Consider the following 115,343-nt stretch of genomic DNA (forward strand, 5'->3'; position numbering starts at 1 on the left):
GCCCCTCCATGCCCCCCAAGGCACCGCGCGGGTCACGCCGGCTGCCCGTCTGGACACTATGATCGACAAGAATGGACGATCAAGAACTTGCCGTAAGCAATTTGTCACTAGCCGTTGGCCGGCGAATGGGGAGCCTGCCAATGATTGTCATGGTCCTGACGAAGATGGGCAGAGGCTGTCCATAGTTTCCGGGTGGGTGCTGTGGGGGCACGCGACGAAAGCACTGCGTCGGGCGGACCAGATCCGGCCGACGAACCATTTCCGCTGGTGATCGCGGTGACGCCGTCGGCGGCCGAGCGGATACGACTCGCGGAACGGCTGGACGGGGTCGCGCCGCTGCTGCTGGTCGCCGACCTCGACGAGCTGCGCCGGCTGATCGCGGTCCCGTCGGGGCCCGCCCCGACACCGTCCGCGCGTCCGCCGAGCGCCGACGACGACGCGCTGCTGATCGACTCGGCCCGGTCGACGGCCCGCAGCCGGGGCCGCGAGATCGGTCTGACGCGCCTCGAGCACGACCTGCTGGCCTGCCTGACCACCGAGCCGATCCGGGTGTGGAGCTACGCCGAGCTGCACCGCTCGGTCTGGCGTGACGAGGGACGGGAACGCAGGGCGGACGTGCAGTCCCTGGTCAAGCGGCTGCGTCGCAAGCTCCACGAACTCGGCACCGGGGTGGCCATCGACGCGGTGCGCGGCGTCGGGTTCCGGCTGACCGACCATCAGCAGCCGAAGGTCAGCGGTTCAGGATGACTGCCTGACTTGGGCAGCGCGGGTCCGGCCCCGCGCGACCGGCGGGCCGAACCGGACCGGGACGCCGGGGGAATACAGCACGCTCACCGGCGCCCCGGCGGGCGGCGGCAGCCCGGCGGCGGCGACCAGTTCGTCGTCCAGGTGCAACAGCTCCGCCCGGTGCAGCGGCCAGCGGGGATGCCAGTTCGGCAGGTGCAACGTCCGCCCGTACGCCCGGGTGTGCAGCCCCCAGCGGGCGGTGACGAAGTGCTCCAGCGGGGTCGGCTCGGCGACCGGCTCCCCCACCCGCACCACCATGCGGCTCGCCGCGCCCACCGGGCCGGGCCAGCGGCGCCGGCACCGGTAGGTGTAGCGGTCGCCGTCCCGGTCCAGCCGCATCGCCGACCACATGTACGGCAGCCCCAGGGTCACCCGGGCGACCAGCACCGGGACCAGCCGCGACGCGTCGAGCGAACGGAACACCACGGCCCGCCGGCCGGTGTCGTCCACCGAGTAGAGCCGGACGTTGGTCTCCCAGAAGCTGCCGAAGTACGGGATCCCCGGCCCCCGGCCGAAGCCCAGCCCCACCATGCGGAAGCCGATCAGCCCGACGTAGCTGACCCCGTCGAGCGTGTCGGGACGCGTCCCGGCGGGCAGCAGCGGCGCGACGCGCTCCGGCGCCACCGCCCAGTGCAGGAACGTGAGATCGTCCCAGCGTTGCCGCAGGATCGCCCGCGGGAACGCCTGTCCGGGGGCGGCGTCGATCGGCTCGGTGTCCACCTGCCCATCCTGCCCGCAGCCGACAGGCGACGCCGAGCGGGCAGCCCTCGCCCTGATCGCTGCCCTGCCACTTTCGTCCGGCAAACCGGCGGACGGCCGGTTGATCGGTGGCTGTCCCACACCGGTCGCCGTGGGACGGGATTGCTTCCCGACCTGCCGTGGCCGGAAATCGTGTTTGCACGCTTCCGGGGTCCGGCGCGTGATGTTCGTGTCCGGAGCTGAAGCAGAAGGCGGGAGGCGACATGGCTGTCGAGGAGGCGCCGCGGTCGCGGCGGTCCGATGTGGTCGGGGCGGTCGGGATCTTCAACGTGGCTCTGGTCGGGCTCGCCGGGTTGTACGCGGCCACCAGCTCACTGTGGCTGACCGGAGCCGGCGGGGCGGTGGCCGCCGGTTTGGCCGGGGCGTACCTGCTCTCCGGCAGGCACGACCCGGCGGCCGCGGTGCTGGCGGAGGCGGGCTTCGCGGAGCTCGCTCCCGCCGCTCCGGACACCACGCCCGACGACGGAGAGGGCAGTGCGCAGCTGATGGAGGAAAGAGACGATGAGCGTACGGACTTCGCGGAGTTCTTCCGCGCCGAATACCCGAGGCTGGTCTACACGGTCATGCGGCTCGGTGCCACCGAAGCCGAGGCCGAGGACGTCGTCGGCGATGTGCTGACGCGGCTCTACGCGCGATGGGGAAGCATCGAGGACCCGGCGCCCTACGCGTACCGCTCGGTGGTGAACGGCTACCGCAGCAGCCTGCGCTCGGCGGGCCGCACCGTGTCGCTCGACGCGGTCGGGGCCAGGCTGCCCGGGGTGGACGGTTCGGACATCGGCCAGCGGGAGCGCCGGATCCTGGAGGCCGTCGACCGTCTGCCCGCCGCCCAACGGGTCGTCGTCGCCCTGCACTACGCGGGTCTGTCGAACGCGGAGATCGCCGAGGCGACCGGTTCCGTGGCGGAGACGGTGCGCTCCAACCTCCGTCACGCCCGCAAGCGGCTCAAAGCGCTGCTCATCGCGGACGACCTGCTCTGATCCTGCTCTCGTAAGGAGACAACCGTGTTCGACCACCACAACGACGAATGGAACGACGAAGCGGAGGCGGCGGTGCGGGCCGCCGACGACGCGGCGATCGAGGCGTTGCGCGCCCGGCTCGACGTGGAGGGCCGGCTCACCGAGGTGCTGGCCCGGGCCGAGGCCGAGCGCGCGTTCGCCGCCGGCACCCGGGAGGTGCTGGCGTCGTGGACGCTGGCGCTGAGCCCCGCGACCGTCCGCTCGGCCGGCACCCGACGGCGGATCGTCCGCAACGTGGAGAACGCCGAGTTCTTCACCGCCGCGGTGGGCAGGCGACGAGCCGGACTGGATCCGTGGCCGGATGTCGCGCTCGTGATCGACCAGGACCGCGCCGAACTGCGGGTCGTGCTCTCCCTGCCCGACCGGCCACCGGCGGGCACCGGCCTGGTCGTGGTCGCCCACCACGGCTCGTGGAGGGCCGAGGGCGCCCTCGCCCCGGCCGGCGAACCGCCCGCGGACGGCTTCTGGCCGGTCGATCTCACCTGCCGCATCGCCCTTCCCGCCGACGAGCCGGACGTGGTCGCCGGGCTGGCCGTCGACCTGTTGGTGGTGCGGGCAGGTGACTAGCGCCTCGACGCCTGACTGGGCCGCGTTCGTCGTGGACGTGCTGGCCCTCCCCGGGGGACCGACCAGATCGTCCACGCTCGCCCAGGTCTGCCTGGCCGCCGATCCGACGATGGCCGAGTCGGGCGGCCCGGGCCGTCCACCGGGTCGTCCGCCGGTGTCGGAGGTCCGTACCGCGGCGGCCGCCCTCGCCGGCTCGGTGGCGGCCCCCACCGACCGGACACAACGCAGCCAACGGATCGTCGCCCTGGTCTTCCGCACGTGGCAGCCGCAGATCCGGCTCGACTCCGCCGTTGCGAACGCCGACATCGACCACCGGGCCGACGAGTGCGCCGAGGCGGTCGCCCTGGCCCGGGAGGAGGGCGACCCGCTGCTGCTCGCGTGGTCGCTCGGCCACCTCAGCCGGGCCCTGCGACAGGCACACCGCTGGTCGGAGTCGCTGGCCGCGACGACCGAGGCCGCGTCCCTGACGGAGGGACCGGCCGACCCGACCCCGGGCCCGTGGGCGGCGGCGCCGGACGCCGTCGCGGAGTCACCCATGGTGGTCCGCGCGGTGCTCGCCTGCCGGGCCTTCAAGGACATGGGCATGGTCGCGGCGTCGCTCGGCGACATCGAGCTGTGGCGCGACGCCATCGACCGGATGACACCGCTGGCCGAGAGCCTGGTTCCCGTCCGGCCGTCGCTGCTCGCCGAGGCGTTGTCGCATCGCGGGGGGCTCGCCAGGCACATCGGGGACCGGGACGGCTTCCGGGCGGTCGAGGCCAGGCTGCGGTCCTGGGCGGAACAGAGCGGCCTCAACCGGGCCCATCGGGCGTGGCTCGCCCAGGCGGCCTACAACGCCGCGCACCTGCACGACCACTCTCGCGCGTACGAGCTGCTGCGGGCGCGGCTCGTCGTCAGCCTGCAGGGCGTCGGGCTCGAGGGCGAGCCGACGCCGGCCTCCGTCGGCGCCCTGGTGCCCGAGTTGCGCCGCCGTGGCCTGCGGTCACGCCGGATAGCGGTGGGCAACTCCGCCTACGACTGCGCGGTCCAGCTCTGGAAGACGCGGTCACAGCTGAGCGTCGAGCGGTGGGAGCTGGCCTCGGCGTGGCTGGACGTGGCCGAATCGGCGTACTCCGGAGACGGCCGCAACGGACTGGCGGCGGTGCGGTTCACACGGGCGCGGCTGTTGGCCTGCCACCCCACCGCGGGCGACCCACTGCGCGCCGCCGACCTCGCCCTGGCCGCGGGGGCGACCGGGGTGCGGGCGGGCCTCATGGTCAACGCGGCGGTCGCCGCTGCCGAGTGGTGCGCTCCGGGCGACACCCGGGTGTTCGACCGGCTCACCGAGCTGTCCGAGCGGGCGACGCCCCGGCACCGGGGCGTGCTCAACTACGCCCTAACGTGCTGGCACCGGCGGGTCGCCGAGGACGCCGACACCGCGGAGGGCACGGCGCGGGCCTACGCCGACGCGGAGACGGCTGCCTTGGCGTCATGCGCCGACCTGGAGTTCGACGGCGTGGTCGTGGACATGGAGAAGGCCGCCAGGAGCTGGTGGACCGCGGCGCTGGCGTGCAGCCTCAGCGGCCGGACGGAACCCGACGAGGTGCCCGCCACGACGCTGCGGCGCCTCCTGGCGGCCGTACGGTGTGTCGCCGAACTGTTCATCGGGGTGTCCGACCTCGCCGAGCGGGCCGCGCTAGGCCAGCAGTTCGGCGGGCTGTTCCGGGAGGCCGCCGACCTGGCCGTGCGCCTGGGTGACGCGACGGCGATGGACAGGATCATGGAGGCGGTACGCCGCGACCGCGTCGGCGCCCTGATCAGCGACCTGGCCCGCAGCCCGGCCGTCACCGACGCGGTACGCCGTGCCGCCGAGTCGGTCATCGCCGCCAACGCGGCCCGGCCCGCGCTGCCCGAGACCGAGATCCCGCCCGCGTCCGAGTCGCGGGTGCTCAGCCGCACCGCAGACGCCATCGCGGAGACGAGACGCCGCTCGGTCAGCCAGGCCGACCGCATCCTCGGGGTGCTGAGCGCCCTGGCCGACGGACGGGGTCTGCCCGACATCGACGCCCGGAGCGTCCTGGAACTCTGCCCACAGCACGACGTGAGCGCGGTGCTGCAACTGCTGGCGTCGGAGGTGTCCGCGCTGGGCGGCGGGACTTCGCCGCGCGTGCTCTACCGGAGACTCACCTGGCGCGACGGCGACGGAATTGTCCACGAGCACACCGACGCGGTGCCGCTGCCGTTCTCGCCGGCGCGGATGACCCCCGACCAGCCGGGCTACTGGTTGGTCCTGGCACGGTTGACCCGGATCCTGCTGCCGGAGCCGCTGCTGGGGCTGACCGCCGGCAGTGCCCCCGTACGCCTCATGATCGTGCCGACCGGGCTGTTCGACATCGCCTTCGACGTCTTGCCGCTCGACGGTTCCCGCCAGCTCGTCGACGCCGCGGTCGTCAGCGTGCACGCCTCGCTCACCACCATGACGCACCTGCTGAGGCGGGCCGTGGTGCCTGCGGTGCAGCCGTCCATCGCCGTCTACGACCTGGACAGACTGACCCACACCGAGCCGGAGTTCCGCTCGCTGGAGAGCTACCTGCCGCCGCTGTTCGAAGTGACCTCCCGTGCGGTGCTGGTGAGCACGCTGGGCTCGGGCGAGACCACCGGGTACCGCATGCTCGCGCTGGCCGTGCACGGTACGGACGACGTGACCGACGGGTGGGGGCAGAGCAAGATCCTGCCCGACGGGACCGAGCTCACCGCCGCCGAGGCCATGGCACTGTCCTTTCCCCAGTTGTGTGTGCTCGCCTCCTGCCACTCCAGCGTCCGGCTGCGCGGTGGCGTCGAGCTGGCGGGTTTCCCGCTCGCCCTGTTCGCCCGCGGCGCCACCACGGTCGTCGGCAGCCTCCACGAGATCGACGACGAGAGCACGTCGCAGGTCATGCAGCGGTTCTGGAAGCACATGGGCGACGGCACCGACCCGGTGCGGGCGCTGCGCGACGCCAAACTCGGCTGGCTCGCCGAGAAACCCGACCGACGGCTGACCCCCCGGCTGTGGGGTGGCCTCGTCGCGCTCGGCGGCGCCCACTTCTGAGAGGAGACCCATGCCCGACAAGTCCGCGTACGAGGCCAGCACCCTCGACTGGGCCCGCATCCGCGCCTACGCCAGGCGCGTCGCCAGGGAGACCCGCAAGCCGACGGAGAGCGGCATCTCCTACACCAGGACCGAGTACCAGACCGTGACGAAGCGGGTGGAGGTCAGACACGGCTTGTTCAACATGTTCACGAAGGTCCAGCACAGGCCCGAAAGGGTCGCGGTCATCCAACGGGTCGACGTCGTCGGCCCCCACTGGGTGCTCGACAGGCGCAACCAGCACATCGAGCGCAACACGAGGCACCGGAACACCACGCATCAGGAGACCACCCACGAGCAGAGCTGGGTGGTCTTGCTGCCCGACGGGAGCCTGAAGAAGGTCGTGCTGTGGGAGGAGGAGAACCTGCGCACCGAGAACAACCGTTCGACCTACTTCGGCACCCACAGCCACTCCATCGCCGACCTCGGTGACGGCGACGTACGGGCGATGGACTTCGAGAAGCGGCACTCCGAGTACGGCACCCATGGCAAGGGCGTCAAGACATGGGGGGACCGGGAACCCGGCAGGCGGCTGCTCACCCACGCCAAGGGAGTCGGACTGACCCAGGCCCTGAAACGGCTGCTCTGACGGGACGTTCACGCGCCGTGACGGTTCCCGGGTGGCAGCGGTCTGCGGCGTCGGCTGCGGCGGCGCGGGGCCTGGTGCGGGCCCGGCCGGCGCGGCAGTCGGCGTGACGGCGCGTCGTGCCCTAACCCGGCGACACGCCCGACGGTCGAGGATGCGCGGCGGCGAACTCGTCGCTCCCGCGCTCCTTCGGGACCACGACGTCGGGCGTGCTCCAGGAACGCCACAGCCGGGCGTAGCCGCCCCCGGCCGCCAGCAACTGCTCGTGCGTACCGTGCTCGACGACGCGCCCGTGCTCCATGACGACGACACGGTCGGCGGTGGCCGCCTGGCTGAGGCGGTGGGCGACGATCAGCGTCGTACGGCCCTCGGTGGCCGCCGTGGCGGCGCGGTCGAGGTCACGCGCGCCCGCGCTGCCGGCCTCCGCGGTGGCCTCGTCGAGGATCGCGACGGCGGGGTCGGCGAGGACGAGGCGGGCCAGGGCGAGCTGCTGGGCCTGGGCGGCGGTGAGCTGCCGCCCGCCCTCCCCCACGCACGTGTCGAGCCCGTCCGGCAGCGTGCGCAACCAGTCGGTGACGCCGACGAGGTCGAGGGCGGCGGCCACCTCGGCGTCGGTCGCGTCGGGGTCGGCGAGGCGCAGGTCCTCGCCGAGCGTCCCGGCGAAGACGTGGACCTCCTGGCTGATCAGCGCGATCTCGCGCCGGATGCGGTGCTCGTCCAGGTCGGTCAGCGGCACGCCGCGCAGGCGGACCGCGCCGCTGGTGGGCGCGATGATTCCGGCGGCGATGCCGGCGAGTGTGCTCTTGCCCGCGCCGCTCGCGCCGACGAGGGCGACGCGTTCCCCGGGTGCGAGACGGAGGGCGACGTCCCGCAGCACGACGGGTCCGTCGTCGTAGCAGTGCCGGTCGACGAGCACCTCCAGCGCCGCGGGTCCGAGCGCGCCCGTCCCGGGCCGTTCCGCACGGGCGGGCGCGGAGCCGTCGGGCGCAGCGGTGTCGGGCAGGGTGGTGACGCCGACGAGCCGGGCGAGGCTCGCCCCGGCCTGGAGCACGGAGTCCGACTGGAACAGCAGCAGGCCGATCGGGTTGAACAGGCGGTGGAAGTAGAGGGCCGCGGTCGTCGCCGCCCCCACGGTGGCCAGGTCGTCGCGGACCAGCAGGAAGCCGGCGAGCAGTACGGCGGCGAGCCCCACGAACTCGGACCGGTTGATCCGCAGCCCGAACCGGGTGTGCAGGCTGAAGATCTCCAGCGACAGGTCGCGGGCCGTGGCGGAGCGATCGGCGATCCGACCGACGTGCGCGTCCTCCATCCGGTACGCGCGCACGGTCGCCGCGCCGCGCAGCGCCCCCGCCATGGCCTGTGCCCGCTCGCCGGTCGCCACCCGCTCGCGCGCGTAGTACGGGACGGAGCGCTTCAGGTACCAGTACAGCGCCAACGCGTAGGCGGGGGCGGCGGCCAGCCCGGCGAGGCCGAGCCGCCAGTCGAGGGCGAAGAGCCCCGCCGCGGTCAGCACGATGGACAGCAGCGCGCCGAGGAAGGCGGGTCCGCTGGTGGCGATCACGTTCGTCACCACGGCCACGTCGTCGCCGGCGCGGGCCACCAGGTCCCCGGTGCCGGCGCGCTCCAGCGTGGCCGACGGCAGGTGCAGGGCGCGGTCGAGGACCCGCTCCCGCAGCCGCGCCAGCACGGTCTCGCCGAGGCGGGCCGTGAGCGCGGCGCCGACCGCGGTGAGGACGCCGGCGAGCACCGCGGCGCCCGCGATCACCCCCGCCCAGGCCACGACGCGGGGCGTGTCGGACCCGGCGATGACGTCGTCGACGAGGCGGCCGAGCACCCAGGGGGCGACCAGCCCGGTCGCCGCCGCGGCGACCAGCAACGTGCCGGCGGCGGCGCTGAGCCCGGGCAGCCGGGCGAACTCGACCCGGAGGGCGGCCCAGGTCTGCCGCGCGGTGGCCGTGGGCAGCAGCCGCCTGGTCCGCACGTCGGGCGTGCTCGGCTCGTCGGTCATCGCAGGACCTCCTCCCGGTAGCGGGCGTCGCTGGCAAGCAGGTGCTCGTGCGGTCCCTCGGCGGCGACCCGCCCGCGGTCGATCACGACCACCCGGTGCGTGCTGCGCAGCAGGACCGGGCTGTTGGTGATCAGCACCGTGCCGCGGGCCGCCGCCGCGCGGGCCGAGGTCAGCCCCTCGGCGAGCAGCGCCTCGGTCACCGCGTCGACCGCCGTGGTGGGGTTGTGCAGCACCAGCACCGGCGGGTCGGCGACGAGCGCCCTGGCCAGCCCGATCCGCTGCCGCTGCCCGCCGGAGAGGTTGGCGCCCCGCTCGGTGAGCAGCCGGTCGAGGCCGTGCGGGTGCGCGGCGAGCACGTCCTCGGCCGCCGCGGCGCGTACGGCGGCGCGCAGGACCGCCTCGTCGGCGTCGGCGCCGGCGGCGAGGTTGGCGCGCAGCGTCCCCTCGAACAACGCCACGTCGTGCTGCTCGACCAGGAGGATGCCGCGCACGGCGTCGACGTGCAGGTCCTCGGCGGGCACGCCGTCGACGTACAGCGTGCCCCGGTAGTCCTCCCGGAGCACGCGGCCGGACAGCAGCGTCACCAGCGCCTCGGCCTCGCTCGGGTCGTGGGCGAGCACACCCAGGACCTCACCGGCGCCGACCCGCAGGCACAGCCCGTCGAGTCCGGCGTACCCGACCGCGTCGAGGGTGAGCCGCGCCGCGGCCGGGGCGGGTGGTCCGGCGGTACCCGGCCAGGTGAGCGGCTCGGCGCCGAGGACCCGGGCGACCCGCCCGGCGCTGGCGCGGGCCATGGCGAACAGTTGCACGGACCAGCCCAGCGTCTGCACGGGCTCGGCGACGAACTGGGCCAGCCCGACGACGGCGACGAGTTCACCGACGGTGAGCCGGCCCTGGATCGCGAGCCAGCCGGCGACCCCGGCGACCGCCGCGAGGAAGAGGCCGTTGACTGTGGTGGTGAGCCCGAGGTGCAGACCCTTGGTGGTGGCGGCCCGCAGGGTGACGTCGAGGGCGTGGCGGCTGGCGGCCGCGTACCGGCGGGCGGCGTGGTCCTGCGCGCCGATGCCGCGCAGCACGCGCAGGCCGGTGACGAGGTCGACGGCGAGCGAGGTCGTGGCGGCGAGGGCCTCCTGCTGTGCGGCGCTGCGCCGGCTGAGCAGCGGCGCCATCCGTTGCAGGGCGACGACCACAAGCGGCACGCCGACGAGCACGCCCAGCCCGAGCGGGACGTCGACGACGAGCAGCGCGACGGCCGCGACCACGATGGCGGTGAGCGCGGCGGCGCAGAGCCCCGCGACCCGTACGACGAGCGCGGTCAACTCGGCGTCGGAGGCGGTGACGGACAGCAGCTCGCCGTCGCGCATGCCGGAGCGGTTGCCGCGCGGGTCGAGGGCGCTGCGGGCGATCTCGACGCGCAGGAGGTGGGCTTCCTGCTCCAGGGCGGCGTACCCCAGGCGGGCGCCGGTGCGGTAGGCGAAGGCGAGGACGGTGAAGAGCGCGGCGAGACCGGCGAGGGAGAGCAGCAGCGCCCGTACGTCCCCGGTGGCGACCGCGCGGTCGATGATCACGCCGATCGCGACCGGGACGAGGGCCTCGGTGGCCTGGTGGGTGCAGAGCAGTGCGGTGCCGGCCACCACGCGGCCGCGCTGGCGGCGCAGGGCGCGGCGCAGCACCGTCGTACCGCTGAGCTCGTCGACTGCCATGAGCGTCAGGCCCCGGCGTGCTGGTCGGGGGCGTCGGCCCAGGTGGGTGTCAGGGCCCGCCTGGTGTCGGCGACGACCTGGACGAACGTGGATGTGTGCACGAGCTGCGCCCTCCCAGCGATCAACGGCCAGGTTAGCCTCGCCTAATACACGCGACGAACGGGGGCCCGGCGGGTGGGTCGTCACGTGATGGCGACCGAGCGGCAGCATCAGCGGCTTCGCCGACCTCGGGGTCGATGATGCCCGGCCACCCCGTCCGGCGCGCCCGCGCCGAGACCGGACCCGTCCGGGCGTTCGCTCGCGCCGCGCAGGGGCGGTCGGCCCGCCCCCGCGACCCGTGGGGACGGCTGACCAACCGGTGAGCTAGGCGTTGGCCGGGTCCTCCCCGGCTGCGGGCCGGTAGCAGCCACTGGCCAGGATCAGGGCGACGCGGTCCCGGCTCGCGGTGGTCGTGAGGCTGATCGTGATCCCGGTGCCGGGGTCACGCATCGACACGGCACCCCGGGTACCGTCGGCGAAGGTGCGGTCCTCGGTGATCTCGTAGCCCTGCTGCCGCCACATGTCCCGGATGCGCCGCAGCGTGGCGATCTGGTCGGCGGGCGGGACCGCAAGTCCGGCGAAGCCGCTCAACGTCCACCGTCCGTCGTCGGCGATCTCGCCCCGCTGGCCCTGGCAGGGCGAGGTGTTGGTCCGCCAGGCGTCGAGCGTGACGCCGGCGGTGGTGGCGACGGCCCGGGCGCGAGCCTCGGCCAGGGTGCTCACCTCGGCGGCTGCCTTGGTCTGCAACGGTTCGTTCCTTCCTGAGGAGGAGCCGGAGTCACCGCCGGCGCAGGCGGTGGACGGCACCAGCACGGCCGCCAGCGCCACCGCCCGCCACCAGGGCGTGCGGTGCGGCGGGGTCATGGCGCTCTTCCGTGGTCGAGTGCGGCGGCCTCGTAGTCGCCGACGATGACGGCCGCCTGGGAGCGCAGCATCTGACTGTTCTGCGCCCAGTATCCGCTGTGGCCGGACGTGTCGACGTGCAGGACGTTGCCGCCGAACTCCGGGTCGTGCGGGGCGGGGCCGTGGATGCCGACGAGGCCGTCGACCGCCCACTCCCCGACGACGGGCACGTTGTCGAGCCAGCCGATCGTCTCCTCCGGTCGCGCGACGACGGTGTCGTCGGCCGCGGCGCCCGCCCACACGTGTCTCGGGTCGATGTTGAACTCGCTGGCGGTCTCGACGCGCATGCCGGGACTGCCGACGGCGATCATGTCGTCGACGGCGAGGCCGTCGCCGTTGCTGGCGGCCTCGCCGAGGACGGTCGAGCCGTAGCTGTGGCCGATGGCGGTGAGGTGGGAGGGACCGTCGTCGTGGGAGGCGCGGAGCCCGTCGACGAAGCCGTCGAGCGCGCGGGCGCCGGCCTCGGACTTGGCGCCGAACACGGCGCTGACGATGTCGAGGTCGAGCGACGGGGTGTCGTAGCCGAGCCAGGCCACGACGGATACGTCGCTGCCGGCGGGAGCAAGCTCGACCGAGGCCTCCCGCAGGTCGTCGGCCCGACCGATCAGGCCACGGATGTCGTCGAGTTCGGTGCCGACCCCGGGCACGAGGACCGCGGTGTGGGCGGCGGTGTCCGGGTTGCCGATCGCGACCGCCGCCTTCCCGTCACCCGCCGGATCGAACGACAGCAGGTAGAGCCGTTCGTGCGGCGCCGCGTTCTCCGCGCCTTCCAGCTTGTCCAGCAGCATGAGCGCGGCGGCGTGCCGCGGGTCGTCCCGGTCGCGGTGCCGGCCCGCGTCGTCACCGACGAACGTACGCAGCGCCAGTTGGTTCGCCGCGTCGCGGTCCGTGGCGGGCAGCCCGTCGAGTGCGCCTATCCGCTCCGGGTAGGCGGTGAGGTAGACCTGCCGCTCGTCGTCGGACAGGCCGCTCCACCAGGCGTGCACGTCGGCGGGGCTGCTGCCCGGCGCGGGGATGCTCTCCTCGCTCAGCTCGAGCGCCGCGGCGGCGGCCAGTGCGCCGTCGTTGGCCCTGTCGTACTCCCAGGCGAACTGCCCCGGAGCGCCGGCCTTCAACTGGGTCAGGGCGCGGGCGATCCGGCTGTCGGCCTCGGTGGCCTCGGCGACGATCCGCGTGATCAGGTCGGTGTGGATCGCGGCGTTCCGGACATGTCGACGGTGGAGCGTCTCCGCGTCCGGGTCGTGCCTGTCCCCTGCCGCCATCGCCGGCGCGGACACCCGCCCGGCCTCGTCCACGCTCAGTCCGAGGGATCGGGCGGCGCCGACGGCCGACTCCAACCGCCGCTGCAGGTCGCCGAACTCCTCCGCCGCTTCCCGCAACACGCTCGCGGCGGTCCGGGTCTGCAGGCTCGCCACCTCGAACTCGTCATCGAGCTCGTCCATCCGGGCCAACGCCGCGCTGGCCGCCGAGCCCTGCCAGCCCGAGCCGCGCAGCGGCCGGGTCAGCTCGGCGCCGCACCGCGCCTCCAGCTCCGCGCAGGCCCGCGACAGGTCCGTCCAGGCCTGCGCGGCGTCCCGCAGCGGGGCGACGCGCGCCTCGCGCAGGTCCGCGTACGTCACCACCGCGCGGTCACCGCTCGGGGATGTCGAAGCGGGCGGCGCTGGCCTCGTCGCTGTAGCGGTAGTCCATCGCGCAGCCCTGCAGAGCGTCGCCGACCTGGGACAGATGGCGGTCCAACCCGGCCAGGTCGTCCGACCACGACCAGCGCAGCTGCTCCAGCGCCGCCCGGGTCTGCCAGCCGGGCAGACCGGCAACCGCGGCCCGCGTCTCGTCTCCGACGTCGGACACACCGCGCCGCAGGTCGTCCCGCAGGTCGTCGCACACCCGCGACGCCTTCTCCAGCAACTCCGGCTCGACGTGAAGTTCGATCACTGACTGGCCTCCCGCGAAGATCGAAGCGAGCCTACATACCCGCCCCACGCACCGCACGGATCGGTCGCCTCAGCCGGTGCCCAGCCCGGCCAGCACGTCGCCGGCGCGCAGCACCGTCCACGGGTGACCGGGCGTGCCGGTCACCGTCACCACCGTCGAGCCCGGCGCGACCGGGGCGGGCGCGGGGGCCAGGCGGTCGAGGGCGTCGGGGTCGGCGACGCCGGCCAGGACCGTGCGGCCGGCCAGGTCGGGCGGTACGCGGATCCCGCCGGTGTCCATCGACGCGGCCACGCGGACGGCGGCCACGTCGGCCGGCACCTCGGTGTAGGTGCGGTCCGCGTGGCCGACCAGGATCCGGTCGGCGCGCCCGACCGCGTGCCACGCCAGCAGGTCGAGGACCGTGGCGTGGTGGCCGCCCAGGAAGTGCTCCCACTGGTCGGCGGCCGCCCGGGCCAGCTGGTCACCGTGGCGGTCGACGCTGTGGCCGTAGCCACGGCCGGTCAGGGTCAGGTCGGTCCAGAGCAACCGCCGGGAACGCAGGTCCACGACCATCGGCAGCAGCATCCGGGCGTTGCCGCGCAGGTCGAACCGCTGCGCGACCCGGGCCCCGTCGAACTGCTCACCCCTGGGGAGGGGCAGCATGACGCCGGCGAGCGCCTCCGTGAGGGCCTCGAACGGCACGGCGTTGTAGCTGAGGACGGTCGGCACCGCGTAGTGCACGCCGCGCTCGGCGAGACGGGCCAGGTGGAGGTCGAGGAACTCGGTGGCTCCGAGCGGAGCCGGGGCGGAGGTGAGGTCGCCGGAGTGGATCGCGCCGTCGCCGGCGAAACGCAACCGGGTGAAGTCGCAGTGGCCCACCCGCTGCCAGTCCCGGTCGAAGAACACGCAGGACAGGTCGAGGTCGACCCGCGTGGCGCCCGGGTCCTCCCAGTGCAGGAAGAACCGCAACACCTGCGCGCCGGGCAGCGCCCGCACACTGCCCCGGGGCCACCCCGCCAGCTGCGCCGAGGCGGCCCGCTCCCGCGTCGGCGCGGGCACCTCGGCCAGGGCGGCGTCGAGGACGGCCACGTCGAACCGGCCGAGCCGGGCGGCGCGGGCGGTCAACTCGGCGTCGACCAGTCCGCGTACCGCGGTGATCGCCGGCGCGGGCACCGGCGGGCGACGCTCAGGCTCGGTCCAGGTGGTCACGACGCTGCCGCGGGGATGGAACACCCGCCGGGGCATACCGGGACCGGGACGGCCACCGACGATCCCGGACTCCTCCACTGTGCCGGACTCCTCCACGGTGCCGCCTGCGGGCGGCGCCTCAGCGGGAGGGGCCGCCCCGCCGGCCGGCCGGAGCGCCCCCCGCAGGAAGGCGGGGCCGGCGCCGCGCACGCCCCGCGCGACGGCGCGCAGAACGTCGCCCAGGCCGACGGTGAGCGCCGGGGCGGCACCGGCCTGCTCGGAGCGGCGGGCCCGCGCCGCCGCCCGCGCCCGCGCGGTCGCCGCCAGTTCGGCGGCCGTCGCCCGTACCGTCCGGTCGCGGCCGGTCAGTTGAGCCGCCGCCGCGGCGAGCACGCCGGGTGCCACCCGGGCCACGGTCCGGCGCATGGCTGCCTCGACGGCCGCGTGCGCCGCCGGATCGTCGCCGGCGACCCGCAGCAGGTGGTCGAGCCGGCGCCACAGCTCGCCCGGACGTTCGGTGAGCAGGCGGGCGGCCTCCGCCGCGTCGTCGCCGGTCAGGGCCTCCTCCACCAGGGACGCGTGGGTCCGCACGCGGACCGTGACCGTGCCGTCGGGGTGCCCGGTCGGCACGAGCCGCCGGGGCTCGCGGGCGCAGGCCGCCACGATGGCCGCGCCGAGGACACCGGCGCGGGCCGCGCGGGTGCCGCGCAGCGCGGCGAAGGCGACGGCCGCCGCCGGGTGCGCGGCCACGTTCTCGTACGGGTGCAGCCGCTCGCCGAGGCGCTTCCAGACGGTCGGGTGCCGCCGCAGATCCTCGGCCGCGCCCGCGGCGCCGCAGGCGTCGAGGTGCGCGAGAGCCGCGCGCCGCAGCGGCCGGGGCAGGGCCCGCACCCGAGTGACCGGCACGACGACGGCGGGCTCGTGGACCGGACGCCAGGCCACGCCCGGAGCCGCGGACTCGTCGTCGCGCCGCGGCAGGACCAGCCCCGGGTCCCCACCGGAGTACGCCCACAGGGTCCGCGCCACGTCCGTCGCGGTCGACCACCGCCGCCGGGCAGCGGCGACCACGTCGCGGTGGCCGGGGGTGCCCGTCGCGGCGTGCAGCGCCCGGGCGACGACCAGCGCGAGGGTCTCCCGCGCGGGCACCACCTCGGGCAACCAGTCGAGGCGGCCCGGCGCGGTGGCGTCCACGAGCACCCCGAGGTCGGCCCGGTCGGACTCGCTCAGCGCGGCGGGCCGGGCGACCAGCTCGTCCCGGAGCCGGACCGCGGCGCCGACCGGGTCGGCCTCGAGCCCGGCGAGGCGCATCGGCAGCGGCGGCGCGGCCGGGACGGGGTGCTCGCCGGCGTCCCCGGCCGACGCACCGGCTCGCCGCGGCGGGCGGCGCACCGGGGGCGCGGGCGCGACGACGGGAAGGTAGGTGTCGCCCGCCGCCAGCCGGCGGCCGCAGATCGGGCAGGCGGTGACCTGCTCCGGCGGGAAGCACGCCGGGCAGACGGGATGGCCGCACGGGTCCAGCGGCGCGCCACCCTCCTCGCGGCCGCACAGCACGCAGGGCGCGCCGGGCACGCCGAACAGGTGGGTCAGCAGCCGCCGTACGTAGACCGCCTCGACGTCGCGCGGGGTGTCGGGGAACGAACGGTAGAACGGCAGCATCGGGCGGTCCGCGCCGGCCAGCTCGTCGATGGTCGCCAGCAGCCAGTCGGCCCACCGGACCCGCACCGCCGCCGGCAGCCGGGCCGCCGCCGTGCGCAGGTCCGCCCGGAGCAGCCAGCCACGACCGGCCAGGTCGGCCTCGAGCGCGGCCACCCAGGCGACACCGTCCGCAGGGGCGGCGCCCGTGCCCACCACCGCGACCCGGCCGGCGCGTCGCAGCAGCACCACCGCCAGCGGATCCATGCTCGCGCCCTCCCCGTGCGGAGCGGTGGGCGGAGAGTCGCGACGCTAGTTGCCAGGACAGGGTGAGAAGGAAGCACCGCGGGGAGCCGCCCACCGCGGGAAGGATCATACGGCGCGGCCACGGCCGGCCTCACCCTGATTCCCGGCCGACGCCCGTCTGGCTCGCCAGGGACAACGCCCGCAGGATGGATCGGATTACCCTCGCCGGTATGAACCGACGCACCGATCCGGTTCGGCGTCCCCTGTGGCGCGATCGCAACTTCGGCGCCTACTGGGCTGCGCAGTCGCTCTCCGCCGCCGGCGACTCGTTCGCCTACATCGCGGTGCCGCTGCTCGTGCTCCACGCGACCGGGTCGGTCGCCCAGATGGGCCTGCTCACGGCCGCGGCCGGCGCCGCGTCCGTCGGCGCGGGGATCTTCGGCGGCGTCCTGGTCGACCGGTACGACAGACGCAAACTGATGATCACCGCCGACCTGGCCCGGCTGGTGCTCTACGGCCTCATCCCCCTGGCCTGGCTCGGTGGTCCGCAGGTCTGGCTGCTCTTCGTCGTGCTGCCGATCTGCGAGGCCGCGGGCATGGTGTTCCAGGTCGCCGCGGTGACGGCGGTGCGCAACCTCGTCGACCGACCCAGGATCACCGAGGCCAACGGTCGCCTACAGGCGACGTTCGCGGCAGCGGCCGTGCTCGGGCCGCTGCTCGCCGGCGTGGTGTCGGCCCGCTTCGGTCCCACGGCGGCCATCGCCATCAACGCGGCCAGCTTCGCCCTGTCTGCCTTCGGCCTCTGGCTGGTGCGGCTGCGGCGGTCCGACGAGGGTGCGACGGCCGGCGGCACGGCGGCGCGCGAGGGCCGGCTGGCCGAGTTCCTCGCCGGTGCGCGGTTCCTCTGGCGGCAGCCCGTGCTCCGCTCGCTGACCGTCCTGCTGTCGGTCTTCATCTTCCTGACGTACGGCTTCACCGACGTCCTCGTCTACCACGTCAAGCACGACCTCGGCGGCTCCGACGGCACGGTCGGCACGGTGCTGGGGTTGGCGGCCCTTGGCACGGTCGTCGGGGCGCTGCTGGTGGCGCCGCTGCGCCGCAGGCGTGGCTTCGGCATCACCTGGATCGGCGCGCACGCGATGTGCGGTCTCGCCATCGTGGGCATCGGCGTCGTCGGGAGCGTACGGGGCGTCACCGTGCTGACCGCGGTGTACCTGTGCGGCGTCAGCGTGGGCGGGATCTGCTCGATGTCGCTGCGCCAGGAGATCACGCCGGACCACCTGCTCGGGCGGGTCACCTCGGCGTTCTGGAGCACGCACTACGCGCTCGGGCCGGCCGGCGCCGCCGTGCTGACCTGGGCGGCGGGCCGTTACGGCGTCACCGCGGTCACTGTCGTCGCCGGAGCGGGGTGTCTCCTGGTCGCGGTCGGCGGGCTGTTCACCCCGATCCGCCGCGCCGGCTCGGAGCCGGTGGCCCGCCCGCCGGCGCTCCAGCGGCCCGCGACCAGCCAGGCGTCGTGACCCTGGCACGTGCCACCCGCACGCCGGGGGCCCCGCTCCGCACGTGCCGCCACCATCGCCGGGGGTCAACGGAAGCCCTGCCCGGAGCCGCCGAGCCGGCGCGCCGAGGGTGCCGCCGGGCCCACCGGCCGGCCGACCCGGGCCACGTGCAGCAGGCGCTCCGGCGCCACGCCCAGCAGCGAGCCGAGGGCGTCTCGGGTCGCGGCCGTGTCGATCAGCTGGCTCAGCGGGTGCGCCGCCAGCCCGGCCGCGTGCAGGGTCAGCCACACGCGCGCGAGCACCCGACCGAATTCGACATGTGTCGCGTCGTCCGTCCCGGGCGGTCCGATCAGGACGATCACAGCGCCACCGCGTGCGAGCGGGTTGCCGGACGCCGCCGCGAGGAGCCGGGGCAGGCCCAGCGGGCGCAGGACCGGGTACGCCGCCAGCGCCGCCCGCAACGCGGTCGCCTCGCGCCCGGACAGACCCAGGCACCGGTCGGTGAGCCCGTCGGCGTGGTAGTCCGGGTGCGCCGGCGTGAGCCGCAGCCACGACCGCAGCTCGGCGACCACGGCGGGATCCGCGTACGTCTGCCGGTCGGCGACCCTCAGCAGGCGGGCCAGCCGGCCGGCGTCCGGTACGGCCCGGACCGTCCCGCCCGACGCCCGCGCGACGGCGTCGGCGGCGGCCAGCACCTCGGCGTCCGGGCCGGCTGAGAACCGGCCCCGGTGGGTGCGGCGGGTGAGCACCTGCGCCGCGTCGAACGGGGTGTCGTAGCGGTGCGGGGACGCCCGCAGCCAGCCCGCCCGGCGGTCGGCGGCACAGTGGTCGGCGACGAAGCGCAGCCGGAGCCCGGCGTCGGCGGCGACGACCAGGCAGGTCTCGACGAAGGCGCCCAGGGACAGCCGCAGGTCCCGGCCGGACGGATCGGCCGCCGGCAGGGTGTGCGCCGGCTCCCAGCCCACCCGGACCGCATCGGGCTGGTGGTCGAGGCGCCACGGCTGGGTGTTGTGCGCGCTCGGCGCCCGCCAGCAGAGCGGCGCCAGGGCGCGGAACGCCGCGAGGTCCATGTCTACAGCGCCCTCTCGTAGAAGGTGTACCCGTGCAGCGGCCGGCCGCCCGACGCCCGGTACTGCGCGGCCGAGGCCGGGTTGTCCCGGCCGACGTAGGTGCTGCGCAGCGTGGTGTACCCGCCGGCGTGCAGGTTGCGGCGCAGCGCGCCGGAGAGCAGCCGCTGGTATCCGCGCCCCTGGTACTCGGGCAGCACGCCCTTGACGATCAGCACCGCCTCCCGCCGGTACCGGCGGCGGACCGCCAGCAGCCGGAGCTGGTGGAACAGGTTGAGGTCGCCCCTGACGCGGACGACGAACTCGCTGATGTCCGGCACGCAGAGCACGAACGCCACCGGTTGCCCGGCCCTGGTCAGGTAGAGCAGCAGCGACTCGTCCAGCAGGTACGCGAGCCCGTCGGTCTGCCGGCGCAGTTGCGCGGCGGAGATCTCGGTGTAGTAGCCGAGCTGGGCGAAGGACGCGTTGAGCATCCCGCGCAGCAGTTCGAGCTGCTCGGCGAGCCGCCGGACGTCGCCCCGGTGCACCCGCAGCTCCGCGCCGTCGGCGTCGGTGCCGGGCTGGTCGGTGCCGGGCTGGTCGGCACCGCACGGGGCGTCGGCGGCGCCGGAGACCGGGCAGATCCAGGTGTCCGACTCGAACCGCCGGCGGAACCCGTACGACTCGTAGGCGGTCACGTACCGGGGCGGGTTCCAGGCGCTGTCGATGAAGCCCCGGTCGGCGTACCCGGAGGTGATGACGCCGCCCGCCTGGTTGGGCAGCAACGCCACCGGCCCGAAGAGCGCGTCCCGGTCGCCTGCGGCGCGGGCGGCGGCGACGATCGCCTCGAACAGCGGTCGCGCCGCCGCCTCGGTGAACTCGGTGAGCCCGAAGAGCTGACACCGGCGGCCGAGCTTGGCGTCGAGGGCGGCGTCGGTGTGCAGCGTGGTGCGCCCGACGACCGCACCGGTTCCGCCGTCGCGCAGCACGTACATCGGCACGCCGTCGCGCCACCACCGCCGCACCTGCTGGCGCGACGGCGGCACGAAGCGCGGCTCGCCGGCGTACACCCGGTCGGTGAGCGCCAGGAACTCGCGCAGGCCGCGCCTGTCGACGACCCGCTCCAGGCCGCCCGGGGCGGTCATCGCCGCACCGCCGGTCCCACCGTCTCCGAGCCCAGCGGGCTGAACGTCTCGATGTGCCCCAACTCGGTGGACTCGGCCCGCCACAGGCCGTTGGAGTAGCCGTCGGGTTCGGCGGTGAAGAGCCGGATGAAGCCCGCGGTGGCGTTGCGGTCGCCGTCGGTGAGCCAGACCATCAGCTTGCGGTGGTGGCGGGAGCGGGCGAAGCGCATCAGTGCCTCGCGGTCGGTGAAGAACGCGACGGTGCCGAGGGTGAACGGGAACTCCCAGTACACCCGGTGCCAGCGGTATCCGGACATGCGACGCATGTCGCGGACCATCCGGCGCCAGGCCGGGAAGAGCCGCAGGATCGCCAGCGGGCCGCGGTAACGCGTGGCGCCGAAGAACATGGCGCCGGCCTGGGCCCGCGCGGGGGCGCGGGAGAAGTCACGGGTACGCATCGCTCAGCCCTTCAGGTAGACGTTCTTGAGCTTCTGCTGTCCGGCGAACGGGCCGGCGCCCGGTTCGTGCAGTTCGATGCGGAGGTCACCGGCGGTCGGGTCCTCGGTCAGCGACTGCGCGAAGTCGCGGGAGACGGCCGCCAGGTGCCGGCGTACCCCGCTGCGGCAGGCGGCGGCGAGAGCCTCGCGGTCCGACCCGGACAGCGGGCGGCGCAGTTCCAGGTGGACCACGGGCCGGGTCTCCAGCGCGGCGTCCTCGGCCAGCGACAGGCAGAACCGGCTGATCTCGGCCGCGTACGGGTTGTCGGCGTAGAGGCCGTACTCCACGTCCTGCGGATAGAGGTTGGCGCCCAGGTACGACACCGTCGAGTCGCGCCGGCCGAACAGCAGCAGCACCGGCAGGGTCATCCGCTCGCTGGCCAGCGCCGCGCGGCAGTCGGCCCAGCGCCGCGGGTCGCCGCGGACCAGGTCGAGGATCCGTCGATACCCGACGAGCAGCGCCTCGTCGCCGACGTTGTACCGCAGCCGTGGCTGCAGGACGTCGGGACCGGTGATCGTGCAGAGCAGTTCCCGGCGCTCGTTGGTCTCCAGGTAGGTGGCCAGCGGGTTGTACTGGAACGCCATCGGCAACCGCTGCTCGTCGGCGCCGAGCAGCGCCGCCCGCAGCTCGGGGTCGTCACGCAGGCGTCGCCGCAGCCACACGGTGAACCGGGTCTCCGCGCCGATGCCGATGGTCAGGTCCGAGGCGCCGTACGCGGACCGGACCCGCAGGAACCGCTCCTCCAGATAGGCGCGCAGCGCCTCCGTCATCGCCTCTCCCCCGCAGCTGGCGAAGATGCGGTGGCGCGACCAGTCGAAGCCCTCGGCGTCGAGCCGGTCGCGCAGGTGCTTGAGGAACGGCGGGTACGCGGTCACCAGGTAGTCGAAGTCCGGGCCGAACTCGCGAAGGGTGTCGACGATCTTGCCGAGGTCCGGGCCGGTGTTCTTGACCACCGCGATCCGGGCCATCGCGGCGCCGGTCGTCGTCCCGGTCGCCCACGCGCCCATCGAGTAGGCGTTGATGACGAAGGGGCGACGCATGGGGAAGACCAGGCTGGTGTAGCCGACGATGTCGCGGTGCACCGCGCGCAGCTCGCGCTCGCCCCGGGGCCAGTTGAAGGGCCGGCCCGACGAGCCGGCCGACTCGTCGACCACCACGCCCCGCTCCGGCAGTCGTCCGCCCCGGCAGCGCCGGGCGGCGTCGAAGGGGACGACGTAGCTCACCTTGTCGGTCTCCGGGAAGTCCCGCAGCCGGCGGCGGGCCCCGGCCGGCCGGGCGCGCAGGAAGGCGCGGTACGCCGGGACGTCCAGCGCGGCGAGCGCGCAACCGGCGCGCGCGTTCGCCGCCGCGAGCACGTCCAGTGCCCGGTGGTGCCGCCGGGCCGACCACCGCCACGAGGCGGGATGGCTGCCGGCGAGCCGCACCGCCGCCCCGATCAACCGACCGGAGATCGTCAGACGTACCCGTCGCCAGCGCTCGCCGGCCGTCAGACGTGGTGCCGTGAGAAAGGACGGATCAGCGTATCGATGCAGCGTCTCGGCCATGTCAGAATCCTCGGCGCCGCCGACCGAGGACGCCTGAGCTGTCGCACCGGTCGACGCTGAGTACCCGGACCCAGCTCGATCCGGGCGCCGGCCCCTACCCCGTCACGGGGCCAGTCGCTGCGAGATCCAGTCGGCCGCCTGCTCGACCGCCCGCCGGGACTCGTCGGTGTGGTCCAGCATGTCGAACCCGTGCTGCCCGCCCGGTACGTCGATCACCTCCACCCGTACGCCGGCGTCGCCCGCCGCGTCGAGGAACGCCGCGACCGTCTCGGCCATCTCCTCCCCCTCCCGGCCGACCCGGGTGATCAGCAGCGGCGGTACGGGCCCACCCGGCTCGCCGATCGCCGCGCCCGGCGCGAAGCGCGGGTCGACGCCCCAACCCGGCAGCGGCGCGAGGACGGGGTACGTCAGTGCCACCGCCCGCAGCCAGGAAGGCCGGTCCCGCAGCCAGTCCGTGCTCAGCAGTCCCCCGCCGGAGAAGAACCACAGGGCGATCCGGCCGCCGTCGACGCGCGGGTCGGCGCGGAGCCGCTCCACGGCCGAGGCGACGTCGAGGGCGGCGGTCGGGCAGTCGGTGACGGGGCCCTGCGGACCGACGACGACGCGCATCCGGTGCTCGACGGTGACGGTCAGGAGACCGAGGTCGGCGAGAAGGCAGCCGTAGCCGCGGAAGACCGGCCAGTCGCGGGGACCCGGGTGCGGGCCGGGTGGCAGCGGTCCACCGTGGACGACGAGCACGGCGGGGTGCGGACCGCCGCCCTCCGGCACGTACCAGTCGAGATTCGCCTCCCGCTCGGGCTGACGTGCCGTCGGCGTCAGCACGAAGGGGCGGAGGAAGCTCGGCGTCTCGTCCATGATCGCAGTCTGGCACGGCTCGGCCACGCTGTGGTGCCCCTGCCGGGCGTCCCACCGCCGACCGCCCGCCGGCACCCACGCGCCGGGGCGGTCCCTTGCGAGGCGTGCGGCGGCCGTTGCCGTGCGGCTCAGGCCCCGGTGCCGGGCGACCCGGGCGGCGGCAGCGGCAACTCGACGGCGTCCACCGTCGCCACCCGCACGGCCGAATGCGCCGGCGGCAGCTTGTCGGCTCGCGGCGAACGACTGTGCACCCGGCCCCGGCCGGTCGGATCCGGCCGCCCGCTCACCTCGCAGGTCACCATCAGGATCGGCGCAGGCGGCGCGGTGAACCGGCCGGCACCCCAGCGCACCCAGAGCGGGATCCGCCCCGCGTCGGCCTCGGCGAGCAGCTTCTCCCAGGTGCGGCGGCGCGTACCGTGATCGACCTCGACGACGACCGGCGGTCCGTGCGGGCGGGCACAGGCCACGTCGAGCACCGACTGCTGCGCGGACATCGGCGGCGGCAGCGGCAACACGCTGGACGCCCGCCGGTAGACCCGCCAGCCCTGCTCCCCCGCCCAGCCGACCACCGCGTCGATAAGCCGGGCGGTGACCTGGTCCGTGGTCAGGTCGGTGAAGGCGACCGCGTCGAGCTGCTCCGCCAGCGACGCCGCCAGCCGCTCCCCGTCCTCGCCGACCACCACCGCCGCAGGGTAACCGGCGCCACCGCGCGTTCCCGCAACCCCCCTCCTACGGCGCCGCGACGGCCACCGGCGCGCTCAGGCGGCCCTCGTTGCCGCTGCGGTCCAGGCCAGAGACGCAGTAGGACAGCGGACGGTCGGCCGGGGCGGTGCGGTCGACCCAGCCGGTGCCCCGGGCGGTGCCCACGAGCCGCGCCGTGTCGCCGTCGACGCGGTAGACGGCGAAGCTCGCGGCGCCGTCCCCGCGCCAGGTCAGCGTCACCCCGCCAACGCCCGCACGCCGCGCGTCGGTGACCGTGGGGGCGGCCGGCGGCGTCGCCGGTAGCTGCGCCATCGCGGGCGCCAGCGCCGGCCCGGCATAGTGGGCCGCGCGGTACCGGCTGACCGCGCCGAGCTTGTCGGCGCGTACCTGCCTGGCGCTGAAGTGCACGCTTCCGCTCGCGCCGTGCCGGCGGTTGAGGGTGAGCTGACGGTCCAGTTCGGCCGGGTCGCGCCAGGCACCGCGCTCGCCCACCCGGTAGTCGGCCTGGCCGATGTAGAGCTGCACCCGGGTGCCCCGCACCGTGGCCGCCCACCACGGCAGCAGCTTGGCGTAGTCGGCCTTGCCGAACCCGATGTGCCAGTAGAGCTGCGGCACGACGTAGTCCAGCCACTGCCGCCGTACCCAGAGTCGGGTGTCGGCGTAGATGTCGTCGTAGCTCTGCAATCCCGCGGTCGCCGAGCCGGCCGGGTCGGTGCGCTCGTTGCGCCAGATGCCGAACGGGCTGATCCCGAACTTGACCCAGGGCTTGATCGCCTTGATCCGTTCGCTCATCTCGCGGACCAGCGTGTTCACGTTGTCCCGGCGCCAGGCGTGCTTGTCGGCGGACCCCTGGCCGTACCGGGCGAACGTCGCGTCGTCCGGGAAGTCCTGCCCGGCCTCCGGGTACGGGTAGAAGAAGTCGTCGAAGTGCACCCCGTCGACGTCGTACCGCTGGACCGCCTCCAGCATCGAGTCCTCGACGAACGTGCGCGCCTCGGGGATGCCGGGGTTGAAGTAGAGGCGGCTGCCGGGCCGGTCGGCGCTGGGATAGGTCACCACCCAGTCGCGGTGCCGCCGCAGCGGGTGCGTCGGCGCGAGCCGGTCCAGCCTCGGGCCGGGCCCGCCCACCGTGGCCGGCTGCCCGCCCCGGTACGGGTTGAACCAGGCGTGGAACTCCAGGTTGCGGGCGTGCGCCTCGGCGACCATGAACTCCATCGGGTCCCAGCCCGGGTCGCGGCCGTCGCGGCGCCCGGTCAGCCACTCCGACCACGGCGCGTACGCCGACGGCCAGAGCGCGTCCCCGCTCGGGCGCACGTGCACGAAGACCGCGTTGTGGTGGTGCCGCACCGCCAGGTCCAGCCAGCCCCGGAACTCCGCCCGCGCCGCCTCGGCCGACAACCCCCGCCGGCTCGGCCAGTCGATGTTGTTGACCGTCGTGATCCACATGCCCCGCAACTCGCGGGGCGCCTCGGCCGGTCGACCGGCGCAGGCGGGGGTGCGATCCGCCGGGGCGGCCCCGAAGGGGGTCACGGCGCCCTGCTCCGACACCTCGCGTCCACCGGCGACCCGGTCCCGCAACGACCAGGCGCCGAGCGCGACCGCCACGGCGAGCGCGGCGACCACCGCGACCAATGCCTGGGTACGACGGCGGTGGGCGGGCGACTCAGCGGCGGGCATCGCCCCAGTCTGCCCAGTCCGGCCCCACCTCGCGAGCCGGTTGGACCGTCGGTGGACGGTCGGCCGGGGGCCGGACGCCGACGCCGTGGCGGATCAGGCCGGGTCGTCGCCCTCGGCGGCTCAGGCGTGGCGCGTCAGGAACGCGACGCCCGCCTCTCGTCTGCGGTGCCGCGGTCACCGTCTGTCGAGACGAACGGGGTGCGCATACGGGTCATCGCGTCCGCGCTCACGTCCACCGCTCGCCCGCGTTCGCGGTCGGTGTCCCTGTCTCCCTCTGACTCGAAGGGATTCAGGGCGGGCGGCGTCAGGTCTGCCAAGACGTACTCCAAGATTCACAGGGCGGCGCGCAACGTGTTCACTGGCGGCTGCGAGCCGGGAGGGAACGCGGGTGGTCGGGGCGCGTCATCGGCCGTCGTATGCCCGCTTCGGACAGCCTACCGCTCCCCCGCACCACCGCCGAGGCGAGGCTGCGGCGGCCCACGTACGGGCGACGCGACGGCGCCGTCACCGGCCCCGCGCGGTCACGGGATCGGCACCGGTGTCGCGGCGGTCAGCACGGCCGCCGCAGCGGCGAGCCCGAGCAGGCAGGTGAGCCCCGCGACGCCGGCCATCCAGCCGGCCCGCGGCACGACGGTCGCCGGCACCGGGGTCGACGTCGTGCGGCGCGGCGGGACGCACCTGGCGAGGGCGAGCGCGCCCACGCACAGCGCCGGTGCCGCCACGGCCGGATAGGCCCAGCCGCCGAGCAGCGGGGTGAGCAGTCGCGCGCCGACGGCACCCGCCACAAGGAACGCCGCCGCCGTGCGCCGCCAGGCCAGCATGGTCCGCTCCAGTTGCAGGCCGGGGTCGCCGTCCAGGCGAGGAGGTGTCCCGGGTGGACCCGCCGCCGCCGGGCGGTGCCCGTCGCGGGGTGCGGCGGCACGGCTCACCGGACGAGGCCGACCAGGATCAGTCCGGCCGCCAGGACCAGGCCCAGGCCGAGCGGCAACGCCAGCGCGGGTGGCGGCAGGCTCCGACCGAGGCGCAGCGCCGCCTCCGTACGCAGCCAGCCGATCCACGCCTGCACCGGGGCCACGGCGCCGAGCAGGATCAGCACGACGGCCGCGGCGCGGCGCAGCCCGGGCGCGATGGGCAGGGCCAGCGCCTCCAGGGCGATCCCGGCCGCGAAGAGCGCCAGCGACGTACGGATCCAGGCCAGGAAGGTGCGCTCGTTGGCGAGACTGAACCGGGGGTCGGGATCGACGCCCCGGTCGAAGACCCGGCCGGGCCACCGGCGTCGCCCGGGCGTCCGCGAGGAGGTCTCGTCGTCCGTGTCGACTACCACAGGGCGGTCACTCCCTTTCCGACGGCGATGACGCTGCCAATCAAGGCCAGCCCGATGACCGATCCTCGGGCCCGCTCCTCCGGCAGCCAGCGGGACAGGACCTGACCTCCGGCGATGCCGACGGTCATCGCCACGGCGCAGGCCAGCAGCAGGGGCCAGGACAGCGCCGGCGTGCCCTTGGCGGCCAGCGACAGCACGTTGGTGACCAGGCCGACGACCTGCACGGTCGGCACGAAGCTGCGCTGGCCCCAGTCGGTGCTCACCGCGTAGACGGCCAGGGGCGGCCCGCCGGTGCCCGCGGTGGTGTTGAAGAACCCCGAGGTGAAGCCCGACAGCACCGGCCCGGCCCGGCCGCGCAGGAAGCGCAGCGGGTTGCCCCGGGCGACCCAGGTGACGGAGATCGCCGTGATCGAGCCGACGCCGATGAGCAGCAACGGACCGGGCAGGGACGCCACCACCCAGGCGCCGAGGGGGACGGCGACCACGACGCCGACGATCATCTCCACGGCCAACCTGCGGTGCAGGGCCCGGAAGGTCGAGGCCAGCACGACGAGGTTGATCGCGGCGGAGAGCAGGTTCGCCAGCACGACGCCGGTGAACGGGCCGAGGATGATGACCAGGAACGGCGCCGCGACCAGCGCGAAGCCGAGCCCGGTGACCCGCTGCATGGCCGCCCCGAGGGCGACCGCCACCACCGCGAGGGCGGCGCCGAGGAGGGCCACCGTCAGCGGGACACGGCGTCGTCAACCACGTCGCAGAGGCGGCGCAGCCGATCCACGGAGATGGTCCGCAGGTCGTCGGCCATCGTCGGGCTGCCGACGACCGACGCCCAGATCGCCCGGCCCGCCAGGAAGCCCGACGCCCCGGCCTGGCAGGCGAGGCGGACGGCGTCGGGGAAGAGTTCGGCGGGTACGCCCGACGACAGCACCACCCAGGGCCCGGCGATGGACTCGCTCAGCCGGGAGCAGCCGGCGACGATCTCCGCCGGGGTGCCCTGCCCGGCGGTGGGGACCTCGGCCTTGTAGAGGTCGGCGCCGAGCGAGCCGAGTTCGCTGGCGGCGGCGAGGATGCCGGCGTCGTGGTCGAAGGCGCCGCCCTGGCGGGGGGCGCGGGACACCGGCTCGATGATGCTGACGAGTCCGTTGTCGCGGCACCGCCGCACGAAGTCCGTCACCAGGGCGATCCGGGGGGCGGGGTCCTCGTCGGGGCGCCAGAGCACGAGCAGCTTGAGCGCCTTGGCGCCCTGGGCGCGTACGGCGGCGGGGTCGACGTCGTCGTCGATGGCGACGTCGGCGACGAACTCGGTGGCGCTGGCGGTGAAGCGGTCGGCGGCGGCGATCAGGGCGCACTCGGCGGCGACGGCCTCCTGGGCGATGACGGCGTCCCAGCCGAACTGCTTGTCGACGAGGATCGCCGAGGCGTACGGGCTCAGCGCGCGGGCCGCCGCGACCTTGAAGTCGGTGATCTGCTCGTCGGTCACCGGCTGGCTCTGGTGGGCGGCGAACATCGCCCGCAGGGCCTCCCGCTGGTCGACGGCGAGCATGGCGTAGCCGCCGGAGGGGCGGGCCAGGACGGTGGGCGACACGGTGGCGACGGTCATGGGGTACCTCCCAGGATTACCAAAGGACGTTTGCAACGTACCATCGGATGGTAGAAAAATAACATCCCTCGGTTGCTCTAAACTCTCCACCGAGCCCCGTGGGGTGACATCCGGCAGGAGGGCCCGGCGTGAGCGTGCAGACGTCCCGTTACGAGAGCGCCCCCCGGCGCCGCACGCAGATCATGGCCGCGCTGCGGCGGGCGGGCTTCCTCTCCGTGGCGGAGCTCAGCGCCCAGCTCGGCGTCTCGCAGATGACCGTGCGACGCGACCTGCGCCAGCTCGCCGAGTCCCACGAGGTGACCCTCGTGCACGGCGGGGTCAGCCTGCCGCCGGGCGGCGTGGCCGGCCCCGGCTTCGCCTCCCGGGCCCAGACCCACACGCAGGCCAAACTCGCGATCGGGGCGGCCGCCGCCGCCCTGGTGCAGCCCGGCGACACCATCGGCATCGACAGCGGGACCACCGCCGCCGAGGTGGCCCACGCCCTGCCCGCCGAGTTCGAGGGATGCGTGGTCACCCACTCGGTGCCGGTGCTGGGGCACATGCTGTCGCGTCCGCGTGCCCGCGTCATCGGGATCGGCGGCGAGCTGCTGCACGACAACCAGGCGCTGGTCGGCTTCGCGGCCCTGGACCTGACCCGCCGCCTGCGGATCCGGATGCTCTTCCTCGGCGCCGGCGCCGTCGACGAGCGCGGGGTCTACGTGCGCTCGGAGATCGAGCTCAGCGCCAAGCACGCCCTGATGGAGATCGCCGACGAGATCGTCCTGGTGGTCGACGCGAGCAAGCTGACCGCCACCGCCCCGGTGCAGGTCTGCGGGCTCGACCGGATCGACACCGTGGTCGTCGACGCTCCCCTGCCCGAGGCGGTCGCGACGACGGTGCGGCGCAACGGCATCCGCGTCATCACCGCCTGACCTCCCCGGTCCACCCCCGCCACCGGCCGCCGATCCGGCGGGCGGCACCGGGTGCCACGACGCCCTGCCGCGGGCTCCGGCCGTCCCGGCAGCCCAGCGTCGGGCCCTGCCGTCCGCGTAGCCCAGCGGCGGCGCGTAGCCCAGCAGCAGGCCCTGCCGTCCGCGTAGCCCCGCGCCGGGCCCGGCGGCCCACGTAGCCCACCAGCACCACCGCGCGGCGACGCGTCCCGTTGCGGGGCGCGTCGTCCTTTTTCGCCCGCCACCGCCGGCCACCGGGACGCCCCAGTTTGTTTCCAGCCCTTGACGGGCCGATGAACGCCGGCTAGAACTGCATGCAGTTCTTCACAAGTGTGAGAGAGGCCTCATGGGACTCAGCGGAGATCTGCAGCACGCCCCGGACGCGGTCGACCAGGCCGGTCCCTCGGCCGAGCAGGCCGGCGCCTCGGTGGGCGCCGTGCGGCTGCCCGACGTCCCCGTCGCCGACGTGCGGTGCCGGGTGTTCCGCGCCCGGCCCGCCGAGCAGATCGCGATGTCCTTCGCTCCCCTGACCCACCGGGTGATGGTGCTGGTCGAGGTCGAGCTGGCCGACGGTTCGGTCGGCATCGGCGAGAGCTGGGCAAACTACCCGTCCTGGGCCTGGCGCGAGCGCGTCGCCACGATCAGGGAGGGCGTGGCGCCGCTGCTGCTCGGCACGCGGCCGGCCGACCCCGCCGACGCGCAGCGGGCGCTGATGGCGAAGCTGGGTCCGCTGGGCCGCCAGTGGGGTGCGCCCGGCCCGATCCACCAGGCGGTGAGCGCGGTCGACATCGCGCTCTGGGACCTGGCCGCCCGGCACGCCGGGCGGAGCCTGGCGTCGCTGCTCACCACGCACCCCCGCACCGAGCTGCCCGTCTACGGCTCCAGCCTCGGCCCCGCCGGGGTCGCCGAGACCGCGACGCACTGCGGGGCGCTCGGGCTGACCGCCGTGAAGGTCAAGGTCGGCTTCGGCCGGGACCGGGACCTGGACAACGTCCGCACCACGCGGCGCGTCCTCGGCGACGGGGCGCAGATCTTCGCCGACGCCAACCAGGCGTGGTCGTTGCCCGAGGCGCTGCGGATGCTGCCGGCGCTGGCCGACCTGGGTGTCGCCTGGGTCGAGGAGCCGCTCGCCGGCGACCGTCCGGAGGAACTCGACGAGCTCGGCGCCCGCACCGGCATGCCCCTGGCCACCGGCGAGAACCTCTACGGCGCCGCGGCCTTCACCCCGTACCTGCGCGGCAGCGGGGTCACCATCGTGCAACCGGACCTCACCAAGGTCGGTGGGATCAGCGAGTACCTGACGGTGCTCCGGGCCGCCGAGGCCGCCGGCAAGACCGTCAACCCGCATCTGTACAACGGCGCGATCGCGACCGCCGCGACCGTGCAGGTGGCCGCCAGCAGCCCGGCGACGTCCCTCGTCGAGTGGGACGTCCGGTCCAACCCGCTGCGCCAAGCCGCCGACGAGTTCCTGACCGCCCACGGCACGGTCACCGTGCCCCACCGCCCCGGTCTCGGTATCGACCTCGATCCGGACCAGCTCGACCCGTACGAGGAGCAGCTGTCGTGACCGATTCCCCGATCGTCGACGAGGTCCTGGCAACCCCGAGCGCGGTGCGCATCGGCGGCCGGGCGGTCCCGGGCGCCGTCACGGGGGCGCCCACCCTGCCCGTCGTCGACCCGTCCACCGGGACGGCCTTCGCCGAGGTCAGCACCGGCGGCTCGGCCGACGCCGCCCGCGCGCTCGCCGCCGCCACCGCCGCGCTGCCGACCTGGGCGGCCACCCCGGTGGCGGAGCGCGCCGCGGCCCTGCGGGCCATCGCCGACGACATCGAGGCCCTGGCGACCCGCCCGGACTGGGCCGGGCTGATCACCAGGGAGACCGGCAAGCGGCTCGCCGAGTCCACCGCCGAGCTGGGGCTGACCGTGACCTACTTCCGGGTCATGGCCGACCTCGTCGAGCGGCAGGAGGAGCAGCGGCTGACGGTGGTGCCGCAGCACGAGCACCGGGTCGCCGCCCGGCCGGTCGGGGTCGCGGCCGTACTCACCCCGTGGAACTTCCCGGTCTCCATCCCCGCCCGGAAGATCGCACCGGCGCTCGCCGCCGGCTGCCCGGTGCTGTTCAAGCCCTCGGAACTGGCTCCGCTGTCGTCGATGGTGCTCGCCGCGGTGTGCGAGCGGCACCTGCCCGACGGGGTGCTCGGCACCGTCCTCGGCACCCCGGCCGACGTCGTCTCCCCGTGGCTCGCGGCGCCGGCGGTGCGGGCGGTCTCGTTCACCGGGTCGACCCGGGTCGGTCGCCTGGTGGCCACCGAGGCGGCGCCGCGGTTCCTGCGTACGGTGATGGAGTTGGGCGGCTGCGCGCCGTTCGTCGTCCTCCCGGACGCCGACCCGCAGGCCGCGGCGCAGACCCTGATGGTCGCCAAGTACCGCAACAACGGCCAGTCCTGCATCGCGGCCAACCAGATCCTGGTCGCCCGGGAGGTGTCCGGGGAGTTCGTCGAGGCGTTCGTCGAGGCCACCCGCGCCCTGCGCGTCGGCGATCCCCGGGACCCCGGCACCGACATCGGCCCGCTCGCCCCGGCCGGCGACCCGGCACGCATGGCCGCTCTGGTCGACGAGGCCGTCGCCCGGGGCGCCCGTGCCGTCGCGCCGCACGGCGCGGCACCGTCCGTCGGGCACTACGCCGCCCCGACGGTGCTGCTCGACGCGCCCGTGGACAGCCGCGCCATGACCGGTGAGATCTTCGGACCGGTCGCGCCGGTGCACGTCTACGACGACCTCGACGCGGCGTTGGCGGTGCACCACGCCACGGGCTACGGGCTCGCCGGCTACGTGTGCGGCACCGACCTGGACGCCGCGCGGGCGGTCGCCGACCGGCTGCGCGCCGGCATCGTCGGGATCAACACGGGCACGCCGAACACGCCGTGGGTGCCGTTCGGCGGGCTCGGTGACTCGGGCGTCGGCTACGAGGGCGGCCGGCCGGGCCTGGAGGCGTTCCAGACCCACCTCAGCGTCGCCTCCCGCCCGGTGGGGGCCTGAGCGTCATGCGCCTGCTCATCGGCCAGACCGGCGCGCCGACCGCCGTCGTCAACGCGAGCCTGCGCGGCTTCCTGGAGGGCGCTGAGGGCCACGAGGTCCTCGCCCTGCGCGGGGGCCCCGACGGTCTCGTCGACGGCCGGCTCACCCCGGTCACCCTCGCCGACGTCCCGCCCGCCTGGACCCACCGCGGCGGGTCCTGGCTCGGCGCCGGCCGCCGGGCGGTCACCGGCGACGACCTCGACGCGGCGGTCGCGACGCTCGCCGAGCACCGCGTCGACGGGGTCGCCCTGATCGGCGGCAACGGCACGATGGCGCTGCTGCGGGCCCTCACCGAACGCGCCGAGCAGGCCGGGTTGCCCCTGTGCACCGCAGGCATCCCCAAGACCGTCGACAACGACCTGGTCGGCGTCGACCACTGCCCGGGATTCGGCTCCGCCGCGCGCTACCTGACCCGGGTCGTGCCCGACCTCGCCCGCGACCACGCGGCCATGCGGGCGATCGAGCCGGTACGCATCGTGGAGACCCTGGGCCGGTCGGTGGGCTGGCTGGCGCTGGCCGCGACGTGGCACCGGGAGGACCCGGCGCACGCACCGCACCTCGTCCTGCTGCCGGAGGTGCCGTTCGACCGGGCCGACTTCCTGCGCCAGGTCGACGACGCCCTGCACAAGCACGGCCGCGCGTTCGTGGTGACCAGCGAAGGTGCCGCCCGCGAGCTGACCGACGAGCCCTTCGAGGCGGCCAACCACACCCGGATCCTGCTGGGCGGGGTGTCCCGCCGGCTCGCCGCGCTCGTCACCGCCGAACTCGGGGTCGCCGCCCGCGGCGAGGTCCTCGGCATGGTGCAGCGCTCGGCCGGCGCCTTGGCCGGCGACGTCGACCGCCGGGAGGCGACCGAGGCCGGGCGGCACGCCGCGCGGCTGCTCGCGGACGGGCGCAGCGGGCTCATGGTCGGCCTGCACCGCGTCGGCACCGACCCCTACGCCGCCGGGTACGACCCGGTGCCACTGGCGGAGGTGGCCGGCCGCACCCGACCGGTACCCGCGCCGTGGCGCACGACCGACCCCGCCGACCTCGGCGACTTCCACGACTGGCTCACCCCTCTCATCGCCTGAGTGACCCCTCCATCGAAAGGCAGGCACATGCGGCACAGGTACCTGAGCGCGGCGCTCGCCCTGGCCCTGGTCGGCGGACTCACCGCCGGCTGCGGCTCGGACTCCGCCGGCTCCGCCAACGAGATCAACCTGATCATGTCGAACCACCCCTGGCAGCGGGCGATCGAGCCGTTGATCGACGACTTCGAGAAGGAGTCGGGCGTCACGGTGAAGGTCCAGACGTTCGCCGAGCAGCAGATGCGCGACAAGGTGCAGCTCAACCTCCAGTCGCGCAGTGCCTCGATGGACGTGTTCATGACGCTGCCCTCCCGTGAGGGCCCCCAGTTCGCCAAGTCCAACTACTACGAGCCGCTGGACGAGCACGTCGGCAAGGCGGGGGCGGACTACGACGTCGACGACTTCCCGGCCGCCGTACGGGCCGGCATGACCGTCAACGACAAGCTGATCGCCGCGCCGATCAACGTCGAGGGCGTGGTGCTGTACTACCGCACCGACCTGTTCGACAAGTACGGCGTCACGCCGCCGAAGACGCTCGACGAGCTGACCACCGCCGCCGAGACGATCAAGCAGAAGTCCGGCGGCAGCGTCACCCCGATCGCGTTGCGCGGACAGTCCGCGGCGCTGCCGTTCACCTTCGGCCCGTTCCTGCACTCGCAGGGCGTGAGCTGGACCAAGCCCGACGGCACGCCCAACTTCGACGACCCGAAGGCGATCGAGGCGATCGACCGCTACGCCACCCTGGCCCGCGAGTACGGCCCGCCCGGCGTCGTGAACAACACCTTCACCCAGTCCTCGGCCCTGTTCGCCGCCGGCAACGCCGCCATGGAGCTGGAGTCGAGCAACGAGGTCAGCAGCATCGTCGACCCCAAGACCTCCAAGATCGCGGACAAGATCGGCGTTCTCGACTTCCCAGCCGGCGCCGCCGGTTCCAAGACCACCGTGCTCTCCTGGGGCCTGTCGGTCTCCTCGTTCTCGAAGAACAAGGACGCGGCGTGGAAGTTCGTGCAGTGGGCCACCAGCGCGAAGACGCAGCTGGAGCTCACCAAGTCCGGCATCGCGCCGCCGCGCACCTCGGTCAGCCAGGACCCGGCCTACACCGCCACCCTCAACACCGAGACGCTCAAGCAGTGGAACGCGGCGCTGACGAAGGCGCAGACCGACGGTGACACCGAGGTCGGGCCGGTGGGTGTCGCGGCCCCCGAGATGCGCAAGGTCATCGGCGACGCGGTCGGCACCGTGATCCTCGGCCGGGCGAGCGCCGCGGACGCGGCCAAGCAGATCCAGGACGGCCTCACCCCGCTGCTGGCGAAGAACAGCGAGTAGGAGCCTCATGAGCACCGACACGACGACGAAACGCCCGACCGGCCCCCGCCCCGCCAGCACGGCGGGGCGGGGGGCGGGGCGCCGGCCGAGAAGGACGGTGCATCCGACCGCCCGGGGGATCTGGCCCTTCGTGGTGCCGGCCGCCGTGGTCACCGCCCTGCTGGTCCTGCTGCCGATCGCGTACACCGTCTGGTTGTCGGTGACCGACCGGCAGTCCGACGGCACGAACACGGGCTTCCTCGGGTTCGACAACTACGCCCAGATGTTCGCCAACCCGGCGTTCTACAACTCCCTGAAGGTCACGCTCTTCCTCTTCGTGGTGTGCCTCGCCGTGGAGACCGTGCTGGGACTCGCGCTCGGCTACGTGATGAGCCTGGACGTGCCGGGTCGGCGCGTCTTCCAGGGCATGATGCTCATCCCGGCGATCACCGCGTCGGTGGCGGTCGGCCTGCTCTGGCTGCTGATCATGGATCCGTCGCTGGGGGCGGCCAACGAGCTGCTGGCCGTCATCGGGATCGACCCCGTGGTCTGGCTCGGTGACCCGTCCATCGCGCCCTGGTCCATCGCGCTCGTGGACATCTGGCAGTGGACGCCGTTCATGGCGCTGATCATCTCCGCCGGCATCCGGTCGTTGCCGGAGGAGCCGTTCGAGGCGGCGGCCATCGACGGGGCGAGCGGCTGGCGTACCGCGTGGAACATCGGTCTGCCCCTGCTGCGGCCGGTGCTCATCGTCGCGATGCTGCTGCGCACCGTCGACCTGGTCCGCTTCTTCGACACCATCTACATCATGACCCAGGGCGGGCCGGTCGACTCGACGAACACCCTCAACGTGTACGGCTACAACGAGGCGTTCATCAACCAGGCGCCCAGCTACGCCGCCGCCCTGCAGATCGCCCTGCTGGTGCTCGTCGTACTGATCGCCACCGTCTTCACCCTGGTCCGAAGGAGGGCCGCGAAATGAGCGCGGGCAAGCGGCTGGTCGGCGTCTACACCGCGTACGTCCTGTTCGCCGTGGTCTTCTTCGGCCCGGTGCTGTTCATGCTCTGGTCGTCGCTGCGGCGCAACGTCGACATCACCGGCTCCCTGTTCGACGTGGCCTCGCCGCTGACGCTGGAGAACTTCACCAACCTGTTCGAGCGGTTCGAGTTCGGCCGCTACATCGTCAACAGCTTCATCGTGGCCGGCGGCTCCACCCTGCTCGGCCTGGTGCTGGGCGCGCCGGCCGCGTACGTGATCGTCCGGCGGCAGCTGAACACGCTGGGCTTCGTGACGCTGCTCGCCCGGATGGCACCCGGCGTGCTGTTCGTGCTGCCGCTGTTCGTGCTCTCCATCCGCATCGACGCCCCGTCGAACACGGGGCTCAACTACGCCCTGCTCATCGTGGCGCACCTGATCGTCACCCTGCCGCTGTGCATCTGGCTGCTGATCCCGTTCTTCGAGGAGATCCCGATCAGCATCGAGGAGTCGACGCTCATCGACGGCGCCTCGACCTGGCAGCGGTTCCGCATGGTGGTGCTGCCGCTCGCCATGCCGGGCGTCTCGGTGGCACTCACGCTCAGCTTCGTCTTCTCCTGGAACTACTTCCTGTTCGCCCTGGCGCTCGCCAACGACCAGACGCTGCCGCTGACGGTCATCGCCTTCAACTTCATCGGCCAGGGATCGAACGACTTCGGCGGTCTGATGGCCGCGAGCACGCTCATCTCAGCGCCGGCCCTCCTGCTGACGATCTTCGCGCAGCGGTGGCTGGTGCGTGGAATCACCGGAGGTGCCGTCAAGTGACGACCACCAGTGTCCGTGCCCGCTTCCTGGGCGACGGACGGATCGACTTCGAGCGGGCCACCCTCGGCCCGGTAGCGAACGGGCAGGTACGCGTCCGCGTCGACGTCTGCGCCCTCTGCGGCTCGGACAAGCGGCTGCTGCGGTCGGGCTCGCCCGTGGTGCCGGGGCACGAGATCGCCGGCACCGTGGTCGACGTCGGCGCGGACGTCACCGTGCCCGTCGGGACCCGCGGCATCGTCTACATCCCGGTCTTCTGCGGTACGTGCCGACGCTGCGCCGCCGGCCGCACCAACCAGTGCCTGCACCTGCGGGAGCTGATCGGCTGGCAGCGCGACGGCGGGTTCGCCGAGCACGTCGACGTGCCGGCCCGCTGCCTTCTGCCGGTGCCCGACGACGTGCCGCTGGACACGGCGGTGCTGGGTCTGGACACCGTGGGCACCGCCGCGCACGCCCTGCGCCTGTGGCAGCGCACGCAGCCCGACGGCGTCGACCGGGCGCTGGTCATCGGCGCCGGCCCGTTGGGCCTCGGTGTCGTCGCCGTGGCGGGCGCCTTCGGCGTCGGCGAGGTGGACGCCTTCGACCCGCACGAGGGTCGCCTGGCCACGGCCGTCGAGCTGGGCGCCCGGGCCGCCGGCGACCTGGCGGCGGAGAACCAGTACGACCTCGTGGTCGAGGTCAGCGGGGCCGCGGCGGCCCGGGAGACCGCGCAGCGGGTGGTCGCGCCCGGCGGCGCGGTGATCGCCCTCGGCGAGTCCGACGAGCCCTACACGATGCCCGCGACGCCCCGTTGGCGGCGCACCGACTGTTACACGGTGCGTTCCTTCTACTTCCCCACCAGCGAGGTCGAGGCGAACTGGGACCTGCTGCGCGACCACGGCGCCGCGCTGCGGGACCGGCTGACGGTGCCGGTGACCCTCGCCGAACTGCCGGACGCCTTCGCCCGCTTCGTCGCCGGCGACTACTTCAAACCCTGCATCGTGTCGGAGGACGCCTCATGAACCAGCCGCAGCACCTGCTCATCCTCGCGGTCGACCAGCGTCCCTGGCTCACCCAGGCGCTCTACGGCCACACCGGCACCGCCACGCGCGGCCAGCGCGCGGCGATCGCCGACGGCAAGCACATGGTGGTGGAGGGTCTGCTCGCGGCGCTCGCGGACGAGCCGAGGCTCGCCGCGCACGCCGGCATCCTCGTCGACGCGACGCTCGGCCCCGGTGTGGCCGAGCGGGCGCACGCCAACGGGGTGACCGTGAGCATGCCGCTCGAGCGCGGCGGTTGCGAGATCTACGAGACCGAGCCGGCCGACCTCAGGTCCCACCTGGAGCACCACGGACCGGAGCTGCCCAAGGTCCTGGTCCGCTACAACGTCGAGGGCGACGTCGACGGCAACCGCGTCCAGCGCGCCCGGCTGGCCGAGGTGTCCGCGACGGTCCGCGACACCGGTGGCCGTTTCCTGTTCGAGCTGCTCGTGCCGCCCACGCTCGCGCAGCTCGACGCCGTCGGCGGCGACCTGGGACGGTTCGAGCGGGACCTGCGTCCCGCGCTGGTGCACCGCGCGATGACCGAGCTGCTCGAGGAGGTGCCGGTGGACGTCTGGAAGCTGGAGCACCTCGACCGGCAGGAGCACTACCGCACCGCGGCCCGGATCGCGGCCGAGGCCGGCGGCGAGTGCATCCTGCTCGGCGCCAACGCGCCGGCGGCGCGGGTCGAGGGGTGGCTCGCGGACGCCGCCGCCGCCGGATTCACCGGCTTCGCTATCGGGCGTAGCATCTGGTGGGACGCGCTGCGCGGGCTGCTCGCCGGGGACCTGGCCCGCCCTCAGGCGGTGGCGGCGGTCGCCGCGAACTATCGCGGATTCGCCGCCGCGTTCCTCGCCGCGGTGCCGGTCGGGCCCGAGCCGCACGAGTGAGGACACCAGTGACGCCACCTTCCCCGCCCCGGCCCCCCGCCGCGACGCTGCCGGCGCCCGCCACCGCGTCCGCGCCCGCGCAGGAGGCGGACCCGCACACCGGTGAGCGGGTCGGCGAGCTGCTCTACCGGACGCTGCGCGACCGGATCATCTCCGGCGAGCTGCGGCCCGGCACCCGGCTGAGCGTCCCGGCGTTGGCCGAGGAGTTCCGGGTGAGCCGCAGCCCCGTGCGGGACGCGGTGATCCGCCTGGTGCAGGACGAGCTGGCGCGCGAGACCCTCAACCGCGGCGCGGTCGTCGCCCGCATCGAGGGCGAGGAGCTGGTCAGCCTCTACGAGGCCCGCGAGGCTCTGGAGTGGGCGGTGGCCCGCCTGGCGGCGCAGCGCTACAGCCCGGCGCTGCGCCGCCGCCTGCTCGCCCTGCTCACCGAGCACCGGCAGGTCGCGGCGGACGGCGACTTCGCCCGCCACATCGAGCTCGACGCCGCGTTCCACCGGGAGATCCGGCAGGCCGCGCAGAGCCCGGTGCTGACCCGGATGCTCGACGGCGTCCAGAGTCGGGTCCTGATCGCGATGCGCTCGACCAGCCTCACCGGCGGCATGGCCCAGGCCGTCGCCGACCACCAGGCCATCTTCGAGGCGCTCTGCTCGGGTGATCCCGACGCCGCGGGTGAGGCCGCCCGGGCGCACATCCGCCGACTCAAGGAGCTGCTCCGTGCCGCTTACTGACGCCCGCACGATCGCCGCCGTCCGGTGCCACGGTCCCGGCGACGTACGCGTCGAGCAGCTGCCCGCGCGTGTCCCGGGTGCCGGCGAGGTGGCCATCGAGCCCCTGGCCGTCGGGGTCTGCGGCACGGACGGCCACATCGTCGGCGGCAGCTTCCCGGCGGCCCGCCCGGTCGTGCTGGGCCACGAGGTCTGCGGACGGGTGCGGGAGGTCGGCCCCGGGGTCGACCGGCTCACGCCCGGCGACCTCGTGACCGTCGAGCCCCACGACTACTGCACCGCCTGCGCGTACTGCCGGCTGGGGCAGGAACACCTCTGCGACGCCAAGCGGGGCTACGGCGTACGGCTCGACGGCGGGATGACCGAGCGCATGGTCGTGCCGGCACGGATCGCCTACCGGCTGCCTCCGGACACCCCACCGTGGATCGGCGCCCTCACCGAGCCGCTCGCGTGCTGCATCCACGGCATGGACCAGCTCGCGCCCCGCTCCGGCCTGCCCGTGCTCGTCTACGGCGCCGGCCCGGCGGGGGCGATGATGGTGGCGCTGGCCCGCTCCCGGGGGCTCGCCCCCGTCGTCGTCATGGATCCCCGCCCGGACCGCCGCGACCTCGCGCTGCGGATGGGAGCCGACGCCGCCTTCGATCCGACCGACCCGGCCAGCGGGGCGGCGGCCCGGGACATGACCGACGGTCTGGGCTTCCCGTACGTCGTCGACGCGGTCGGCTCGGCGCGCCTGCTGGAGTCCGCGATCGGCATGGCCAGCCGTGGCGGCCGGATCCTGGTATTCGGTGTCGCCCGGCCGGACGAGGAGGCCCGGGTACGCCCCAACGAGGTCTTCGCGCGCGAGCTGACCATCGTGGGGGCGGTCATCAATCCGTACACCCACCACCGCGCCGTGGGCATGCTGCCGACGCTCGGTCTGGACCGGCTGCGGCCGGCGTTCTTCCCGCTGGAGAAGGCCTCGCAGGCGCTCGACGCCCAGGCCGTCGGCCAGGCCGACAAGGTCTTCGTCGCCCCGCACGGCGTCGAGGCCGCCCGCCGGTAGGCAGGCGGAAGCGGGCGGGTCCATCCGTGCGGCGCCACCGGGGCCGGGCTCCGGTGGCGCCGTACGGCGTTGCCGACTTTTGACCGTCCGGACGAAAGTTCAGACGATCTCGCACAAACATCTAGACATTTAGATTTAAGAATCATAGTGTTGCCCTCACCAGGCAGCGGCGTGCCAGGCCAACCATCAGGACATGACAACGATGTCCGTTCGATGTCCGGGCCCGCCGCTGAGCCCGAGCGCCGCGCGACGACGTACGTCGTTGTCCCGCTCCCCTGGAGGAGAGAATGCTCGGATCGTCCCGACGAGCACGCGTGCCCCTCGCAAGCGCCCTCACCGCTGTCGTCGCCCTCGCCGGCCTGTGGCTGTCCCCGTCGAGCGCGGGTGCGGCTCCGCCGCCGCAGGAGCCCGGTGTCACCCTGCGCGTCTTCGACCTGCAGGTGCCGCTCAACAACCTCTGCACCCTGAAGGCCGGCCAGACACCGAACGTCGACAAGCTCATGCCGACGGTCGACTGGACGAGCGCGGCCGACTTCGGCATCGAGGACCACTTCCTGGTCCACGTCCTCGGCAACGTCAACATCACCCAGGCGGGCAGCTACACCTTCCGGCTCATCAGCGACGACGGCTCCCGCCTGCTGATCGACGACACGCTGATCGTCGACCACGACGGCGCGCACGGCCCGGAACCGAAGGACGGCGCCGTCACCCTGACCGCCGGCTACCACTCCCTGCGCATCGAGCACTTCGAGCGTACGGGCGGCCAGCAGCTCACGTTGCAGTGGCGTACGCCGGGCTCCAGCACGTTCGTGACCGTCCCCGACTCGGCGCTGAGCACCGACGCCGGCGTCGTCCGGGTGACCGCACCCGGTCGCAAGGAGTGCGAGGCCAGCGGCGACTCCCCCGGCGACGGGCTGCCGCTGACGTCGGTGCACCCGAACTACACCCTGACCAACCTGCGCCCGAGCGGTTTCCAGCCGCAGGTCACCGGGTTCGACTGGTTCCCCGACGGCCGGCTGGCCGTGGCCACCTGGGGCGGTTCACTGACCACCGTGGGCGAGGTGTGGATCCTCGGCAACGTCACCGGCAGCACCAGCCCCGGCCAGGTGACCCGGGAGCGGGTCGCGACCGGGCTCCAGGAGCCGATGGGGCTCAAGATCGTCGACGGGAAGATCTACGTCTCGGAGAAGGCGAAACTCACCGAGCTCAACGACACCAACGGCGACGGGGTGACCGACCAGTACCGCACCGTGGCCACCTGGCCGTTCGGCAGCAACTTCCACGAGTTCGGGTTCGGCCTGCTCTACCGGGACGGCTACTTCTACCTCAACCTCTCGGTCTCCATCAACTACGGCGGTGCCACGACCGACCCGCAGCCGGCCCCGAACCGGGGCACCACCATCCGGGTGAACCGGAGCACCGGCGCGATCGACTACGTGGCCGGCGGCCTGCGCACCCCGCACGGCATCGGCTGGGGCCCCGAGGGCGACATCTTCGTCACCGACAACCAGGGCGGCTGGCTGCCGTCGTCGAAGCTCGTGCACGTCAAGCAGGGGCGCTTCTTCAACCACTACATGAACCCGGCCGGCCCGTTCGACAACAACCCGGTCACCCAGCCGGTCCTCTGGCTGCCGCAGAACGAGATCGGCAACTCGCCGAGCACCCCCGTCATGCTCAACCAGGGCCCGTTCGCCGGGCAGATGGTCATCGGCGACGTCACCTACGGCGGGCTCCAGCGCGCCTACCTGGAGAAGGTCAACGGCGAGTACCAGGGCGCGCTGTTCCGGATGACCCAGGGCCTGGAGGCGGGAGTGTCCGAGGTGTCCGTCGGGCCCGACGGCGCCATCTACACCGGCGGCCTGCACGGCGGCGGCAACTGGGGGCAGGAGGGCAAGCTCAGCTACGGCCTGCAGAAGATCGCCCCGAACGGCGGCAACAACTTCGACATGCTGGCGATGCGGGCCACCCCCAACGGCTTCCAGATCGAGTACACCCAGCCCCTGTCGGCGTCGACCGCCACCGCGCTGGCCAGCAAGTACCGGGTCAAGCAGTGGCGCTACGTGGCGACGGCCGCGTACGGCGGGCCGAAGATCGACGAGGAGACGCTGTCGGTCTCCTCGGCCACCCTGTCGGCCGACGGGAAGACCGTCACGTTGGCGATCAACGGCCTCAAGCCCGGCCGGGTCGTGCACGTCCGCTCGCCCCGGCCGTTCGCGGCCAGCAACGGGCAGTCGCTCTGGAGCACCGAGGTCTGGTACACGCTCAACGCCATCCCGGGTCAGCAGCCGCCCGTCAACCTCGCGCTCGGCAGGGCGGCGACCGCCGACAGCTCGTGCTCGCCCACCGAGGGCCCGGCCAGGGCCGTCAACGGGACGACCACCAGCGGCAACCTCGACAAGTGGTGTTCGACGGGCGCGACCAAGTGGTTGCAGGTCGACCTGGGCACCACCCAGAGCCTGAACCGCTTCGTCGTACGCCACGCGGGCGCCGGCGGCGAGAACACCGCCTGGAACACCCGCGACTTCACCATCCAGACCAGCACCAACGGCACCTCGTGGACGACCACGACGAACGTCACCGCCAACACCGCCAACACCACCACCCACGACATCTCCCCCACCCAGACCAGATACGTCCGACTCAACGTCACCAAGGCCACCAGCACCTCCGACAACGCGGCCCGCATCTACGAGTTCGAGGCCTACGGCGGGCAGACCGCGACCGGGAACCTCGCGCTGGGCAGGGCGGCGACGGCCGACAGTTCCTGCTCGGCCACCGAGGGCCCGGCCAGGGCCGTGAACGGCAGCGTGTCCGGTGGGAACAGTGACAAGTGGTGCTCGACGGGCACCACCAAGTGGCTCCAGGTCGACCTGGGCACCACCCGCAGCGTGAACCGCTTCCTCGTACGCCACGCCGGCGCCGGCGGCGAGAACACCGCCTGGAACACCCGCGACTTCACCATCCAGACCAGCACCAACGGCACCTCGTGGACGACCACGACGAACGTCACCGCCAACACCGCCAACACCACCACCCACGACATCTCCCCCACCCAGACCAGATACGTCCGACTCAACGTCACCAAGGCCACCAGCACCTCCGACAACGCGGCCCGCATCTACGAGTTCGAGGCCCACGGCCCCACCGGCGACACCGGTCGCGTCACGCTCCTCGACGGGTCCCACCTCGACAACTTCGAGAGCACCAACGGCACCCCGGCCACGTGGCCGCTGGCCAAGGGCGGCGTGGAGGTCCTCGGCGGCGACATCCGCAGCCGGCGCGCGTTCGGTGACTTCCGGCTGCACGTCGAGTTCTGGCTGCCCAACCTCCCGCCGGACGTCACCGGCCAGGCCCGCGCCAACAGCGGGATCTACCTCCAGGACCGCTACGAACTCCAGGTCCTGGACTCCTTCGGCGACACCACCCCGGCCAACGACGAGGGCGGCGCCATCTACGGAAAGATCGCGCCATCGGTCAACGCGGCCAGCGCACCGGAGACGTGGCAGACCTACGACGTCACCTTCCGGGCGGCCCGCTTCGACAGCGCCGGGGTCAAGACGGAGAACGCCCGGGTCACGGTCGTGTGGAACGGCGTCACCGTCCACGACAACGCGGTGATCAACGGGCCCACCGGCAACGGCGCCCCGGAGGGACCCTCGGTGGGGCCGATCCGGCTGCAGGACCACGGCGACCCGGGCCTCAACGTCCACTACCGCAACATCTGGGTCGAGCCCACGAGCTGACCGTACGCCCGGGGCGGGGCGACCCGCCCCGGCCCGCACCCCGCGCAGGCCTGAAGAACCCCCGTCCGTCGCACGGGCCCCGCGCCCGCGCGACCCGTCCACATCGGAGACGGCATGACACGTCGCGCCCGCATCCGCACCCTGCCGCTGGCGGCCGCCCTCACCCTGCTGGCCGCCCTGCTCACCCCGGTGTCCCCGGCCCGGGCGGCGCCCGCGAAGACGCCCCCGCTGACCACGCCGTGGACCAGCCAGGCCCTCACGGGCACGCCCCTGCCGGAGTACCCCCGACCGCAGATGACCCGGCCCGACTGGCTCAACCTCAACGGCGAGTGGCAGCTGCGCCAGTCCGCCACCGACGACGCCCCGCAGTTCGGCACGAACCTCCCCGAGCGGGTGAACGTGCCCTTCCCGGTGGAGAGCGCCCTGTCCGGCGTGCGGCGCGCCGCCAACGACAACCGCCACTACCTGTTCTACCGACGCACCTTCACCGTGCCGGCCGACTGGTCCGGCCGCCGGACCCTGCTGCACTTCGGGGCAGTCGACTGGCAGAGCACCGTGTGGGTCAACGGCGCGCAGGTCGGCGGGCACACCGGGGGCTACGACGCCTTCACGTTCGACGTCACGCCGCATCTCAACGGCGGCACGAACGAGATCGTGGTGAAGGTGTGGGATCCCACGGACAGCCGGCAGAACGGCAGCCTCCCCCCGATCGGCAAGCAGACCAGGACCCCGGGTGGGATCTTCTACACCCCCAGCTCCGGCATCTGGCAGACCGTCTGGTTGGAGCCGGTGCCCACCGCGTCGATCAGCGGCGTCGACGTCTATCCGAACCTGTCCACCAACACGCTACGGGTGCGGGTGTCCACCCGGGGCAACGTCACCGGACACAGCGTGCTGGCCGAGGCGCTGAACGGAAGCACGCTGGTCGGCTCGGCCACCGGTGGCTTCACCGACTTCAGCGTGCCGGTGCCGAACGCCCGCCGGTGGTCCCCGGACGATCCGTTCCTCTACGGCCTGCGGGTGACGCTGCGCGACCCGGGTGGCGCCCAGGCGGACCGGACGACGCACTACTTCGGCATGCGGGAGATCACCACCGGGATGGTCGGCGGGGTGCTGCGCCCGAAGCTCAACGGCCAGTTCGTGTTCCAGGTCGGCACCCTCGACCAGGGGTACTGGCCGGACGGGCTGTACACCGCCCCCACCGACGCGGCACTCGCCTTCGACCTGCAGAAACACAAGGACCTCGGGTTCAACATGGTCCGCAAGCACATCAAGGTCGAACCGCAGCGGTGGTTCTACCACGCCGACCGCCTCGGCCTGCTGGTGTGGCAGGACGTCCCCTCGATGACCGCGCAGGACATCAACGCCGACAACGCCCAGCAGGCACAGTTCGAGGCCGAGGCGAGGGAGATCGTCGACGAACACCGCAGCTCCCCCTCGGTGGTCGCCTACACCGTCTACAACGAGGGGTGGGGCGAACGCGCGCTCGCCGACACCCGGCGGGTCGGGCAGAACGTGAAGAACCAGGACCCGACCCGGCTGGTGAACGTGCACAGCGGCCACAACTGCTGCCAGTCCCTCGGCGACCCGGGCAACGGGGACATCGACGACTGGCACATGTACCTCGGCCCCGCCTCGCCGAGCCCGTCGGCCTCCCGGGTCGCCGTACTCGGTGAGTTCGGCGGCCTGGGCCTGCGGACGCCGGGGCACGAGTACAGCCCCAGCGGCGGCTTCTTCGCCTACGAGTGGCAGCCGAACTCCACCGCCCTCACCGACCGGTACGTCGGGCTGGTGCAGGGCAGCCGGAACCTGATGCTCGGCAAGGGCCTCAGCGCCTCGGTCTACACCGAGATCACCGACGTCGAAGGCGAGCTGAACGGCTTCCTCACCTACGACCGCCAGATCGTCAAGATGGTCGAGTCCCGGGTCCGGGCGGCCAACCAGGCGCTCATCGACGCGTCCAGGTCGCTCGGCGACAACCAGCCGGTCGCACTGCCGCTGAACACGCGCCGGTCGTTGCAGGTGACCACGCCCGGACACACGCAAAGGTACCTGCGGCACCGGGACAGCCTCGCCTACACCGAGGTCGTCGACTCGGGCAGCACGGCGCTGCTCAAGAACGACGCCACCTACACGATCCGGGCGGGGCTGGCCGACGCCACCTGCTACTCCTTCGAGTCGGTCAACTTCCCGGGGCAGTACCTCCGGCACGCCGCGTCCCGGGTCCGCAACTCGCCGAACGACGGCTCGGCGCTGATGCGCGCCGACGCCACCTGGTGCGCCCGCACCGGGCTGACCGGCGGCGGGGTCTCCCTGGAGTCGTACAACTTCCGGGGCTCGTTCCTGCGCCACTTCAACTCGGAGGTGTGGCTCAGCAACGGCGCTGGCGGCGCGGCGTACGACACGCCCACCCTCTGGAGCGCGGACAGCACCTGGAACGTCGCCGCGCCCTGGGCGCCGTGAGGACCGGACGGCGAGCCGGCGCACCGCCGCCCGGGTCGGTCAGCCGCTCAGTCCCGTCACCGCGGCCCCGACCGCCGCGTCGAGCAGCCGCTCGTCCAAGGGCTCCGCGATGGCGCTGGCGCTGACGGTCACCAGGTTGTGCCCCGCCCGGACGATCACGAAGGCCGATTGCCCGGTGATCCGGGCCCGCCCGCTGCCCGCGCTGAGCCGGTAGTCCACCCGCCAGGACTGCTCGCCCAGCGCGGGTGGCGGCCGCGCGTCGACCGCGAACCGCACCGCCGGGCCGCCCCCGCCTCCGGCCGTGAAGCGGGGGCAGGCCCGGCGCGCCGACTCCGCCTCGGCGAGCACCGAGGCGGGCACCGGTTCGGCGTGCGACCTGACCTCGATCACCAGCTCGGTCGACGCGGTGGCGGTGGGCCCGCGCACCGTGGCGTAGCGGGCCCGCTCCCGGACCCGTTCGACCTCGCCGAGCCGGTCCAGGTAGGAGTCCTCGGCCAGGGGCCGGCAGGCCGGCGGGTCGATCCGGGAGCCGCCGCCCGCAGCCCGGTCGGGCCGGACCCGCCAGCCCCGCGGCAGCACCGCCCGGACCGCACCCGCCGCCCGGCGGGCCTCCGCGCGGGTGAGCGGCCGGCCGGGGTCGGGCCGCCCCGCGACGGACCGCGTGGGCCCCGGGGTGGCGTCGGGCACCGGCGGGACGCCCGGAGGAGTAGAGGGCGCCGTGGCGCGGGACGGCTCCGCCACCGGAAGCGGGGCGTACGCCCCGGGGATCCCCGGACCGAGTACCGCCACCGCGAGCAGGGCCGCCAGCGCCGCGACCGCCGCGACGGGCGCCCTGGCGCGGGCCGGCCAGGACGGGGTCGGCCCGGCCACGGCCGGCCGGGACAGCAGGAACGGCAGGGTGAACGCGACGAGGTAGCCCAGCCACACCAGCGGGGCCAGCAGGTGCGCCTCGACGGTGTCCCACCCGTCCGCCCGTCCGGTCACCAGGGCGTGCAGGTACTGCAGCAGCGCCGCCGCCGTGCCGGCCGCCCAGCCCGCGGTCAGCGCCCGGCCGACGCCGGCGCGACGGCCGACCGCGAGCACCACCAGGACCGCCCAGCCGGTGAGCGCGCAGAGCAGCCAGCGCTGCTGGGCCAGCCGGTTCGCCCCGGCCAGGGTGTCCGGCGGGGACAGTTCGGTCCGTAACACGGCGCTCCCCGCACCGACCAGCACGGCGGTCAGGACCGCCGCCACGACCCCCCGGTCCCACCGGCGCGGCGGGCGTCGGTGCCCCTCCCCCGCCCCGCGCAGCAGCAGGCCGACAAGCACCGGGACCAGCAGCGCGAGCAGCGGCCAACCGCTGCGAGGCAGCGCGAAGACCAGCCAGGCGCGGGCCACGTGGCCGTCGGTCGCCACGGACGCCACCGCCGGCAACGGCCAGAGGACCGCGACACCGGCGGCCGCCGCGACCAGGTACGTGGCCGAACGCCAACCGACCGACCCGGGCCGGGAGGCGACGACCAGTCGCGCCAACAGCACGCAGAGCCCTGCCACCGACGCGGCCAGGAGCCCCGCCAGCGCGGCGACGATCATCGCGACCGGCACGCCCGCCCAGGCCGGCACGCCCGAGCTGCCCGGAACCGGCAGCACGGTGGCGACGAACGCCGTCGCCGCGAACCCGACGGCCACGCCGACGACGGGCCGCCACCAGCCGCCCGCCCCCGCGGCAGCCCGGCGGACCAGCACGGGCAGCAGCCCGAGGCTCAGCAGGACGGCGCCGACACCGACCGCGACGGGCCGGCCCACGGTCGCGTACGCGGTCAGGAAGAGGTCACGTACGAGGGCGTCGGCGGAGCCCATCGCCAGCATCGCGACCGCGCCGACCGCCAGCCCGTGGGTCAGGCCGCCCGGCGGGTCCACCGGCCGGCCCAGCGCCGCCGCCCGGGTCGCCGGATCCGGATGCCGGGCGAGCAGCCGACGCCGTCGCGTGGGGCCCACGGTCCTGGCGCGGAGCAACGCGGCCAGGTGCCCGGCGTGGCCGGCGCCGGCGGCGTACCGGTCGGCTTCCCTTTCACGCCGCCGCAACAGTCCGGCCGCCAGCAGCGCGGTCGACACCGCGACGACAATCGCCCGGCCGAGCGCCGTCAGGTAGGTCGCGTTCAGCCCGAACAGGGCCACCTCGAGCAGGCCGGCGGCGAGCACCGCGGGCACCGGCAGCCAGATCAGGCCACGGACGGCCGACGCCCAGGCCACGTCCCGGGCGAGGACGTGCGCGAGTTCGTGCGCCACCACGGGGTCGAACCGCGCCGGGTCGGCGTGGGCCACCGCGACGGCCGCCGGGAGCACCACCGTCGGCCGGCCGACCACACCGCCTGTGGTGTACGCCTGCCGTACGGGCGGGGCGGCGACGACCAGCCGGGGCCGGTGACGCGCGGCCAGCCCGCTGCGGTCGCAGAGGTCGACGAAGCGTTCCTGCGCGCCCGGCACGGTGAGCCGGCGGCGGAGCCGACGCCGGTCGGCCAGCGGCAGCACCAGGACGAGCGCCCCCGCCGCGCCCAGCGCGATTCCCGCCCCGGCGAGCATGACCAGTCCACGTCGGCGGAACTGCCCGGCCAGGCAGCGGTCGCGGGCCGCCGACTGTTCCGCGGCCTCCATCGGATGGGCCCGGGTGCAGACGTCGACGGTGGCCGCCCAGGGTCGGGAGAGCGAGCGGTCGGCGAGGAAGTAGAGGCCGCCGGCGCTGATCCCGACGCTGATCAGGGACGCCAGCACGAGTGCGTAGAGCCAGCCGAGCCGGTCCGGCGGGACGGGCGGGCCGGCTCCGGGGCCACGGTCGCCGCCGGTCGTGCCGTCCGGGGCCGTACCACCGTCGTGGTGGACCCCGCCGGCACCGGTCCCCGTCATGCGTCCGGCGGATCGACCATCGCGCCGACCGCGGCGTCGGCGAGCAGTTCCGCCCGGCCGGGGTCCAGGCCCAGCGCCACCGCGTGCCGGTGGCACGCCTCACGCAGTCGCCGCGCCTGTTCGGGGTCCAGCCCCGGTCGGGCGGCGGGCGGGGCGGGCAGCTCGCGGCGGCGGCGACGCAGCAGGCCGGCCCGGACGGTGGCGGCGCCTATCACCAGCACCTCGCCCACGGCGGCGGCAACCACCTGGAGCGCGAGCTCGGTGACCAGGGTGACGTCGATGCCGAAGCCGACCCCGCCCTGCGGGACGGACCAGCTCACGCGTCCCTTCGACAGCTGCCGTCGCCAGTCGGCGGCGACCTCGTCGAAGACCGGTAGTTCCTCGGGGGCGATGCGACGGACCGCCGCGTGGGCAGCGCCCACGACCAGATCGGCGGCGACGTTCTGCGGCTCGGTCACGATGCCATCGTGCCGCTACGGCGCCAGCCCGCAGACCCGACAGTAAGGTTTCCGGCACCAGGACCCGTGACGAGCCACGGTGTGCGGGGCCGGGCACGCGGCCGGCCCGAGGGCACCGTCGCGTCGGCGGGAGGCAGGATGGGCGGGTGACTGCCCCCACCCGCCCGTCGTCGGCCGTCCTGGACGCGGTGCTCGAACGGTTGACCTACGTCAACGAGGAGACCGGCTACACCGTCGCCCGGGTGGCCACCGGCCACGGCAGCGACCTGCTCACGGTGGTCGGCGCGCTGCTGGGAGCCCAGCCGGGGGAAAGCCTGCGCCTGTCCGGCCGGTGGTCGTCGCACCCCCAGTACGGCCGGCAGTTCGAGGTGCACTCGTACACGACCGTTCTGCCGGCCACGATCCAGGGCATCCGCCGTTACCTCGGCTCGGGGCTGGTCAAGGGCATCGGTCCGGTGTTCGCCGAGCGGATCGTCGCCCACTTCGGCCTCGACACCCTCCGCGTGATCGAGGAGGAGCCCGCCCGGCTGGTCGAGGTGCCCGGCCTGGGACCGAAGCGCACCGCGAAGATCACCGCGGCGTGGGAGGAGCAGAAGGCCATCAAGGAGGTGATGGTCTTCCTCCAGGGCGTCGGCGTGTCCACCTCCCTGGCCGTGCGGATCTTCAAGCAGTACGGCGACGCCTCCATCACGGTGGTCCGGAACGAGCCGTACCGGCTGGCGGCCGACGTGTGGGGCATCGGCTTCAGGACCGCCGACACCATCGCCCAGGCCGTCGGGATCCCGCACGACAGCCCCCAGCGGGTCAAGGCCGGCCTCCAGTACACCCTGTCCGAGGCCACCGACAACGGGCACTGCTACCTGCCCGACGGTCAGTTGGTCGCCGACGCCACCAAGATCCTCGACGTGCCCGCCGACCTCGTCACCACCTGCCTGGACGGGCTCGTCGGTGAGGAGGGGGTGGTCCGCGAGACGCTGCCCGGGCCGGACGGCGAGCCGACGGCGGCGGTCTACCTGGTGCCGTTCCACCGCGCCGAGCAGTCCCTCGCCGGATCCCTGCTGCGGCTGCTGCGCGACCGCGCCGACCGGCTGCCCCACTTCACCGGCGTCGACTGGGGCCGGGCGCTGGCCTGGTTGAAGGCCCGCACCGGCACAGAGCTGGCCCCCGAGCAGGAACAGGCCGTCCGCCTCGCCCTCACCTCCAGGGTCGCCGTGCTGACCGGTGGCCCCGGCTGCGGCAAGAGCTTCACCGTGCGCTCGATCGTCGAACTCGCCGCCGCGAAGAAGGCCAAGGTCACCCTCGTCGCGCCGACGGGCCGCGCCGCCAAGCGGCTGTCGGAGCTGACCGGGCACCCGGCGGCCACCGTGCACCGGCTGTTGCAGCTGCGCCCCGGCGGGGAGGCCAGCCACGACCGGGACAATCCCCTCGACGTCGACCTCCTCGTCGTCGACGAGGCCTCCATGCTCGACCTGATCCTGGCCAACAAGCTCGTCAAGGCCGTTCCGCCCGGCGCGCACCTGCTGCTCGTCGGCGACGTCGACCAGCTGCCCTCCGTCGGCGCCGGCGAGGTCCTGCGGGACCTGCTCGCCGCCCCGGCCATCCCCCGGGTCCGGCTGACGCAGGTCTTCCGCCAGGCCGCGGAGTCCGGGGTCGTCACCAACGCCCACCGCATCAACGCCGGCAGGCCGCCCCTGCTCCAGGGCCTCAGCGACTTCTTCCTCTTCGCCAGCGACGACACCGACGCCACCGCCGCCCTGACCGTCGACGTCGCCTGCGCCCGGATCCCCGCCCGCTTCGGCCTCGACCCGCGCCGCGACGTCCAGGTCCTCACCCCCATGCACCGCGGCCCGGCCGGCGCGGCGGCCCTGAACACGCTGCTCCAGCAGCGGCTCACCCCGGCGCGCGAGGGGCTACCCGAGCGCCGCCTGGGCGGACGGGTGTTCCGCGTCGGCGACAAGGTCACCCAGGTCCGCAACAACTACGACAAGGGCCAGGCCGGCGTCTTCAACGGCACCGTCGGCATCGTCACCGCTCTCAGCACCGACGAGCAGACCCTGACGGTACGCACCGACGAGGACGAGAGCATCGACTACGACTTCGACGAACTCGACGAGCTGGCCCACGCGTACGCCATGACGATCCACCGCTCGCAGGGCTCCGAGTATCCCGCCGTGGTCATCCCGCTGACCACCAGCGCCTGGATGATGCTGCAACGCAACCTGCTCTACACCGCTGTCACCCGCGCCAAGAAGCTCGTCGTCCTGGTCGGTTCCCGCCGCGCCCTCGCCGCCGCCGTCCGTACCGTCGGGGCCGGGCGTCGCCACACCGCCCTCGACCACCGCCTCGCCTGAGCACTGGCTGCTGGCGAACCGCAGGAGGAGTTTGATCGTGCAGGTGGAGCCGTTGGTCGAACGACGGGCACACCAGCTCGGCGACGTGGGCCGGCGATGGCTCGCCCGGCTACCAACGCTGATCGCCGAGCTGGAACGCCGGTGGCACATCGCCGTCGGCGCTCCCCTGGCCGGCGGAACCGCGGCGTACGTCGCCCGGGCCCGTACGGCGAACGGTCGCGACGCCGTGCTCAAGCTGGTCCTACCCGATCCGGACCTGACCCGCCAGGTGCCGACCATGGTCGAGGCGCGCGGCCACGGGTACGCCCGGCTGTTCGCGCACGACATCGAGCGGAACGCGATGCTGATCGAGGCACTCGGGCCGTCCCTGAGCCAGCTGGACACACCTGTCGAACAGGTCATCGAGGTGCTCTGCCGCACGCTGCGCCAGGCCTGGCGAACGGCGCCGTGGCCGGAACTCACCGCCGCCCCGACGCTGGACAAGGCCTGCCAGCTCAGCGAGTTGGTCGGCCGACTCTGGGAGGGCCTCGGCCAGCCCTGCCCGGAGCGTGTCGTCGCCCGGGCCCTGCACTTCGCCGAGCAGCGCTGCGCCGCCGCCGACCAGCAGCGGTACGTCGTCGTGCACGGCGACCCGCACCCCGGCAACGCCTTGCGGGTGCCGACGCCGCGGACGGGGGCCGAGTCCGGATTCGTGTTCGTCGACCCGGACGGCTTCCTCGGAGACCGCGCCTACGACCTCGGCGTCGTGCTGCGCGACTGGTGTGCGCAGCTGTCGGCCGGCGACGCCCGCGGCACCGCGCGACGGTACTGCCAGCTCCTGGCCGGACACACCGGCGTCGACGAGGCCGCCATCTGGCAGTGGGGCTTCCTGGAACGGGTCTCCACCGGCCTGTTCCTCATGCAGCTCGGAGACGTCGCGCAGGCGCGGTCCTTCCTCGCCACCGCCGAAGCCCTCGTCGCCGAGAACGTGCCGTGACGGCTCAGCCCCGCGCACGCGCCCCGGTTACGGCGGTCGGTGCGGGGCGCAGCGCCGCGAGCTGGATCTGCAACGCCAGCCGCGTGCGCGGCGAGTCGAGATCCACGGCGACGACCTCGGTGAGGCGACGCAACCGGTAGCGGAGCGTGTTGGGGTGCACGTGCAGCTGCCGGGCGGCCCGCTGCGGGTCGCCCTGCTGGTCGAGCCAGGCGGCGACGGTGGCGACGTAGTCGGTGCCGTGCTCCCGGTCGTGGGCCACGAGACCGGGCAGGGGGCCGCCCAGCAGCAGGTCGACGCCCGGCACGGCGCCGACCACCCGGTGCACGACCAGCTCCGCCCAGTGGTCCTCGAACCGCAGCACCGGGCCCCGCTGCCCGGCCGGACCGCGCAACGCGAGCAGCTCCGCCGCCTCGGCGCGCGAGCGCGGCAGGTCCGCCAGGTTCCGGGCGACGCCGCCGGACGCGGCGTACAGACCCGGGTCCTGCACGGCGACGTCGTGGATCAGCTTCTCCATCCACCGCCGCGAACCGGGCGCGGCGCCCTCGTCCACCAGGACGGCGAACAGGACGTCCCCGACGTCAGCGAGCAGCGGCTGGCGCCAGCCGTGCCGGCGGGTGATCGACTCCCACAGGGCGAGGTTGTCGACCATCTCCCCCGTACCGCCGAGGGCGACGACCCGCCACGGTCCCTCGGGCAGGGCCAGCTCCTCCCGGCCCAGCCCGCCGGGGGCCCGCAGGACCGCCCGCAGGCGGTCGGCCGACACCCGGCGCGCGACGTCGGCCTGCACGCGCAGGCGGAGCAGGTGCAGGGCCAGCACGGACGCCGTGCCCTGGAGGTCGCGCAGCCGCTCCTCCGGCACCGGGCCCTCGACGACGGCCCAGATCGAGCCGAGCAGCTCGCCGCCGGCGCGGATCGGGACGACGAGGCGGGGCAACGTCCCGTCCGGGCCCTGCGGTACGAAGATCAGCTCGCTGCCCGTCGCGAGCTTGCGGAAGACGCCACGGGAACGGAAGTGGGCGATCACGTTGCCGGGGGCGCGACGCCCCACGATCGTCGACACGCGCGCCGGGTCGGTGCGGTCCTGGCGCGACGAGTAGGCCAGCACCCGGGACTGGGCGTCCTCGATCGTCACCGGCGCGTCGACGACGGCGGCGGTCGCGTCGGCGAGGGCGAACAGCTCGTCGTAGACGCCGGGCTCCCCGGCCTCCGACGAGCCGGGCGCGACGGCCCGGTCGATCATCCCGCGGAGCAGCCAGACGAGCTGGGCCCAGGAGCCGTGACGTTGAAGCTCGACCAGGGTGAGGCGCCGTTCGGCGGCGGCCGACGTCACGTCGGGGTGCGCGGCCAGCGGAGGCTTGAGCACCAGGCCGGCCGCCCCGGCCTCCTGGCAGCGCGCGACGACGGCGAGGGCCTGTTCCGGGGTCGCGACGCCCGCGCCGAGGACGAGGTCACCGCTCTGGCCGGTCGTGGCGTCGTCGGCGAGGGTCACATCGCGTACCTCCGCCTCGTCGGCGGGGACGACGACCTTGAGCAACGCGGCGCCGGCCGCGTCCACCACGCCAGCCACGGTGAGCATGCCGCGATTGTGCCCCGATCTTGTCCGGCAGGGCCAATGACCTGGGCGATCCTTGGCCGGAACGGACAATGACCTCCCGGCCCGGTGGGGACAGGATTGGCCGCGATCCCTGTCGCGCCCGAAGGAGAAGACGCCATGTCCCCCGTCGAGTCAGTGCCCGCCCCCCAGCACGTCGCCGTCGTCGGCGCGGGGATGGTCGGGCTGGCCACCGCCTGGTTCCTGCAGGAGCGGGGGGTCCGGGTCACCGTGCTCGACCGTACGGGGGTCGCGGCGGGCGCGTCGTGGGGCAACGCGGGCTGGCTCACCCCCGGCATCACCACTCCCCTGCCGGAGCCGGCGGTGCTGCGGTACGGGGTGCGCGCCGTGCTGAGCCCGTCCTCGCCGGTCTACGTGCCGCCGCGCGCGGACGCCCGGTTGCTGCGGTTCCTGGCCGGCTTCGCGCGGCACAGCACGGCGTCGAAGTGGCAGAGCGCGATGCGGGCACTCATCCCGATGAACCGGCGGGCGCTGGAGGCGTTCGACGCGCTGACCGCCGGTGGGGTCGCGGTGCCGACGCACGAGGCGAAGTCGTTCCTCGCCGCGTACCGGACCGAGGCCGAGCGGTCGGTCCTGCTCGACGAACTGGCGCACATCCACTCCGCGGGCCAGGGGATCGAGTTCGACGTCCTCACCGGGGCCGAGGCCCGGGAGGTGGAGCCCTCGCTGTCGGACACGATCGGCGCCGCCATCCGCCTGCACGACCAGCGCTACGTCAACCCGGGCCAGTACGTGCACGCCCTGGCCGACTCGGTCCGCGCGCGGGGCGCAGCGGTCAGGGCCGGCGTGGACGTCCTGGACGTCCGCGACGAGGCGACCGGTGTCCGGGTGGTGACCTCCGCCGGCACCGACGAGCGCTACGACGCGGTGGTGCTGGCGACCGGCACCTGGCTCGGCCAGTTGGCCCGGCGCTTCGGCGTCCGCACCGTCGTGCAGGCCGGCCGCGGCTACAGCTTCAGCGTCGCCATCGAGCACCTGCCGGCCGGCCCGGTCTACTTCCCCGCGCAGCGCGTGGCCTGCACGCCGCTGGGCGACCGGCTGCGCGTCGCCGGCATGATGGAGTTCCGCAGCGCCGAGGCGCCGCTGGACCGGCGCCGCGTCTCGGCCATCGCCGAGGCCGCCCGACCGCTGCTGCGGGGCGCCGACCTGGACACCCGCACCGACGAGTGGGTCGGCTCGCGACCCTGCACCCCGGACGGCCTGCCCCTGATCGGCCGGACCAGGTCGCCGCGCGTCTTCGCCGCCGGCGGCCACGGCATGTGGGGCATCACCCTCGGCCCGCTCACCGGCGAGCTGCTCGCCGAGCAGATCACCGGCGGTGGGCAGCCCGTCGAGCTGCGCCCGTTCGACCCGCTGCGCTGACGGGCGTCCGCCCGGGGTCGAGGAGTGGCCGGCGCGGCGTGCGTCGGATGACGCCATGACGTTTCGTACCCGGCCCCATGACAGTTGTATGAAGAAGCTGTGGAAGTGACCGGGAGTGGTTTCGCCGCCCTTCCGGCGGGGGCAACACCGCAGCTCGACGACAACTCTCCCGGAAGGACGGCTCCACGTGGAAGTCACCGGTTTCTTCACTGCCATCATCATCGGCCTGATCATCGGGGCGTTGGGCCGCCTGGTCGTTCCGGGAAAGCAGAACATCCCGATCTGGCTCACACTGCTCATCGGTGTGGTGGCGGCGATCCTCGGCACCCTCGTCGCCGGGGCCCTCGGCGTCGACGACACCAAGGGGATCGACTGGATCGAGCTGGCCCTCCAGGTCGTCTTCGCCGCGATCGGTGTCGCCATCGCCGCCGGCGCCTACGGTCGCCGACGCATCCGCTGACCTGCACGTCCCACGGTGCCGGCCCGCCCTCGTGGCGGGCCGGCACCGTTTTGTCCGCCGAGGCGCCGGGAACCCGCCGCGCCGCCCGTGTCCCTCGACGGAGCGCCGACGGCAGGCGGCGGCCCTAACGGCGACAGTCGCCACCGCTGCGGCCGCTGTCCGCACGCCGACGAGGCTCCGGCTGGCAGGTGGCGCAGAGCCGGGTCGACGGGCGATGCGCCAGCTCCTCGATCGGGATGTCGCGGTCGCACCCTCCACAGGTGCCGTAGCGGCCCTGTTCCAGGTAGTGCAGTGCGCGGGCGATGTCGCCCAGGGCCCGTCGCGTGGCGGCGGTCAACGCGGCGGCCGCCTCGCCGTCGGAGCGCATCCGTCGGGCCTGCCGGTCCAGCAGCGCCAACTGGATGCTGTGCCGCTCGTACTGCTCCTCCAGGACGATCCGGAGCACCCCCAGCTCGGCCTGCCTGCTCACGACGTACACGATCGGTCCTTCTCCCTGCTCGGAACGAAAAGAAAGGGCGGAGCGCTGATGCGCTCCGCCCGCCGGTGCCGGTCCTGTGGATCTCGGACGGGTGGCGGCGGGCGGCGCTGACGAGGCGCCCGCCGGGTCGGCGGCGCGACGATCGGCGCGACGGCGCCCCGGCGGACGCGGGCGACCGACGGCACGGCGAGGCGACGGGTGATCGCACCCCCGACGAGGTGGGCCCGCGGCCCGGTGGTCGCGGGCGTCCGCGACGGGGCGGGAAACTCCTGGTACGCCGCGGTGCGGGGCTGCCGGGAGGGGCCGGGGGCGGTCACGGCGCCACCATAGACCGGACGCCCGCACACCGGCCAGCGCCCGGCGCCCCGGGGCCCGTCGTGAGGTTGCCGGATCGGTCGCGGCGGCCGTGACCCGTCGCACAGGCCCCGAAATCGACGTGCGCGTGACGACCCGGCGCTCTAGGTTTCCGCCGTGACCCTCGACATCGTGCGCCTGGCGGACCGCCCCGACCTCGGCCGTTCGCTCGACGAGGACTTCGACGGGGCGTGGCCGCCGTTCATGCTGTGGGACCCGATGGGCACGGTGTACTACGGCGTCGCCCACGACCTGTATCCCGAGTTCGTGTTCGCCGCGGTCGATCCCGCCGACCCCGCCCGCGCGGTCGCCCGGGCGTACGCGGTGCCGCTGCGCTGGACCGAGTCCGAGCTTCCCGACGGCGGCTGGGACCGGGTGATCCAGCGGGCCACCGTCAACCGCCTGACCGGCGCCGACACGAACATGGTCTCGGCGTTGGAGATCTGCATCCGGCCCGACCGGCGCGGCACCGGGTTGTCCGCCGTGATGCTGGCCGCCATGCGGAGGGCCGCCGCGGAACTGGGCTACGACACGCTCGTCGCGCCGGTCCGGCCGAGCGGCAAGCACACCCGGCCCGAGCTGCCGATGGCGCAGTACGCGGCGCAGGTCCGCGAGGACGGCCTGCCGGTCGACCCCTGGCTGCGGGTGCACGTCCGCGCGGGCGGACGCATCGAGCGCGTCGCCACCCGGTCGATGACGATCGCCGGGACCCTCGCCGACTGGCGTCGCTGGACGGGCCTGCCGTTCGACACCAGCGGGCCGGTCCACGTGCCGGGGGCCCTCGTGCCGGTGCACTGCGACGTGGCGCACGACCACGCCGTCTACGTCGAGCCCAACGTCTGGGTCAGGCACCGCCTCTAGGCGGGTCGCGCCGGGGTCAGGGCGCGGGCCAGTTGCGCAGCAGGGCGTCGAGGGCGTCCAGGACCCGTGACCACGTCTCCTGCGTGTCGGGGGCGCTGTGGCTGAACCCGCCGCCCATCTCCAGGCTGACGTAGCCGTGGAAGACGCTGCCCAGCAGCCGGACCGCGTGCGTCTGGTCCGGCTCCGTCAGGTCGTAGCCGCGCAGCAGCGCCCGCGTCATCTGCGCGTGTCTGCCGCCGGCGCTCGCCGCCGCCGTCTTCGGGTCGAGCCTGAGCTGGGCTGCGGCGTAGCGGCCGGGATGTTCCCGGGCGTAGTCGCGGTAGACGTTCGCGAGGGCGGTCAGGGCGTCCTTGCCGGCGCGCCCGGCCAGGGCGTCGGCGGCCCGGTCGGCGAGTTCCTCCAGGGCGAGCAGGGCGATCCTGGTCCTCAGGTCCTGGGAGTTCCTCAGGTGCGAGTACAGGCTCGCGACCTTGACGTCGAACCGCCTGGCGACCGCCGAGACTGTCACCTGGTCGAAGCCGACCTCGTCGGCCAGTTCCGCTCCCGCCAGGGTCAGGCGTTCCGGGGTCAGTCCTGCGCGTGCCATGCTCCTCCGCCCACTCGGCATAACCCATTATGCATTTGCCTAATACCTTTAGGGAAATTAGCCTGCCGTGCATGAAGCCGCTGACCGAGCAAGAGATCCGCACCGCCTTCGTGAACTGCACCAAGGGCGAGGCGAAGCGTCTGTCCGTCCCGCGCGACCTGGCCGACCGGCCCTGGGACGACCTGGACTACCTCGGCTGGCGAGATCCGCAGGCCCCTCACCGCGCCTACCTCGTCACCGAGCTGGACGGCCGGCCGAGGGCCCTCGCGCTGCGCTGCCCCAGCCCCGCCCCCTCGCAGCCACGGCGCGGCATGTGCTCGATGTGTCTGACCACCCCCACCGGCGGCGTCTCCCTGATGGTTGCGCCGAAGGCGGGCAAGGCCGGGCAGCAGGGCAACACGGTCGGCACCTACCTGTGCAGCGACCTCGCCTGCTCGCTGTACGTGCGGGGCAAGAAGGACCCGGGCGCCGGCGCACGGCTGCCGGAGTCACTCACCCTGGAAGAGAAGATCCAGCGGACCATGGCGAACGTCGCCGCGTTCATCGCCACCGTGACCGCCTGATCCCCTGCCGACGGCTCCGTGCTGCTGAGGGACCTGAAGCCGGGCCGGGAACTGCGCACGAACGTGGAGTACCACGCCGGCGTGGGGCGGAGCACTGGCACCGGAATCGCCCTGCGGACAGGCGAGCCACCGCGGTGAGGGAGCCGCCGGCGCGACGGCATCGCCGATCCGCACCACTTGCGGCGCCCTGACCGGCGCGGGTACGCGTGTCACACCGCCCCTGGTGGAGGCCGCCAGCGCACCGGCCTCCGACGTCGCCGGGCCCGTGTTGCACGCCACCGGCTCGCGTCGGGCGGTCGGTGCGGCGCCCTCGACGGGGTTCGGCGTCGCGGCGGCGGCGGAGGCGCCCCGCGCGCTCTCGTCCGCCCGGTACGGCGGGCCGCCCCGCTCCGGCGAGGCCGGGCCTGCGGCGGTCAGCGCCACGAACGCCACCGCGACGACGGCGGCGGCCAGGGCCGCGCGACGCTCGGCACGCAGCATGGTCGACGGGGCCTGATCCGGGTGGACCGGCAGCGGTGGCACCGGCCGCACACGCCGGTGGGCGGCCAACAGGGCCCCGAGCTGCGCGGTGACGGCGGCCCGTTCGCCATTGGCGGCGGCGAAGGCGAGGGTGAGATAGAAGCGGAAGTTCACGGTCGCGGCGGCCGGCACCCGCAGCCCGGCGAGCCGGCGACCGTCGGTGGCGTGCAGCAGGGTGAACGGCACCTCGGGATGGTGCGCGGGCCCCACCAGGTCCGCGTACCTCCACTCGTGCCGCCATCCGCGCCCCGAGGAGAAGGCGACGCGGTGGTTGGTCACGACGGCCATTCCCGTGTCGAGGGCCCGCACGCCCCTCGGCAGCGCGCGGGCGGCGGCGTCGTCCGTGGCGACGGTCAGGCCCGGGGCGGGCAGCCCGGCGCCGTGCCGCGCGTCCGCCTCGACCAGGTCAGCGACCGGCAGTACCCGGTAGACGACCTCGTCGGCGTCGAGGTCCACCGGCAGGCCGGCACGTGGCTGCGTGCACCCGAGGAACCCGGCCGCCTCGATCCGCAGCCGGGCCAGGTGGTCGTGGTGCCGCTGCCAGGCCGCCACCTGCGCGTCGTACGCGCACCGCCGCCGGTCGTTCTCGCGCTCGGCCCACCTGATCCGCCACGCGGGCTGCGCCGACGCCGGGATCGCCATGCGGGAGTGCGAGGCTGCCGTCACGTCTCGTACAACCATCGGCCGCCCGATGAGGAAACTGGTGCAGGTCGATACTTCCCATTGCTACCGTTAGCACCGGTTCGGCCCCCGACACCGACCACCGGGGGCCCTTCCCTGCCCGGCGCCCCTGGGGCTCAGGCCCCGCCGAGGGTCCGGGCGAACCGGCGGATGTCGTCGACCAGGAGCCCGGGCTGCTCCAGCCCCGGGAAGTGCCCCCCGCGGTCGTGCTCGGTCCACTGCACGATGTTCGGGAAGGCCTGGTCGGCCCAGGCCCGGACGGGCTGCGAGGGGTCGTGCGGGAAGACCGCCACCCCGAGCGGTACCGGCACCGGGGGCTGCTGCCGCGGCGCGGCGCTGACCGGGAGCATGTCCGCCGTCTCGTGGTAGAGCTGGGCGGAGGAGCCCGCCGTCCGGGTGAACCAGTAGAGCGACACGTTGGTGAGCAGGCGGTCCCGGTCCACGGCGTCCTCGGGGCTCTTGCCGGAGTCGGTCCACTCCTTGAACTTCTCCACGATCCACGCGAGCTGCCCGACCGGGGAATCGGTCAGGGCGTACGAGAGCGTCACCGGGCGGGTGGCCTGGATCTTCATGTAGCCGGACTCGTCGTCGACGAAGCGGGCCAGCCGGGCGAGCCGCCGGCCGGTGTCCTCGTCGAGCGCGCCCAGCTCGCGCGGGTCGCCGGGGGGCGGCGTGATGAGGAAGTTGACGTGCGCCCCGATCGCGTGCCCGGCGTCCGCCGCCGCGAGCGCGACCGTCACCCAGGAGCCGAAGTCGGTGCCCTGCGCCAGGTAACGGTCGTAACCGAGCCGCCCCATCAGCTCGGCCCACGCCCCGGCGATGCGCGGCACGCCCCAGCCGGTCCCGGTGAGCGGGCCGGAGAAGCCGTACCCGGGCAGGGACGGGATCACCACGTGGAAGGCGTCCGCCGGGTCACCCCCGTGGGCGCGCGGATCGGTCAGCGGCCCGACGAGGTCGACGTACTCCAGGAAGCTGCCCGGCCAGCCGTGGGTGAGGACGAGCGGCGTCGCGTCCGGCTCCGGGGAGCGTACGTGCAGGAAGTGCACCGTGGCGCCGTCGATCTCCGTGACGAACTGGGGGTACTCGTTCAGCCGCGCCTCGGCCGCCCGCCAGTCGTACCCGCTGCCCCAGTAGTCGGCCAGCTCCCGCAGGTAGGACTGCGGCACGCCGCGTTCCCAGCCGTCCGCGCCCGGCTCGTGCGGCCAGCGGGTGTCGGCCAGTCGTCGGCGCAGGTCGTCGATGTCGGCCTGCGGTATCTCGATGCGGAACGGCTTCATCCCAGCGCCCTCCAGGGTCACGGCTCGCGCGAGATTCACATCCTTGACGGCGTACGCGGGGGCGCGCACCTTCCGCCGTGCGGTCTGCCGCGCGGGCACCCGGCAGGCTCAGTCGGGGTGGGCCGCCGCGTCGGAGCTCTGCGGGGTCACGCCGGGACCCGGCAGTATCGTCGTCCGATGCGGACGAGGCGGAACACGCGGTGAACCCTCACGGAGGAACCCCTCGGGTCGTCACGGAGGAGGACCTCGCCGGCTTCACCGCCGGCCAGTTCCTGGACGTGCTGAAGGCCCTCACGGCGATCCTCACGCTGCCCCGATCGGCCGCCGACCACGTCGACGCCCTCGTCGTGGCCACCGGTCAGGGCGAGGGGTGGCGGCTCCGCCACGCCATCCGCGACTGGGAGGCGAACCCGGGGCTGCGTCACCTCCTGGTGACGAACGGGAACCCGGCTGAGCAGACGTACGTCGACCTCACGCTCGACCACCTGCGCGGCCTCGGCCTCCGGCGCGCCGAGGGGGTCTGCCTCCAGGCCGGACCCGCCCCCCACACCGGCCGGCAGGCCGCCTGGATCGCCGACCGGGCGCGGGGCCTCGGCGTCGCGAGCCTCGCGCTCGTCGTCTCCCCCTACCACCTGCCCCGCGCCTACCTCACGGTCCTCAAGGCGCTGGACAGGAGGAACCTCCGCCTGCCCGTCATCCCCGTCCCCGTGGCCGTCTCCCCGGACACGCCCGTCCCGGAGACCGGGGCCACCGCCTACGACCTCGTGCCGGGGGAGGTGAAACGGATCCTCACCTACATGGACGAGGACCAGGTCGCCACCCTCGGGGAACTCCAGCAGTACCTCCGGTGGCTGTGGAGTCGCCACGGGTCCCTCCTCGCCGGCGCCCCGGGCTGACCCGCCCGGCACGCCCCCGGCACATGTGCGGGGCCTGTCGCCCCCGGCCGCCCACGAGGCGCAGGGGCCCCGCCGAAGTGGCGGGGCCCCTGCGTCGACGCTCGGTCGGATGCCGGTCAGCACCAGCCGTTGACCGGGCCGTTCACTCCGCTCCACACGTAGGCGTCGGACACCCAGGTGCCGTCGCTCAGCCGGTTCCACAGCGCCGTGGTGCCGTACCGTCCGGCGTGGGAGGTGCCGTTGGCGGAGCAGGAGACGGTGACGGTCGCGCCGTCGCCCACCGACCCCCGCAGGGCGTACCCGGTGCCGGGACCACCCCGCTTGTTCACCGTGCCCCCGCCGTTGGCGTCCACCACCGCCTGGTTGAAGCCCAGCGCCCCGTAGTTGTAGAGGGCGCCGCCGGCACCTCGCCAGGTCGAGCCGTGCCGCGCGCCGCCCTGGTAGGGACCGGCGCCGTTCTCGAACGCCCACTTGCCGATGCCGTGCCCGCCGATGGAGACGTACGCGCTGTTTTGCCGCAGCCCGAAGTGGACGTGCCGGCCGGAGGCCGCCCCGCCGCAGGTGACGTCGGTGCCCGTGTAGCCCAGGTACGCGCCCTGGCCGACGGCGGCGCCGTTGACCGAGATGCTGCTCCACAGGTGGTAGTAGTCGGTCGAGTAGCCCCGGTCGTGGATCACCCGGATCCACCCCGTGCACATCGTGTACGCCGTGCCGGCCCGCGCCGCGCGGACCACCTGGTCGCCGCCGGCCAGGTCGATCGAGCTGTACGGCGCCTCGGAGCCGCCCCAGCCGTGCGGGCCGCCGGTCAGCGTCCAGGTCTGGCCGACCGCGAAGGGCAGGGCCATCCCGGTCCGGTAGTCGCCGCCCGCCTGCATGGTGCTCGGGGTGCGCGTGAAGACCGCCTTCTCCTGCTTGTTCACCAGGGGCGACTCGGCGGCCAGTTCGCCGAAGCCGGCTTCGCCGTCGAAGTTCACCCGCCAGGTGCCGGCCTCGGCACGGGCGATGAAGATCGCCCCGGTCGGGTGGACGTCCTTCTCGTGGGAGGTGACGGCCACTGCGGTGCCGAAGGCCCACTGGCCGTTGCGGCGGGTGACGGTGACGCGGGTCTCGGAGCTCTCGGCGTGCTCCGCCGCGGGGCTGTCGGCGTGCTCCGCCGCCGCAGCCTGGGCCTGCCCGCGCAGCTTGGCGGTGACCGCGTCCTCGACGCTCACCCGGACCGGGTCGGGCGTTGGCGCGGCCGCGTGCGCGGCGGTGCCCGCGACCAGGACCTCCGTCGCCAGCAGGGCTGTGGCGATGCCGACCCATCGTCTGACTTGCACCATTGACGACCTCTTTCAAATCGAAGGACATCGCTAAGTGGTGCTGACGATAGACAGAACGAGGAATATTGTCTACATGTTGACCCGCCGGCAATGAAGGTATGTTTCGGCACGGGGCCGGTCGGCGGGCGGGACCCGACCGGACCGGGGACACCCCCGCCGCCCCGAATCTGCTGGTAGCCGGCCTCCCGGCGCGTTCCGGGTGGGAGACTGGGGCGGTCGCCGAGGAGGGATGGCGTATGTCTGCTGGTCGCTACCTCGCGGTCGCCGGTCCGCGCGAACTCCGTGCGGGCGAGGTGTCCGCGACCGAGCCCGGGCCCGGCCGCGTGACCGTCGACATCACGTACACGGGGATCTGCGGCACCGACGTCCACGGTTACACCGACGGGCACATGCTGCCACCGGCGGTCTTCGGGCACGAGTGGACCGGTTCGGTCTCGGCGGTGGGCGCCGGCGTGGACGGGCTGCGGGTCGGCCAGCGCGTGGTGGGCGCGGTGGGGCCGGCGTGCGGCCGTTGCCGCCAGTGCGTCGCCGGGCACGCCCGCCACTGCGACACCGTGTTCGCCGAGGCCAACGGGGTCGACGCCGACGCACCGCCGCACGGCGCCTTCGCCACCCGGGTGCAGGTGACGGCGCGGCGGGTCATCCCGGTTCCGGACGGCCTGTCGGCGGTGGAGGCGGCGCTCGTGGAGCCGGCCACGGTCACCTTCCACGCCGTGCGGCGGGTGGCGGCGGAGTACGGCAGCACCACGCTGGTCCAGGGCGCCGGCCCGATCGGGCTGCTCACCGCCCAGCACGCCCGCAACGCCGGGGCGGGGCCGATGATCATCTCGGAGCCTTCCGCGGCGCGCCGTACGCTGGCCGGCAGGCTCGGCTTCACCCACGTGGTCGAGCCCGCCGACCTGCCGGCCGCGCTGGACGAGCTCACGTCGAGCATGGGCGCCGACGTCGTGTACGAGTGCAGCGGCGTTCCGTCGCTGCTCCAGCCGTCGGCGGAGCTCGTGCGCCGGGGCGGGACGCTCGCGCTGCTCGGCTACCCGCTGGAGAACTCGAGCGTCAGCTACGGCGACTGGCAGAGCCGGGAGCTGACGGTGATCGGGTCACTGGCCTACCAGCACGAGGACTTCGTGGGCGCGATGCACGCGATCGCCGCACGTCGCATCGACGTGGCGGCACTGCACACGGGCACCTTCGGGCTGTCGTCGCTTAAGGACGTCCTCGACGAACTCGACTCGGGCCGCAGCGAGCACACCAAGGTGCTGATCGACCCGAACCAGCCGGACCGGGCCTGAGCCGGCGGGCGGCGCGGCGGCGAGGGGTCAGTGCGGGAAGATCCGGGGCGTACGCCGCTCGACCTCGTCGCGGAAGTCCTCGATCCGGGAGGCCACCTGTCGCATGCCGACGGTGTGCTCCAGGCGGTCGAGATAGAGCGAACGGCGGGCCAGGCCGTCGAGGTCGAAGCTGAAGTAGATCGCCATCAGCGGGTTGACGAACAGGGTGCTGCCCCGGGTGCGGCGGGTCACGTGCACGTCCCCGTCGGCGCCACGGATGGCGGCGGCGATCTGCCCGTGCACGATGCTGGGCCGCAGCGGCGTGGCCGCCTGCCCGTACGCGACCGCGTCCCGGTACAGCCGCGCCTCCCGGCTGCTGCCCGGAATGGACAGTGCCCCGAGGTACGCGCCGTCGCGGTCGAGGGCGGCGATGTTCTCCAGCACCTGGGTGTGGTTGACCCCGTGGTACGCGTCGATGCCGAACCCGAGGCACACCACCAGCTTCACCGGCACGTCCAGGCCGGCCACCGCCGCGAGGCTCGTCATGTCCTCGACGGGGGTGCCGAGGCCGGCCTCGTCGCCGCGCATGAGGATGTCGGTGCCCCCGTCGACCAGCACCACCGCGTCCACCCCGAGCGCGTCGACCAGATGCCGGTACGCGTCGCGCAGCGGCTCCACGCCCACCCGCGGGAAGGCGTACACGGTGCTCGGCTGGTCGTTGGCGGCGAGCCAGCGGGCCAGCGCCCGCTCCGGGAAGTACTCGTCGGGACCGGCGGTGTCCGGGGTGACGGCGGCGACGTCCTGCGCCGCCCAGGCGTCCAGGTCGAGCAGTTCGAGCCGCGTGAAGGAGAGGTTGGCCAGGTGCACGGTCCGACCGGCGTCGCGTAGCGCGACGGCCAGCGGAATGGCGGCGTACACGTCGAAGCCGCCGCCCGCGCCCGCGATCAGCACGGTGCGCGCCGGCTCCAGCGCGGCGAACAACGGCGGTACGGCCAGCGACCGCATCGAGCCTCCTCAGGTGGCCGGCACAGGGTTGCCGTGGCGGGCGGGGCGGTTCCGTTCAGAACAGCGTCGACGGCCCGACCGGCTCCGGCTCGGGCAGCGGCTCGACCTCGGGCAGGCGCGCCCGCACCTCGTCGTGGAACCGGCGGGCGAGCTCGGGCGCGTCGGCGTTGTCCGGGGTGTGCACGAAGATCGTCGGTGATCGGCCCTCGCGCAGCCACCCGGTCACCACGTCGAGCCACGGCTGCCAGCCCTCGACCGTACGTGCGGGGTCGTCGCGGCCGAGGTAGCGGACGATCGGCCGGTCGGTCAGCGCGCAGGTGCGCAGCGGGGTGCGCGGCTTCCTGGTCCACGCCTCGCGCTCCGCGTCGCTGGTCGGCGGGGTGCGGAAGAACGCGGTCGTGTCGAAGGGCACCCACTCGGCGCCGACGGTGGCGAGCGCCTCCTCCAGCGTCCGCGCCGCCCGGGGATCGTCGAAGAAGGCGGGGTGCCGGACCTCCACGGCGTACCGGTGGGCGGTGGGCAGCCCGCGCAGGAAACGGGCCAGCGCCGGCACGTCGGCCGGGCCGAACGAGCCCGGCAGTTGGATCCAGAGGGCGTGGGCCCGTGGGCCGAGGGGCTCGACGGCGTGCAGGAAGGCGCGGAGTTCCTCGTCGGCGCCGGTGAGCCGGCGCTCGTGCGTGACGACCTTCGGCAGCTTGGGCACGAACCGGAAGTCGGGGTCGGTCTGCTCCGCCCAGGAGGCGACCGTCTCCCGGGCCGGGGTGGCGTAGAAGGTGGTGTTCCCCTCGACCGCCGTGCACCAGCCGGCGTACGCGCGCAGCCGCTCGTGGGCCGGCAGCGGGTGCGCCAGGAAGCGCCCCTGCCACGACTTGTGCGTCCACATCGCGCACCCCACGTGCAGGCGCATCGGATCCTCCCACCGCTCGACGGCCCGACGCGGGGTGACCCGCGCCGCGGGTACGGTATCCGGCCGCGCCGGCGGCGGCGAGCCCAGGCGCGGGCGCCGGCCGTGCCCGTACGGCACGGCCGGCGCCCAGCGGCCCTGCTCCGGTCAGTCGCGGCCCAGGTCGTGCGGCACGGTGACCGTCACGGTGCAGCCGACCGGGCGGCCGATCTCGTCGTGCCCCGCGTAGGTCAGGGAGTAGACCCTGTCCCCACCGGCGCCGTCGCGTTCGGCCCGCAGCCGGCCGCTGGTGCCCGGGGTGCCGACGGTGAAGCCGCTGACGTCCGCGGCGTCGCCGCCGGTCACCGCCGTCAGGTTGAGCGCGTACGGGCCGAGCACCCCGTCGCGCAGGTCCGCCGTCACGGTGACGTCGACCATCTGGTGGTTCGGCGGCCACAGCACCGGCCGGTCCACCACGCAGTCCACCTCGCGGGTGGGCACCGGCCGGTCCAGGGTGGCGACGGCATGGCCGATCGTCGCGGTGAGCCGCCCGCCGGCCTCGTAGTACATGTGCGCGGTGCGCCCCTCGAAGTAGAACGTCGGCGCGGCCGAGCGCCCCAGGTCGGGCGCGGCGACCATCGAGTCGTGCACGACGCCGAGGTGGACCTCCCGGTCGAAATTCTCGCCGACGTCCACGGCGTGCATGTTGCCGTCGGCCGCGTGGAAGATCACCAGGTTGCGGCCGTTCCAGCGCAGGAAGAACGGGCCGGAGGCGTTCGGGCCCTGGATGCCCTGCGGGGTGACGATCGGGTCGGGCTGGATCGTCCAGGTGCGCGCGTCCGGGGAGACCGCCCAGCGGATCCGCCGGGACACCGGCCCGGTCGGCCCGGGCGGCGCGGCGGTCGGGTTGTCCATGAAGAGCATCAGGTACCGACCGCCCAGCCGCGGCACGGCGTGCTCGAACACCCGGGCGTAGGAGGTCTCCCCGCCGGTGCTGTCGTCGCGGCTGATCGCCGTCCCGCCGTAGTCGAAGTGGATGCCGTCCTCGGAGGTGGCGTACCGGGTGATCGAGTTCTCGCCGTGGAAGTAGAGGAACAGCTTGCGCTCCCCCTCCACCCAGACGGCGTGCGGGGAGGAGATGTGGCTGACCGTGGAGTAGTGGGGCAGCCAGGTGTTGCCGATCAACGGGTTGGCCCGGTACTCGGTCCACGGACCGTTCATCGAGTCCGCGTACGCCAGGGCGATCCCGCCGGGCCGCTCGTGGGGCGCGTAGTACAGGTAGTAGGTGCCCAGCGGGTTGGGGAAGTAGTCGGCGGCCCGGATGACGCTCGGGAAGATGAACTCGTTTGTCGGGTTGTAGGTCAGGGCGCTCTTGTCGAACGCGGTGCCCGCGTAGGTGAAGCGCGGGAAGTCGGGGGCCGGATCGGCGGCGGCCGGAGCCGCACCGGCCAGCGCGGTCACCAGCATGCCCGCGCCGGCTGCCGCCACGGCGGCGCGACCGGGCACTCGGACGGGTGCTTTCGTCATCGCTGTTCCTGCTCTGTCGGGGGATGGTGGGGCTCCCCCACCGCTCGGGCGGGCCGTCGGCGTACGGGGCCGTCGACGGAGGAGCCCAGGAGGTGGGGACGGATACGCCGGTGACGACTGTGGACGCCGCGCAGCACGCCGCGGGGCGGCACGAAGTCACGCTGCGTGAGACGGTCGGCCACCGCGAGGGTGAGCAGGCCGCCCGGGTCAGGTGCTAATACGTATTACCATCAATCCTTCTCGAATGCTGCTCGACCCGGGCGGGTCTTGTCAAGGGGACGGCCGCCAGCCTCGGCCGGGCGGCCCACCGGCTCCGCCGGGAGCCAACCGGTCGCGACGGCGGGGCGGGCCGCCCGGAGCTAATCCGCATTACTCCAGGGACTTCATCTCCGAGAAATCTCTGCGTCCACCCCTTGACACAAACCCGGTCGGCCCGCCAGGCTCCTCCCCAACGCCGAGCGCTAATACGCATTAGCCGCACCGGAAGGACCTGTCGTGCCCTCTACACCCCGACGCGTCACGCAGCGTGACATCGCGCGGCTGGCTGGCGTCAGTCAGGCGACCGTGTCGCTGGTGCTCAACAACCGGGCCGACGCCGACATCCGCATCGCGCCCGAGACCCGCGACCGCGTGCTGCGGACCATCGCGGAGACCGGGTACGCCGCCGATCCCGTCGCCCGCCGGCTCGCCGCTCGGTTCAACCGGATCATCGGCGTCTTCACCTACGAACCTGCCTTCCCCAGCGGCAGCCGCGACTTCTTCCACCCCTTCCTGCTGGGCATCGAGGAGTACGCGGAACGGGCCGGCTGCGACCTGCTGCTGTTCACCAGCGCCCCGGTGGTCGACGGTCGGCGCCGTATCTTCCACCAGGACAACCGGCTCCGCCTCGCCGACGGCTGCATCCTGCTCGGGCAGGAGATCGACGCCGCGGAGCTGCACCGGCTCAACCGCGACGGCTTCCCGTACGTCGCCGTCGGCCGTCGCGACGACGCCGGCGGCCCGGTGCCGTACGTCGGTGCCGACTACGCGACGGCGGTGGGCGAGCTGGTCGCCCTGGCCCTCGCCCGCGGTCACCGGCGCCTGGCCTACCTGAACACGGACCTGACCGCGGAGTCCTCGGCGGACCGGCGGCGCGGGTTCGCCGCGGCCGCGACGGCCGCGGAGAGCGCCCGCCACCTGACGACCGTCGCCCGGGACGCCGAGGCCATCCTCGACGACCTGCTGGCCGACGGGACCACGGTGGCCTTCGTCGAAGACTTCGCCACCGCCGTGGCGCTGGCGCTGGCCAGCCGGCGGCGCGGCCTGGGCGTGCCCGGCGACCTGTCGATCCTGACCCTCGGCGACCCGACGGTCCCGGTCCCCACCGACCTCGCGTTCACCGGATTCCGCATCCCCCGCGAGGAGATGGGCCGGCAGTCGGTCGAGGTCCTCGCCAGCGTCATCGACGGCAGCGCCGTCGGCATCCAGCAACGGCTCCTGCCCTGCGAACTCGTCGAGGGCGACACCCTCGGCACCCCTGATCGGCGGTCCACCGCAGCTGAGCGGTGACCGTGCAACCGGAAGGAAGCAAGTGGTACAGATGCGTGCGGACGTCCTCGTCGTCGGGGGCGGGCTGGGCGGGGTGGCGGCGGCGCTCGCCGCGGCCCGGGCCGGCCGGTCGGTCATCCTGACCGAGGAGTTCGACTGGCTCGGCGGGCAGCTCACCAGCCAGGCCGTCCCGCCGGACGAGCACTCCTGGATCGAACAGTTCGGCGCCACCGCGAGCTACCGGGCCCTGCGCACCGGGATCCGCGACTACTACCGCCGGCACTACCCGCTCACCGAGCGGTCGCGGGCCTGGACCGACCTCAACCCGGGAGCCGGCTGGGTGAGCCGGGTCTGCCACGAGCCCCGGGTGGCCGTCGCCGTCATCGAGCAGATGCTGGCGCCCTTCCTCGGCTCCGGCCGGCTGACGGTGCTCCAGCCGTACCGGCCGGTCGCCGCGGAGACCGACGGGGACCGGGTGGTCGGGGTGACCGTCGCGCACCGCGACCGCGACGAGCGGATCGACCTCGTCGCGCCGTACATCCTGGACGCGACGGAGACCGGCGAGCTGCTGCCGCTGACCGGCACCGAGTACGTCACCGGCTTCGAGTCGCAGGCCGACACCGGCGAGCCCAGCGCGCCGGCCGAGGCGCAGCCGATGAACATGCAGGCCGTCTCCGTCTGCTTCGCGCTCGACCACGTCGACGGCGACCACACCATCGAGCGGCCGGCGAACTACGACTTCTGGCGCGACTACAAGCCCGACTTCTGGGGCGACCGGCTGCTGTCCTGGCGGTCGCCGCACCCGCGCACCCTGGAGATCGTCGAGCGCAGCTTCACGCCCAACCCGGACGACGACCCGCTGGCCGTCAACGCCGACCAGCGGCTCAACCCCGGCGACGGCAACCTCTGGACGTTCCGGCGCATCGCCGCCCGGCGCAACTTCACCGACGGCGCGTACGACAGCGACATCACGCTGGTGAACTGGCCGATGATCGACTACTTCGAGGGTCCGGTCATCGACGTGCCGAACGCGTCGTGGCACCTGAGCAAGGCCCGCGAGCTGTCGTACTCGGTGCTCTACTGGATGCAGACCGAGGCGCCCCGGCCGGACGGCGGGACCGGTTTCCCCGGCCTGCGCCTGCGCGGCGACGTGACCGGCAGCCGCGACGGCCTGGCGCAGGCACCCTACATCCGGGAGTCGCGCCGCATCCGGGCCGAGTACACGGTCGTCGAGCAGGACCTGTCGCTGGCCGTGCGCGGCGAGCACGGCGCGGTCGCCTACCCGGACTCGATCGGCGTCGGGATGTACCGCATCGACCTGCACCCCTCCACCGGCGGCGACAACTACATCGACGTCGGGTCGTGCCCGTTCGAGATCCCGTTGGGCGCGCTGATCCCGCAGCGGGTCGAGAACCTGCTCCCGGCCGGCAAGAACATCGGCACCACCCACATCACCAACGGCAGCTACCGGCTGCACCCGGTCGAGTGGAACGTCGGCGAGGTCGCCGGCCTGCTCGCCGACTTCTGTCTGGCCCGGGGCGAGTCCCCGCGCGCGGTCCGCGGCACCCCCCGCCTGCTGGCCGACTTCCAGGACCGCCTCTCGGCGGCCGGCGTGGAGATGCGCTGGCCCCAGGTCGCGGGCTACTGAACACCCCCGAAGAGGAGAAGATCATGAGATTGGGAAAGGCTGTGCGCGGTGTCGCGGCGACACTGGCCGGCGTCCTCGCGCTGTCCGCCTGCGGCGGCGGTGACGACGCCGCGGACAAGGGTCCCGCCAACCTGCGGATGACCGTCTGGTCGGCCAACGAGGCGCACCTCAAGCTGTTCAACGAGATCGCCGACGAGTACCGCAAGAGCCACCCGGACGTCGCGTCCATCAAGTTCGACCCGCTGCCGTTCGAGAACTACACCACGACGCTGACCACCCAGATCGCCGGCGGCAACGCGCCCGACCTGGCCTGGGTGTTCGAGAACTCGGCCCCCGACTTCGTCGCCTCCGGCGCGCTGCTGCCGCTGGACGAGAAGCTCAAGAAGACCGAGGGCTACCAGTACGACGACATCTCCCCCGCCACGCTCAAGCTCTGGCAGGACGGGGGCAAGCTGTACGCGTACCCGTTCTCGACCTCGCCGTTCGGCGTCTTCGTCAACACCGACATGCTCAAGAAGGCCGGGCAGAAGACCCCGGCCGAGCTGATCGCCGCCGGGCAGTGGAACTGGGACACCGCGCTGACCGTCGCCGGCGCCACCGCCGCGTCGAGCGGCAAGGCCGGCCTGGTGATCCGCGACTTCGACTACAAGGGCTGGGACAACCTGTCGACCCTCTGGACGGGTTGGGGCGCCCAGGCGTGGAGCGAGGACGGCAAGTCCTGCGGCTTCGCCGCCCCGGAGATGGTCGAGGCGATGACCACCCTGCACAAGGCGATCTTCACCGGCAAGGCGCTGCCCGGCCCGGGTACGACCGCCGACTTCTTCGCCGGTGACGCCGCCATGACGGTCACCCAGATCTCCCGCGCCTCGCTGCTGAAGCCGGACGGCTTCGGCTGGGACCTGGTGCCGCTGCCGGCCGGGCCGAAGGGCAACTACTCGGTGGTCGGCCAGGCCGGCGTCGGCGTGATGAAGAAGAGCAAGCACGCGGACGCGGCGGCGGACTTCCTCGCCTTCCTGACGAACCCCACCAACTCGGCCAAGCTGGCCCAGTTCTTCCCGCCGCCGCGCCAGTCGCAGCTCACCGCGGAGACGCTGGCCAAGACGAACCCGACGCTCAAGCCCGAGCAGTTGCAGAAGGTCGTCATCGACGGCATCACCAACGGCGTGGTCAAGCCCAGTCACGCCGGGCAGGCCGAGCTGAGCCAGCAGGTGCGCGCCGGGCTCGACCCGCTCTGGAAGGCCGACGCGGACGTCAAGGCCGTCCTCGAGGGTGTCTGCACCAAGATCCAGCCGTTGCTGGCGAAGTAGGGCAGCCTGACCATGTCCCAGACGGACACGACGGTGGGCGGGGTCGAGGCCCCGCCCACCCGGGACCGGTCGCGGCCGTACTGGACCAGCCGCCGCCGCGACCAGCTCACCGGTTACCTGTTCATCGCTCCCCAACTGCTCGGCAGCGTCGTCTTCGTGATCCTGCCGCTGATCCTGGTGGTCTGGTACAGCCTGCACGAGTGGAACGTGCTGGCAGGCACGTTCGAGTTCGTCGGCACCGAGAACTACGCGAACCTCGCCGACGACACGAACCTCGGCTCGGTGCTGCGGGCCACCGGCCTGTTCTCGGTCGGGCTGGTGGTGTTCAACCTCGGCCTGGCCCTGCTGCTCGCCGTACTGCTCAACCAGAAGCTGCGCGGAACGATCGTGTTCCGCACCCTGTTCTTCTCCCCCGTGGTCGTCTCGCTGGTCGCCTGGACCATCGTGTGGGGGTTCCTGCTGCAGGACAACGGCGGCGTGAACGGCCTGCTCGACACGGTCGGCGTGGACGGGCCGAACTGGCTGCGCGGTGAGGGCACCGCCATGTTCTCGGTCGTCGTGGTGCAGGTGTTCAAGAACGTCGGCCTGAACATGGTGCTCTTCCTGGCCGCGCTCCAGGGCGTGCCGGCCGAGCTGTACGAGGCCGCCGAGGTGGACGGGGCCAGCCGGCTGCGCCAGTTCTGGCGGATCACCGTACCGATGATCAGCCCGACCATCCTGCTCACGTCGATCATCACGGTGGTCGGCTCGTTGCAGGTGTTCGCGCAGATCGCGGTGCTCACCCAGGGCGGTCCCGGCACCTCGACCACGGTGCTCGTCTACTACCTGTACCAGCAGGCGTTCCAGTTCCACCACTTCGGTTACGGCGCCACCCTGTCGATCGTCCTGTTCGTCATCGTGCTCGCGCTCACCGTGCTCCAGTGGCAGATGCGTAAGAGGTGGGTCCACCATGAGTCGTGAGCTGTCGCGCCGGACCAAGCTGGTGCTCTACGGGGTGCTGATGGTCCTGGCGGTCCCGTTCGTCTTCCCGACCTGGTGGATGGTCACCTCGTCGCTGAAGCCGGTGGCGGACATCTTCGCCTTCCCGCCGAAACTGCTGCCGGTCGACGCGGAGCTGGACGCGTACCGGCGGGTGTTCGAGTTGCAGCCGTTCGGTCAGCAGTACCTGAACAGCCTCTACATCGCGCTGGTGGTCACCGTCGGCACCCTGGCGGTGGCGGCGCTGGCCGGGTACGCCTTCGCCCGGATCCGCTTCCGTGGCCAGAACGTGCTCTTCCTGGTGATCCTCGCCGGCCTGCTCATCCCGAGCGAGGTGACGATCGTGCCGCTGTTCCAGATGTTCTTCAAGCTGGGCCTGGTCGACACCCACTGGCCGCTGATCCTGGTGCCGATCCTCGGCGCGCCGAGCGTGCTGGCGACCTTCATCATGCGGCAGTTCTTCATCAGCCTCCCCGGCGAGTTGGAGGAGGCGGCCCGGGTGGACGGGCTGGGACGGTTCGCCACCTTCTGGAAGATCGCCCTGCCGCTGTCCCGGCCCGCGCTGGGCGCGGTCGCCATCTTCACCTTCCTGCACAGCTGGAACCTCTACCTGGAACCGATCGTGTTCCTCTCCTCGCCGGAGAAGTTCACCCTGCCGCAGGCGCTCACCCAGTTCGTCGACGCCTACGGCGGCCCGATGTGGAACGTCCAGCTCGCGGCGGCGTCGATGACCGCGCTGCCGGTCCTGGTGGTCTTCGTCATCGCGCAGAAGCAGTTCGTCGAGGGCCTGGCGCACACCGGGCTCAAGGGATGACGGTGCCGGCGGCCCTGGTGGGCCTCGACATCGGCGGCACCAAGACGGCGGCGGCGCTGGTCGGACCCGACGGGCAGGTGCTCGGGCGTCGCCTGGCGCCCACCCCTGCCGGGTCGGGGCCGGCGGCCGTGCTGGACACCGCCGCGGGGCTCGTCCGGGAGCTGCTCGATTCGGGCGGCGCCGGCCCGGTCGGCGTGGGCACCGCCGGCACGGTCGATCCGGGCACCGGCACCATCCGGTACGCCACCGACAGCCTGCCCGGCTGGGCCGGCACACCGGTCGCCGACGAGTTGGCCGGGCGGCTGGCCCGGCCGGTCCGGGTCACCAACGACGTGAACGCCGCCGCGCTCGGCGAGAGCTGGGTCGGCGCGGGCCGGGACCGGCGGGACCTGGTGCTGGTCGCGGTCGGCACGGGCCTGGGCGGCGCGATGCTCCAGCACGGCCGGATCTCCACCGGCGCCCGGGGCGGCGCCGGCGAGGTGGGACACCTCCCGGCTCCCGGCGCCGAGCGGCTGCGCTGCGGGTGCGGCCGGTACGGGCACCTGGAGGGCATCGCCTCGGGCACGGGACTGTCCGGCGCGTACGCCCTCGAGACCGGTGAGCGGATCACCGGGCGGGCCGTGGCCGAGCGGGCGGCGGCCGGTGAACCGATCGCCCGGGAGGTGGTGGACCGCGCCGCCACGGCCCTCGGCCGGGCGCTCGCGGGGCTGGTCGCCCTGCTCGATCCGCAGGCGGTGGTGCTCGCGGGCGGGGCGGCCGACGCCCTGTTCCCCGGCGCCCGCGCCGCCTTCACCGCCGAACTTCCCGCGGCCTGGGCGGACGTGTCCCTGCTCCCGGCGGCGCTCCGCGCGGACGCGGTCGTCGTGGGCGCCGCCCGGCTGGCGGGCCTCCCGGGCCCCGGCCGGCAGGCGGACGGCAGCTCCGCCGTGGTCACCGACGAGAGGACGAGAACGTGAGTGTGTTCGACGAGCTGGCCGGCGGCCTCGTGGTCTCCTGCCAGCCGGTGCTCGACGATCCCGACGACCCGATGCGCGACCCGTACGTGCAGGCCCGGGTGGCCGCGGCGGTGGTACGGGGCGGCGCGGTCGCCGTCCGGGCCAACGGCACCGCCGACGTCCGGGCCATCCGCGCCGCCGTCGACGTGCCGGTCATCGGGCTGCACAAGCAGGGCGTCGAAGGGGTCTTCATCACCCCGACGGCGGCGCACGCGCTCGACGTGGCCGCGGCCGGGGCGCACATCGTCGCCGTCGACGCCACCGACCGGCCCCGTCCGGACGGGCGCAGCTTCGCCGACACGGTCCGGGCGGTCCGGGAGCGGACCGACGCGCTGGTCCTCGCCGACGTCTCCACCGTCGAGGAGGGTGTGGCCGCCGTGCGGGCCGGTGCGGACGCCGTCGCGACCACCCTCTCCGGCTACACCCCGGCCAGCCCGCCGACCGACGGGCCGGACCTGACGCTGGTGGCCCGGCTCGCCGACCTGCTGACGGTGCCGGTGATCGCCGAGGGTCGCTACCGCAGCGCCGAGCAGATCGGGCAGGCGTTCGCGGCGGGCGCCCACTCGGTGGTGATGGGCAACGCGGTCACCTCGCCGCTGTGGCTCACCCGTCGCCTGGTGCCGGCCACCCCGGCGGGCGCCCGACTCACCTGACGGCGCGGGGGCGGGTGCGCCGCGGCGCCGCGGCGGTGGTCCCGGGCACGACGGCGCAGGGCAGGCTGCGTTGCAGGGCGTCGGCGCTCGGCGCGGGACCGACCAGCTGTTCGAAGAGCAGTCGCACCGCCCCCGCGCCCATCTGCTCGCGGGGGATCCGGAAACCGGTCCAGTCGATGTCACCGGGACTGCCGTCCTCGGCGTCGCCGAGCTGGGCCAGCGACAGGTCCCCGGGGACGGACATCCCCCGGGCCAGCGCCGCCGCCCGGATCCGCGGGGCCAACCCGGACGGCCAGACGACCGCCGCGGTGAGGCCGTTGTCGTCGAGCAGGTCGAGTGCCTCGCCGCCGGTCAACCCGGCGCCGTCCAGCACGACCGGGCGGCTGCGGGCGGCGCGTACCGCCTGCTGGTAGCCCTGGGCGCGGTCGGCCGACGGCTCGTCCCGGCGGAGGTCGCCGAGGAAGCCGACCCGTTCGTGGCCGAGGGCGAAGAGCCGCTCGACCACCTCGCGGGTGGCGGTCACGTAGTCGGCTCCGACGTACGGCACGATGCCGGCGTCGGACTCCCGTCGACCGATGAAGGCGAACGGGAAGTCGCGGCCGAGCAGGTCCGCCAGGTCACGCTTGTCGTCGTGGCGTCCGAGCAGGACGCAGCCGTCGGCGACGCCGAGCCGGCGGGAACCGTCGCCGAGCAGGCGCCGTCCCTGCCGGGACGGGGTGCTGGTGAAGAAGAGCAGGTCGCAGTCGAGCTCCTCGGCCTGCGCCTCGACCCCCACCAGGAACGGGTGGTAGAAGTCCCGGCTGTCGCGCGGGAAGACCGGCTCGTAGGTGAAGACGCCGATGATCCGGGTGCGTCCCCCGGCCAGGCGTTGGGCGGCCGGGTTCGCGACGTACCCGGTCATCCGGATGGCGTCGAGCACGCGTTGACGGGTCTGCTCACCGACGCGTCGGCGACCCGTGTCGCCCTCCTTGAGGATCAGTGACACGGTCGCCTGGCTGACCCCGGCGAGCCGGGCGACGTCGGCCTGGGTGGCCCGTCCGTTGGTGCCTGGCATCGTTGTCACCTCCGTGTCCCGGCCGCTCGCCGGGGGCCCGCTCCCGCGCCGTCGCCCCGGCTGGTCATGCGCATGACCACACGATCGCACACGGCGACGTCCCGGGAGCGGGCTGCCGTGAATGATCAGCCCACCGGCCGCCGCAAGTCAATGTTACGCGGGGGTTTCATATTCTGGCGGCCCGACCCTTGACAGCTCGGGCCTGCGGAAACATTCTGGTTATGCGCATGACCACATGGTCGCCGACCGGTCCCGACAGGGGCAGGAAAGGCGTACCGATGATCCAAGCTCCACCCCGGCGGGCAGCCGGCCGCCGACCCCCAGCGGGCCGGGCACGGGTCGGCATGCTGGCCGGTTCCCTCCTCCTGGCCGCCACGGCCGTGGCGCCGGCGGTCGCCGCCCCGCCGGCGGCAGCCCTCACCCCACCGACCGCTTCGACCTCCGTCTACCGGAGCATGCCGACCGACCCGACCGCCGTCGTCCTCGGCAGCGCACAGTTCCCGGTGCACGGCGACGGCGTCGGCGACGACACCGCCTCGGTGCAGGCCGCCATCGACGAGGCCTCCCGCCGGGGCGGCGAGAACTGGCTGGGCAGCATCGTCGGCGGGGCACGCAACGTCACCGTCGGCGACGGCGGCGGCGTGGTCTTCGTGCCGCAAGGGCGTTACCGCCTCTCCCGGCAGGTGGACCTGCACGCCTCGGTACGCCTGATCGGGTTCGGCGCCGCGCGGCCCGAGTTCGTCCTCGGCGAGTCCACCCCCGGCTTCCAGGACGGCAACCAGTCCTTCCTCTTCGCCGCGCTGCGCCGGCCCTTCCAGCCCGGCGCGGCCCGCAGCTTCGGCAACAACGACACCTTCGGCACCGGCCTGGTCAACCTGGACATCCGGATCGGCCCCGGCAACCCCGCCGCGGTGGCCGTACGCTTCAGCGGCGCCCAGATGTTCGTCCTCCAGGACCTCGACATCCACGTGGGTACGGGATACGCCGGGATCGACCACAACGCCAACCTGATCCAACGGGTCAACGTGTACGGCGGCACGGTCGGCATGCTGGCCTTCGCCGCCTCGCCCGGCTGGCAGACCACGCTGCTGGACACCACCTTCACCGGTCAACGCGAGGCGGCCGTCAAGCTGCACACGGACAGCAAGCTGAGCCTGATCCGCAACCGCTTCGCCGACTCGCCGGCCGGCATCGTCGCCACCGGCAACCAGACCCAGCGCCTCTACGTGCAGGACTCGGTCTTCGAGAACATCAGCGGGGCGGCGATCACCCTCAACGACAGCGAATCCGTCGCGGGCGGCAGCGAGCCGGAACTCGTCCGCGCCCAGAACCAGCTCAACGTGGTCGACACCGGGGTCACCGGCACCGGTGCGCTGCTGACCACCGTGCCCAGCGGACGCACCTGGGTCGGCCCCGGCCCGTCGTACCTGGTGCGCGACGCCACGCTCGGACTCCGGGTCGACGACGCGCTCGGCGACACCGAACGGCGTACCGACGGCGTCCTGGTCTCCGCGACACCGGCCGCGCCGCCGAGCTTCGCCCGGCTGCTGCGCACCGACGCGCCCCTGCCACCGGCCACCGGCGGCTGGGTCAACGTGGTCGAGTACGCCGCCGCCAGGGGCGTCACGGTCGGCAGCGGCACCAGCGACGACCACGCCATCTTCCAGCGGGCCCTCGACGAGCACGACACCGTCTACGTGCCGATGGGGCAGTACCTGATCGGGAACACCCTGCGGCTGCGGCCACAGAACAACCTGATCGGCCTGCACCCCCGCCAGACCTGGCTGAAGCTGCCGGAGAGCGCCGCCGGATTCACCGACCCGCAGCGGCCCAAGGCGATGATCCAGACCCCGCTCGGCGGGCGGAACCAGGTCACCGGCCTCGGCCTGGACTCCGCGCAGCAGACCGCGGGCTCGGTGCACGTGCACTGGCGCTCCGGTGAGCGCAGCTACCTCGCCGACATCGCCACCCAGTTCGTGAAGTGGCACCCGGAGCAGACCGCGCCCGGCGACCCCGGCGCCGGTGATCCCGGCTACCAGTACCGGGGCCGGCACAAGTACAGCTTCTGGGTGCAGGGCGGCGGCGGGACCTTCGCCAACATCTGGAGCGTCGCCGGCTGGGCCGACAACGGGTTCCTCGTCGAGGACACCTCGGTGCGCGGCCGGATGTACGAGGTCTCCGTCGAGCACCACGAGCACCGCGAGGTCGTGCTGCGCCGCGTCCGCAACTGGCAGCTGCACGCGCTGCAGACCGAGGACCACATCTACGGCTGGCGGTCCCAGGCCGTCGAGCTGGACGACGTGCACGACGTCCTGTTCGGCAACACGGTCTTCTTCCGGGTGGCCACCGTGCAGGGCCCGTACCCGTACGCGGTGGGACTGCGCGACAGCAGCGGCATCGTGATCCGGGGCACCCGGGGCTACCGGCCGGACAACGTGGCAAACACCCGGTGGGGCGCCACCGTCGCCGACGTGACGACCGGCCGGACGGTGCCCGAGATCGAGGTGGCGTACCTGGGGGTCGGGGTGACCGGCAGGAAGGCCGACCCGGCCGGCGCCCACGTCGCGCTGGACACGCCGGAGATCCGGGTGCTGCCCGGCCGGGCCGGGAGCGCCGTGCTGCGGGTACGCAACGACGGCCCCGGCCCGGTCACCGCCCTGACGGTCGCCGCCGACGCGCCGCCCGGCTGGCAGGTGCGGGCGCGGCCGGAGACCACCCGGCTGCCCGCGGGCGCCACCACGCCGGTCGCGGTGAGCGTGCAGGTCCCCGCCGACGCGGTGACCGACGGCACGGTCCGGTTGACCGTCGCGTTCACCCGGGGCAACCACCGGCAGGAGGTCACGCAGACCCTGCGGGTGGGCGTGGCCGGGGAGAACCTCGCCCGGGGCGCCGCGGTGCAGGCGAGTTCGGTGCTCTCCAGCAACGTCGCCGCCAACGCGGTGGACGGTGACCGGACGGGCGCCCGCTGGATCTCCGGCTCGGCCGACCCGGCACCCACGCTCACCCTGGATCTCGGTGGGCCGGCGGAGCTCCAGCGGCTCGACCTCTACAGCGGGGTGGCCGGCTCGGAGAGCCTGCGGGTGCGGGCGTTCCGGGTGGAGGCCCTGGTCGACGGGGCCTGGACGACCATCGGTTCGGCCGGGGCGAACACCGCCAGCCCGGCCCGGGTCGACCTCGCCGGCGCGCCGACCGGGATCCGGCAGGTCCGGCTCGTGTTCACCGAGCCCAGCCCGACCGACGGGCTGGCCCGGGTCTTCGAGGTGGAGATCCACGGCCTCCGCTGACGCTCAGGGAACGGGCCCGGGGCAGCAGACCGTCAGCGCCCCGGGCACCACCCGCACCTTGAGCTTCGTGACCTCTCCCCGGGCGCCGCCGTCCAGCTCGTACGTGCGGGGCGCGGCGAGCCGGACCTTGATCCTGCGGCCCCGGGTGATCCGCACGAACGGCGACTCCTCCGAGCGGCCGGCGGCCATCCGGCCGAGGGTGCGTGCCCAGTCCACCGCGCCGTCGGCGGTCGACACGCCGACCTCCAGGCAGCCGTCGTCGGGGCGGGCGTCGTCGAACGCCGGGATGCCGCCGGTGATCGTGCCGACGTTGCCGAACAGCACGCAGCTCGCGTCGCCGTCGAACCACTCCGTGCCGTCGACGGTGATCCGCGTGCCGACCAGTTCGCCCCGGACGTGCCGCAGCCCCGTCCACATGTAGGCGAGGCGACCGAGCTTGCCCTTCAGCGTGCGGTCCGCCTCGCGGATCAGGTCGCCGTCGAAGCCGGCACCGGCCATCACGGCGAAGTGCTCGCCGTTGAGCCGGCCCAGGTCGAGACAGCGGCGCCGGCCGTGCAGGCCGATGCGCACGGCCTCGGGGAGGTCCTCCGGCACGCCCAGGTTGGCGGCGAAGAGGTTGGCGGTGCCGGCGGGCAGGATCGCCATCGGGACGCCGGAGCCGGCGAGGGTGTCGGCGCAGCGCTGCACCATGCCGTCGCCGCCCCACACGAAGACCAGCTCGGCGCCCTTCTTCAGCGCCTTGCGGACCTTCTTCGGCGCCTTGCGGCTCTTCGGCACCTCGTACCAGACGAGGTCCTCGACGCCCGCGCCCGCCAGCTCCGCGCGCAGCTCGTCGAGGCCGCCACCGAGGGTCTTCTTCCGGTGGGCGACGACCGCGACCGTGCCCACCCGGACGGCGGTCGCCGGCTCGTCGCCGACCGTGCTGCTCGTGCCCATGACCGCCGTGGTACCCGGCCGGCACGGTTTCCACGCCCGGCCGCGGGGGGGGCGGGCCCCCCCCGGGCGGGGGGGCGGCGGGGGGGGGCGGCCCCGGGGGGGGCCCCCCCCCCCCCGCCCCGCCGGCGCGGCGGCGGTACGGGCGAGGGGAACCGCCTCACCGCCGCGCCGGACGCCGCCCCCGGGTCGACACGAACTGGTAGGACATCACGACGAACCCGGGGTCGCGCAGCAGCCGACGGAACGCCTCCAGCTGGCCGGGCGACACCCCCGCCTCGATCAGCTCCGGCGCCAACTGCCGGGAGTTCGTCTCGTACAGCGACGCGCCGAGCGAGCCACCGGGCCAGCTCTCGGAGTGGGTGACCGTGTCGACCTCGATGAGTCCCGCCGACGCGAGGTGGGCGTGCACGTCCTGCGCCCAGGCCAGGTCCGCGCCGTGGCTCTGCAGGACGCCGAGCATCGCGTCCGTCACGTGGGTGAAGAGCTTCGCCGCGTCGTCGCTCGGCGCGGTCAGCACGCGCAGCGGGGCCGTGCAGTCGAACTCCTCGACCACCAGCCATCCGCCTGGGGCCAGCGCGCCGGCCAGCGAGGCCAGCACGCGCCGCCGCTCCGGCAGGTGGAGCAGCACCAGCCGGGCGTGGATGAGGTCGAAGGCGTCGCCGGGCGGTGGCTCGCTGCGCACGTCGTGCCGCCGGACGTCGAGGTTGCCCGCGGCGGCGAGGTGGGCGACGTCGATGTCGGTCGCCAGCACGCGCCCCGCCGGGCCGACCGCCCCGGCCATGCTCCGGGCGACCGAGCCCCCGCCGGCGCCGACCTCCCAGCACACGCCGCCCGGGGCGAGCACCGGGGCGCCGATCCGGGCCGCGGTGATCGGGTCCAGGAAGGACTCCAGCGCCCGTAGCTGGGGCACCGCCTCCGGGGAACCGTTGTCGAAGGTGTACTCGGTGTCACGGATGTCTGTCGGCATCGTCGCTCGTTCCTGTCGAAGGCGGTCGGGTCAGGTGCGCGGGACCGGCCCGGCACCGGGCACCGGTCGGGGAGCCGGCAGCTCCGCGACGGCGGCGACGCTGAGCATCGCCGCCAGGCGGCCCGGCTCGGCCCGGGCAGCGTCCGCCGGGCGGTCGTAGACCACCCGGCCGTACTCGAGCACCGCGATCCGGTCCGCGATCTCGACGGCGTGCTGGAGCTGCTGCTCGACGAGGAGCACGGCCAGCCCGGTCCTGGCCAGGGTGCCGACGAGGTCGCGTACCCGGGCGGCCAGGCCGGGCGCCAGCCCTTCGCACGGCTCGTCCAGCAGCAGCACCCGGGGCTGGCCGAGCAGGGCCCGGGCGATCGCCAGCATCTGCTGCTCGCCGCCGGAGAGCTGGTCGCCGCGATGGCGCAGCCGGGCCGCCAGCCGGGGCAGCAGCTCCAGGACCCGCGCGACGGTCCACCCCTCGCCCCCCGGCGTCGCGGCGCGCCACGGCACCGCCGCCAGGGCGAGGTGCTCGGCCACGGTCAACCGGGAGAAGACCCGCCGCCCCTGCGGGACGAGGCCCACCCCGCACCGGGCGATCCGGTGCGGCTGCCGGCCGGCGACCGGCACGCCGTCGACCTCGATCCGCCCCCCGCTGGGCCGCACCAGCCCGGCGACGGCGTGCACGAGGGTGCTCTTGCCGGCGCCGTTGCGGCCCACCACCGCCTGCACGGCGCCGGCCGCCACGTCGAGGGTGACCTCGTGCAGCACGATCCCGCCGGCGTAGCCGGCGCAGAGCCGCTCCGTCCGCAGCATCACGACACCCCCTCTGCGTAGGCCTGCCGGACCGGGCCGGAGGCGCGGATCTCGGCCGGCGTCCCGGTGGCGACCGTCCGGCCGTCCCCGAGCACGGTCACCTGGTCGCAGAGCGCGTACACCAGGTCCAGCCGGTGCTCGACAAGCAGCACCGCGACGGCGCGCGGCAGGGCCCGCAGGAACTCCACCAGCCGACCGACCTCGACGGCGGACAGCCCGGCGGCCGGCTCGTCGAGCAGCAGCAGCCGGGGGCGACCGGCCAGGGCCATGGCGATCTCGAGTTGCCGCCGCTGCCCGTGGGCGAGCTGACCGGCGGGAGTGGCGCCGACGTCGTGCAGGCCCAGCCGTTCCAGCCACGCACCCGCCGTACGCTCGGCGGCGCACCGCCGCGCGCCGGGCCGCCACCGGCCGGGCCGCACCGCGTGGGGCAGTGCGGCGACCAGCAGGTTCTCGGCGGCGGTCAGGCTCGACCACACGGCGGGCCGCTGGTGGATCCGGCCGATGCCCCGCCGGGCCCGGGCGGCGGGGCCGAGCCGGGTGACGTCGCGGCCGGCGAGGAGCACCCGGCCGCCGCCCGCCGGGGTCGCCCCGCCGAGCACGTCGAGCAGTGTGCTCTTGCCGGCGCCGTTGGGCCCGATCAGGGCGTGCCGCTGGCCGTGGTCGATCCGCAGGTCGACCCCGGCCAGCGCGGCCAGCGAGCCGTAGCGGACCGTGACGCCCCGGGCGGACAGCAGCGGCGTCATGCGCGTGCCCCCGTCGGCGCCGGCCGTTCCTCGGCCGCCGCGGGGCCCGCCGGCAGTCCCGGCAGGAGCCGGCCCCGCACGCCCGCCGGCCGGCGCCCGTCGCCGGGCAGCAGGTGGACGGTGACGACGAACGCCACCCCCAGCACCAGGGGCGCGTGCCCGGGGAGCACGCCGAACAGCCAGTCCCGGCCGGCGATCACGATCGCGGCGCCGACCAGGGCGCCGCCCACGGACGCGACGCCGCCGACCACCACCCCGAGCAGCAGCAGGGCGGACGTGTCGAAGCCGAAGTCGGCCGGCGAGATGAACTGCTGGGCGACCACCAGCAGGGAGCCCGCGGCGCCCGCGACCGCCCCCGCGGCCACGTGCACGGCCGCCACGTGGGCCGCCACCCGGTGGCCGCTGGCCCGCAGCCGCGCCTCGTCGTCCCGGCCGGCCCGCAGCAGCAGGCCGGCCCGGGTGCGCAGGACCAGCAGCACCGCGCCGACCAGCACGGCGACGACCACCAGGGCGTAGAGGTAACGCGCCCGGTCGGTGGCCAGCACCGGCAGCCCCCACAGGGGACGCACCGGCGGGACCCCGGCGAGCCCGTCGGTGCCGCCGGTCACCGACCGCCAGCGCCCGACGACGGTCACCACGAGCTCGCCGATCGCCAGGGTGATCATCAGGACGATCACGCCGCGCGCGTACACCACCAGCGGGACGGTCGCCGCGGCCAGCGCCGCCCCGGCCGTCGCGGCGACGACCAGGTGCACCACCGCCACGTCGGAGAGCCGGCTGCCGACCACCGCGCTGGCGTACGCGCCCGCCGCGTACGGTGCGGTCTGCCCCAGGGTGGGCAGCCCCGCGACGCCGGTGAGCAGGGCGACGCTCACCCCCACCAGGCCCAGCGCGAGGGTACGGGCAAGCAGCGCCACGGTGTAGTCGTCGACCGCCCACGGTGCCAGTACCAGGCCGGCGAGGACGAGCACGGCGACACCGCGCCGCAGCGCGCGTACCGCCTCGTCCCTCACGACGTCCTCCGGCTCGTGGCCAGGCCGCGTGCCCGCACCGCGAGGACGGCGGCCATGGCGGCGAAGAGCAGGAACGGGGCGGCCGACGGGGCGAGCGCCACCCCGAGGGTCTGGATCTGCCCGACCGCCAGGGCCGCGAGCAGCGTGCCGGTCATCGACCCGAGCCCGCCGAGGACGACGACCACCAGCGACAGCAGCAGCACCGCGTCGGCGGTGTCCGGCCCGGGACCGATGATCGGCGCGCCGAGCACGCCCGCGGCACCGGCCAGCGCCCCGGCGGCGGCGAGCACGCCGACGCGGATCCATGCCGGGTTCACGCCGAGGACGGCGACCATCTCGGCGTCGTCGACGGCCGCGCGGACCAGCATCCCGGCCCGGGTGCGGCGCACCGCGAGGTGGAGCAGGCCGGCGAGCACGGCGGCGACGACGATGAAGACCAGGCGGTAGGCCGCGTAGCGGTGCCCGGCCACGACCACCGACCCGTCCAGCGCTGCCGGCACCCGTACCGGCGGGTCGTCCGGCCCGAACGCGCCCGCGAGGAGGCTACCCCCGGCCAGCGCCACCCCGAAGGTGAGCAGCGCCTGGGTGAGATGGCTGCGCGCGGCGACGCGGGTGAGCAGGCCGGCGACCAGCGCGCCGGCGGCGGTGGCGGCGACGGTCCCGACGGCCAGCGCCAGCACCAGGCTCGGCCAGCCGCCGTCCAGCAGCGCGGCGGCGGTGTACCCGCCGATCGCGTACAGGGTGCCGTGCGCCAGGTTCAGGATGCCGGCGACGCCGAAGCAGAGCACCAGCCCCGCCGCGGCGACGAAGACCAGCAGCCCGTAGGCCACCCCGTCCAGGGCCGGGACCAGGTACGGGTCGATCCGGATGTCGACCGCCACGCCGGTCACCCGCCGACGGTGGCGAGGTCACCCACGACGGTGTTGGACAGCGCCCGGCCGTCCTGGCGCACCTGGCGCAGGTACCACTTCTGCACCGGCGCGTGCGTGCTCGGCGAGAACTGCCAGGTGCCGCGCGGGCTGGCGATCTGGCCCAGCTGGCCGATGGCCGCGTTGATGCTCTCCGGGCTCGGGTCGTCCCCGGCCGCCTCGATGGCCCGGTCCAGGACGGCCGCGGCGTCGTAGGAGGCCATGGCGTACGTGGTCGGGGAGCCGTCGTTCTTCGCCTTCCAGGCGGCCACGAAGGCGCGGTTCTCGGCGTTGTCCAGGTCCGGCGAGTAGTTCAGCACCGAGTAGACGTCGCGGGCGGCGTCGCCCTGGGCGTCGAGCACCCCGCCCTCGGTGAGGAACCCGGCGGCGTAGAGCGGCAGGTCGCTGATCTCCGACTGCGCGTACTGCTTGACGAAGTCGACGGCCGCGCTGCCGGCGTAGAACGTGTAGACGGCGTCCGCGCCGGAGGCCTTGATCCGGGCGAAGTACGGGGTGAAGTTGGTGGTCGTCGGGAACGGGGTGAATGTGGTCTTGCCGTCGGCGTTGGCGAGCCTGCCGCCCTCCTTGACGAAGGCGTCGGTGAAGCCGCGCAGCTCGTCCCAGCCGCCCTGGTAGTCGGGGCCGATGGCGTAGACGCTGCCGTCGACGTTGTCGCGCACGTGGCGGGCGATGGCCTCCCCCGGCTCGTCGGAGAGGTACGAGGTGTGCCAGATCCGGGACACGTCCTTGAGTTCCGGGCGACCGTTCGAGCCGACGAACGGCACCTTCGTCTCGTTGAGCAACGGATAGACGGCGGCCACCGAGCCGCCGCCGACGATCCCGGTGAGCGCGGCCACCCGGTCCTGCTTGAGCAGTTTCGTCGCGGCGGGCACCGCGGTCGCGGCGCCGTTGCCCTCGTCGGCGACGACGAGTTCCACCTGTCGCCCGCCGAGCCTGCCGTCGTGGGTGGCCAGGTAGAGCTCGAAGCCGGCGCGGATCTCCTTGCCGACCGCCTGGTAGGTGCCGGACAGCGACGCCAGCAGGCCGATCTTGATCGATCCGGCGGCGCCGGCGCTCCGCCCGCCGTCGGCACAGGCGGTCGCGGCGAACAGGACGAGGGCGAGCAGGGCCGCGGTGCGGGCACGGCTGCGCCGGGGGATGGTCAGCGACATGTCTTCTCCAGGAGGGATGGGGGTTCCGGCGTGGGGTGCCGGGGTGTCAGCGGCTGCGGCTCAGTGCCGCCCGCGCCGCCGGGGTCAGGGCGTCGCCGATGCGGTTCGCCAGCTCGGTCATCTCGTAGGAGACCTTGCCGACGTCGCACTGCGGGTCGGCGAGCACGAGCAGGGACGCGCCGTCGTTGAAGGCCATCGAGAACATGAAGCCGCCCTCGAGCTGGGTCACGTTGGAGATCACCGCGCCGGCGTCGAAGAAGGCCGCCGCGCCGCGGAGCAGGCTCACCAGCCCGCTGCCGGTCGCCGCGAGCTGGTCCGCCCGGTCCGGCGGGAGGCCCCTCGTGGCGGCCACCATCAGGCCGTCGCTGGAGATCCCGATCGCATGGCTGACCTCGGTGGCGCGCTCGGCGAAGGCGTCCAGCAGCCAGCCGAGATCCTGTTGGTCGGTCACGTGCTCTCCCTGTCGGGTCAGTTGGTGATCAGGTTGGTCCGGCGGCCCGCGACGCCCCGCGCGTACGCGGCCATCGCGGTGGCCACCTGGGTCGGGTCGCGGTGCGCGGCGCGCTGCTGCGGCACGGCGACGCCGCCCGGGACGAGGTGCTGTCGCGGCTGACGCCGTGGCAGGCCGGACGTGGTGGTGGCGACGACCTCGGGCGCGTCGGCCCGGGCGGCGGTCCGCCAGGCCTCGTCGGCGGGGCTGGCCCACGGCCCCGCGTTCGTGGCGTCGTCGTGGCCGGCCTGGAACCAGTGGTTGACCTCCTCGAAGATGACGAGTTCCTGGGTGGGCTCGTCACCTGCTCCGGCCGGCGCCGGTGCGGGCCGGAACACCGGCGCCACCGGCAGCGCCCGCTCGGGCGCCGGCCCGCCCGTCCACGGCTGCGCCGGGCCCCCGGCCCACGGCTGCGGGGCCGTGGCGTACGCCGGCGGCGCGAGGGTGGCCCGCGCCGCGCGCCGCGACGGCCTGCCGGGCGTGAGCAGGAACTCCTCCGGAGGCAGCGGTCGGATGATCGCCCCCGGGAACGCCGCCTCGGCGATGGTGCCGCGCCGGGGGCCCGGACGGAGCTGGACGGCCGCGCCCAGCCGGGCGGCGAGCTGTCCCACCACGACCAGCCCCATCGCCCGTACGGCCGCGACGTCGATGGCGGGCGGGCGGGCCAGCAGGTCGTTGAGCTGTTGCCGACGCTGCGGGGACAGCCCCACGCCCTCGTCGCTGACCTGGACGATGACCCGGTCGCCGAGGCTGCGGGCGGTCACCCACGCCTCGGTGCCCGGCGCGGAGTAGCCGGTGGCGTTGTCCATCAGCTCGGCCAGCAGGTGCACGACCTCGTCGACGGCGTCGGCCGCGACGGCGACGTCGCCGTCGACGATGCCGAGGCGGATCCTGGCGTAGTGCTCGATCTGGCTCTGCGCGGCCTGGAGCACCTGTTGCAGGGGTACGTCGTGCTGGCGTACCCGCCCGACCCCCACCCCGCCCAGCACCAGCAGGCTGGCGTTGATCCGTCCCATCCGGGTGGCCAGGTTGTCCAGCGTGTAGAGCTGGTCCAGCCGTTCGGGGTCGGTCTCGTCCCGTTCGACCTTGTCGACCTGCGCCAGCACCGCGTCGACCAGCCGCTGCTCCCGGCGACTGAGGTGGATGAAGATGTCGGCCGTGTTGGCCCGCATGACCGCCTGCTCGGCCGCCGTACGCACGGCCGCCCGGTGCACGGCCGCGAACGCCTCCCCCAGCTCGCCGATCTCGTCGCCGCGCGACGGCTCCAGGGCCTCCGCGGACTGCTGGCGGGCCAGCTCGTCCGGGTCGACCGACGAGCTGTCCGGTTGCTGGAGCCGGGCCACCACCTGCGGCAGCCGTTCGAAGGCGACGGCGTTCGCGGCGTCCCGCAGCCGGCGCAGGCGCCACGTGATCTGCCGGGCCACCGCCCAGGTGACCAGCGCGGTGAGCAGCAGGGCCACCGCCACGGCAGCCGCCTCGACGGCCGTGCGCCGCCGCTGGTCGGCGTGGGCGGACCGGATGTCGTCGAGCACCGCCGCGTCGACCCGTTGACGCAGCTCGGCCAGGCGGACGGACCACTGCTGGGTCGCGGCGACCCAGGCGCCGGGGTCCAGCCGCAACCGGCTTCCCGCCCGGGTCCTCGACACCTCGTCCTGCAGCCGTTGCAGCAGCAAGGCGTCCTGGCCGCTGCCCGCCTGCTCCCACCAGCCCCGCCAGGCGGGCCGGGCGAGGGCCAGGAAGGACAGGCTGGACTCGGTGAAGCCGGACCGGGCGGCGGTGATGTCCTGCTGCATGGCGGGGGTCAACTGGTCGGCCGCGACCGCGCGCAGGACGGCGACCTGCTGCTGGCCGGCCGCCTCGGCCGCCTTGGACAGCGCCGCCGAGGCCCGCATGCCGTCCGTGATCCGGGCGTTGACCGCGCCGAGGGTGACGCTCTCCCGGAGGCTGAGCAGGTCGGCGATCACGATCCGGTAGCTGAAGGTCATCGCCGACACCGAGGCGTGTGCCGCCGTACGCACCTGCGCGCGCAGCGGCGCCAGGCCCTCCAGCGCCAGGTCGATCCGCTGGAGCGCGGTCTGCCCGGCGGCGGGTCCGGGAGGCACAAGGGCCCGCTGCCGGCGGTAGCGGGCGACGGCGTCGTCGGTGCTCCCGGTGGCGTCCGCGAAGGCTTCCTGCTGCTCGGCCGCGCCCCGGCTGAGCAGGTCGGCGGCGACGACGCGCTCGCGTTGCAGCCGGTGGGCCAGGTCGCCCGCGTCGGCGCCGAGGTGCGCCAGGAGTCCGAGGTCGCTCGCGCGGGTCGTCTGGCGGACGCTCTCGGTCAGGGCGAGGCCGGCGAATCCCATCACGGCGACCAGCGGAGCCGCCACGATGAGGCGCATCCGGGTGCCGATCTTCCAGCCGCGGCGGCCGGTCGGGTAGGGTCGGGCCGCGTGGGACCTCGTGCTCGACGCCAAGACTGACTCCCGCGACTAATCCAAGACGGCCAATGCGCACCTTGCCGTTTGCACGTCTCATTCCGCCGGACCCAGCGCCCGCAGAGAAGACCTGACGGTGGTACAAACGGCCCGTACCGGCATCTGTACCCAGCGTCAGCAGCGCCCGTCCCGCCTCGCGACTCCGATCCCGCGCAGGTCAGGAGCGCCCGGGCCGGCCGCCTGACGGGCGCGGCGGGAGGTCGGCCTCCGGCGGCCCGCCGAGCACCTGGCCGATCAGCTCCCGCAGTTCGTCGATCGCCGCCACGACCGCCTCCGGGTCGCGCGCGTCCCGCCGCGCGGCCGGCGGCGCGGGGGCCGGGGCGGGCCCTGCCACCGTTCCGAACCGGGGGCCACGGCGGCCGTCCGCCGCCAACTGCTCCGCCGCGACCTGCGGCCACAGCGCCGCCAGGCAACCGCCGGTGCCGAGCACCTCGTCGCAGCGGACGGCGAACTCGTGACTGCCGTACCGGCGACCGGACTCGACCGCGGCGACCGTCTCGCGGCTGAACCGCACCCGCTCCGCGAGCGCCCGCTGGGTCAGCCCCTGACGGGTGCGCCAGGTGCGCAGTTCGGAGCGGAACCGGTGGATGGCACCGGAGCGCTGGGCGCTCGACGGGGGCGTGCGATCCATGTGTTCACCTTCACGACGCCGACCGGCCGGCATCGGCATCGGGCGTCAGTAGACATTGGGCGATGAATGGGCATTCGCAGGGGACAATTCTTAACCCATCGGTCGACGGGTGTGAAGACGTGACTTCGGAGCGTAGTCGCCTGCCGGGGGCCGCCGGCCGGGTCGCGGCGACCCCACGGGTCCGCGCGCAGCCGGTCGGGCGCCGCACGGCACGGTCCGACGCACCCGCCCGCAGAACAGGACCGGTGCCGCCACGAGACGGCTGGTCACCCGGCGACGGGCGCCGCCGGAGCACCGGACGGCACCGTCGTGTCGAGGACCACCGGCAGGCTGCGGTGCGCGCGGAAGGCGATGTTGACCTTGTACGAGCGGCGATGGCCGGGGGCCAGGCGCAGTCCGGGAACCGCTCGGCAGAGCCGGGTCAGCGCCATTTCCGCCTCCAGCCGGGCCAGCGCCGCGCCGATACAGAAGTGCGGCCCGTGCCCGAACGAGAGGTGCCCGTCCGCGTCGGACCGGTGCGGATCGAATTGTTCCGGCCGGGCGAACACCGCCGGATCCCGGTTGGCGGCGCCGATCAGCAGCAGGCAGCGCGCACCCGCCGGAATGGTGACGCCGTCCAGGGTGACGGGTCGGCGGGTCACCCGCAGCCAGCCGTCGATGGCGGGCGCGAAACGCAGCGTCTCGGTCAGGAACGCGGGTATCCGGCGCGGGTCCTCGCCGAGCTCCCGCCACCGGCCCGGGCCCGACAGCGCCTGGTCGAGCGCGTGGGCGAGCAGCCCGGCCGTGGTCTCGTGCCCGGCGACCAGGAGGTTGAACACGATGCTCGACACCTCGGCCACCGTGAGCACCTCGTCGTCGCCGTCGCGGTACGCCAGCAGCTGGCTGACGTAGTCGTCGCCGTGCCGGCCACCGCCGAGTCGGGCGGCGACCAACCGCTCGCAGTAGCGCCAGAACTCCCACAGGTCCCGGGCCAGCCGGACCTGCTCGGCTGGGTCCGGCTGCCCCCAGAGCAACGCGATCTGGCCGTCCCCCCAGGCCCTGACCCGCCCGACGTCCTCCTCCGGTACGCCGAGGATGTCGAGCAGGACCAGCAGGGGCAGCTCGGTGGTGAACTCGCCGACGAGGTCCGCCCGCCCGTCGGCGCGGCCGACGAGCCGGGACACCAGTTCGTCGACCCGGCGCTCGACGATCGCGCCGTACCGGCGCTCGACGCGCTCGGCGGTGTTGGCGAAGGTCGCCCGCAGGGCCCGGCGGGTCCGGGGGTGCACCGGGGGGTCCGCGGCGGCGGTGGTGGGCGGCGCGTCGATGCGGGCGATGAACTCCATCGCCTCGGGGCAGACGTCGTAGATCGGGGCGAGGGTGAGGGCGTTGCCGAAGGCCTCCCCGTCACCCAGCGCGCGGCGCACGTCGGCGTGCCGGGTGATCAGCCACAGCCCCAGCTCCGGGTCGTGGCGCACCCCCTCAGGCTCGTCGAGGAGCCGCCGCCACACCTGCGCCGGATCGGTCAGATACGCCCCCGCGAACGGATCCAATCGCATGACCGCTTCCTCGAGCGCCATGGCCACGAACGGAATTGCCAAACGACTCCCGGGGCTCCGGTTACCGCCGCACGCTTCACGGTGCGCCAATTCCGGGAGCAAGTCAATATCGGCGTTCTTCAATGCGGCGGTACGCAATTTCCACGCCTTCGGCCACGCGCGCACCACGTCGCCCTGCAAGTTGCGGAATGTTCCTTGCCCGCTGGTCGCGACGTTGAACACGGTAGACGACGCAGCGGCCGGCAGCCGGGCGCTGCGTCGCGACACGGCCCCGCGTGTCCCGCGCGGCCGGGCAGAAAGGCGGTGTGGATCGACCGGGGATCGGGCCGCGAAAGGCCGGCGTTCGTACGCGCACCGGAAACACGATTCACGACACGTTCCGTGAACGGCCGACCGATTGTTTTCCCGGCAGGGGCGGCGGCAGATTCCGGTGGACGGCTCGGGGCCCTGCGGGCGACGCGACGCGGGCGGCGGGTGGGGTCGTCGAACAGGCCGACGCGCGGGGCGGCCCGTCCCGGCGGTCCGGGGGACGGCCCGGTGTGCGCGAGTCGACCGGTCACGGGCCGGCCGGCGGCACCCCGCGCCGGCCGGCCCGTGCGTGCCGCTAGAGGGTACGGGCGAGCCGGTCGGCGAGCATGCGGGTGAACCGGGACGGGTCGGCCAGTTCCCCGCCCTCGGCGAGCAGCGCCAGGCCGTGGAGCAGCTCGGCGGTCTCCTTCAGCGACTCCTCCGTGCCGCCCTGCTCGTGCGCCTTGCGCAGGCCGGTGACCAGCGGGTGCCCGGGGTTGAGCTCCAGGATCCGCTTCACGGTCGGCACCTCGTGCCCCATCGCCCGGTACATCTTCTCCAGCGTCGGGGTGATGTCGTGGGCGTCGCCGACGACGCAGGCGGGCGAGGTGGTCAGCCGGGAGGAGAGGCGGACCTCCTTGACGGAGTCGGCGAGGGTGGCGCCCATCCAGGTGAGCAGGTCGGCGAAGTCCTTGCGCTGCTGCTCGCGCTCGGCCTCGGCCTCCTTCTTCTCCTCCTCGGTGTCGAGATCCACCTGGCCCTTGGCGATGGAGCGCAGCGTCCGGCCGTCGTACTGGCCGACGCGCTCGATCCACACCTCGTCGACCGGGTCGGTGAGCAGCAGCACCTCGTAGCCCTTGGCGCGGAACGCCTCCATGTGCGGCGAGTTCTCGATCATCGTGCGCGAGTCGCCGGTGGCGTAGTAGATGTCGCTCTGCCCGTCCTTCATCCGGCCGACGTAGCCGGCGAGGTCGGTGGGCTCGGCCGGATCGTGGGTGGAGGCGACCGACAGGATCTCCAGGAGCGTGTCCCGGTTCTCCGTGTCGTCGATCAGGCCCTCCTTGACGGCGGCCCCGAACTCCGTCCAGAAGGTCCGGTAACGCTCGGCGTGGTTGGCCTTCATGTCCTTGACGGTGGACAGGATCTTCTTGACCAGCCGGCGGCGGACGACCTGGATCTGCCGGTCCTGCTGGAGGATCTCCCGGGAGATGTTCAGCGACAGGTCGTGCGCGTCCACGACCCCCTTGACGAAGCGCAGGTAGTTCGGCATGAGCGCTTCGCAGTCGTCCATGATGAAGACGCGCTTGACGTAGAGCTGCACGCCGCGGCGGCCCTGCGGAGCGAACAGGTCCAGCGGCGCGTGCGACGGGATGAACAGCAGGGCCTCGTACTCGAAGGTGCCCTCGCCCCGCATGTGCACGATGTCCAGCGGGTCCGCCCAGTCGTGGCTGACGTGCTTGTAGAACTCCTTGTACTCGGCCTCGTCGACCTCGTCGCGGGAGCGGGCCCAGAGCGCCTTCATCGAGTTGAGCGTCTGGGTCTCGGTGCTGGTCTCGTCGCCCTCGCCGGGGCGCTCGACGGTCATCCGGATCGGCCAGGCGATGAAGTCCGAGTAGCGCTTGACGATCTCCCGGATCGTCCAGTCGGCGGTGTAGTCGTGCAGGTTGTCCTCGTCGTCGGCCGGCTTGAGGTGCAGGGTCACCGACGTGCCCTGCGGCGCCTCCTCGACCGACTCGACGGAGTACGTGCCCTCACCGGCCGACTCCCACCGGGTGCCGCCGCTCTCCCCCGCCCGGCGGGTCACCAGCTCCACCCGGTCGGCGACCATGAACGCCGCGTAGAAGCCCACGCCGAACTGGCCGATCAGCTCCTGCCGCGCCCCGGCGTCGGAGGATTCGCGCAGCTTGCGCAGCAGCTCGGCGGTCCCGGACTTGGCGATCGTGCCGATCACCTGCACGACCTCGTCACGGGACATGCCGATGCCGTTGTCCCGGACGGTCAGCGTGCGCGCCGCCTTGTCGACCTCGATCTCGATGTGCAGGTCGGAGGTGTCGGCCTCCAACTCCTTGTCGACCATCGACGCCAGGCGCAGCTTGTCCAGCGCGTCCGAGGCGTTCGAGATCAGTTCACGCAGGAAGACGTCCTTGTTCGAATAGATCGAGTGGACCATCAGCTGGAGCAGCTGACGCGCCTCGGCCTGGAACTCCAACGTCTCGGCCCGGTTGCTCACACCGTGTCCTTTCATCCTCGAAAGCCCACCGAAGGTTCGCGGAAAGGATACGAGCCGTCGCCGACGGCGAGACGACGGGACCGCGGAACGCCGGCTGGCGTCGCGTTGCCCCCGCGCCCTACCGTCACAGGTGGCGTCGACGTGGCCGCCGCAGAAGCCGAGGGCTGGTGCGACCGCCGCGGCGGGCGGTCAGTACGGTAGGGATGTGTCTCTATGGATGGCCGCGATGTGGGGACTGGTCGGCAGCGCGGTGGCCGAGGCGCTGAACCTCTCCGGGATGATGCGCCCGACCAGCGAGTCCGGGGGCCGGTGGCATTGGCCGTGGCGCGACCGGCGGGACGCCCCGATCGTCGTGTTCGCGGTGCTGCTCAGGACCGTGGCCGGCACCGGCCTCGCCGCCGCGGCCGGGGCGGGTGGCCTGGCCACCACGGCCTTCGCCAGCTTCACCTTCGGGGTCGCGGCGCCACTGGTGATCGCCAAGATGTTCGACCAGGTCCGGGTGACGGACCGACCGGCCGACAGCGGCCGGGACGGCACGAGCGGCGAGCACGATGACGCCGCGTGAGGACCTGCTGGGCAGGTTCGTCGCCGCGCTGGCCGCCCGCCCGGCCACCACCGCCACGGCCGTTCCCGTACCGGCCCGGACGCGGCTCGCCGCCGCGCTGGCCGCACGGCCGGTCGCCGCCCGCAGCACCGGCCCGCTTCCTGACCCCGACGCCGAGGACGGCGACGGCGGGAAGCTGACCCACCGGGTCAGGGCCGTGCTCGCCGGCCTCCTCGGCGTCACCACGGACCAGTTGCGCGTCGACGCCGACGGCGACGTCGGCATCCGCGCCGGCTCGGCCATGATCTTCGTACGGGCGCAGGACGACCCGCCGCTGGTCGACGTGTTCTCTCCGCTGCTCACCGGCGTCGAGGAGACCGAGTCCCTGTACCGGCGGCTCTCCGACCTCACCAACGGGCTCGTGGTCGGGCGCGTCTACTGCACCGGCGACACGGTCTGGGCGTCCATCCCCGTCTTCGGGCAGGACTTCGCGCCCACCCACCTGCTGCTGGCCCTGCGGGCCATGATCGCGCTCGCCGACGACCTCGACGACCAGCTCCGGCGGGAGTTCGGCGGCAGCCGCTTCTTCGGCCCGGAGTCGGCCGGGCTGGTGGCGGTGCCCGACCCGACCGGCTACCTGCGCGATCTCGACCGGGCCGGCGCGAACGGGGCGGGCAGCGTCCTGGTCGACCTGCTGGCGGACCGGGGGCGGACGGAGGAGCTGCGGATCCGTGCCGAACACGGCGACTGGCACGCCGCCGCCCGGCTCGCCGCGCTGCTCGCCGGGGAGGGCCGCACCGACGAGGCCGAACGGTACTGGCGGATCGCCGCCGAGCAGGGCGATCCGCGCGCCCGCGACGAGCTGGCCGCGCTGCTGGCCGCCCGGGGCCGGCACGCCGAGGCGGTCGGCCTGCTGCGGCAGGCGGTCGACGGCGGCGACTGGCGGCACCTGCCGCTGCTGCTGACGCTGCTCACCGAAGGCGGCCTGGTCGACGAGGCGGTCGAGCTGCTGCGCCGCCGGGCGGCCGAGGGCTGACCCCGCCCGCCCCGATCTGGTCGGTCGAGGTGTGGAGATGCGCAGGCCTGGGTACAGACACGCGCTGGGGTGCCGGCGGACGTGCAGCTGAAGCTGGGTGCCAGGATGTGCGGGTAACACCAGCAAGGGTCGTCGGGGCCCGGAAGTGAGGGCTGCGATGAGGTGCGACCGAGGGTGACACGGCCCACGGGGGACCTGTTCGCCGACGGCGGTGGGACCGGGCGGCTGATGGCGCGCCTCGACTGGGCCGCCACCCCGCTCGGCCCGGTCGACGGCTGGCCGCAGAGCCTGCGCGCCGCCGTCCGGATGGTTCTCTCCTCCCGCTACCCGATGCTGCTGCTGTGGGGGGACCGCTTCACCCAGCTGTACAACGACGCGTACTCCGCTCTGATCGGCGACAAACACCCCGACGCGCTCGGCGGCGACGTGCGGGTCACCCTGGCCGAGGGCTGGGACGTGCTGGGCCCCCTGATCGACGAGGCGATGGCGACCGGGGTCGCCAGCTGGGTGCCGGCCCTGCAACTGCTGCTCGACCGCGCCGGCTACCGCGAGGAGGCGTACTTCAGCGTCTCGCACGCTCCCGCCCGCGACGACGAGGGACGCACGGTGGGGGTGCTCACCGTGTGCAGCGAGGTCACCGAGCAGGTCGTCGGTGAGCGCCGGCTGCGCCTGCTGCGCGACCTGTCCGTCGGCGGCGACGGGCGGACCGTCGACGTGGAGAGCACCTGCGCCCGGCTCGCCGAGGCCATCGGCGGGCACCCGCTGGACGTCCCCTTCGCCGCGATCTACCTGCGCGAGGACGCGCTGCTGCGCCGCGCCGCCCACGTCGGCGGGGAGCCCGTGGCCTCGGCCCTGCCCGCCACGCTGCCGGCAGGCGAGGAGCACGAGTGGGGGCTGGCGGCCGCCGCCGGCGGCACGACGACCGACGTGGCCGGCGTCGAGCGGCGGCTCGCCCTGCCCGCCGGGCCGTGGGGCGACCCGGTCGGCACCGCCCGCGCCCTGCCACTGCCGTCCGCCGAGGCGGGCCAGCCCCTCGGGGTGCTGCTGCTCGGGGTCAGCCCGAGCCGAGGGCTGGACGAGGCGTACCGGTCGTTCCACGCGCTGCTGGCCCAGCAGGTGGCCGTCGCCGTACGCAACGCGCAGGCGTACGAGGAGGAGCGCCGGCGGGCCGAGGCGCTCGCCGAGCTGGACCGGGTCAAGACCGGCTTCTTCACCAACGTCAGCCACGAGTTCCGGACCCCGCTGACGCTGATGCTCGGCCCGCTGGCCGACGCCCTCAACGACAACGAGCATCCCCTGCCGGCGACGCAGCGGGAACGGGTCGACACCGCCTGGCGCAACGCCACCCGGCTGCTCACCCTCGTCAACAGCCTGCTCACCTTCTCCAGCCTGGAGGCCGGGCAGGCACACAGCCAGGCTCGCGAGGTCGACCTGGCCGGGCTCACCACCGAACTGGCGAGCGTTTTCCGGGCAGCCGTCGAACGCGCCGGGCTGCGCCTGGAGGTCGACTGCCCGCCGCTGCCCCGCGCGGTCTCCGTCGACCCGGTCAACTGGGAACGCATCGTCACCAACCTGCTGTCGAACGCGCTGAAGTACACCTTCGTCGGCCGGATCCGGGTCGGGCTGACCGCCGACGACGACGAGGTACGGCTCACCGTCGCCGACACGGGCATCGGTATCGCCGAGGAGGATCTGCCCCGGCTCTTCGAACGCTTCCACCGGGTGCAGGGCACCCGGTCGCGCAGCCACGAGGGCACCGGCATCGGGCTCGCCCTGGTCCGCGAGCTGGCCCGTCTCGAAGGCGGCGACGTGCGGGTGGAGAGCCGGATCGGGACGGGAACGACGTTCACCGTGGCGCTGCCCTGGTCCGCCGCGGGGCGGCGCGCCGGGCCGGCCGCGGACCTGGCCGGGGCCGGGGACGCCGCCCGGGCCGCCGTCCAGGAGGCGGTCGGCTGGCTGGCCGACCCGGCGCAGGCGGGGACCTCCGCGCCGGCCGGGCCGCCGGTGCCGGCGTACGGTGCCGCGGACGCGCTGCGGCACGTGCGGATCCTCGTCGCCGACGACAACGCCGACATGCGCGCGTACCTGGCCCGGTTGCTGGGCGAGCAGGGCTGGCGGGTCGAGACGGTCGGCGACGGCCGGCAGGCCCTGGAGGCGATCCGCCGGGAACAGCCCGACCTGCTGCTCACCGACGTGATGATGCCCGGGATCGACGGCTTCGAGCTGGTCCGTCGGCTGCGTGGGCAGGCCGGCACCCGCACGCTGCCGGTGGTGGTGCTCTCGGCGCGCGCCGGCGGCGACGCCAGCGTGGAGGGGCTCGACCTGGGCGCGGACGACTACGTCGTCAAGCCCTTCGCCGCCGCCGAGTTGATCGCCCGGGTCCGGGCCGCCCTGCACGGCGCCCGCACCCGGCGGGACCACCAGGACGACACGGGTGGCCCCGGCGACACGGCACGCGGGGCGGACGGCCCCGCCCCGGCCAGGGCACCGGCCTCGGGTGACGGTCCCGTGGACGTGGCTGGCGGTCCGGTGAGCGGCCCGCCTGCCGCGCCGGGCCCCGAACCGTCGGTCGGCGGGAACGGGGAGTACGTCTACAACGGGGGCCGGCGGCCGGCTCCCGAGCAGCCGGCCGCGCTGGACACGGGCTGGACGTACCCCTCCCAACCCACCTCCGCCGCCGCGATGCGCCGGGACGTGCGGGCCTCGCTGGAGAACCTGGACGTCGATCCGGACACCATGGCCGACCTCCTGCTGGCCGCCTCCGAGGCGGTCAACAACGCCGTCGAGCACGCCCAACGCCCCACCCGCCCCGAGGTGCGGGTGCGACTGCGGGTGGCCGATGGCACGGTTCGGATCTCGGTGCGCGACTTCGGCACCTGGCGGGACCGTCGTCCGGCCATGGACCGGGGGCGGGGTGCCACGCTGATGAACGCGTACGGCGACGTGCGACTGGTCTCCACCGCCGAAGGCACCACCGTCACCATCGAACGCCGCCTGCCGCCCACCGCCTGACCCCGCCACGGGCGGGACCTCTCGCGTCGCCGATCCTGGTTGGGCTCGAATGCGTCCGCGGACAGGTGGTCACCTCCGCACGCGAGGTCGCACCTCCCGCCGGCCACTAACCGATCTTGGAAGGAACGGGCCCCGCGAGGGGCCCGACTCTGCCAAGGTCTCCGCAGCCGCCGATGAGGCGTCCGCGCGGGGCGTCCGGTTCACGCCCCGCGTCCGGATGGGGCTCCGTCGCAGGGTGCGCAAACGGGACATACGCCACATGTGGCCGACACGGTGACGGCAGGGTGGCCGGCCGGAGGCGCACCGAGGGCAGGGACGCCGGTGGCCCCGGACGGGGCGGTGGTGGTGGACGTCACGGGTCGGGTGGGCATGGGCCGGAGTGCCGGGTCGTTGTCACCATCGGCCGCGTGACCAGGCCCGTCCGCCGGCCGGTGGTCGGCGGAATGCGGGCCGGGCCGGCGTGGTTACATCACCGGACCACCGAGTACCTCCGCCTCACCCCGGGCACCGGGCCGCCGGAATGACCGGCCGCCCACGGTGGTTACATCACCGGACCACCGAGTACCTCCGCCTGACCCGGGCGCCAGGCCGCCGGAATGACCGGCCGCCCACGGTGGTTACATCCCCGGGGCCACCGAGCGGGCGACCGCCGCACCCGGACGGGCCCGCGAGACGGTGGAATGTGTGGCCGGCCCGACCGGTTGCATCCCCCGGGACGAGCCCGGCCGGCCCCGCCGGACGCAGGCCCCCGAAACAATCTCGACCTTTCCCTCAGCCCGCGACGCCACCCGTTCCCCCGGTGGTGTGTGTCGCGTACCCCCGATCGAAAGGTGCTGCCATCATGCGTACCGACATCCTGCGTAAGACCGCCCTGACCGCTGCCGGGCTCGCCTTCACCGGCGGCGCCATCGCCGGCCCCGTCACCACCGCCCTCGCCGCCCCCACCACCCCCGTGTCGGCCACGGTCACCCAGGACCGCAAGGGCGGCGAGCGCGAGCTGGGCGTGCGCTACGAGGCACAGCCCAACTTCTACTACTGCGGCCCCGCCGCCGCCCGCAACGCCCTCAGCGTGCAGGGCAAGAACATCGACGTCGACGGCATGGCCCAGCGCATGGGCACCACCGAGGCCGGCACCAACTCCATCAACGACATCACTCCGGTGCTGAACAAGGAGACCGGTAAGGACGCCTACCAGTCGGTGGAGATCCCCGGCGCGAAGGCCGACGACAAGCAGACCGACAAGCTACGCGGCGACATCGTCACCGCCATCGACGAAGGCCACGCCGTGGTCGCCAACATCGCCGGTACCGCCACCGACACCGACGGCACCACCCACTCCTTCGAAGGCGGGCACTACATCAGCGTCGTCGGCTACCGCGACAACGGCAACACCGTGACGATCGCTGATTCCGCGGACCCGAACCAGGCCTCCTACCGGATGAGCGTCGACAACCTCGCCGACTGGATCGCCACCCGCGGCTACACCGCCTGACCCACAGCGACACCCACCACCCAGCAACACGCACCACCCAGCGACAAGGGCCGGCCCCCACGAGGGGCCGGCCCTTTCGTCGATGCCATGCCGAGGGCTCGCCCGCCCCTGCCCGGTCGCGCCCAGCGTGGTGTCCACCGTCGCCACCCGTACCCGGCTCAGGACCGGCGGTTGCGCTCCTGGCTGAGCCGCTCGTCGAGCCGGCCGAGTTCGTAGATCGCGTTCAGTTCCGTCGGCAGGTGGGTCACGTTGTCGGCCACGGGCTCGTCGTCCGGCTCGGGGGCGAGGGCCGGCTCGGGGGCGAGGGCCGGGGTCGGCGGGTTGGCCGGGCCGGTCGCCGCGGCGGCGGGCCGGCGCCGCCGGTGCAGGACGAACAGCACGGGCACCGCCAGGACGCCCAGCACCAGGCCGTAGACCAGCCACCGGTCCGCTCCCCCCTCGCCCTCGCGCGGCGGGGCCGCGACCGTCGAGGGAGCGTCGGAGGCGGCGCCCTGACCGGGCGGGACCGGCGCCTCGGCCCCCCGCTCGGCGGGTTGCCCGGCGGGCCGGTCGCCGGCGGGTGCGGGCGCGGACGCACCCCCGGGGCTGGACGCGGGCGCGGACCGGCCCGGGGGTGCCGGGACAGCCGGCGCGGCCGACGGGCCGGCCGGGGACGGGGCGGGCGGCGCCGAGCTGGACGGCACGGGCGTCGGGGAGGTCCCCGGGGTGGCCCGGCCGCCTCCCTTGAGCAGGTCGTCGACGACCCGCCCGACGCCGCCGAGCAGGTCACCGACCGGCCCGCCGGAGGCCGTCGGCGTCGGCGCGGGAGCGAGCGCCAGGGTCAGGGCGAGCGCGGCCACGACACGCATGGTTCACCTCGAGAGGGGGTCGATGTGCCAGGCACCGTACCGCACTCCGGGTGGTCGCCGCGTGACGCCCCGGCCATACGACCGGGGCGACGACGCTACGGGGGACGCCGCACGCGGCGTCCCCCGTACCGGGGTGGGTCAGGCCGGCAGGCCGCCGACCTGGGTGTTGATCCAGGACCGGATGGACGGCAGGTCCACGTAGATGGACGGGCCGGTGGCGCAGGTGGAGTTGTTGTTGCCGGCCCGGCTGGTGGCGCCGATCAGGGCCCACGCCCCGTTGATCCGGCGCACCTGGGGGCCGCCCGAGTCGCCGTAGCAGGCGCCCGCGTTGCCGTTGGTGTTGTTGGTGCAGATCTCGTACGGGCCGTTGATGCCGAGGCAGCGGCTGTCCGCCACGATCGAGGTGTCCAGCTCGTTCGCGATGGTCGGGGCGCTGCCGCAGCCCCGGGGAGCACAGGTCTGGCCCCAGCCGATGATGCGGGTGGCGGTGCCGACCGCGCCGGAGGTGGTCGGGATCGGCGCCGGGGCGTAGCTGACCGAGCTGCCCAGCTGGAGCAGCTTCACGTCGACGCTCGGGTGGTTGACCGCCCGGATCACGGAGACGACGGTGCCGCCGCTGGTGCGGTTGATGCTGCCGACCCGCACCGAGGAGGGCGTGCCGCAGTGCTTGGCGGTGACCGCCCAGTTGGCCTTGATCAGGGTGCCGGTGCAGCCGGAGACGTACACCATCCACGGGTAGTTCTCACTCGCCGGGCGCCCGTTGACCACCTGCGGCGAGATGTCGTCGCCGTCGTTCCACGTGAACGTGCCGGTCGGCGCCTCCGCCGCGGCGAGACCGCCGGCGAAGAGCTGGTTCACCCGGGACGCCTCGGCGGCGCTCGGGTAGGCGTTGGTGCAGGAGACCGGCGCGCTGCTGCCGGACATCAGGTCGGAGCAGAGCCCGGTACGCCGGTCGGGCAGGCCGAGGATGTGGCCGAGCTCGTGGGTGGCGATGCGGGTGCGGTTGTAGCCCTGGTTGACGGCGGTCCAGCCCATCCAGACCCGGCCCGCGCCGAGGCTGGTGACCTGCGCGCGCGGCCAGCCGCTGTCGACGTAGATGGTGACGTTGCCCGGCGTACGGGCGACCAGCTGGACGTTGCTGACCTGGCTGTTCCAGATGGCCGCGGCCTGGTCGAAGTTGGTGCGGAACTCGCCGGCCCGGCTCGCGTCGTAGTAGACGGTCCGGGCGGCGGACGCGCCCGTGTCGGCGGACGCGCTCGCGCTGGTGGCAACCTGCATTCCGGTTGCGGCCAGCACCGCCGCCAGCGCGGCGGTCGCCGCGTGCAGCAGTTGTCGTCGGAACATACACGCACTCCCTGGGTTGTCCGGCGGCGTGCCACCGCCGGTCATCGATGTACGTGAATGCTAGAGGGAGGACCGCCGATATGCGGCATAACGGAATCGTCATACCGGCGCTCCCGCCTGGCCCGCCTGCCCGCGATTCCCGTGCCGCCGCGTCTGTTACGCCTGCGTTACCGCACGGCGAAGCTGCTGCCGTCGAGCGGTTCCACCGTGGATCCCACGGCCCGGCCACGAGGCCGGACACCACGGAGGAACGAGATCACGGGAGAAGACCATGCGGATCAGAAGTGGACTCACGGCCCTGCTCGTGGTGCTCGCCGGGCTGGTGGCCGGCGCCGGCACCGGCACCGCGGCAACCACCACGGCGGCGGCGACCGAGGCGCCGTACTGCGGGATCACCTGGGGCAGCGCGCCGAAGTCGGCCGGCACGCCGAGCGACGCCCCGCTGGTCGACGTACGCGTCGGACGGCACGACTGCTTCGACCGGGTGGTGTTCGAGTTCGCCGGTCCGGTCAGCGGCTACACCGTCGGCTACGGCGAGACCTGGACCGAGGGCGAGGGCCTGGCGCTGTCCCCGTACACCGCCGGCGACGAGCTGCTGCGGGTCTCCCTGCGCGCCCCGGCGTACGACGATACACACGTCGGCACCGTGCCGTACCGGGTCGGCGAGCACGTCGCGAACCTGCTGCGCCACCCGACCCTGCGGGACGTGGTCTTCGGCGGCAGCTTCGAGGGCTACACGACCGTCGCGGTCGGTGTGCGGGCCCGCCTGCCGTTCCGGGTGACCGTGCTGGCCGGACCGGGCACGCACAGCCGGATCGTGCTCGACGTGGCGCACCAGTGGCAGCAGTGACCAACGCGGTGGCGGGGGTACCGGCGCCGGCCGGACCCCCGACACCGTCCGTTTCGCCAGGTCGACGCGGGTCGTCCCGGGGCTACCCTCGAATGGTGGAGGGCCGCGTGCTGGTCGTCGAGGACGATGCCTCCATCCGGGAGGTCACCGCCCTCGGGCTGCGCCGCGCCGGATTCCGGGTCGACACCGCGCGCGACGGGCGGGAGGGGCTCGCCGCCTGGCGCGCCCGGCCGCCCGACCTGATCGTCCTCGACGTCATGCTTCCCGGCCTCGACGGTTTCGAGGTCTGCCGGGAGATCCGCCGGAGCAGCGGCGTGCCGATCCTGATGCTGACCGCCCGCACCGACACCGTCGACGTCGTCGTCGGTCTCGAGTGCGGCGCCGACGACTACCTGCGCAAGCCGTTCGACCTACCCGAGCTGGTGGCCCGGGTCCGGTCCGTGCTGCGCCGGGCGAGCGACCCCGTCGTCACGACCGTCATCGAGGTCGGCGGGCTGGAGATAGACCCGGGCAGCTTCCTCGTCCGCAAGGACGGACGCGATCTCGCGCTGACCGCCACCGAGTTCCGCCTGCTGCTGGAACTCGCCCGCCGCCCCGGTCAGGTATTCACCCGCGAGCTGCTGCTGGACCGGGTGTGGCAGCACGGCTTCCTCGGCGACTCGCGGCTGGTCGACGTGGCGGTGCAGCGACTGCGCGCCAAGGTCGAGGACGACCCCGCCCACCCCCGGCTCGTACGGACCGTGCGCGGCGCCGGCTACAAGCTGTCGCCGAGCTGAGGGGGCGAACGCGATGGCCGGCCGCGCCGTCCCGCCAGGTCGCCTGCGACGCCGGCTGACCATCGCCTTCGTGCTCGTCGCCGGTGTCTCCGCCGGGCTGCTGGCCGGCGGGTCCTGGCTGCTGCTGCGCCAGGCCCGCTACGACGCCTCCCTGCATCAGGCCGCAGCCGACGCCCGCTATCGGCTCGTCCTGGCCGGACAGTTCCTGCCCCTGACCGACGAACGTCGCGGCGAGCTGCTGGCCAGCTTCGAGAGCAGCGGCCGGCACGTGGTGCTGGTCGACGGCGAGGAGCTGCCCTCCCACCGGGCGTACGCGCCGCCGCTGGGCGCTGGGCTGCGGGCCACTGTCGCGGCCGGACAGCTCGGCTACGAACGGTCGTCGCCGGGGGCTCGGCCCCGGCTGCTCGTGGTCGGCGGCCGTGTTCCGGGCTCGACGGCCGAGCTGTACGTCGTGACCCTTGAGGACGGCCTCGCCGCCGACCTGGACCAGCTGCGGACGGCGCTGCTGGCCGGCTGGCTGCTGGTGGTGCTGCTCGCCGCCGGGGTGGGGCACACGCTTGCCCGTCGCACGCTGGAGCCGGTCGGCCGGGCCAGTCTGGCAGCGCGCGCCCTCACGGAAGGACTGCTCCACACCCGTCTGCCGGTACGGGGACGCGACGAGTTCAGCGCCTGGTCCGCGGCGTTCAACGAGATGGCGGAGGCGCTGAAGTCGAAGATCGAGGCGTTGTCGGCGGCCCAGCTCCGGGAGCGGCGGTTCACCGCCGACGTGGCGCACGAGCTGCGTACCCCCGTGACCGCCCTGGTGGCCGCGGCGTCGCTGCTGCGCGAGCACGTCGACGAGTTGCCAGCCGACGCGCGGCGCGCGGCGGAGCTGCTGGTCACCGACGTGGTCCGGCTACGCCGGCTGGTCGAGGATCTGATGGAGATCTCTCGGTTGGACGCCGGGAGGGAACGGCTCGCCGTCGCCGCCGTCGACCCGGTCGCGCTGCTGCGGGCGATCGTCGCGGCGCGCGGCTGGTCGGACCGGGTGGTGGTCGCCGGCGCTCCGGTCCCACTGCGCACCGACCCGCGTCGGCTGGAGCGGGTGCTGGCGAACCTGATCGCCAACGCGGTCGAGCACGGCGCCGGCGAGATCCGGGCCACCGTGGCCGGCGACGGGCCGCTGGTCGTCTTCGAGGTCACCGACCAGGGCCCGGGCATCCCGGTCGAGCACCTGCCGCGCCTGTTCGACCGCTTCCACAAGGTCGACCCGGCCCGCTCCGGGCGGGGCAACGGCCTGGGCCTGGCCATCGCCCGGGACAACGCCCACCTGCTCGGCGGGCGGCTCGGCGTGCACAGCGAACCGGCGGTGCTCACCCGCTTCCGCCTGGACCTGCCGGCCGCGCCACGGCCGTCGGCACCGGACGACGCGGGATGAGACGACACACGGCGGTCGCCGCCCTGCTCGCCGCGGCGGTCCTGCCGGCCGGGTGCGCCGCGCCGCGGTCCGGCTCGCTCGGCCCCGCGCCCACCGCGCCGCCGCCGGCCACCACCGTCGCACCGGCGCCGCCGCCCACCACGGCGCCGCCGCGACCGCCGGCCGAGCCGATCCGATCCGCAGCGCCCGCGCCGACCACCGCCGCGCCGGCGCGCCCCCGGACGGTCACCGTCGAGCTGTGGTACGTCCGGGACGGGCGGATCACGCCCACCCGGCGCACCCGGCCGGCCACCGTGGCGACGTCCCGCCTGGCGCTGACCGAGCTGGCCGCTGGCCCGACGCCGGTGGAGGCCGCCACCGGGCTGACCACCCTGCTGGCCGGCGGCGAGGTCACCGGCATCGCCGACGGCGTGGCGACGGTCGCGCCCGCCCCGGCCGGCGGCGACGCCGTGGGGCGGCGGCTGCGCGAGGCGCAGGTGGTCTACACGCTCACCCAGTTCCCCACCGTGCGACGGGTGCGCCTCTCCGCCGATCCCCCGGTGGGCCGGAGTGACTACGCGGACCTGCTGCCGCCGATCGTGGTGGCCGGTCCGACCATCGGCGAACGCGTCACCAGCCCCGTGACCGTCACCGGCACCGCCGAGGTGTTCGAGGCGACCGTCACGGTGCGGGTGCTCGACGCCGCCGGCCATGCGGTGGCGACCACCTTCACCACGGCCACCTGCGGGACGGGCTGCCGGGGCGATTACCGGGTCGCCGTGACCTACCGGGTGCCCCGGGAGCAGGCCGGCGCGATCGAGGTGTACGAGGTCTCGGCGGACGACGGGACACGCACCCACGTCGTCACGGTGCCCGTCACGCTCACCTCCACCCTCCGGCGGTGAGCCCGGGCGTTCATCCGGCCGGCGACGCGGCGGTCCGCTCCGCCGAGCGGGCGGCCCGGCGAACGTCGCCGGCCGCCAGCGCGAAGAGCGCGAGCGCGCCGGCGAGGGCCGCGTCCACCCCGATCACGAATCCCCGTTCCGACCCGGCGGGCGCCACGGCGACACCGGCGGCAAGCGCCACCGCCGCCGCGAGCGCCATGCCCAGGCGGGCCGACGCCTCCCACCGCACGGCCCACCGGTTCCCCGGCGACCGTCCCGCCGCGAGGCCCGCGCGCAGCCGCCACGCGGCGGCGGCGATGAGCAACGCACCGAGCGCGCCGGCGGCCCCGATCACCAGCCACGGCACGGCGAACGCCCCCGCCCGCCCGGCGGGCGACGACACGCCGCCCGCCACGAGCAGCGCGAACCCGACCGAGAGCGCGACATGAACGAGGACCACCCGCGACAGGCGACGTCGCAGCTCACTCAGCTCGGCAACGGGCATCGACACTGCCGCCTCCCCTGCTCGGGTCCACCCCGCATCGTGCCACGTCGGGTGCCACCCGGCCCAGGGGTGAGTGGCTGCACGCCTTCCTCGACGAGCGGGTCGCCGAAATGAGGAAGGAACCCGCCCACAAGGAGACCTTGACGGCCCCCGGTCACGACTCCGGCGCGAGGCCGGCGGGGGCGCCGGTCTCCCGCAGCCGGCCGTCGGCGAGCCGCAGCCAGCGGTCCACGCCGATCGCCGCGAGGAACCGTTCGTCGTGGCTGATCACCACGAACGCACCCTCGTACGCGTCGAGCGCGCTCTCCAACTGGCCGACGCTGACCAGGTCCAGGTTGTTGGTCGGCTCGTCGAGCAGGAGCAGCTGCGGCGCCGGTTCGGCGAACAGCACGCAGGCCAGGGTGGCGCGGAGCCGCTCGCCGCCGGAGAGCGCCCCGACCGGGAGGTGGGCGCGGGAGCCCCGGAACAGGAAGCGGGCGAGCAGGGTCATCCGCTGCGCCTCAGGCATCGCGGGCGCGTACGCGGCCAGGCTCTCCGCGACCGTGCGGTCGAGGTCCAGCAGGTCCAGCCGCTGGGACAGGTACGCGATCCGGCCGTCGGCCCGCCTGGTCCGGCCGCCCTCCGGCTGCACGTCGCCGCTGACCACGCGCAGCAGGGTGGACTTGCCGGCGCCGTTCGGGCCGGTGAGCGCGATCCGTTCGGGCCCCCGGATCGTGAGGTCCACCCCGTCACCGGCGAACAGGGCGCGCTCGCCGTAGCGGACCTGCATCCCCTCGCCGTGGAAGACCGTGCGACCGGCCGGCAGGCTGGTGCCGGGCAGTTCCAGCGTGATCCGCTGCTCCTCGCGCAGGGCACGGCCCGCCTCGTCGAGCCGGGCCTTGGCGTCGCCGACCCGCGCGGCGTGCGTCTCGTTCGACCGGCCCGCCGACTCCTGGGCGCCCCGCTTCATCGTGCCGGCGAAGATCTTCGGCAGGCCTGCGCTCTTCAGGTTGCGGGCGGCGTTGCCGGCCCGGCGCTCGGCCCGTTCGCGCGCCTGCTGCATCTCCCGCTTCTCCCGCTTGACCTCCTGCTCGGCGTGGCGGACGTTCTTCTCCGCGACCTCCCGCTCGGCGCGCACCGCCTCCTCGTACGCGGTGAAGTTGCCGCCGTAGGAGCGGACCTCGCTCCGGTCGAGTTCGAGGATGCGGTCCATCCGGTCCAGCAGCGCCCGGTCGTGGCTGACCAGCAGCAGGCAACCGTTCCAGTCCTCCAGCACGGCGTGCAGCGTGCGGCGGGCGTCGAGGTCCAGGTTGTTGGTGGGCTCGTCGAGGAGCAGGATGTCGGGCCGCCGCAGCAGTTGCGCCGCCAGGCCGAGGGAGACGACCTGGCCGCCGCTGAGGGTGTGCAGGGGCCGGTCGAGGGACACGTCGTCGAGGCCGAGCCGGTCCAGTTGGGCGCGGGTGCGCTCCTCGATGTCCCAGTCGTTGCCGATCGTGGTGAAGTGCTCCTCGTCGGCGTCCCCGGCCTCGATGGCGTGCAGCGCCCCGAGCACCGGCGCGATCCCCATGACCTCGGCCACGGTCAGGTCGCCGGCCAGCGGAAGGCTCTGCGGGAGATAGCCGAGCACCCCGTCGACGGTCACGGAGCCGCCGGTCGGCTGGTACTCGCCGGCGATCAGCTTGAGCAGCGTGGTCTTGCCGGCGCCGTTCGGCGCGACGAGGCCGGTGCGGCCGGCACCGACCGTGCAGGACAGCCCCTCGAAGACCGGGGTGTCGTCCGGCCAAGAGAAGGAGAGGCGGGAACAGATGATGAACGCGTCGGACATGCGCAGACCCTCAGGGTGACGTGGGCGCGCCGGGCGCCCTGGGGACGGGATTCGAAGACGACGGACCACGGCCACGGCGGCGGTCGAACGCCTGCCGCTGGCCGGGCACTTCCGGTGTCACCCGGAGATGTCGTCGTCACCCGCCACGTCTGGTCTCCCTGTCCCGATCACTCGCGCCCATCCTAACAGCGCGGCCCGGTGCCCCGGGTACGCGCGACGGCGTCAGAGGCCCGCACAGGGGTCCTCGCCCAGCGCGCAGTCCTCGGGCGCCCGGGTGAGCTGGTCGACGTCGCGCACGGCGAACGTGAAGGTCCGCGAGCGGCCGGCCGGCACGGGCGGCCCGGTGAAGGTGACCACCTGCCCGTCGCGCCGGTACTCCGCCCCGCTGACGTCGGTCAGGGAGCCGCCCTCGGCCAGCGTGACGACCACCGTCCAGCCGTCCACCGCCGTGCTGCCGGGGTTGTCGACGACAACCTCGCCGGTGAAGCCGAGCAGCCTCGTCGACACGGTCCGGTAGCGGGCGGTCATGGCGGGGGCCGACGGCGCGATCGAGGTGGGCGTACGCGAGGGCGTCGCCGAGGGGGTCGCCGACGGCGTCCGGCTCGGGCGGGACGGGGTCGGCGTGGCGCTGCGCGTGGGGCGGGCGGAGGGGGTCGCCCGCGGCGTACGACTCGGGGTGGCCGTGGCGGTCGGCGACGGCGTCGCGGCCGGGCCGGCGACCGGGTCCGGCTCGGCGGGCAGGACCGCCCACACCGCCGCCCCGGCGGCCAGCACGACGCCGGCCAGCCCCGCGACCAGCAGCGGCCAGCGCCGGCGCCGGGCGGCCGGTGCCGGCTCGTCGCCGACCACCTCGGTCACCGGCATCTCGGTCGTCATCCCGGGCTCGCCCCGGCGCAGGTCGACCTGCTGGAAGGCCAGCCAGTCGAGGATCGCCGGCAGGCGCCCCGTCAACGCCTGCCGGTAGGACTCCTCGCGGCGCTCGCGCTGCTCGTCGCTCCAGCTGCCGTGCTCCAGCACCTCGCGGACCGACAGCCGGCACCCCTCGGCGGTGGGGGCGACGGCACAGGACAGCCGGCTCCGCCGGCCGCCCTCGAGGCACCGCAACGCGATCAGCTCCGGCTCCCGCCGGTCGGTCACCTCCGCGTCGACGGCCGCGTCGAACCCGGGCAGGCCGGCGGTGAACAGCAGCAGCCGGCCGCGCGACCCGGCCATCGGCTCGACCTCGGTGAACCAGCGGGCGAGCAGAGCGCGATCCGTCAATGCGTGCCACACCCGGTCCGCCGGGTGGAACAGGTCCACCTGCACGTCGATCTCGATCACGGCGCGACTCTACGGGTATCGATCGCGGCCCGCCCCGGACGGGGGGATCCACACTGTGCGCCGGGCGGGCCGCCGGGGGTGGGCGACCGGCGCCCACCCCTCCGGGGCGCCGGTCGGCGGTCATCCCTTCACGCAGACCACCTGCTTGAGGTGCGCCACCACCTCGACCAGGTCCTCCTGCTGCGCCATCACCTGGGTGATGTCCTTGTACGCCCCGGGGATCTCGTCGACCACCCCGGCGTCCTTGCGGCACTCCACGCCGGCGGTCTGCGCGGCCAGGTCGGCGGTGCTGTACGTGCGCTTCGCCTGCGCCCTCGACATCCGCCGTCCCGCCCCGTGCGAGGCGGAGCAGTACGCGTCCGGGTTCCCCTTGCCCCGCACGACGTACGAGCCGGTGCCCATCGATCCCGGGATGATGCCCAGGTCCCCCCGACCGGCCCGGATCGCCCCCTTGCGGGTGACCAGCACGTCGACGCCGTCGTAGCTCTCCTCCGCCACGTAGTTGTGGTGGCAGCTGATCGGCTCGTCGTAGCCGACGTGCGGGAACTGCTCCCGTACCACCCCGCAGAGCAGGGCGAGCATGACCGCCCGGTTGCGCCGCGCGTACTCCTGCGCCCACCACAGGTCCCGGCGGTAGGCGTCCATCTCCGGCGTGCCGGCGAGGAACACCGCGAGGTCGCGGTCGGGCAGGTCGGTGTTGTGCGGCAGCCGCCGGGCGACCGCGATGTGCCGCTCCGCCAACTCCTTGCCGATGTTGCGCGAGCCGGAGTGCAGCATGAGCCACACCCGTCCCTCGTCGGCGCCGCCCTGCTCCAGGCAGACCTCGATGAAGTGGTTGCCGCCGCCGAGCGTGCCCATCTGCCGCTGGGCCCGCGTCTCCAACTGCGCCACCCGCCGGTCGAGGCCGGCGAACCGGCGCCAGAAGTCGTCCCAGCCGGCCTGCTCCAGGCCCCGGACCCGGCGCGGGTCGACCGGCTTCTCCCGCTGGTTGAACCCGACCGGGATGGTGGCCTCGATGGCCGAGCGCAGCCCGGCCAGGTCGTCCGGCAGGTCGGCGGCGGTCAGCGAGGTGCGCACCGCGGACATGCCGCAGCCGATGTCGACGCCGACCGCCGCCGGCGAGACGGCCTGCCGCATCGCGATGACCGAGCCGACCGTGGCGCCCTTGCCGAAGTGCACGTCGGGCATGACGGCGACGCCCTCCACCCACGGCAGCGCGCCGATGTTGCGCAGTTGCTGGGCGGCCTGCGGCTCGATGCCGTACGGGTCGGTCCAGACCCGGACCGGCGCGCGGGTGCCCGCGAGCGGGGTGTAGCTCATCGTCGTCTCCTCGTGTCGGGGGCTGGTCGCCGCCGTCGCGGCGGGACCGGAAGGGATCGGGTGACGTCGCCGGGGCGCGGCCGGGACGGAGGCGAGCGGCGATCGGGGGGACGAAAAAGCCGCCCGGCCCCGGTGGGGTGGGCGGCTGCGCGTACGCGCCGGCGCTAGACGCGCCGCCACCCCCGTTGCCGCCCCTGTCCGGGACGTCGCCGCCCACCGGATCGTGTGCCCGTGGCTAGCACGGCACCACCGTGCGGCGTCGGCCACACGGCGTCGGTGCGGGCGCGCTGCGACACGGCGTACTCCCCTGGGTCGTCCATTTGACCTTGCGCCGATGACGGTAGGCGGGCCGGAACGGTGACCGCAATGGATATTCGCGTTCCGTTCGGCCGGCACCGAACCGTCCGGCCACTACCGTTGCGCCCCGACGACGCGGCAGAAGGGGGTTCGGATGCAACTCAAGCGGCGGGTGGCCGAAAGGTACCGGCAGGTCAACGGCGACCACCCGATGACGGAGGCGGACGACGCGTACGTCAGCGCGCAGTTCGCGGTGCTCGACGAGCTGTGCGCCGCACGCGGGTGCGACGCGGACGACGTACGCCGGCTGATGCTCGACCGGCGGCTACCGCTACCGGGATACCTGCGCTCCGACGGCGCGGAGATGGTGCCCGTGGACCTGTTCGCGCTCACCGAGCAGGCCGGCGGGACGGACGCGCTGGAGGCGTGGTTCACCGGTCACTGGGCCGAGGAGGACGCCGGCGCCGCGGAGTGGGACGCCTATCTCAGCGGCCGGTACGTCTGCCTGCGGTCGGTCGGCCCGGTCACGATCCGGCGCAAGGACGAGCTGGTGGCGGCCATCCGGGCGGCGCAGGCGGACCTCGACGCCGACCCGACCGACGACGCCACGGCGCTGCGGCTGTCCGCGCTGGTCGACGAACTGGACGCGCTGGCGCCGGCGTTCACCGCGTACGACCGGCTGCGCTTCGGCGGCCCGACCTCCCGGGACACCCACGTCGACGCGGTGCGGGCCCGCCTGCGTGAGCGCCCCTGACGGCGACCGCGGCTGTCATCGGCCCGGGCGGGAACCGACGTAAGCATCACATCGACTTCCCCATCCTTCCCTGTTGTGACTAGATTAGGGAACGATGAGTGAGGAAATGTACTCGGTGGAGCAGGTGGCCGAGCGGCTGGGTCTGCACGTGCGCACCGTGCGGGGCTACATCCGCGCCGGTCGGCTCAGGGCGGTGCGGATCGGCAAGCAGTACCGGATCGCCCGCGCCGACCTCGACGCGCTGACCGGTCGGTCGGCCCCCGCCCGTCCCGTCGGCGGCACGGCGGTGGAGGTGTCGAGCATCCTGCAGATCGACGGCGTCGACCGCGCCGCGGCCGACCGGCTGGCCACGCTCGTCCTGGCCGCGGCGAACACCACCCACCACCCCGCGCACCCGCTGCGCATCCAGACCGTCCACGACGAGGAGCGGAACCGCATGAAGATCGTGATCCTGGGCGGTGCCTCGGCCACCGCCGAATTGCTGCAGCTGGTCGACGCCGTGCTCGACGGCGACAACGGCCTGCTCACCGGGGAGGCCGGCGGTGCCTGACGTCATCCAGGAGCGGGCCGGGGTGCCGGTGCTGGTGTGCGACCCGGACGGCCCGCCGGTGGCCACCGAGCAGGACGCGCTGGACCTGATCGGCTCGGCCTTCCTCGGCGCCCAGGTGGTGGCCGTGCCGGTGAGCCGCCTCGACGCCTCCTTCTTCTCCCTCGGCACCCGCTTCGCCGGCGAGGTCATGCAGAAGTTCGTCAACTACCGGCTGCGCCTGGCCGTCGTGGGCGACATCGGCCCGCACCTCGCGGCCAGTTCGGCCCTGCGCGCCCTCGTGCACGAGTCGAACCGTTCCGGCCACGTGTGGTTCGTCCCCGACCTCGACGCCCTCGACGCCCGCCTGGCGCCGCCGTCGGGGCCCGGTGGGGCCGTCACCCCCGGGCCGGGCGGGGCGCCGACGCGCGGCTGACCGCCCCGGGGTTGCCGGCGCGCGGGACGGGTAACCGGCGCGGATGAGGCCGGAGGCCGAGCCGGTGGACGTCGACGAACCGCTGGCCGTCGACGTACCGCCCGCGCCGCACGACGCCAGCGGCGAGCGCGTGCCGACCCGCGACCTGGCCGGGCTGGCGCCGCCGGCGCGGCCGGCGCGGCGGTGGCTGCCGCGCCGGGTGGTCGCCACGCCGGCCGCGCTGGACCACCCGCACGGCCGGCGCGTGGCCCGGCGCGTCGAGGCCCTGGGCATCGAGGTCGAGCGGCTGCGCGCCAACCGGCTCACCGGCATCCGCGGGGCCACCGAGCGGGAGACGTACGCGCGGGCGAAGGCGACCATGGCGCTCGTGGTCAGCCCGCCGTCGCGCCGGAAGCTGCAACCCATCGCGCCAAGCGCGGACTGGCGCTTCGACCTGGCGGAGGGCTGCCCGGCCCACTGCCAGTACTGCTACCTCGCCGGCTCGCTGTCGGGGCCGCCGGTGACGCGGGTGTACGCCGACCTGGACGACATCCTCGCCGGCCTGGCCGACTACGCCGGGCGGGGCACGGTGACCAGCCGCAGCGCCGGGCGGGCCGCCGAGGGCACCACCTTCGAGGCGTCCTGCTACACGGACCCGCTGGCCCTGGAGCACCTCACCGGCAGCTGGCGCCGGGCGGTGGAGCACTTCGCCGGCTGGGACGCCCCGGTGCAGCTGCGCTGGACCACCAAGTACGCCGACGTGGACACGTTCGTGGGGCTGCCGCACGCCGGGCGCACCCGGGTCCGGTTCAGCGTGAACTGCCGCCCGGTCAGCGAGCGGATGGAGGGCGGCACGGCGTCGGTGCCACACCGGCTGGCGGCGCTGCGCCGGCTCGCCCTCGACGGTTACCCGGTGGGGTTGACCGTCGCGCCGATCATGCCGCTGCCCGGATGGCGGGAGCACTACGGCGAGCTGCTCGACGCGGTCGCGGGCGCGGTCGCCGGGGTGCCGGGGCTCGACCTGACCGCCGAGCTGATCACCCACCGGTTCACCCCGGGCA

The 115,343-nt window shown here is 74.1% G+C and carries 95 protein-coding genes (1 of these 95 only partly in view); 47 read left to right on the top strand and 48 right to left on the bottom strand.

The genetic code is table 11. The annotated features are described in order from the left end of the window. The first annotated feature begins 267 nt into the window (after positions 1 to 267). Positions 268 to 747: a winged helix-turn-helix domain-containing protein gene (locus ACGFNF_RS05325; protein ID WP_393165922.1), complete on the top strand. Its 480-nt coding sequence runs from the start codon at positions 268 to 270 to the stop codon at positions 745 to 747. Here the strand turns inward: ACGFNF_RS05325 and ACGFNF_RS05330 are convergent. After that, positions 739 to 1,506 (bottom strand): YqjF family protein, encoded by a 768-nt coding sequence (locus ACGFNF_RS05330; RefSeq protein ID WP_393165924.1) that lies wholly within the window; start codon positions 1,504 to 1,506, stop codon positions 739 to 741. The two genes, ACGFNF_RS05325 and ACGFNF_RS05330, sit on opposite strands and share 9 nt — an antisense overlap. 242 nt (positions 1,507 to 1,748) lie before the next feature. On the opposite strand from ACGFNF_RS05330, the gene ACGFNF_RS05335 reads away from it, so the two are divergent. From ACGFNF_RS05335 to ACGFNF_RS05350, 4 genes are read left to right on the top strand one after another with little or no spacing between them, the layout of a single operon-like run. Beyond that, positions 1,749 to 2,522 (top strand): sigma-70 family RNA polymerase sigma factor, encoded by a 774-nt coding sequence (locus ACGFNF_RS05335; RefSeq protein WP_357578555.1) that lies wholly within the window; start codon positions 1,749 to 1,751, stop codon positions 2,520 to 2,522. A gap of 24 nt (positions 2,523 to 2,546) precedes the next feature. Then, positions 2,547 to 3,128 (top strand): hypothetical protein, encoded by a 582-nt coding sequence (locus ACGFNF_RS05340; protein ID WP_357578554.1) that lies wholly within the window; start codon positions 2,547 to 2,549, stop codon positions 3,126 to 3,128. Continuing rightward, positions 3,121 to 6,195: a CHAT domain-containing protein gene (locus tag ACGFNF_RS05345; RefSeq protein ID WP_393165926.1), complete on the top strand. Its 3,075-nt coding sequence runs from the start codon at positions 3,121 to 3,123 to the stop codon at positions 6,193 to 6,195. The genes ACGFNF_RS05340 and ACGFNF_RS05345 overlap by 8 nt, the downstream gene beginning before the upstream one ends. Positions 6,196 to 6,205: 10 nt before the next feature. Then, complete coding sequence (locus tag ACGFNF_RS05350) at positions 6,206 to 6,823, top strand: hypothetical protein (RefSeq protein ID WP_393165928.1); 618 nt, start codon at positions 6,206 to 6,208, stop codon at positions 6,821 to 6,823. A gap of 121 nt (positions 6,824 to 6,944) precedes the next feature. Here the strand turns inward: ACGFNF_RS05350 and ACGFNF_RS05355 are convergent, their stop codons facing one another. The 6 genes from ACGFNF_RS05355 to ACGFNF_RS05380 all read right to left on the bottom strand — a co-directional run bounded on the left by ACGFNF_RS05355 (position 6,945) and on the right by ACGFNF_RS05380 (position 16,471). Beyond that, a complete protein-coding gene (locus ACGFNF_RS05355) occupies positions 6,945 to 8,828 on the bottom strand; it encodes an ABC transporter ATP-binding protein (protein ID WP_357578551.1) in 1,884 nt (627 codons plus the stop codon). Then, positions 8,825 to 10,531: an ABC transporter transmembrane domain-containing protein gene (locus ACGFNF_RS05360; protein ID WP_393165930.1), complete on the bottom strand. Its 1,707-nt coding sequence runs from the start codon at positions 10,529 to 10,531 to the stop codon at positions 8,825 to 8,827. The genes ACGFNF_RS05355 and ACGFNF_RS05360 overlap by 4 nt, the downstream gene beginning before the upstream one ends. A 363-nt stretch (positions 10,532 to 10,894) precedes the next feature. Beyond that, complete coding sequence (locus ACGFNF_RS05365; RefSeq protein ID WP_393165933.1) at positions 10,895 to 11,434, bottom strand: hypothetical protein; 540 nt, start codon at positions 11,432 to 11,434, stop codon at positions 10,895 to 10,897. Next, positions 11,431 to 13,095 carry an alpha/beta hydrolase gene (locus ACGFNF_RS05370; RefSeq protein WP_393165934.1) on the bottom strand — a complete coding sequence of 555 codons (1,665 nt, stop codon included), beginning with the start codon at positions 13,093 to 13,095 and terminating at the stop codon, positions 11,431 to 11,433. Before ACGFNF_RS05370 ends, ACGFNF_RS05365 begins: the two co-directional genes overlap by 4 nt. A gap of 7 nt (positions 13,096 to 13,102) precedes the next feature. After that, positions 13,103 to 13,405, bottom strand: a complete 303-nt coding sequence (locus ACGFNF_RS05375; protein ID WP_357578547.1) for a type VII secretion target — start codon at positions 13,403 to 13,405, stop codon at positions 13,103 to 13,105. Positions 13,406 to 13,474: 69 nt separating this feature from the next. Next, positions 13,475 to 16,471 carry an MXAN_6230/SCO0854 family RING domain-containing protein gene (locus ACGFNF_RS05380; protein ID WP_393165936.1) on the bottom strand — a complete coding sequence of 999 codons (2,997 nt, stop codon included), beginning with the start codon at positions 16,469 to 16,471 and terminating at the stop codon, positions 13,475 to 13,477. Positions 16,472 to 16,680: 209 nt separating this feature from the next. Between ACGFNF_RS05380 and ACGFNF_RS05385 the strand changes: the two genes are divergently transcribed. Beyond that, positions 16,681 to 17,970, top strand: coding sequence for an MFS transporter (locus tag ACGFNF_RS05385; RefSeq protein WP_393165938.1), 1,290 nt, complete (start codon positions 16,681 to 16,683; stop codon positions 17,968 to 17,970). A gap of 65 nt (positions 17,971 to 18,035) precedes the next feature. On the opposite strand, the gene ACGFNF_RS05390 is transcribed toward ACGFNF_RS05385, so the two are convergent. The 11 genes from ACGFNF_RS05390 to ACGFNF_RS05440 all read right to left on the bottom strand — a co-directional run bounded on the left by ACGFNF_RS05390 (position 18,036) and on the right by ACGFNF_RS05440 (position 28,319). Next, the gene (locus ACGFNF_RS05390; protein ID WP_393165940.1) at positions 18,036 to 19,019 is read right to left on the bottom strand and encodes a nitroreductase; all 984 of its coding nucleotides are present in this window, start codon (positions 19,017 to 19,019) and stop codon (positions 18,036 to 18,038) included. A 2-nt stretch (positions 19,020 to 19,021) separates the two neighbouring features. Continuing rightward, a complete protein-coding gene (locus ACGFNF_RS05395) occupies positions 19,022 to 20,140 on the bottom strand; it encodes a hypothetical protein (RefSeq protein WP_393165942.1) in 1,119 nt (372 codons plus the stop codon). Next, complete coding sequence (locus ACGFNF_RS05400; RefSeq protein WP_357578542.1) at positions 20,137 to 20,577, bottom strand: DUF4188 domain-containing protein; 441 nt, start codon at positions 20,575 to 20,577, stop codon at positions 20,137 to 20,139. Before ACGFNF_RS05400 ends, ACGFNF_RS05395 begins: the two co-directional genes overlap by 4 nt. Positions 20,578 to 20,580: 3 nt before the next feature. After that, the gene (locus tag ACGFNF_RS05405; protein ID WP_393165944.1) at positions 20,581 to 22,161 is read right to left on the bottom strand and encodes a phenylacetate--CoA ligase family protein; all 1,581 of its coding nucleotides are present in this window, start codon (positions 22,159 to 22,161) and stop codon (positions 20,581 to 20,583) included. A gap of 102 nt (positions 22,162 to 22,263) precedes the next feature. After that, complete coding sequence (locus ACGFNF_RS05410) at positions 22,264 to 23,016, bottom strand: hypothetical protein (RefSeq protein ID WP_357578540.1); 753 nt, start codon at positions 23,014 to 23,016, stop codon at positions 22,264 to 22,266. A 128-nt stretch (positions 23,017 to 23,144) separates the two neighbouring features. After that, positions 23,145 to 23,699 carry a hypothetical protein gene (locus ACGFNF_RS05415; RefSeq protein ID WP_357578539.1) on the bottom strand — a complete coding sequence of 185 codons (555 nt, stop codon included), beginning with the start codon at positions 23,697 to 23,699 and terminating at the stop codon, positions 23,145 to 23,147. 46 nt (positions 23,700 to 23,745) lie between these two features. After that, positions 23,746 to 25,395: a glycoside hydrolase family 10 protein gene (locus ACGFNF_RS05420; RefSeq protein ID WP_393165946.1), complete on the bottom strand. Its 1,650-nt coding sequence runs from the start codon at positions 25,393 to 25,395 to the stop codon at positions 23,746 to 23,748. A 521-nt stretch (positions 25,396 to 25,916) separates the two neighbouring features. After that, entirely contained in the window at positions 25,917 to 26,324 is a 408-nt protein-coding gene (locus ACGFNF_RS05425; RefSeq protein ID WP_393165948.1) for a DUF202 domain-containing protein, read from the bottom strand. After that, positions 26,321 to 26,719, bottom strand: a complete 399-nt coding sequence (locus ACGFNF_RS05430) for a DUF202 domain-containing protein (RefSeq protein ID WP_357578536.1) — start codon at positions 26,717 to 26,719, stop codon at positions 26,321 to 26,323. Before ACGFNF_RS05430 ends, ACGFNF_RS05425 begins: the two co-directional genes overlap by 4 nt. Further along, on the bottom strand, positions 26,713 to 27,441 hold the full coding sequence (locus ACGFNF_RS05435) for a TSUP family transporter (protein WP_393165950.1): 729 nt from the start codon (positions 27,439 to 27,441) through the stop codon (positions 26,713 to 26,715). Before ACGFNF_RS05435 ends, ACGFNF_RS05430 begins: the two co-directional genes overlap by 7 nt. Positions 27,442 to 27,443: 2 nt before the next feature. After that, on the bottom strand, positions 27,444 to 28,319 hold the full coding sequence (locus ACGFNF_RS05440; RefSeq protein ID WP_357578534.1) for a hypothetical protein: 876 nt from the start codon (positions 28,317 to 28,319) through the stop codon (positions 27,444 to 27,446). Between the two features lie 128 nt (positions 28,320 to 28,447). Here ACGFNF_RS05440 and ACGFNF_RS05445 point away from each other — a divergent pair, with 128 nt between their 5' ends. The 13 genes from ACGFNF_RS05445 (at position 28,448) to ACGFNF_RS05505 (ending at position 46,383) form a co-directional block, all read left to right on the top strand. Next, positions 28,448 to 29,230, top strand: coding sequence for a DeoR/GlpR family DNA-binding transcription regulator (locus ACGFNF_RS05445; RefSeq protein ID WP_311411066.1), 783 nt, complete (start codon positions 28,448 to 28,450; stop codon positions 29,228 to 29,230). A 364-nt stretch (positions 29,231 to 29,594) separates the two neighbouring features. After that, the gene (locus ACGFNF_RS05450; RefSeq protein WP_357578533.1) at positions 29,595 to 30,815 is read left to right on the top strand and encodes a mandelate racemase/muconate lactonizing enzyme family protein; all 1,221 of its coding nucleotides are present in this window, start codon (positions 29,595 to 29,597) and stop codon (positions 30,813 to 30,815) included. Then, the gene (locus ACGFNF_RS05455; RefSeq protein WP_393165953.1) at positions 30,812 to 32,287 is read left to right on the top strand and encodes an aldehyde dehydrogenase family protein; all 1,476 of its coding nucleotides are present in this window, start codon (positions 30,812 to 30,814) and stop codon (positions 32,285 to 32,287) included. The genes ACGFNF_RS05450 and ACGFNF_RS05455 overlap by 4 nt, the downstream gene beginning before the upstream one ends. A 5-nt stretch (positions 32,288 to 32,292) precedes the next feature. Beyond that, complete coding sequence (locus tag ACGFNF_RS05460; protein ID WP_357578531.1) at positions 32,293 to 33,399, top strand: diphosphate--fructose-6-phosphate 1-phosphotransferase; 1,107 nt, start codon at positions 32,293 to 32,295, stop codon at positions 33,397 to 33,399. A gap of 27 nt (positions 33,400 to 33,426) precedes the next feature. Further along, the gene (locus ACGFNF_RS05465; RefSeq protein ID WP_357578530.1) at positions 33,427 to 34,722 is read left to right on the top strand and encodes a sugar ABC transporter substrate-binding protein; all 1,296 of its coding nucleotides are present in this window, start codon (positions 33,427 to 33,429) and stop codon (positions 34,720 to 34,722) included. 97 nt (positions 34,723 to 34,819) lie between these two features. Next, positions 34,820 to 35,683, top strand: coding sequence for a carbohydrate ABC transporter permease (locus tag ACGFNF_RS05470; protein ID WP_192581238.1), 864 nt, complete (start codon positions 34,820 to 34,822; stop codon positions 35,681 to 35,683). After that, a complete protein-coding gene (locus tag ACGFNF_RS05475) occupies positions 35,680 to 36,501 on the top strand; it encodes a carbohydrate ABC transporter permease (protein ID WP_132239812.1) in 822 nt (273 codons plus the stop codon). Before ACGFNF_RS05470 ends, ACGFNF_RS05475 begins: the two co-directional genes overlap by 4 nt. Next, positions 36,498 to 37,499 (top strand): alcohol dehydrogenase catalytic domain-containing protein, encoded by a 1,002-nt coding sequence (locus ACGFNF_RS05480; protein WP_357578529.1) that lies wholly within the window; start codon positions 36,498 to 36,500, stop codon positions 37,497 to 37,499. The genes ACGFNF_RS05475 and ACGFNF_RS05480 overlap by 4 nt, the downstream gene beginning before the upstream one ends. Then, positions 37,496 to 38,407, top strand: coding sequence for a 2-deoxy-5-keto-D-gluconate 6-phosphate aldolase domain-containing protein (locus ACGFNF_RS05485; RefSeq protein ID WP_393165957.1), 912 nt, complete (start codon positions 37,496 to 37,498; stop codon positions 38,405 to 38,407). The genes ACGFNF_RS05480 and ACGFNF_RS05485 overlap by 4 nt, the downstream gene beginning before the upstream one ends. Before the next feature lie 8 nt (positions 38,408 to 38,415). Further along, positions 38,416 to 39,135: a GntR family transcriptional regulator gene (locus ACGFNF_RS05490; protein ID WP_357578527.1), complete on the top strand. Its 720-nt coding sequence runs from the start codon at positions 38,416 to 38,418 to the stop codon at positions 39,133 to 39,135. Further along, positions 39,122 to 40,177: an alcohol dehydrogenase catalytic domain-containing protein gene (locus ACGFNF_RS05495; protein WP_357578526.1), complete on the top strand. Its 1,056-nt coding sequence runs from the start codon at positions 39,122 to 39,124 to the stop codon at positions 40,175 to 40,177. The genes ACGFNF_RS05490 and ACGFNF_RS05495 overlap by 14 nt, the downstream gene beginning before the upstream one ends. Positions 40,178 to 40,491: 314 nt before the next feature. Continuing rightward, positions 40,492 to 43,920, top strand: a complete 3,429-nt coding sequence (locus ACGFNF_RS05500; RefSeq protein WP_393165959.1) for a discoidin domain-containing protein — start codon at positions 40,492 to 40,494, stop codon at positions 43,918 to 43,920. A 114-nt stretch (positions 43,921 to 44,034) separates the two neighbouring features. Then, on the top strand, positions 44,035 to 46,383 hold the full coding sequence (locus tag ACGFNF_RS05505) for an AbfB domain-containing protein (RefSeq protein ID WP_393165961.1): 2,349 nt from the start codon (positions 44,035 to 44,037) through the stop codon (positions 46,381 to 46,383). Between the two features lie 39 nt (positions 46,384 to 46,422). Here the strand turns inward: ACGFNF_RS05505 and ACGFNF_RS05510 are convergent, their stop codons facing one another. After that, positions 46,423 to 49,266: a M48 family metalloprotease gene (locus ACGFNF_RS05510; protein WP_393165963.1), complete on the bottom strand. Its 2,844-nt coding sequence runs from the start codon at positions 49,264 to 49,266 to the stop codon at positions 46,423 to 46,425. Then, positions 49,263 to 49,724, bottom strand: coding sequence for a hypothetical protein (locus tag ACGFNF_RS05515; RefSeq protein ID WP_393165965.1), 462 nt, complete (start codon positions 49,722 to 49,724; stop codon positions 49,263 to 49,265). Before ACGFNF_RS05515 ends, ACGFNF_RS05510 begins: the two co-directional genes overlap by 4 nt. A gap of 146 nt (positions 49,725 to 49,870) precedes the next feature. Between ACGFNF_RS05515 and ACGFNF_RS05520 the strand changes: the two genes are divergently transcribed. Further along, positions 49,871 to 52,075: an ATP-dependent RecD-like DNA helicase gene (locus ACGFNF_RS05520; protein WP_357578523.1), complete on the top strand. Its 2,205-nt coding sequence runs from the start codon at positions 49,871 to 49,873 to the stop codon at positions 52,073 to 52,075. Positions 52,076 to 52,118: 43 nt separating this feature from the next. Next, on the top strand, positions 52,119 to 53,051 hold the full coding sequence (locus ACGFNF_RS05525; protein ID WP_393165967.1) for an aminoglycoside phosphotransferase family protein: 933 nt from the start codon (positions 52,119 to 52,121) through the stop codon (positions 53,049 to 53,051). Between the two features lie 4 nt (positions 53,052 to 53,055). On the opposite strand, the gene ACGFNF_RS05530 is transcribed toward ACGFNF_RS05525, so the two are convergent. After that, positions 53,056 to 54,627 carry a helix-turn-helix domain-containing protein gene (locus ACGFNF_RS05530; protein WP_357578521.1) on the bottom strand — a complete coding sequence of 524 codons (1,572 nt, stop codon included), beginning with the start codon at positions 54,625 to 54,627 and terminating at the stop codon, positions 53,056 to 53,058. Between the two features lie 135 nt (positions 54,628 to 54,762). Between ACGFNF_RS05530 and ACGFNF_RS05535 the strand changes: the two genes are divergently transcribed. Beyond that, positions 54,763 to 56,025 carry an FAD-dependent oxidoreductase gene (locus tag ACGFNF_RS05535; protein WP_357578520.1) on the top strand — a complete coding sequence of 421 codons (1,263 nt, stop codon included), beginning with the start codon at positions 54,763 to 54,765 and terminating at the stop codon, positions 56,023 to 56,025. A gap of 187 nt (positions 56,026 to 56,212) precedes the next feature. Next, positions 56,213 to 56,485: a GlsB/YeaQ/YmgE family stress response membrane protein gene (locus tag ACGFNF_RS05540; protein ID WP_311411082.1), complete on the top strand. Its 273-nt coding sequence runs from the start codon at positions 56,213 to 56,215 to the stop codon at positions 56,483 to 56,485. A 124-nt stretch (positions 56,486 to 56,609) separates the two neighbouring features. Here ACGFNF_RS05540 and ACGFNF_RS05545 read toward each other — a convergent pair whose 3' ends face one another. After that, positions 56,610 to 56,954, bottom strand: coding sequence for a hypothetical protein (locus ACGFNF_RS05545; protein ID WP_357580863.1), 345 nt, complete (start codon positions 56,952 to 56,954; stop codon positions 56,610 to 56,612). Positions 56,955 to 57,434: 480 nt separating this feature from the next. Here ACGFNF_RS05545 and ACGFNF_RS05550 point away from each other — a divergent pair, with 480 nt between their 5' ends. Beyond that, positions 57,435 to 58,178: an N-acetyltransferase gene (locus ACGFNF_RS05550; protein WP_357580862.1), complete on the top strand. Its 744-nt coding sequence runs from the start codon at positions 57,435 to 57,437 to the stop codon at positions 58,176 to 58,178. A 16-nt stretch (positions 58,179 to 58,194) separates the two neighbouring features. Here ACGFNF_RS05550 and ACGFNF_RS05555 read toward each other — a convergent pair whose 3' ends face one another. Beyond that, complete coding sequence (locus ACGFNF_RS05555; protein WP_393165971.1) at positions 58,195 to 58,764, bottom strand: TetR/AcrR family transcriptional regulator; 570 nt, start codon at positions 58,762 to 58,764, stop codon at positions 58,195 to 58,197. A gap of 71 nt (positions 58,765 to 58,835) precedes the next feature. Here ACGFNF_RS05555 and ACGFNF_RS05560 point away from each other — a divergent pair, with 71 nt between their 5' ends. Next, on the top strand, positions 58,836 to 59,327 hold the full coding sequence (locus ACGFNF_RS05560) for an FBP domain-containing protein (protein WP_393165973.1): 492 nt from the start codon (positions 58,836 to 58,838) through the stop codon (positions 59,325 to 59,327). Here the strand turns inward: ACGFNF_RS05560 and ACGFNF_RS05565 are convergent. Both ACGFNF_RS05565 and ACGFNF_RS05570 read right to left on the bottom strand, forming a co-directional pair. After that, positions 59,253 to 60,488, bottom strand: a complete 1,236-nt coding sequence (locus ACGFNF_RS05565) for a hypothetical protein (protein WP_393165975.1) — start codon at positions 60,486 to 60,488, stop codon at positions 59,253 to 59,255. The genes ACGFNF_RS05560 and ACGFNF_RS05565 overlap by 75 nt on opposite strands. A gap of 155 nt (positions 60,489 to 60,643) precedes the next feature. After that, a complete protein-coding gene (locus ACGFNF_RS05570; RefSeq protein ID WP_393165977.1) occupies positions 60,644 to 61,804 on the bottom strand; it encodes an epoxide hydrolase family protein in 1,161 nt (386 codons plus the stop codon). 200 nt (positions 61,805 to 62,004) lie between these two features. Here ACGFNF_RS05570 and ACGFNF_RS05575 point away from each other — a divergent pair, with 200 nt between their 5' ends. After that, a complete protein-coding gene (locus tag ACGFNF_RS05575) occupies positions 62,005 to 62,700 on the top strand; it encodes an ElyC/SanA/YdcF family protein (protein WP_393165979.1) in 696 nt (231 codons plus the stop codon). 116 nt (positions 62,701 to 62,816) lie between these two features. Here ACGFNF_RS05575 and ACGFNF_RS05580 read toward each other — a convergent pair whose 3' ends face one another. Next, a complete protein-coding gene (locus ACGFNF_RS05580; RefSeq protein ID WP_393165981.1) occupies positions 62,817 to 64,022 on the bottom strand; it encodes a peptidoglycan DD-metalloendopeptidase family protein in 1,206 nt (401 codons plus the stop codon). A gap of 236 nt (positions 64,023 to 64,258) precedes the next feature. Here ACGFNF_RS05580 and ACGFNF_RS05585 point away from each other — a divergent pair, with 236 nt between their 5' ends. Next, positions 64,259 to 65,311: a zinc-binding dehydrogenase gene (locus ACGFNF_RS05585; RefSeq protein ID WP_393165983.1), complete on the top strand. Its 1,053-nt coding sequence runs from the start codon at positions 64,259 to 64,261 to the stop codon at positions 65,309 to 65,311. Positions 65,312 to 65,338: 27 nt separating this feature from the next. On the opposite strand, the gene ACGFNF_RS05590 is transcribed toward ACGFNF_RS05585, so the two are convergent. From ACGFNF_RS05590 to ACGFNF_RS05600, 3 genes are all read right to left on the bottom strand, one after another. Beyond that, the gene (locus tag ACGFNF_RS05590; RefSeq protein ID WP_393165985.1) at positions 65,339 to 66,295 is read right to left on the bottom strand and encodes a DUF1152 domain-containing protein; all 957 of its coding nucleotides are present in this window, start codon (positions 66,293 to 66,295) and stop codon (positions 65,339 to 65,341) included. Positions 66,296 to 66,350: 55 nt separating this feature from the next. Then, the gene (locus ACGFNF_RS05595; protein ID WP_225852285.1) at positions 66,351 to 67,178 is read right to left on the bottom strand and encodes a DUF72 domain-containing protein; all 828 of its coding nucleotides are present in this window, start codon (positions 67,176 to 67,178) and stop codon (positions 66,351 to 66,353) included. A 168-nt stretch (positions 67,179 to 67,346) separates the two neighbouring features. Then, a complete protein-coding gene (locus ACGFNF_RS05600; protein WP_393165987.1) occupies positions 67,347 to 68,705 on the bottom strand; it encodes a hypothetical protein in 1,359 nt (452 codons plus the stop codon). A gap of 495 nt (positions 68,706 to 69,200) precedes the next feature. Between ACGFNF_RS05600 and ACGFNF_RS05605 the strand changes: the two genes are divergently transcribed. Genes ACGFNF_RS05605 through ACGFNF_RS05635 form a run of 7 tightly spaced genes read left to right on the top strand, consistent with a single transcriptional unit; the run spans position 69,201 to position 76,627 of the window. Further along, positions 69,201 to 70,253 (top strand): LacI family DNA-binding transcriptional regulator, encoded by a 1,053-nt coding sequence (locus ACGFNF_RS05605; protein WP_357579050.1) that lies wholly within the window; start codon positions 69,201 to 69,203, stop codon positions 70,251 to 70,253. Between the two features lie 31 nt (positions 70,254 to 70,284). Then, entirely contained in the window at positions 70,285 to 71,880 is a 1,596-nt protein-coding gene (locus ACGFNF_RS05610; RefSeq protein WP_311411092.1) for an FAD-dependent oxidoreductase, read from the top strand. 23 nt (positions 71,881 to 71,903) lie between these two features. Further along, positions 71,904 to 73,187: a sugar ABC transporter substrate-binding protein gene (locus ACGFNF_RS05615; RefSeq protein ID WP_132239792.1), complete on the top strand. Its 1,284-nt coding sequence runs from the start codon at positions 71,904 to 71,906 to the stop codon at positions 73,185 to 73,187. A 12-nt stretch (positions 73,188 to 73,199) separates the two neighbouring features. Continuing rightward, complete coding sequence (locus tag ACGFNF_RS05620; RefSeq protein ID WP_311411094.1) at positions 73,200 to 74,147, top strand: sugar ABC transporter permease; 948 nt, start codon at positions 73,200 to 73,202, stop codon at positions 74,145 to 74,147. Next, on the top strand, positions 74,137 to 74,979 hold the full coding sequence (locus tag ACGFNF_RS05625; RefSeq protein WP_132239790.1) for a carbohydrate ABC transporter permease: 843 nt from the start codon (positions 74,137 to 74,139) through the stop codon (positions 74,977 to 74,979). Before ACGFNF_RS05620 ends, ACGFNF_RS05625 begins: the two co-directional genes overlap by 11 nt. Then, positions 74,976 to 75,935 carry an ROK family protein gene (locus tag ACGFNF_RS05630; RefSeq protein ID WP_393165991.1) on the top strand — a complete coding sequence of 320 codons (960 nt, stop codon included), beginning with the start codon at positions 74,976 to 74,978 and terminating at the stop codon, positions 75,933 to 75,935. The genes ACGFNF_RS05625 and ACGFNF_RS05630 overlap by 4 nt, the downstream gene beginning before the upstream one ends. Continuing rightward, the gene (locus ACGFNF_RS05635) at positions 75,932 to 76,627 is read left to right on the top strand and encodes an N-acetylmannosamine-6-phosphate 2-epimerase (protein ID WP_393165993.1); all 696 of its coding nucleotides are present in this window, start codon (positions 75,932 to 75,934) and stop codon (positions 76,625 to 76,627) included. The genes ACGFNF_RS05630 and ACGFNF_RS05635 overlap by 4 nt, the downstream gene beginning before the upstream one ends. On the opposite strand, the gene ACGFNF_RS05640 is transcribed toward ACGFNF_RS05635, so the two are convergent. Beyond that, positions 76,620 to 77,681, bottom strand: coding sequence for a LacI family DNA-binding transcriptional regulator (locus ACGFNF_RS05640; protein WP_393165995.1), 1,062 nt, complete (start codon positions 77,679 to 77,681; stop codon positions 76,620 to 76,622). The two genes, ACGFNF_RS05635 and ACGFNF_RS05640, sit on opposite strands and share 8 nt — an antisense overlap. 344 nt (positions 77,682 to 78,025) lie before the next feature. Between ACGFNF_RS05640 and ACGFNF_RS05645 the strand changes: the two genes are divergently transcribed. Beyond that, on the top strand, positions 78,026 to 80,965 hold the full coding sequence (locus ACGFNF_RS05645; protein WP_393165997.1) for a glycosyl hydrolase family 28-related protein: 2,940 nt from the start codon (positions 78,026 to 78,028) through the stop codon (positions 80,963 to 80,965). 3 nt (positions 80,966 to 80,968) lie between these two features. Here ACGFNF_RS05645 and ACGFNF_RS05650 read toward each other — a convergent pair whose 3' ends face one another. The 12 genes from ACGFNF_RS05650 to htpG form a co-directional block, all read right to left on the bottom strand. Beyond that, positions 80,969 to 81,901, bottom strand: coding sequence for a diacylglycerol kinase family protein (locus ACGFNF_RS05650; RefSeq protein WP_357579045.1), 933 nt, complete (start codon positions 81,899 to 81,901; stop codon positions 80,969 to 80,971). Between the two features lie 157 nt (positions 81,902 to 82,058). Then, positions 82,059 to 82,868, bottom strand: a complete 810-nt coding sequence (locus tag ACGFNF_RS05655) for a methyltransferase domain-containing protein (protein WP_393165999.1) — start codon at positions 82,866 to 82,868, stop codon at positions 82,059 to 82,061. A 30-nt stretch (positions 82,869 to 82,898) separates the two neighbouring features. Beyond that, positions 82,899 to 83,672, bottom strand: coding sequence for an ABC transporter ATP-binding protein (locus ACGFNF_RS05660; RefSeq protein WP_393166377.1), 774 nt, complete (start codon positions 83,670 to 83,672; stop codon positions 82,899 to 82,901). Then, positions 83,672 to 84,415 carry an ABC transporter ATP-binding protein gene (locus ACGFNF_RS05665; protein WP_393166001.1) on the bottom strand — a complete coding sequence of 248 codons (744 nt, stop codon included), beginning with the start codon at positions 84,413 to 84,415 and terminating at the stop codon, positions 83,672 to 83,674. Before ACGFNF_RS05665 ends, ACGFNF_RS05660 begins: the two co-directional genes overlap by 1 nt. After that, positions 84,412 to 85,428, bottom strand: a complete 1,017-nt coding sequence (locus ACGFNF_RS05670) for a branched-chain amino acid ABC transporter permease (RefSeq protein WP_393166003.1) — start codon at positions 85,426 to 85,428, stop codon at positions 84,412 to 84,414. Before ACGFNF_RS05670 ends, ACGFNF_RS05665 begins: the two co-directional genes overlap by 4 nt. After that, positions 85,425 to 86,318, bottom strand: coding sequence for a branched-chain amino acid ABC transporter permease (locus tag ACGFNF_RS05675; protein ID WP_393166004.1), 894 nt, complete (start codon positions 86,316 to 86,318; stop codon positions 85,425 to 85,427). Before ACGFNF_RS05675 ends, ACGFNF_RS05670 begins: the two co-directional genes overlap by 4 nt. Next, positions 86,315 to 87,508, bottom strand: coding sequence for an ABC transporter substrate-binding protein (locus ACGFNF_RS05680; RefSeq protein WP_393166006.1), 1,194 nt, complete (start codon positions 87,506 to 87,508; stop codon positions 86,315 to 86,317). The genes ACGFNF_RS05675 and ACGFNF_RS05680 overlap by 4 nt, the downstream gene beginning before the upstream one ends. A gap of 46 nt (positions 87,509 to 87,554) precedes the next feature. Continuing rightward, positions 87,555 to 87,959, bottom strand: a complete 405-nt coding sequence (locus ACGFNF_RS05685) for a roadblock/LC7 domain-containing protein (protein WP_393166008.1) — start codon at positions 87,957 to 87,959, stop codon at positions 87,555 to 87,557. Positions 87,960 to 87,976: 17 nt separating this feature from the next. Further along, entirely contained in the window at positions 87,977 to 90,376 is a 2,400-nt protein-coding gene (locus ACGFNF_RS05690) for a nitrate- and nitrite sensing domain-containing protein (RefSeq protein ID WP_393166010.1), read from the bottom strand. 253 nt (positions 90,377 to 90,629) lie between these two features. Then, positions 90,630 to 91,103: a helix-turn-helix transcriptional regulator gene (locus ACGFNF_RS05695; protein WP_393166012.1), complete on the bottom strand. Its 474-nt coding sequence runs from the start codon at positions 91,101 to 91,103 to the stop codon at positions 90,630 to 90,632. 266 nt (positions 91,104 to 91,369) lie between these two features. Beyond that, positions 91,370 to 92,641: a cytochrome P450 gene (locus ACGFNF_RS05700; protein ID WP_393166014.1), complete on the bottom strand. Its 1,272-nt coding sequence runs from the start codon at positions 92,639 to 92,641 to the stop codon at positions 91,370 to 91,372. A gap of 604 nt (positions 92,642 to 93,245) precedes the next feature. Beyond that, a complete protein-coding gene (gene htpG / locus ACGFNF_RS05705) occupies positions 93,246 to 95,159 on the bottom strand; it encodes a molecular chaperone HtpG (protein WP_393166016.1) in 1,914 nt (637 codons plus the stop codon). Positions 95,160 to 95,364: 205 nt separating this feature from the next. On the opposite strand from htpG, the gene ACGFNF_RS05710 reads away from it, so the two are divergent. The 4 genes from ACGFNF_RS05710 (at position 95,365) to ACGFNF_RS05725 (ending at position 101,243) form a co-directional block, all read left to right on the top strand. Beyond that, complete coding sequence (locus tag ACGFNF_RS05710; RefSeq protein ID WP_393166018.1) at positions 95,365 to 95,724, top strand: hypothetical protein; 360 nt, start codon at positions 95,365 to 95,367, stop codon at positions 95,722 to 95,724. Then, positions 95,711 to 96,739: a hypothetical protein gene (locus tag ACGFNF_RS05715; RefSeq protein ID WP_393166020.1), complete on the top strand. Its 1,029-nt coding sequence runs from the start codon at positions 95,711 to 95,713 to the stop codon at positions 96,737 to 96,739. Before ACGFNF_RS05710 ends, ACGFNF_RS05715 begins: the two co-directional genes overlap by 14 nt. Before the next feature lie 174 nt (positions 96,740 to 96,913). Then, positions 96,914 to 99,751: an ATP-binding protein gene (locus ACGFNF_RS05720; protein ID WP_393166022.1), complete on the top strand. Its 2,838-nt coding sequence runs from the start codon at positions 96,914 to 96,916 to the stop codon at positions 99,749 to 99,751. 841 nt (positions 99,752 to 100,592) lie between these two features. Further along, complete coding sequence (locus ACGFNF_RS05725; RefSeq protein WP_393166024.1) at positions 100,593 to 101,243, top strand: C39 family peptidase; 651 nt, start codon at positions 100,593 to 100,595, stop codon at positions 101,241 to 101,243. Positions 101,244 to 101,401: 158 nt separating this feature from the next. Here ACGFNF_RS05725 and ACGFNF_RS05730 read toward each other — a convergent pair whose 3' ends face one another. Both ACGFNF_RS05730 and ACGFNF_RS05735 read right to left on the bottom strand, forming a co-directional pair. Next, a complete protein-coding gene (locus ACGFNF_RS05730; RefSeq protein WP_393166026.1) occupies positions 101,402 to 102,091 on the bottom strand; it encodes a hypothetical protein in 690 nt (229 codons plus the stop codon). Positions 102,092 to 102,229: 138 nt separating this feature from the next. Beyond that, complete coding sequence (locus ACGFNF_RS05735) at positions 102,230 to 103,480, bottom strand: snapalysin family zinc-dependent metalloprotease (protein WP_393166028.1); 1,251 nt, start codon at positions 103,478 to 103,480, stop codon at positions 102,230 to 102,232. Positions 103,481 to 103,706: 226 nt separating this feature from the next. Here ACGFNF_RS05735 and ACGFNF_RS05740 point away from each other — a divergent pair, with 226 nt between their 5' ends. The 4 genes from ACGFNF_RS05740 (at position 103,707) to ACGFNF_RS05755 (ending at position 107,362) form a co-directional block, all read left to right on the top strand. Continuing rightward, entirely contained in the window at positions 103,707 to 104,285 is a 579-nt protein-coding gene (locus tag ACGFNF_RS05740; RefSeq protein ID WP_357579036.1) for a hypothetical protein, read from the top strand. 95 nt (positions 104,286 to 104,380) lie between these two features. Next, positions 104,381 to 105,061: a response regulator transcription factor gene (locus tag ACGFNF_RS05745; protein ID WP_357579035.1), complete on the top strand. Its 681-nt coding sequence runs from the start codon at positions 104,381 to 104,383 to the stop codon at positions 105,059 to 105,061. A 13-nt stretch (positions 105,062 to 105,074) separates the two neighbouring features. Continuing rightward, positions 105,075 to 106,478, top strand: coding sequence for an ATP-binding protein (locus tag ACGFNF_RS05750; RefSeq protein WP_357579034.1), 1,404 nt, complete (start codon positions 105,075 to 105,077; stop codon positions 106,476 to 106,478). Then, entirely contained in the window at positions 106,475 to 107,362 is an 888-nt protein-coding gene (locus ACGFNF_RS05755; protein ID WP_393166030.1) for a Gmad2 immunoglobulin-like domain-containing protein, read from the top strand. The genes ACGFNF_RS05750 and ACGFNF_RS05755 overlap by 4 nt, the downstream gene beginning before the upstream one ends. Before the next feature lie 10 nt (positions 107,363 to 107,372). Here the strand turns inward: ACGFNF_RS05755 and ACGFNF_RS05760 are convergent, their stop codons facing one another. The 4 genes from ACGFNF_RS05760 to ACGFNF_RS05775 all read right to left on the bottom strand — a co-directional run bounded on the left by ACGFNF_RS05760 (position 107,373) and on the right by ACGFNF_RS05775 (position 112,290). Further along, positions 107,373 to 107,852 carry a hypothetical protein gene (locus ACGFNF_RS05760; RefSeq protein WP_393166032.1) on the bottom strand — a complete coding sequence of 160 codons (480 nt, stop codon included), beginning with the start codon at positions 107,850 to 107,852 and terminating at the stop codon, positions 107,373 to 107,375. A gap of 148 nt (positions 107,853 to 108,000) precedes the next feature. After that, positions 108,001 to 109,650, bottom strand: a complete 1,650-nt coding sequence (abc-f, locus tag ACGFNF_RS05765) for a ribosomal protection-like ABC-F family protein (protein WP_393166034.1) — start codon at positions 109,648 to 109,650, stop codon at positions 108,001 to 108,003. 222 nt (positions 109,651 to 109,872) lie between these two features. Continuing rightward, entirely contained in the window at positions 109,873 to 110,970 is a 1,098-nt protein-coding gene (locus tag ACGFNF_RS05770) for an SRPBCC family protein (protein WP_393166036.1), read from the bottom strand. A gap of 120 nt (positions 110,971 to 111,090) precedes the next feature. Beyond that, a complete protein-coding gene (locus ACGFNF_RS05775) occupies positions 111,091 to 112,290 on the bottom strand; it encodes an RtcB family protein (protein ID WP_311411120.1) in 1,200 nt (399 codons plus the stop codon). A 451-nt stretch (positions 112,291 to 112,741) separates the two neighbouring features. Here ACGFNF_RS05775 and ACGFNF_RS05780 point away from each other — a divergent pair, with 451 nt between their 5' ends. The 4 genes from ACGFNF_RS05780 to ACGFNF_RS05795 all read left to right on the top strand — a co-directional run. Further along, a complete protein-coding gene (locus ACGFNF_RS05780; protein ID WP_357579029.1) occupies positions 112,742 to 113,341 on the top strand; it encodes a DUF6058 family natural product biosynthesis protein in 600 nt (199 codons plus the stop codon). Positions 113,342 to 113,435: 94 nt separating this feature from the next. Further along, positions 113,436 to 113,891, top strand: a complete 456-nt coding sequence (locus tag ACGFNF_RS05785) for a helix-turn-helix domain-containing protein (RefSeq protein WP_393166038.1) — start codon at positions 113,436 to 113,438, stop codon at positions 113,889 to 113,891. Then, positions 113,884 to 114,303, top strand: a complete 420-nt coding sequence (locus tag ACGFNF_RS05790; protein WP_393166040.1) for a DUF4180 domain-containing protein — start codon at positions 113,884 to 113,886, stop codon at positions 114,301 to 114,303. Before ACGFNF_RS05785 ends, ACGFNF_RS05790 begins: the two co-directional genes overlap by 8 nt. Positions 114,304 to 114,346: 43 nt before the next feature. Further along, on the top strand, positions 114,347 to 115,343 hold the 5' portion of the coding sequence (locus ACGFNF_RS05795; RefSeq protein ID WP_393166042.1) for a spore photoproduct lyase family protein. 194 nt of this gene lie beyond the right edge of the window; only the first 997 of its 1,191 coding nucleotides appear in the window; its start codon is at positions 114,347 to 114,349; its stop codon lies beyond the right edge, outside the window.

This window comes from Micromonospora sp. NPDC048868 (assembly GCF_043198195.1).
Classification (GTDB): Bacteria; Actinomycetota; Actinomycetes; order Mycobacteriales; family Micromonosporaceae; genus Micromonospora; species Micromonospora reichwaldensis.

What these genes read in the sequence shown, in the direction of transcription:
- ACGFNF_RS05595 (WP_225852285.1), bottom strand. Translation starts at nt 67,178, where the DNA reads ATGTGGACGCACAAGTCGTGGCAGGGGCGCTTCCTGGCGCACCCGCTG.
- abc-f (WP_393166034.1), bottom strand. Translation starts at nt 109,650, where the DNA reads ATGTCCGACGCGTTCATCATCTGTTCCCGCCTCTCCTTCTCTTGGCCG.
- ACGFNF_RS05475 (WP_132239812.1), top strand. Translation starts at nt 35,680, where the DNA reads ATGAGCGCGGGCAAGCGGCTGGTCGGCGTCTACACCGCGTACGTCCTG.
- ACGFNF_RS05620 (WP_311411094.1), top strand. Translation starts at nt 73,200, where the DNA reads ATGTCCCAGACGGACACGACGGTGGGCGGGGTCGAGGCCCCGCCCACC.
- ACGFNF_RS05535 (WP_357578520.1), top strand. Translation starts at nt 54,763, where the DNA reads ATGTCCCCCGTCGAGTCAGTGCCCGCCCCCCAGCACGTCGCCGTCGTC.
- ACGFNF_RS05580 (WP_393165981.1), bottom strand. Translation starts at nt 64,022, where the DNA reads ATGGTGCAAGTCAGACGATGGGTCGGCATCGCCACAGCCCTGCTGGCG.
- ACGFNF_RS05335 (WP_357578555.1), top strand. Translation starts at nt 1,749, where the DNA reads ATGGCTGTCGAGGAGGCGCCGCGGTCGCGGCGGTCCGATGTGGTCGGG.
- ACGFNF_RS05730 (WP_393166026.1), bottom strand. Translation starts at nt 102,091, where the DNA reads ATGCGTGTCGTGGCCGCGCTCGCCCTGACCCTGGCGCTCGCTCCCGCG.
- ACGFNF_RS05630 (WP_393165991.1), top strand. Translation starts at nt 74,976, where the DNA reads ATGACGGTGCCGGCGGCCCTGGTGGGCCTCGACATCGGCGGCACCAAG.
- ACGFNF_RS05365 (WP_393165933.1), bottom strand. Translation starts at nt 11,434, where the DNA reads ATGACCCCGCCGCACCGCACGCCCTGGTGGCGGGCGGTGGCGCTGGCG.
- ACGFNF_RS05650 (WP_357579045.1), bottom strand. Translation starts at nt 81,901, where the DNA reads ATGGGCACGAGCAGCACGGTCGGCGACGAGCCGGCGACCGCCGTCCGG.
- ACGFNF_RS05440 (WP_357578534.1), bottom strand. Translation starts at nt 28,319, where the DNA reads ATGACCGTCGCCACCGTGTCGCCCACCGTCCTGGCCCGCCCCTCCGGC.
- ACGFNF_RS05450 (WP_357578533.1), top strand. Translation starts at nt 29,595, where the DNA reads ATGGGACTCAGCGGAGATCTGCAGCACGCCCCGGACGCGGTCGACCAG.
- ACGFNF_RS05405 (WP_393165944.1), bottom strand. Translation starts at nt 22,161, where the DNA reads ATGGCCGAGACGCTGCATCGATACGCTGATCCGTCCTTTCTCACGGCA.
- ACGFNF_RS05410 (WP_357578540.1), bottom strand. Translation starts at nt 23,016, where the DNA reads ATGGACGAGACGCCGAGCTTCCTCCGCCCCTTCGTGCTGACGCCGACG.
- ACGFNF_RS05465 (WP_357578530.1), top strand. Translation starts at nt 33,427, where the DNA reads ATGCGGCACAGGTACCTGAGCGCGGCGCTCGCCCTGGCCCTGGTCGGC.
- ACGFNF_RS05390 (WP_393165940.1), bottom strand. Translation starts at nt 19,019, where the DNA reads ATGGACCTCGCGGCGTTCCGCGCCCTGGCGCCGCTCTGCTGGCGGGCG.
- ACGFNF_RS05420 (WP_393165946.1), bottom strand. Translation starts at nt 25,395, where the DNA reads ATGCCCGCCGCTGAGTCGCCCGCCCACCGCCGTCGTACCCAGGCATTG.
- ACGFNF_RS05775 (WP_311411120.1), bottom strand. Translation starts at nt 112,290, where the DNA reads ATGAGCTACACCCCGCTCGCGGGCACCCGCGCGCCGGTCCGGGTCTGG.
- ACGFNF_RS05725 (WP_393166024.1), top strand. Translation starts at nt 100,593, where the DNA reads ATGCGTACCGACATCCTGCGTAAGACCGCCCTGACCGCTGCCGGGCTC.
- ACGFNF_RS05385 (WP_393165938.1), top strand. Translation starts at nt 16,681, where the DNA reads ATGAACCGACGCACCGATCCGGTTCGGCGTCCCCTGTGGCGCGATCGC.
- ACGFNF_RS05530 (WP_357578521.1), bottom strand. Translation starts at nt 54,627, where the DNA reads ATGCTCACCGTGGCTGGCGTGGTGGACGCGGCCGGCGCCGCGTTGCTC.
- ACGFNF_RS05510 (WP_393165963.1), bottom strand. Translation starts at nt 49,266, where the DNA reads ATGACGGGGACCGGTGCCGGCGGGGTCCACCACGACGGTGGTACGGCC.
- ACGFNF_RS05750 (WP_357579034.1), top strand. Translation starts at nt 105,075, where the DNA reads ATGGCCGGCCGCGCCGTCCCGCCAGGTCGCCTGCGACGCCGGCTGACC.
- ACGFNF_RS05560 (WP_393165973.1), top strand. Translation starts at nt 58,836, where the DNA reads ATGAAGCCGCTGACCGAGCAAGAGATCCGCACCGCCTTCGTGAACTGC.
- ACGFNF_RS05555 (WP_393165971.1), bottom strand. Translation starts at nt 58,764, where the DNA reads ATGGCACGCGCAGGACTGACCCCGGAACGCCTGACCCTGGCGGGAGCG.
- ACGFNF_RS05600 (WP_393165987.1), bottom strand. Translation starts at nt 68,705, where the DNA reads ATGACGAAAGCACCCGTCCGAGTGCCCGGTCGCGCCGCCGTGGCGGCA.
- ACGFNF_RS05740 (WP_357579036.1), top strand. Translation starts at nt 103,707, where the DNA reads ATGCGGATCAGAAGTGGACTCACGGCCCTGCTCGTGGTGCTCGCCGGG.
- ACGFNF_RS05615 (WP_132239792.1), top strand. Translation starts at nt 71,904, where the DNA reads ATGAGATTGGGAAAGGCTGTGCGCGGTGTCGCGGCGACACTGGCCGGC.
- ACGFNF_RS05505 (WP_393165961.1), top strand. Translation starts at nt 44,035, where the DNA reads ATGACACGTCGCGCCCGCATCCGCACCCTGCCGCTGGCGGCCGCCCTC.
- ACGFNF_RS05715 (WP_393166020.1), top strand. Translation starts at nt 95,711, where the DNA reads ATGACGCCGCGTGAGGACCTGCTGGGCAGGTTCGTCGCCGCGCTGGCC.
- ACGFNF_RS05625 (WP_132239790.1), top strand. Translation starts at nt 74,137, where the DNA reads ATGAGTCGTGAGCTGTCGCGCCGGACCAAGCTGGTGCTCTACGGGGTG.
- ACGFNF_RS05360 (WP_393165930.1), bottom strand. Translation starts at nt 10,531, where the DNA reads ATGGCAGTCGACGAGCTCAGCGGTACGACGGTGCTGCGCCGCGCCCTG.
- ACGFNF_RS05350 (WP_393165928.1), top strand. Translation starts at nt 6,206, where the DNA reads ATGCCCGACAAGTCCGCGTACGAGGCCAGCACCCTCGACTGGGCCCGC.
- ACGFNF_RS05565 (WP_393165975.1), bottom strand. Translation starts at nt 60,488, where the DNA reads ATGGCGATCCCGGCGTCGGCGCAGCCCGCGTGGCGGATCAGGTGGGCC.
- ACGFNF_RS05380 (WP_393165936.1), bottom strand. Translation starts at nt 16,471, where the DNA reads ATGGATCCGCTGGCGGTGGTGCTGCTGCGACGCGCCGGCCGGGTCGCG.
- ACGFNF_RS05355 (WP_357578551.1), bottom strand. Translation starts at nt 8,828, where the DNA reads ATGACCGACGAGCCGAGCACGCCCGACGTGCGGACCAGGCGGCTGCTG.
- ACGFNF_RS05570 (WP_393165977.1), bottom strand. Translation starts at nt 61,804, where the DNA reads ATGAAGCCGTTCCGCATCGAGATACCGCAGGCCGACATCGACGACCTG.
- ACGFNF_RS05655 (WP_393165999.1), bottom strand. Translation starts at nt 82,868, where the DNA reads ATGCCGACAGACATCCGTGACACCGAGTACACCTTCGACAACGGTTCC.
- ACGFNF_RS05395 (WP_393165942.1), bottom strand. Translation starts at nt 20,140, where the DNA reads ATGACCGCCCCGGGCGGCCTGGAGCGGGTCGTCGACAGGCGCGGCCTG.
- ACGFNF_RS05400 (WP_357578542.1), bottom strand. Translation starts at nt 20,577, where the DNA reads ATGCGTACCCGTGACTTCTCCCGCGCCCCCGCGCGGGCCCAGGCCGGC.
- ACGFNF_RS05640 (WP_393165995.1), bottom strand. Translation starts at nt 77,681, where the DNA reads ATGCCAGGCACCAACGGACGGGCCACCCAGGCCGACGTCGCCCGGCTC.
- ACGFNF_RS05780 (WP_357579029.1), top strand. Translation starts at nt 112,742, where the DNA reads ATGCAACTCAAGCGGCGGGTGGCCGAAAGGTACCGGCAGGTCAACGGC.
- ACGFNF_RS05660 (WP_393166377.1), bottom strand. Translation starts at nt 83,672, where the DNA reads ATGCTGCGGACGGAGCGGCTCTGCGCCGGCTACGCCGGCGGGATCGTG.
- ACGFNF_RS05755 (WP_393166030.1), top strand. Translation starts at nt 106,475, where the DNA reads ATGAGACGACACACGGCGGTCGCCGCCCTGCTCGCCGCGGCGGTCCTG.
- ACGFNF_RS05690 (WP_393166010.1), bottom strand. Translation starts at nt 90,376, where the DNA reads ATGCGCCTCATCGTGGCGGCTCCGCTGGTCGCCGTGATGGGATTCGCC.
- ACGFNF_RS05585 (WP_393165983.1), top strand. Translation starts at nt 64,259, where the DNA reads ATGTCTGCTGGTCGCTACCTCGCGGTCGCCGGTCCGCGCGAACTCCGT.
- ACGFNF_RS05680 (WP_393166006.1), bottom strand. Translation starts at nt 87,508, where the DNA reads ATGTCGCTGACCATCCCCCGGCGCAGCCGTGCCCGCACCGCGGCCCTG.
- ACGFNF_RS05665 (WP_393166001.1), bottom strand. Translation starts at nt 84,415, where the DNA reads ATGACGCCGCTGCTGTCCGCCCGGGGCGTCACGGTCCGCTACGGCTCG.
- ACGFNF_RS05700 (WP_393166014.1), bottom strand. Translation starts at nt 92,641, where the DNA reads ATGCGATTGGATCCGTTCGCGGGGGCGTATCTGACCGATCCGGCGCAG.
- ACGFNF_RS05735 (WP_393166028.1), bottom strand. Translation starts at nt 103,480, where the DNA reads ATGACCGGCGGTGGCACGCCGCCGGACAACCCAGGGAGTGCGTGTATG.
- ACGFNF_RS05785 (WP_393166038.1), top strand. Translation starts at nt 113,436, where the DNA reads ATGAGTGAGGAAATGTACTCGGTGGAGCAGGTGGCCGAGCGGCTGGGT.
- ACGFNF_RS05460 (WP_357578531.1), top strand. Translation starts at nt 32,293, where the DNA reads ATGCGCCTGCTCATCGGCCAGACCGGCGCGCCGACCGCCGTCGTCAAC.
- ACGFNF_RS05610 (WP_311411092.1), top strand. Translation starts at nt 70,285, where the DNA reads ATGCGTGCGGACGTCCTCGTCGTCGGGGGCGGGCTGGGCGGGGTGGCG.
- ACGFNF_RS05485 (WP_393165957.1), top strand. Translation starts at nt 37,496, where the DNA reads ATGAACCAGCCGCAGCACCTGCTCATCCTCGCGGTCGACCAGCGTCCC.
- ACGFNF_RS05695 (WP_393166012.1), bottom strand. Translation starts at nt 91,103, where the DNA reads ATGGATCGCACGCCCCCGTCGAGCGCCCAGCGCTCCGGTGCCATCCAC.
- ACGFNF_RS05645 (WP_393165997.1), top strand. Translation starts at nt 78,026, where the DNA reads ATGCTGGCCGGTTCCCTCCTCCTGGCCGCCACGGCCGTGGCGCCGGCG.
- ACGFNF_RS05590 (WP_393165985.1), bottom strand. Translation starts at nt 66,295, where the DNA reads ATGCGGTCGCTGGCCGTACCGCCGTTGTTCGCCGCGCTGGAGCCGGCG.